104 protein-coding genes (2 of these 104 only partly in view) are annotated in these 114,739 nt (G+C 60.3%); 9 read left to right on the top strand and 95 right to left on the bottom strand.

Features of this window, described 5'->3' with window-relative positions:
- The 6 genes from ACJ77P_RS01035 to ACJ77P_RS01010 form a co-directional block, all read right to left on the bottom strand.
- On the bottom strand, window positions 1-320 hold the 5' portion of the coding sequence (locus ACJ77P_RS01035) for an HAD family hydrolase (protein WP_367361441.1). 337 nt of this gene lie to the left of the window's left edge; 320 of the gene's 657 nt are visible here — the first part of the coding sequence; it begins with the start codon at window positions 318-320; the stop codon falls past the left edge of the window.
- Complete coding sequence (gene mtnA / locus ACJ77P_RS01030) at window positions 317-1,372, bottom strand: S-methyl-5-thioribose-1-phosphate isomerase (protein WP_367361440.1); 1,056 nt, start codon at window positions 1,370-1,372, stop codon at window positions 317-319. Before mtnA ends, ACJ77P_RS01035 begins: the two co-directional genes overlap by 4 nt.
- A 37-nt stretch (window positions 1,373-1,409) precedes the next feature.
- The gene (gene gatB / locus ACJ77P_RS01025) at window positions 1,410-2,840 is read right to left on the bottom strand and encodes an Asp-tRNA(Asn)/Glu-tRNA(Gln) amidotransferase subunit GatB (protein ID WP_367361439.1); all 1,431 of its coding nucleotides are present in this window, start codon (window positions 2,838-2,840) and stop codon (window positions 1,410-1,412) included.
- Complete coding sequence (gatA, locus tag ACJ77P_RS01020) at window positions 2,840-4,297, bottom strand: Asp-tRNA(Asn)/Glu-tRNA(Gln) amidotransferase subunit GatA (protein WP_408998792.1); 1,458 nt, start codon at window positions 4,295-4,297, stop codon at window positions 2,840-2,842. Before gatA ends, gatB begins: the two co-directional genes overlap by 1 nt.
- A gap of 90 nt (window positions 4,298-4,387) precedes the next feature.
- Window positions 4,388-4,675, bottom strand: a complete 288-nt coding sequence (gene gatC / locus ACJ77P_RS01015) for an Asp-tRNA(Asn)/Glu-tRNA(Gln) amidotransferase subunit GatC (protein WP_367361437.1) — start codon at window positions 4,673-4,675, stop codon at window positions 4,388-4,390.
- Between the two features lie 371 nt (window positions 4,676-5,046).
- Window positions 5,047-5,994, bottom strand: coding sequence for a PEP-CTERM sorting domain-containing protein (locus ACJ77P_RS01010; protein WP_408998791.1), 948 nt, complete (start codon window positions 5,992-5,994; stop codon window positions 5,047-5,049).
- Between the two features lie 359 nt (window positions 5,995-6,353).
- Between ACJ77P_RS01010 and tatB the strand changes: the two genes are divergently transcribed.
- The 5 genes from tatB (at window position 6,354) to ACJ77P_RS00985 (ending at window position 12,861) form a co-directional block, all read left to right on the top strand.
- Window positions 6,354-6,755, top strand: a complete 402-nt coding sequence (tatB, locus tag ACJ77P_RS01005; RefSeq protein ID WP_367361435.1) for a Sec-independent protein translocase protein TatB — start codon at window positions 6,354-6,356, stop codon at window positions 6,753-6,755.
- Between the two features lie 276 nt (window positions 6,756-7,031).
- Complete coding sequence (gene tatC / locus ACJ77P_RS01000) at window positions 7,032-7,847, top strand: twin-arginine translocase subunit TatC (protein ID WP_408998790.1); 816 nt, start codon at window positions 7,032-7,034, stop codon at window positions 7,845-7,847.
- On the top strand, window positions 7,840-9,933 hold the full coding sequence (locus ACJ77P_RS00995) for a penicillin-binding protein 1A (protein ID WP_408998789.1): 2,094 nt from the start codon (window positions 7,840-7,842) through the stop codon (window positions 9,931-9,933). Before tatC ends, ACJ77P_RS00995 begins: the two co-directional genes overlap by 8 nt.
- Window positions 9,930-11,693, top strand: a complete 1,764-nt coding sequence (locus tag ACJ77P_RS00990) for an aldehyde ferredoxin oxidoreductase family protein (protein WP_408998788.1) — start codon at window positions 9,930-9,932, stop codon at window positions 11,691-11,693. The genes ACJ77P_RS00995 and ACJ77P_RS00990 overlap by 4 nt, the downstream gene beginning before the upstream one ends.
- A 7-nt stretch (window positions 11,694-11,700) precedes the next feature.
- Window positions 11,701-12,861, top strand: a complete 1,161-nt coding sequence (locus ACJ77P_RS00985; RefSeq protein ID WP_408998787.1) for a class II aldolase/adducin family protein — start codon at window positions 11,701-11,703, stop codon at window positions 12,859-12,861.
- 247 nt (window positions 12,862-13,108) lie between these two features.
- Here ACJ77P_RS00985 and nifJ read toward each other — a convergent pair whose 3' ends face one another.
- Both nifJ and ACJ77P_RS00975 read right to left on the bottom strand, forming a co-directional pair.
- Entirely contained in the window at window positions 13,109-16,627 is a 3,519-nt protein-coding gene (nifJ, locus tag ACJ77P_RS00980) for a pyruvate:ferredoxin (flavodoxin) oxidoreductase (protein ID WP_408998786.1), read from the bottom strand.
- A gap of 664 nt (window positions 16,628-17,291) precedes the next feature.
- On the bottom strand, window positions 17,292-17,780 hold the full coding sequence (locus tag ACJ77P_RS00975) for a lipid II:glycine glycyltransferase FemX (RefSeq protein WP_408998785.1): 489 nt from the start codon (window positions 17,778-17,780) through the stop codon (window positions 17,292-17,294).
- 303 nt (window positions 17,781-18,083) lie between these two features.
- Here ACJ77P_RS00975 and ACJ77P_RS00970 point away from each other — a divergent pair, with 303 nt between their 5' ends.
- Entirely contained in the window at window positions 18,084-18,485 is a 402-nt protein-coding gene (locus ACJ77P_RS00970) for a helix-turn-helix transcriptional regulator (protein WP_408998784.1), read from the top strand.
- Window positions 18,486-18,649: 164 nt separating this feature from the next.
- Here the strand turns inward: ACJ77P_RS00970 and glgP are convergent, their stop codons facing one another.
- The 68 genes from glgP to ACJ77P_RS00630 form a co-directional block, all read right to left on the bottom strand.
- The gene (gene glgP, locus ACJ77P_RS00965) at window positions 18,650-20,362 is read right to left on the bottom strand and encodes an alpha-glucan family phosphorylase (protein ID WP_408998783.1); all 1,713 of its coding nucleotides are present in this window, start codon (window positions 20,360-20,362) and stop codon (window positions 18,650-18,652) included.
- Window positions 20,363-20,509: 147 nt separating this feature from the next.
- Complete coding sequence (gene pyk / locus ACJ77P_RS00960; RefSeq protein WP_408998782.1) at window positions 20,510-21,949, bottom strand: pyruvate kinase; 1,440 nt, start codon at window positions 21,947-21,949, stop codon at window positions 20,510-20,512.
- A gap of 35 nt (window positions 21,950-21,984) precedes the next feature.
- Window positions 21,985-22,920 (bottom strand): 1-phosphofructokinase family hexose kinase, encoded by a 936-nt coding sequence (locus ACJ77P_RS00955; protein WP_367361425.1) that lies wholly within the window; start codon window positions 22,918-22,920, stop codon window positions 21,985-21,987.
- 99 nt (window positions 22,921-23,019) lie between these two features.
- The gene (locus ACJ77P_RS00950) at window positions 23,020-23,265 is read right to left on the bottom strand and encodes a hypothetical protein (RefSeq protein ID WP_408998781.1); all 246 of its coding nucleotides are present in this window, start codon (window positions 23,263-23,265) and stop codon (window positions 23,020-23,022) included.
- Window positions 23,266-23,272: 7 nt separating this feature from the next.
- Window positions 23,273-23,569, bottom strand: coding sequence for a DUF21 domain-containing protein (locus tag ACJ77P_RS00945; RefSeq protein WP_367361424.1), 297 nt, complete (start codon window positions 23,567-23,569; stop codon window positions 23,273-23,275).
- 407 nt (window positions 23,570-23,976) lie between these two features.
- On the bottom strand, window positions 23,977-24,741 hold the full coding sequence (locus ACJ77P_RS00940) for an SAM-dependent methyltransferase (protein ID WP_408998780.1): 765 nt from the start codon (window positions 24,739-24,741) through the stop codon (window positions 23,977-23,979).
- Window position 24,742: 1 nt separating this feature from the next.
- Window positions 24,743-25,696 carry an ADP-ribosylglycohydrolase family protein gene (locus tag ACJ77P_RS00935; RefSeq protein WP_408999386.1) on the bottom strand — a complete coding sequence of 318 codons (954 nt, stop codon included), beginning with the start codon at window positions 25,694-25,696 and terminating at the stop codon, window positions 24,743-24,745.
- A gap of 53 nt (window positions 25,697-25,749) precedes the next feature.
- Window positions 25,750-25,983, bottom strand: a complete 234-nt coding sequence (locus ACJ77P_RS00930; protein ID WP_408998779.1) for a DUF2188 domain-containing protein — start codon at window positions 25,981-25,983, stop codon at window positions 25,750-25,752.
- A 19-nt stretch (window positions 25,984-26,002) separates the two neighbouring features.
- Entirely contained in the window at window positions 26,003-27,766 is a 1,764-nt protein-coding gene (locus ACJ77P_RS00925; protein WP_408998778.1) for an ADP-ribosylglycohydrolase family protein, read from the bottom strand.
- Window positions 27,756-28,451 carry a DarT ssDNA thymidine ADP-ribosyltransferase family protein gene (locus tag ACJ77P_RS00920; RefSeq protein ID WP_408998777.1) on the bottom strand — a complete coding sequence of 232 codons (696 nt, stop codon included), beginning with the start codon at window positions 28,449-28,451 and terminating at the stop codon, window positions 27,756-27,758. The genes ACJ77P_RS00925 and ACJ77P_RS00920 overlap by 11 nt, the downstream gene beginning before the upstream one ends.
- Window positions 28,448-29,848, bottom strand: a complete 1,401-nt coding sequence (locus ACJ77P_RS00915; protein WP_408998776.1) for a UvrD-helicase domain-containing protein — start codon at window positions 29,846-29,848, stop codon at window positions 28,448-28,450. Before ACJ77P_RS00915 ends, ACJ77P_RS00920 begins: the two co-directional genes overlap by 4 nt.
- A 42-nt stretch (window positions 29,849-29,890) precedes the next feature.
- The gene (locus ACJ77P_RS00910; protein ID WP_408998775.1) at window positions 29,891-30,157 is read right to left on the bottom strand and encodes a hypothetical protein; all 267 of its coding nucleotides are present in this window, start codon (window positions 30,155-30,157) and stop codon (window positions 29,891-29,893) included.
- Between the two features lie 3 nt (window positions 30,158-30,160).
- Complete coding sequence (locus ACJ77P_RS00905) at window positions 30,161-32,020, bottom strand: DEAD/DEAH box helicase (RefSeq protein WP_408998774.1); 1,860 nt, start codon at window positions 32,018-32,020, stop codon at window positions 30,161-30,163.
- Window positions 32,020-32,820 (bottom strand): hypothetical protein, encoded by an 801-nt coding sequence (locus ACJ77P_RS00900; RefSeq protein ID WP_408998773.1) that lies wholly within the window; start codon window positions 32,818-32,820, stop codon window positions 32,020-32,022. The genes ACJ77P_RS00905 and ACJ77P_RS00900 overlap by 1 nt, the downstream gene beginning before the upstream one ends.
- On the bottom strand, window positions 32,817-34,823 hold the full coding sequence (gene pglZ, locus ACJ77P_RS00895; protein ID WP_408998772.1) for a BREX-3 system phosphatase PglZ: 2,007 nt from the start codon (window positions 34,821-34,823) through the stop codon (window positions 32,817-32,819). Before pglZ ends, ACJ77P_RS00900 begins: the two co-directional genes overlap by 4 nt.
- Complete coding sequence (locus ACJ77P_RS00890; protein WP_408999385.1) at window positions 34,816-37,665, bottom strand: helicase-related protein; 2,850 nt, start codon at window positions 37,663-37,665, stop codon at window positions 34,816-34,818. Before ACJ77P_RS00890 ends, pglZ begins: the two co-directional genes overlap by 8 nt.
- Window positions 37,655-39,415: a DUF262 domain-containing protein gene (locus tag ACJ77P_RS00885; RefSeq protein ID WP_408998771.1), complete on the bottom strand. Its 1,761-nt coding sequence runs from the start codon at window positions 39,413-39,415 to the stop codon at window positions 37,655-37,657. The genes ACJ77P_RS00890 and ACJ77P_RS00885 overlap by 11 nt, the downstream gene beginning before the upstream one ends.
- A 24-nt stretch (window positions 39,416-39,439) precedes the next feature.
- Window positions 39,440-42,130: a DNA methylase gene (locus ACJ77P_RS00880; RefSeq protein WP_408998770.1), complete on the bottom strand. Its 2,691-nt coding sequence runs from the start codon at window positions 42,128-42,130 to the stop codon at window positions 39,440-39,442.
- A 10-nt stretch (window positions 42,131-42,140) separates the two neighbouring features.
- On the bottom strand, window positions 42,141-45,869 hold the full coding sequence (locus ACJ77P_RS00875; protein WP_408998769.1) for a DUF6079 family protein: 3,729 nt from the start codon (window positions 45,867-45,869) through the stop codon (window positions 42,141-42,143).
- Between the two features lie 34 nt (window positions 45,870-45,903).
- On the bottom strand, window positions 45,904-46,380 hold the full coding sequence (brxF, locus tag ACJ77P_RS00870) for a BREX-3 system P-loop-containing protein BrxF (RefSeq protein WP_408998768.1): 477 nt from the start codon (window positions 46,378-46,380) through the stop codon (window positions 45,904-45,906).
- Window positions 46,380-46,586 (bottom strand): helix-turn-helix domain-containing protein, encoded by a 207-nt coding sequence (locus ACJ77P_RS00865; RefSeq protein WP_137424074.1) that lies wholly within the window; start codon window positions 46,584-46,586, stop codon window positions 46,380-46,382. Before ACJ77P_RS00865 ends, brxF begins: the two co-directional genes overlap by 1 nt.
- A gap of 117 nt (window positions 46,587-46,703) precedes the next feature.
- Window positions 46,704-47,279: a gamma-glutamylcyclotransferase gene (locus ACJ77P_RS00860; protein ID WP_408998767.1), complete on the bottom strand. Its 576-nt coding sequence runs from the start codon at window positions 47,277-47,279 to the stop codon at window positions 46,704-46,706.
- Window positions 47,276-48,058, bottom strand: a complete 783-nt coding sequence (locus tag ACJ77P_RS00855; protein ID WP_408998766.1) for a class II glutamine amidotransferase — start codon at window positions 48,056-48,058, stop codon at window positions 47,276-47,278. The genes ACJ77P_RS00860 and ACJ77P_RS00855 overlap by 4 nt, the downstream gene beginning before the upstream one ends.
- Window positions 48,058-48,558: a DUF5049 domain-containing protein gene (locus ACJ77P_RS00850; RefSeq protein ID WP_408998765.1), complete on the bottom strand. Its 501-nt coding sequence runs from the start codon at window positions 48,556-48,558 to the stop codon at window positions 48,058-48,060. The genes ACJ77P_RS00855 and ACJ77P_RS00850 overlap by 1 nt, the downstream gene beginning before the upstream one ends.
- On the bottom strand, window positions 48,555-49,550 hold the full coding sequence (locus ACJ77P_RS00845; RefSeq protein WP_408998764.1) for an amidoligase family protein: 996 nt from the start codon (window positions 49,548-49,550) through the stop codon (window positions 48,555-48,557). Before ACJ77P_RS00845 ends, ACJ77P_RS00850 begins: the two co-directional genes overlap by 4 nt.
- A gap of 213 nt (window positions 49,551-49,763) precedes the next feature.
- A complete protein-coding gene (locus tag ACJ77P_RS00840; RefSeq protein WP_408998763.1) occupies window positions 49,764-51,077 on the bottom strand; it encodes a hypothetical protein in 1,314 nt (437 codons plus the stop codon).
- Window positions 51,074-51,379, bottom strand: a complete 306-nt coding sequence (locus ACJ77P_RS00835) for a VrlD (RefSeq protein WP_408998762.1) — start codon at window positions 51,377-51,379, stop codon at window positions 51,074-51,076. The genes ACJ77P_RS00840 and ACJ77P_RS00835 overlap by 4 nt, the downstream gene beginning before the upstream one ends.
- Before the next feature lie 13 nt (window positions 51,380-51,392).
- Window positions 51,393-54,941, bottom strand: coding sequence for a DUF4815 domain-containing protein (locus ACJ77P_RS00830; protein ID WP_408998761.1), 3,549 nt, complete (start codon window positions 54,939-54,941; stop codon window positions 51,393-51,395).
- 11 nt (window positions 54,942-54,952) lie between these two features.
- Entirely contained in the window at window positions 54,953-55,486 is a 534-nt protein-coding gene (locus ACJ77P_RS00825; protein ID WP_408998760.1) for a hypothetical protein, read from the bottom strand.
- A 13-nt stretch (window positions 55,487-55,499) separates the two neighbouring features.
- Window positions 55,500-55,961, bottom strand: coding sequence for a hypothetical protein (locus tag ACJ77P_RS00820; RefSeq protein ID WP_408998759.1), 462 nt, complete (start codon window positions 55,959-55,961; stop codon window positions 55,500-55,502).
- A 122-nt stretch (window positions 55,962-56,083) separates the two neighbouring features.
- Window positions 56,084-57,070, bottom strand: a complete 987-nt coding sequence (locus ACJ77P_RS00815; protein WP_408998758.1) for a hypothetical protein — start codon at window positions 57,068-57,070, stop codon at window positions 56,084-56,086.
- Between the two features lie 9 nt (window positions 57,071-57,079).
- Entirely contained in the window at window positions 57,080-57,673 is a 594-nt protein-coding gene (locus ACJ77P_RS00810) for a hypothetical protein (RefSeq protein WP_408998757.1), read from the bottom strand.
- 9 nt (window positions 57,674-57,682) lie between these two features.
- A complete protein-coding gene (locus tag ACJ77P_RS00805) occupies window positions 57,683-59,254 on the bottom strand; it encodes a phage tail protein (protein ID WP_408998756.1) in 1,572 nt (523 codons plus the stop codon).
- The gene (locus ACJ77P_RS00800; protein ID WP_408998755.1) at window positions 59,254-60,663 is read right to left on the bottom strand and encodes a baseplate J/gp47 family protein; all 1,410 of its coding nucleotides are present in this window, start codon (window positions 60,661-60,663) and stop codon (window positions 59,254-59,256) included. Before ACJ77P_RS00800 ends, ACJ77P_RS00805 begins: the two co-directional genes overlap by 1 nt.
- A 67-nt stretch (window positions 60,664-60,730) precedes the next feature.
- Entirely contained in the window at window positions 60,731-61,186 is a 456-nt protein-coding gene (locus ACJ77P_RS00795; RefSeq protein ID WP_408998754.1) for a GPW/gp25 family protein, read from the bottom strand.
- Window positions 61,186-62,142, bottom strand: coding sequence for a hypothetical protein (locus tag ACJ77P_RS00790; protein WP_408998753.1), 957 nt, complete (start codon window positions 62,140-62,142; stop codon window positions 61,186-61,188). The genes ACJ77P_RS00795 and ACJ77P_RS00790 overlap by 1 nt, the downstream gene beginning before the upstream one ends.
- 6 nt (window positions 62,143-62,148) lie before the next feature.
- Window positions 62,149-62,889, bottom strand: a complete 741-nt coding sequence (locus tag ACJ77P_RS00785; protein ID WP_408998752.1) for a hypothetical protein — start codon at window positions 62,887-62,889, stop codon at window positions 62,149-62,151.
- Window positions 62,867-63,193, bottom strand: coding sequence for a hypothetical protein (locus ACJ77P_RS00780; RefSeq protein ID WP_408998751.1), 327 nt, complete (start codon window positions 63,191-63,193; stop codon window positions 62,867-62,869). Before ACJ77P_RS00780 ends, ACJ77P_RS00785 begins: the two co-directional genes overlap by 23 nt.
- Before the next feature lie 9 nt (window positions 63,194-63,202).
- Window positions 63,203-63,466 carry a PAAR domain-containing protein gene (locus tag ACJ77P_RS00775; protein WP_408998750.1) on the bottom strand — a complete coding sequence of 88 codons (264 nt, stop codon included), beginning with the start codon at window positions 63,464-63,466 and terminating at the stop codon, window positions 63,203-63,205.
- 2 nt (window positions 63,467-63,468) lie between these two features.
- Entirely contained in the window at window positions 63,469-63,843 is a 375-nt protein-coding gene (locus ACJ77P_RS00770; protein ID WP_408998749.1) for a hypothetical protein, read from the bottom strand.
- Complete coding sequence (locus tag ACJ77P_RS00765) at window positions 63,836-64,603, bottom strand: glycosyltransferase (RefSeq protein ID WP_408998748.1); 768 nt, start codon at window positions 64,601-64,603, stop codon at window positions 63,836-63,838. The genes ACJ77P_RS00770 and ACJ77P_RS00765 overlap by 8 nt, the downstream gene beginning before the upstream one ends.
- Before the next feature lie 11 nt (window positions 64,604-64,614).
- Window positions 64,615-65,664: a phage baseplate assembly protein V gene (locus ACJ77P_RS00760; protein WP_408998747.1), complete on the bottom strand. Its 1,050-nt coding sequence runs from the start codon at window positions 65,662-65,664 to the stop codon at window positions 64,615-64,617.
- A gap of 15 nt (window positions 65,665-65,679) precedes the next feature.
- Window positions 65,680-66,006, bottom strand: a complete 327-nt coding sequence (locus tag ACJ77P_RS00755; protein WP_408998746.1) for a hypothetical protein — start codon at window positions 66,004-66,006, stop codon at window positions 65,680-65,682.
- On the bottom strand, window positions 65,993-66,424 hold the full coding sequence (locus ACJ77P_RS00750) for a YcbK family protein (RefSeq protein ID WP_408998745.1): 432 nt from the start codon (window positions 66,422-66,424) through the stop codon (window positions 65,993-65,995). The genes ACJ77P_RS00755 and ACJ77P_RS00750 overlap by 14 nt, the downstream gene beginning before the upstream one ends.
- 13 nt (window positions 66,425-66,437) lie before the next feature.
- Entirely contained in the window at window positions 66,438-67,703 is a 1,266-nt protein-coding gene (locus ACJ77P_RS00745; protein ID WP_408998744.1) for a phage late control D family protein, read from the bottom strand.
- A gap of 99 nt (window positions 67,704-67,802) precedes the next feature.
- The gene (locus ACJ77P_RS00740) at window positions 67,803-68,093 is read right to left on the bottom strand and encodes a LysM peptidoglycan-binding domain-containing protein (protein ID WP_408998743.1); all 291 of its coding nucleotides are present in this window, start codon (window positions 68,091-68,093) and stop codon (window positions 67,803-67,805) included.
- Complete coding sequence (locus tag ACJ77P_RS00735; RefSeq protein ID WP_408998742.1) at window positions 68,090-68,560, bottom strand: hypothetical protein; 471 nt, start codon at window positions 68,558-68,560, stop codon at window positions 68,090-68,092. The genes ACJ77P_RS00740 and ACJ77P_RS00735 overlap by 4 nt, the downstream gene beginning before the upstream one ends.
- Window positions 68,561-68,562: 2 nt before the next feature.
- Complete coding sequence (locus ACJ77P_RS00730; RefSeq protein WP_408998741.1) at window positions 68,563-68,874, bottom strand: hypothetical protein; 312 nt, start codon at window positions 68,872-68,874, stop codon at window positions 68,563-68,565.
- Between the two features lie 7 nt (window positions 68,875-68,881).
- Window positions 68,882-72,787, bottom strand: coding sequence for a phage tail tape measure protein (locus tag ACJ77P_RS00725; protein ID WP_408998740.1), 3,906 nt, complete (start codon window positions 72,785-72,787; stop codon window positions 68,882-68,884).
- Window positions 72,788-72,932: 145 nt separating this feature from the next.
- A complete protein-coding gene (locus ACJ77P_RS00720; RefSeq protein ID WP_408998739.1) occupies window positions 72,933-73,610 on the bottom strand; it encodes a hypothetical protein in 678 nt (225 codons plus the stop codon).
- A 16-nt stretch (window positions 73,611-73,626) separates the two neighbouring features.
- Window positions 73,627-74,073 (bottom strand): phage tail protein, encoded by a 447-nt coding sequence (locus tag ACJ77P_RS00715; protein WP_408998738.1) that lies wholly within the window; start codon window positions 74,071-74,073, stop codon window positions 73,627-73,629.
- A 26-nt stretch (window positions 74,074-74,099) separates the two neighbouring features.
- Window positions 74,100-75,956 carry a phage tail sheath C-terminal domain-containing protein gene (locus ACJ77P_RS00710; protein WP_408998737.1) on the bottom strand — a complete coding sequence of 619 codons (1,857 nt, stop codon included), beginning with the start codon at window positions 75,954-75,956 and terminating at the stop codon, window positions 74,100-74,102.
- Window positions 75,957-75,959: 3 nt separating this feature from the next.
- Window positions 75,960-76,250 carry a hypothetical protein gene (locus tag ACJ77P_RS00705; protein WP_408998736.1) on the bottom strand — a complete coding sequence of 97 codons (291 nt, stop codon included), beginning with the start codon at window positions 76,248-76,250 and terminating at the stop codon, window positions 75,960-75,962.
- On the bottom strand, window positions 76,247-76,795 hold the full coding sequence (locus tag ACJ77P_RS00700; RefSeq protein WP_408998735.1) for a hypothetical protein: 549 nt from the start codon (window positions 76,793-76,795) through the stop codon (window positions 76,247-76,249). The genes ACJ77P_RS00705 and ACJ77P_RS00700 overlap by 4 nt, the downstream gene beginning before the upstream one ends.
- 74 nt (window positions 76,796-76,869) lie before the next feature.
- On the bottom strand, window positions 76,870-77,355 hold the full coding sequence (locus tag ACJ77P_RS00695; RefSeq protein ID WP_408998734.1) for a hypothetical protein: 486 nt from the start codon (window positions 77,353-77,355) through the stop codon (window positions 76,870-76,872).
- Window positions 77,345-77,707 carry a hypothetical protein gene (locus tag ACJ77P_RS00690; RefSeq protein WP_408998733.1) on the bottom strand — a complete coding sequence of 121 codons (363 nt, stop codon included), beginning with the start codon at window positions 77,705-77,707 and terminating at the stop codon, window positions 77,345-77,347. Before ACJ77P_RS00690 ends, ACJ77P_RS00695 begins: the two co-directional genes overlap by 11 nt.
- On the bottom strand, window positions 77,704-78,162 hold the full coding sequence (locus tag ACJ77P_RS00685; protein ID WP_408998732.1) for a hypothetical protein: 459 nt from the start codon (window positions 78,160-78,162) through the stop codon (window positions 77,704-77,706). Before ACJ77P_RS00685 ends, ACJ77P_RS00690 begins: the two co-directional genes overlap by 4 nt.
- Entirely contained in the window at window positions 78,149-78,511 is a 363-nt protein-coding gene (locus ACJ77P_RS00680) for a hypothetical protein (protein ID WP_408998731.1), read from the bottom strand. The genes ACJ77P_RS00685 and ACJ77P_RS00680 overlap by 14 nt, the downstream gene beginning before the upstream one ends.
- Window positions 78,512-78,523: 12 nt before the next feature.
- The gene (locus tag ACJ77P_RS00675; protein ID WP_408998730.1) at window positions 78,524-79,387 is read right to left on the bottom strand and encodes an HK97-fold major capsid protein; all 864 of its coding nucleotides are present in this window, start codon (window positions 79,385-79,387) and stop codon (window positions 78,524-78,526) included.
- 18 nt (window positions 79,388-79,405) lie between these two features.
- Window positions 79,406-79,768 carry a hypothetical protein gene (locus tag ACJ77P_RS00670; protein WP_408998729.1) on the bottom strand — a complete coding sequence of 121 codons (363 nt, stop codon included), beginning with the start codon at window positions 79,766-79,768 and terminating at the stop codon, window positions 79,406-79,408.
- Between the two features lie 16 nt (window positions 79,769-79,784).
- Window positions 79,785-83,648, bottom strand: a complete 3,864-nt coding sequence (locus tag ACJ77P_RS00665; protein WP_408998728.1) for a DNA adenine methylase — start codon at window positions 83,646-83,648, stop codon at window positions 79,785-79,787.
- Between the two features lie 142 nt (window positions 83,649-83,790).
- The gene (locus tag ACJ77P_RS00660; protein WP_408998727.1) at window positions 83,791-84,135 is read right to left on the bottom strand and encodes a hypothetical protein; all 345 of its coding nucleotides are present in this window, start codon (window positions 84,133-84,135) and stop codon (window positions 83,791-83,793) included.
- The gene (locus ACJ77P_RS00655; RefSeq protein WP_408998726.1) at window positions 84,132-84,602 is read right to left on the bottom strand and encodes a hypothetical protein; all 471 of its coding nucleotides are present in this window, start codon (window positions 84,600-84,602) and stop codon (window positions 84,132-84,134) included. Before ACJ77P_RS00655 ends, ACJ77P_RS00660 begins: the two co-directional genes overlap by 4 nt.
- Window positions 84,603-84,604: 2 nt before the next feature.
- On the bottom strand, window positions 84,605-89,170 hold the full coding sequence (locus ACJ77P_RS00650; RefSeq protein WP_408998725.1) for a minor capsid protein: 4,566 nt from the start codon (window positions 89,168-89,170) through the stop codon (window positions 84,605-84,607).
- Window positions 89,167-90,690 carry a hypothetical protein gene (locus ACJ77P_RS00645; RefSeq protein ID WP_408999384.1) on the bottom strand — a complete coding sequence of 508 codons (1,524 nt, stop codon included), beginning with the start codon at window positions 90,688-90,690 and terminating at the stop codon, window positions 89,167-89,169. The genes ACJ77P_RS00650 and ACJ77P_RS00645 overlap by 4 nt, the downstream gene beginning before the upstream one ends.
- Window positions 90,691-91,023: 333 nt before the next feature.
- Window positions 91,024-92,547, bottom strand: coding sequence for a terminase large subunit domain-containing protein (locus ACJ77P_RS00640; protein WP_408998724.1), 1,524 nt, complete (start codon window positions 92,545-92,547; stop codon window positions 91,024-91,026).
- Window positions 92,547-92,825 (bottom strand): hypothetical protein, encoded by a 279-nt coding sequence (locus tag ACJ77P_RS00635; protein WP_305856928.1) that lies wholly within the window; start codon window positions 92,823-92,825, stop codon window positions 92,547-92,549. The genes ACJ77P_RS00640 and ACJ77P_RS00635 overlap by 1 nt, the downstream gene beginning before the upstream one ends.
- Window positions 92,822-93,094, bottom strand: coding sequence for a hypothetical protein (locus ACJ77P_RS00630; protein WP_408998723.1), 273 nt, complete (start codon window positions 93,092-93,094; stop codon window positions 92,822-92,824). The genes ACJ77P_RS00635 and ACJ77P_RS00630 overlap by 4 nt, the downstream gene beginning before the upstream one ends.
- A 140-nt stretch (window positions 93,095-93,234) precedes the next feature.
- On the opposite strand from ACJ77P_RS00630, the gene ACJ77P_RS00625 reads away from it, so the two are divergent.
- Genes ACJ77P_RS00625 through ACJ77P_RS00615 form a run of 3 tightly spaced genes read left to right on the top strand, consistent with a single transcriptional unit; the run spans window position 93,235 to window position 94,732 of the window.
- The gene (locus ACJ77P_RS00625; protein ID WP_408998722.1) at window positions 93,235-93,429 is read left to right on the top strand and encodes a hypothetical protein; all 195 of its coding nucleotides are present in this window, start codon (window positions 93,235-93,237) and stop codon (window positions 93,427-93,429) included.
- A 48-nt stretch (window positions 93,430-93,477) separates the two neighbouring features.
- Window positions 93,478-93,837: a hypothetical protein gene (locus tag ACJ77P_RS00620; RefSeq protein ID WP_408998721.1), complete on the top strand. Its 360-nt coding sequence runs from the start codon at window positions 93,478-93,480 to the stop codon at window positions 93,835-93,837.
- Entirely contained in the window at window positions 93,818-94,732 is a 915-nt protein-coding gene (locus ACJ77P_RS00615) for a tyrosine-type recombinase/integrase (protein ID WP_408998720.1), read from the top strand. Before ACJ77P_RS00620 ends, ACJ77P_RS00615 begins: the two co-directional genes overlap by 20 nt.
- Window positions 94,733-95,332: 600 nt before the next feature.
- On the opposite strand, the gene ACJ77P_RS00610 is transcribed toward ACJ77P_RS00615, so the two are convergent.
- The 19 genes from ACJ77P_RS00610 to ACJ77P_RS00520 all read right to left on the bottom strand — a co-directional run.
- Window positions 95,333-95,833 (bottom strand): hypothetical protein, encoded by a 501-nt coding sequence (locus ACJ77P_RS00610; RefSeq protein WP_408998719.1) that lies wholly within the window; start codon window positions 95,831-95,833, stop codon window positions 95,333-95,335.
- 91 nt (window positions 95,834-95,924) lie between these two features.
- A complete protein-coding gene (locus ACJ77P_RS00605; RefSeq protein ID WP_011367837.1) occupies window positions 95,925-96,203 on the bottom strand; it encodes a hypothetical protein in 279 nt (92 codons plus the stop codon).
- 3 nt (window positions 96,204-96,206) lie between these two features.
- Window positions 96,207-96,977: a hypothetical protein gene (locus ACJ77P_RS00600; RefSeq protein ID WP_408998718.1), complete on the bottom strand. Its 771-nt coding sequence runs from the start codon at window positions 96,975-96,977 to the stop codon at window positions 96,207-96,209.
- 452 nt (window positions 96,978-97,429) lie between these two features.
- Window positions 97,430-98,941, bottom strand: coding sequence for an ATP-binding cassette domain-containing protein (locus tag ACJ77P_RS00595; protein ID WP_408998717.1), 1,512 nt, complete (start codon window positions 98,939-98,941; stop codon window positions 97,430-97,432).
- Window positions 98,942-99,285: 344 nt separating this feature from the next.
- Window positions 99,286-102,606 (bottom strand): CHC2 zinc finger domain-containing protein, encoded by a 3,321-nt coding sequence (locus tag ACJ77P_RS00590; protein WP_408998716.1) that lies wholly within the window; start codon window positions 102,604-102,606, stop codon window positions 99,286-99,288.
- Window positions 102,607-102,635: 29 nt separating this feature from the next.
- On the bottom strand, window positions 102,636-104,864 hold the full coding sequence (locus ACJ77P_RS00585; RefSeq protein WP_408998715.1) for an AAA family ATPase: 2,229 nt from the start codon (window positions 104,862-104,864) through the stop codon (window positions 102,636-102,638).
- On the bottom strand, window positions 104,834-105,349 hold the full coding sequence (locus ACJ77P_RS00580) for an ERCC4 domain-containing protein (protein ID WP_408998714.1): 516 nt from the start codon (window positions 105,347-105,349) through the stop codon (window positions 104,834-104,836). Before ACJ77P_RS00580 ends, ACJ77P_RS00585 begins: the two co-directional genes overlap by 31 nt.
- A complete protein-coding gene (locus ACJ77P_RS00575; RefSeq protein ID WP_408998713.1) occupies window positions 105,300-105,794 on the bottom strand; it encodes a DUF669 domain-containing protein in 495 nt (164 codons plus the stop codon). The genes ACJ77P_RS00580 and ACJ77P_RS00575 overlap by 50 nt, the downstream gene beginning before the upstream one ends.
- A 24-nt stretch (window positions 105,795-105,818) precedes the next feature.
- On the bottom strand, window positions 105,819-106,598 hold the full coding sequence (locus ACJ77P_RS00570; RefSeq protein ID WP_408998712.1) for an ATP-binding protein: 780 nt from the start codon (window positions 106,596-106,598) through the stop codon (window positions 105,819-105,821).
- Between the two features lie 26 nt (window positions 106,599-106,624).
- Window positions 106,625-107,641 (bottom strand): PD-(D/E)XK nuclease family protein, encoded by a 1,017-nt coding sequence (locus tag ACJ77P_RS00565; RefSeq protein ID WP_408998711.1) that lies wholly within the window; start codon window positions 107,639-107,641, stop codon window positions 106,625-106,627.
- Entirely contained in the window at window positions 107,641-107,955 is a 315-nt protein-coding gene (locus ACJ77P_RS00560; RefSeq protein WP_408998710.1) for a hypothetical protein, read from the bottom strand. Before ACJ77P_RS00560 ends, ACJ77P_RS00565 begins: the two co-directional genes overlap by 1 nt.
- Window positions 107,956-108,092: 137 nt before the next feature.
- A complete protein-coding gene (locus ACJ77P_RS00555) occupies window positions 108,093-108,680 on the bottom strand; it encodes a sigma-70 family RNA polymerase sigma factor (protein ID WP_408998709.1) in 588 nt (195 codons plus the stop codon).
- Between the two features lie 182 nt (window positions 108,681-108,862).
- Complete coding sequence (locus tag ACJ77P_RS00550) at window positions 108,863-109,195, bottom strand: hypothetical protein (RefSeq protein WP_408998708.1); 333 nt, start codon at window positions 109,193-109,195, stop codon at window positions 108,863-108,865.
- A gap of 308 nt (window positions 109,196-109,503) precedes the next feature.
- Window positions 109,504-110,565: a hypothetical protein gene (locus ACJ77P_RS00545; RefSeq protein WP_408998707.1), complete on the bottom strand. Its 1,062-nt coding sequence runs from the start codon at window positions 110,563-110,565 to the stop codon at window positions 109,504-109,506.
- A complete protein-coding gene (locus ACJ77P_RS00540; protein WP_408998706.1) occupies window positions 110,555-111,721 on the bottom strand; it encodes a hypothetical protein in 1,167 nt (388 codons plus the stop codon). Before ACJ77P_RS00540 ends, ACJ77P_RS00545 begins: the two co-directional genes overlap by 11 nt.
- 21 nt (window positions 111,722-111,742) lie before the next feature.
- A complete protein-coding gene (gene lexA, locus ACJ77P_RS00535; RefSeq protein WP_408998705.1) occupies window positions 111,743-112,417 on the bottom strand; it encodes a transcriptional repressor LexA in 675 nt (224 codons plus the stop codon).
- 232 nt (window positions 112,418-112,649) lie between these two features.
- Window positions 112,650-113,081: a hypothetical protein gene (locus tag ACJ77P_RS00530; protein WP_408998704.1), complete on the bottom strand. Its 432-nt coding sequence runs from the start codon at window positions 113,079-113,081 to the stop codon at window positions 112,650-112,652.
- A complete protein-coding gene (locus ACJ77P_RS00525) occupies window positions 113,078-114,694 on the bottom strand; it encodes a recombinase family protein (protein WP_408998703.1) in 1,617 nt (538 codons plus the stop codon). Before ACJ77P_RS00525 ends, ACJ77P_RS00530 begins: the two co-directional genes overlap by 4 nt.
- Window positions 114,691-114,739: the 3' end of a DUF2924 domain-containing protein gene (locus tag ACJ77P_RS00520; RefSeq protein WP_408998702.1), read on the bottom strand. It continues 488 nt past the right edge of the window; only the last 49 of its 537 coding nucleotides appear in the window; its start codon lies off the right edge, out of view; the stop codon is at window positions 114,691-114,693. The genes ACJ77P_RS00525 and ACJ77P_RS00520 overlap by 4 nt, the downstream gene beginning before the upstream one ends.

The following is a 114,739-nucleotide window of genomic DNA, read 5'->3' as shown; positions in this document are numbered from 1 at the left end:
GAGATGAGCATCAGCCGGTGCCGTTCGGCCAGAGCCGGGAGAATCGATGTCACTGCCGGGAGGGGCTTGATAAGGGATGTGTCGATGTGCGGACGGATCCTGGCCAGTTCGGCCAGAAAGGCGGATAGATCGATGCCCCGGCGGGCAAGCTCCTCGTAGAAGTTGTCCTGGTAAAGGGCCAGATAGTCCGCTCGCGTTGAAACAATCGGCCTTCCGATCGCATCGAGGCATTGGTGGACAACCGCCTCGTAGACGTCCAGAGAATCAACGAGAACGCCGTCAAAATCAAAGAGGAGCAGTTTCTGAACGGGATCTTTCATGATGGTTCGAGGAAGAGTTTCTCCAGGGAGGACTCATAGGGAAACCGGGCTACCCCGGCTTCGGAAATAATGGCTTCAATGTAGCCGCCCGGGGTGACGTCGAAGGCCGGGTTGTACACGCCAACACCGACGGGGGCTATGCGGACCCCCCGGATGGCCAGCACTTCCTCGTCAGGCCGCTCCTCTATGGGAATATCGGCCCCGCTGGAAAGCTGCCGATCGATCGTGGACAGGGGGGCGGCGACGTAAAAGGGAATACTGTGGGCATCGGCCAGAACCGCCAGGGAATACGTCCCTATTTTGTTGGCGGTATCCCCGTTGGCGGCAATCCGGTCAGCCCCCACCAGAACGCAGTCCACAAGTCCCTGCTTCATGAGGAATCCTGCCATGTTGTCGGTGATCAGCGTGACCGGGATGTTTTCCTGCTGCAGCTCCCAGGCAGTCAAGCGGGCCCCCTGCAGAACGGGCCGCGTTTCATCGGCAAAGACCTGAATGGTTTTCCCTGCATCGCGGGCCGCCCGGATCACGCCCAGCGCCGTCCCGTAACCGGCCGTGGCCAGGGCCCCGGCATTGCAATGAGTCAAAATCCGGGCACCGTCGGGGATCAGGATCTGCCCGTTCCGCCCGATCCGCCTGTTGATGGCCACATCCTCCTCGGCCATTCTCAGAGCCTCGTCAACCAGTGCCTGCCGGACTTTTTCCGTTTCTCCCGTCATTGCATCAGCCATGGCTCCGGCAAAGCATCCCTTCATCCGCTCAATGGCCCAGAACAGATTTTTCGCCGTCGGCCTTGCCGCAGCAAATTGATCGCACAGGGCGTCAAACCCCTTCCGGAAGCCCTCGGGGGAATCGGCTGGAAGGGAAAGGGACCCCAGGGCGATGCCCATCGCCGCCGCCACCCCGATCGCCGGAGCGCCACGAACCGTCAAATCCTTAATGGCCGTCAGCACCTCCTGATAGCGGGTGCAGACCAGAACGCGCTCCTCCACGGGGAGAGCCTGCTGATCCAGGAGAACAACGGAATTGTTTCTCCAGGAAAGAGTTGGGATCATGACGTTTTCCCTGAGCTTTCCGGAATTTCGCGCCTCGTCATCCCGCCAGCATCTTTTTCAGGAGGTCGTTGATGACCTGGGGATTGGCCTTTCCCTGGGTCGCCTTCATGACCTGACCGACAAAATAGCCGAAAAGCTTGTCCTTCCCGGAACGGTACTGGGCCAGCTGGCCCGGATTGGCCTCCAGGATCCCCGCAATCACCGCGGCAAGCGAGGATTCGTCCGTGATCTGGACCATCCCCTTCTCTTCCACAATCGCCGGGGCCGTTTTTCCCGTCTGATACATGACCTCGATGATCTCCTTGGCCATCTTGCCGCTGATGGTCCCCTGATCGATCATCCGGATCATCTCGGCCAGGGCGGTGGAGGAGATGGGGCAATCCCGGATGTCCCGCTTTTCCTCATTGAGGAAGCGCAGCAGATCTCCCATGACCCAGTTGCTGGCCGCTTTCGGGTTTCCGGAGTGCCGGGCGGTCTCTTCATAATAATCCGCCAGTCGACGGCTCGAAGACAGCACGCCGGCATCATAGGGAGGGATGCCGTATTCGCGCACGAAACGCTCGCGCTTCTCCAGGGGCAATTCAGGCTGCTCCTTGAAAACGGTTTCCACCCATTCCGCGTAGATCCGGATCGGCACCAGGTCCGGATCCGGGAAATAGCGGTAATCATGGGCTTCTTCCTTGCTGCGCATGGAGTGGGTCACCCCCTGGCTGTCGTCCCAGAGGCGCGTTTCCTGAACCACCGTTCCGCCTCCTTCCAGGATATACTGCTGTCTCTTGATTTCATATTCCAGGGCGCGCTGGACATTGCGGAAGGAGTTCATGTTTTTCAGTTCCGTCCGGATTCCGAACTCGCTGATACCCTTGGGCCGGAGAGAAACGTTGGCGTCGCAGCGGAAGCTGCCCTCCTCCATGTTCCCGTCGCAGATTTCGAGATACACGAGGATCTCATGGAGCCGGCGAAGATAGGCCGCAGCCTCCTCTGCGCTTCGCATGTCCGGTTCGCTGACGATCTCGATCAGAGGCACCCCGGTCCGGTTGAGATCCACGTAGCTCCATGGATTATGGGCGTCATGGATCAGCTTGCCGGCATCCTCCTCCATGTGGATGCGTGTCAGACCGATCCGCTTCTTCCCGCCCTCCACTTCGATGTCCACATGGCCGAATTCCGCCAGGGGAAAGGCGTACTGGGAGATCTGGTACCCCTTTGGAAGGTCGGGGTAGAAGTAATTCTTCCGGGCAAAGCTGCATTCCTCGTTGATCCGGCAGGAGGTGGCCAGGGCCATCTTAATCCCGAATTCAACCACTTTCCTGTTCAAAACGGGCAGCACGCCGGGCATGCCCAGGCAGACCGGGCAGGTGTGACGATTGGGCGCCGCACCGAACTGCGTGGAGCAGCCGCAGAAAATCTTGGATTCCGTCAGCAGTTGGGCATGGACTTCCAGCCCGATTACAGGTTCGTATTCCATTAGAGGTTCGGCCTCCTCTTTTCGATTTGGGCATGCCTTTCATAGGCTGAAGATATCTGAAGGAGCTTACCCTCCTCAAAATGCCCCGCCACGAACTGCATGCCGATGGGCAGCCCCTTGTGCGAATAGCCGCAGGGGAGAGAAATTCCCGGAATGCCGGCAAGATTTGCAGAAATGGTAAAGATGTCGGACAGATACATCCCGATCGGATCGTCCATCTTCTCCCCGACTTTAAAGGCGGGTGTCGTGGTGGTGGGGGTGAGGATCACATCGCAATCCTTCAGGGCCTCATCAAAATCCCTCTTGATCAGCCCCCGCACCTGGGACGCCTTTTTGTAATAGGCGTCATAATACCCTGAAGAAAGGGCGTACGTTCCGAGCATGATGCGCCGCTTCACCTCCGCACCGAAGCCCGCCGACCGCGTCTTCTTGTACATGTCGAGAAGGTCCCGGCATTCGGCTGCCCGGAATCCATATTTGACGCCGTCATAACGGGCCAGGTTGGAGCTGGCCTCTGCCGGCGCTATGATGTAATATACCGCCACGCAGTAATCCGTGTGGGGGAGGGAGATTTCCCGGCATTTCGCCCCCAGTCCCTCCACGGTCTTGATGGCCTGCTCAACGGCCGCCCGCACTTCGGGGTCAATTCCCCCGACAAAGTATTCTCTTGGAATTCCCACCGTCCAGCCGTCTACGCCGCGGTTGAGATAATCTCGGTAATCGGGAACATCCACCGGGACCGAAGTGGATTCCCTTGGGTCATGGCCGGCAATGACGTTCATCAGGATGGCGCAGTCCTCCACATCCTTCGTGAAGGGTCCGATCTGATCGAGGGAGGAGGCGAAGGCGACGAGGCCAAAGCGGGAAACCCGGCCGTAAGTGGGCTTCATCCCGACAACGCCGCACAGGGCCGCAGGCTGACGGATGGAGCCGCCCGTATCCGATCCAAGGGCCGCGATGCATTCATCGGCAGCGACCGCGGCTGCGGAGCCGCCGCTGGAACCGCCCGGTATCCGCTCCAGATCCCAGGGATTCCGGGTGACGCCGTAATAGGAGGTCTCCGTTGACGAACCCATGGCGAATTCATCCATGTTCGTTTTCCCCGTGAAGATGGCCCCCGCCTCGCGCAGTTTGACGACCACCGTTGCATCGTAAGGGGGAACGAAATGTTCAAGGATGCGGGAGCCGCAGGTCGTTCGGACCCCTTGGGTGCAGTAAATGTCCTTCAGGGCAATGGGGATTCCGGTCAACGCCTTGATCTCACCGGCCCGGATCCGCTGGTCGGCGATATTCGCCTCTTCCAGGGCCGGTTGTCGCATCAGGGTTATGTAGGCATGGACCTTCTCCTCCACGGCATCGATGCGGCTGAAGACGGACTGGACAATGTCGGTGGACGTTACGTCCCCGTTCCGGATTTTATCCTGTAATTCATGAATGGTTGATGCGTAAAGTTCCATAGGCTCCTTTTTGCAGGACAGAACATGATCCGGGGCGTTGGACAACCTTTCGGCACCCTTTCTTCCGTCCCGGTATCCGCCCGAATGCGTTTACTCGATCACCTTGGGCACCCGGAAAAATTCACCCCGGGGATCCGGTGCATTGGCCAGGGAAAGATCCTGGGAAAGGGACTCCTGCACCCTGTCTTCCCGAAAGGCGTTGCTCAGGGAGATGGCATGGCTCAGGGGCTCCACCCCGGCCGTATCGACTTCATTGAGCTTATCCATGTAAAGCAGAATATCGTTTAACTGACCGGTGAACAATTCCTCTTCGGCTTCCGAAAATTCCAGCCGTGCCAGATGGGCGACGTAGGCCACTTCTTCCCTTGTGATTTTCAATGCGGTTCACCTCAGATTGACTTCAAAAATCTCCGCTCTCTTCTACACGGCGTCGATTTTAATACGGAATCGTCACCTATCACAACTGCCGGATAAAGGCAAAATATTTCCCGAAACGCCAACCCGCCCCGGCCTTTGTCCGGCGACAGCATCCTTTGCCGAAACCTTTTATTCCCGTCGTGGCCATTTCAGATCGCAGTAAATCGGAAGGCGACCGGATGGAAGCGAGGGGACAGGCACCGACAGCTGCGGTGGGAAACCGATTGCACAGCGAGAAAGGAGAACGTCTTAATCCGGCGGTCAAATAAAAAAGCCCGCCTTCGCTTCCAGAGGGAGAGACGGCGGGCTTTTCGATCTTCAGAAGGAGGACGCTATTTTCTGCGGAATCTCCCGCACCATCCAATACCTGCAAAACCAAAGCCGAAAAGCAGGATCGACGGAGGCAGAGGTACGGCGCTTCCGCCCTCCGGGGTAAAGCAGACGACCCCCCACTGATCCATTTCAGAGTATGTTCCTCCCCAGGTCATGGTGTGCTCCTGATCGTCCCAGGTGTTGTAGAAGTAAACGGTATCGTTGTCTCCATAACCGTAACCGAACATCGAGTGCCCCGTCACCTGGATCATGACGACGCGTCCCGCATCGATCTCCGCTTTATAGTCGGCGAAGGTAAATCCGTTCGCGTAGTCCTCTCCGAAAATATGCTGAGTATAAACGCTGGAAAGGGGTACAGCATATCCCGCATAATTGAGGTATTCCCAGATGCCGTAGGCGCCGTCCTTATCCTGGATGCCGTAGTCAAGGGAGTCCTTCGCGGTAAAAGCGCTTCCATCGGTGTAATAGAAAAACGTCGTCATTCCGTTTCTGTTTCCATAGGAATCCTGGCTCGTGCCCATGAAGTCCGCGAGGCTGTCATACTCGGCAACGGTCCGGCCCGCGAGATCATCTCCCGAAGCGTCGTAGCCCGATACATAGTAATGGCTCACATGGCCGGAGCTTGCAATGGCGGATTGCGCCAGGGCGCTCCAGGCGCTGATGCCGAATGTGGTTGATTCCGCCACGCCGCCCCTTACCAGGTTGCTGTAGCTGAGTCCGCCGTATCCCTTTCTGTCGTAATACCCGACCATCATGCCCGCGGAGGTGGGCGAACACCCATACCACCAATCGTAGGTAGGGGCGCCTGAGAGGATCGTACCGCCCTGTTCCGCCCGGGCCAGCAAAGGCGAGCTCAAGGTGCCGGCAAAACCTGTGGATAACAGCGAAAGGACGGCCAGGACCGAAACCGAAACTGCCGTCAGTAATTTTAAACGCCATCTTCTCATGATTTTTTCCTCGCAGATTTGAAATGTAGTGCTGAGGACGGTATAACCATAAAGTCCAGTCAAAAATCCATACCTGCAACACTGTATTTTTTCACGGAAATTAGCCTTAGAACTAAGCATTGTAATCTTTGCCGAGGATAAGGAAAAAAAGAGAAGGGATACCGGAAACCGGCAATGCTTCACCCCGCCTTCGAACTCAGGGGAATGCCCGATGTCCGCAGGCGGCCCACCCTGTATGGTCGTGCGCCTTTTCAAGGCCTTCTTCTTCCGGAAGCCTTGATCGGGGTGACACCTACCCGCTTAGCCGGGAAGACGGGCGACGCTCCCGATTCTCTCCATCAGATTGATCCCTCCTTTCCATGGGTTATGAATCTTGCGGACTTTCCGTCTTTGACCGCCGGAGTGCTCCGGTTGCTGGGCTTCCGGATCTGATAAATGATTTGACAATCCTCTGTTTCCCTATGTATAACCAATTGAAATTTATTGGAGTGGATCCGTTCATGTTTAACATCGGCATGCAGGAACTTTTATTGATTGCCGCCGTGGCGCTGCTCGTTGTCGGTCCGAAGCGGCTGCCTGATGTGGCCAAGTCTCTGGGTAAAGGGCTGGCTGAATTCCGAAAAACCGCCGAGGGTGTAACCGACAGCCTCAAAGGCACTCTTCAGGACGATGAGCCGCAGTCTCCGCAAAAAGAAGGAGAAAAGGGTGAAGACAAAGCCGCCGAGGAGAAAAAGCTTGAGGGAACAGCCTCCAATGGTTGACTCCAGCATCCCGGAATGAACCCCAGACCGGCTCCGCTCCGCCCACCTCTTTCCCTGCCGTGAAGCCCATCAATTCATATACAGAAAAGGAGAACATCCGGACGGCGCGGGAAGGCACAATCCCGGCGGAAGATGTACGCCGAGGTGCCGCAGGCAGACGCTCATGCGGGAAGGCAGGCTCCGGATATGGAACGGGAAGAACCGAAACGACCAAAGTCTTGAGGATATGAGAAGCAGTTCTTTCAACATCTATTGAAAAATCACACCTGAAAACTTATGACCTTATCCGCTGATGAAAAACTACCGTTAACGGCCCATCTGGAAGAGCTGCGCAAACGCTTTGTCCACGTCCTCATCGCTCTGGCAATCGGATTTACCCTCTGTTACACCTTCAAGGAAGAGCTTTTCCGGATCGTGACCCTCCCTCTGATCGAGGTCATGCCCAAAAACAGCTTCATGGTCTTCACGTCTCTGCCGGAAGCCTTCTTCACGTATATGAAGGTCTCCTTCTTCGCTGCACTGATTCTGACAAGCCCTTACATCCTGTTGGAAATCTGGAAATTCATCTCTCCCGGTCTCTATCCACAGGAAAAGAAATACGTTTTTCCTTTCGTTTTTCTTTCCACCCTCCTGTTCTCCGCGGGAGTGCTTTTCGGATATTTCGTCGCCTTGCCGCCGGCCTTCAAGTTCTTCATCTCTTTTTCCTCCGAATTCCTGAAACCCATGGTCACCATGCGGGAATATCTCGGACTTGCTCTGAAATTGTTATTGGCCTTCGGGCTCTGTTTCGAATTGCCGGTCTTCGTCTTTTTTCTGGCCAAAATCGGTGTCGTCAATGCCCGGATGCTCTCTACTCAGCGGCGATATGCCATCCTGCTGATCTTTATCGCCGCCGCAGTGCTCACACCGTCACCGGATCTCATCAGCCAGCTGCTAATGGCCGGCCCTCTGCTGGTTCTCTACGAGATCAGCATCCTGGTCGCCCGCTTTGCCGTACGCAAACCCCGCGCCGGCAGGAAGAAGGTGCCTGTCGAGGAAAGCAGGGAGGTTTCGGAAAGCGGCCCGGCAGCAACCGGAGAGCAGGATGAATAAGCCTCCCTTTTATCCCCCCTGGGCAAAGCGGGGCTCTGAAGGCGGCATTCTGATCGGGCTCATCCTGTTCCTCCTGCTGGCCCTGCTGGTGGGCAGCAGCATCCTCTACTATGTCGTGCTCCGGGATCTGCCGAGCATTGCCGCCTTGAAGGAGTACCGTCCGAGCATCACAACCCGGGTTTACGCCGACAACAATGAACTGATCGACGAATTCTACCTGGAAAACCGCAAGCTGGTCAAATTCACCGATCTCCCGCCCGTCATCATCCAGGCGGTCCTTGCGGCTGAGGATTCCCGGTTTTTTGAGCACAATGGCTTCGACATGCAGGGCATTTCCCGCGCCTTTTTCCGGAACCTCAAGGCGGGGAAAATTGTGCAGGGGGGCAGCACCATCACTCAGCAGGTTGCCAAAAGGCTCTATCTCTCCTCCGAAAAAAGCTACAGCCGAAAACTCAAGGAAGCCGTCCTGGCCTTCAAGATCGACCGGTCCCTTTCCAAAGAGGAGATTCTGAACATCTATCTCAACAACATCTACATGGGCCACGGCGCCTATGGCATCGAAGCGGCGGCCGAGGTCTACTTCGGGAAAAAAACGAGGAACCTCACTCTTGCCGAAGCTTCTCTTCTGGCCGGGCTTCCCAAGGCTCCGTCCAATTACGATCCTTACACCAATTATGAGGGGTCCCGGCGGCGGCAGGCTTACGTGCTGACTCGAATGGTGGAAGAGGGCTACATCAGCGAAGAAGAGAAAAACGGCGTCCTGCAGGCGCCCCTGCTTCTGAGATCGATCCGGCCCAACGACCGGCCCGCCGCCTATTTTATCGAAAATATCCGTCGTTACATCCAGGGGACATACGGAAGTGACGCCCTGTACAAGGAAGGCCTGGAGGTTTACACCACCCTGGATCTCCGCATCCAGCAGGCCGCCCGGGACGCCGTGGAACGGGGACTTCAGGAACTCGAAAGCCGCCAGGGCTACCGCCCGCACAGTGTTCAAGGCGCGCTTCTGTCCATGGATGCCCGGACGGGAGCCATCAGGGCCATGGTTGGCGGCAGGGATTTCAGCAAGAGCGAATTCAACCGCACCACCCAGTCGCGCCGGCAGCCGGGCTCCTCCTTCAAGCCCATTATTTATACGGCGGCCTTCGACCGGGGGCTGACTCCGGCCACCGCTATCGACGACTCACCCATCTCGTTCACGGACAATGCGGGGCGGGTCTGGACCCCTCAGAATTTCGACGAGGAATTCCGGGGGCCGATCTCCCTGCACAAAGCCCTCGTTCAATCCCGCAATGTGGTCACCATCAAGCTGCTTCAGGAAATCGGGGTGGACTACGCGATCGCCTATGCCGTCAACATGGGTATTGCCTCGCCGCTGTCCAGGAATCTCTCCCTTGCCCTGGGCTCCTCCGCCGTGACCCTGCAGGAACTGGTTCGGGCGTACGGAGTCCTGGCCAATGGGGGCCGGATCGTGGAGCCTTTCATGATCAAGAAGATCGTAGACCGCACCGGAAACATTTTTGAAGAGCATCCGGTCAAAGCGGAGCAGGTCATCGATCCCCGGGTCGCCTTTCTGACGACTCATATCCTGCAGGATGTCGTAGAAAGCGGGACCGGCCAACGGGTAAAAAGCATCGGCCGCCCTGTCGCCGCCAAAACCGGAACAACCGATGACGTGCGGGACGCCTGGTTCGTGGGTTATACCCCGTCCCTTGTCACCGGCGTCTGGGTCGGCTTCGACCAGCAGCGCACCCTGGGCAGCCATGAAGTTGGGGGCCGGGCCGCAGCGCCGATCTGGCTGTACTGCATGGAACAAGCCCTGGCCGGCATGCCCGCGGAAGCTTTTCCCGTTCCGGAGGGGATTGTCTTTGCCAGGAGGAGCGAGGGGGCAGCCCTGGAAGCCTTTATTGACGGCACCGTGCCGCAAGGCTGGATTCCTCTCCTCCCCGGGGAACCCTCCACGGACACGGAAGAGAATCCCGATGGAGAGGGCGATTCGCCGTTCCTGCATGACGGACCTGCGGCATCGGACAGCGACTCCATGGAGAAGAAACGGCCGCAAGGCAGAACGAAGACGGAACCATGAACGGCTGGAGGGGAAGAATCCTGAGAATCAACCTGTCTGCCGGACAATGGACGGTAGAGCATCCGGACGCGGATGTTTACGCCCGCCAGATCGGCGGCCGGGGACTGGCGGGCTCCTACCTGTGGGATGAGGCTTCTCGGCCGTGGGATGACCCGGAAATGCCCCTGCTGTTCTTTACCGGCCCCCTGGTGGACACGGCTTCACCCACTTCGGGCATGATGACCGTCATGTCCCGCTCTCCGCAGACCGGTACGGTGGGGGACGGCTTCTTCGGCGGATCGCTGGGAACGGCCCTGAAAAAAGCGGGTTGGGACGGTCTCGTCATTACCGGCCGAGCCAGGACCCTCCGGGGAATCGAAATCGAGGATGCCCGCATCACCCTCGTGGAGGCCGCGCCCCTGTCCGGAAGGAAAACGCCTGAACTCTACGCCCGCCTGAAGGGAAAAGGGGCGGTTGTCCTGGCGGGCCCGGCGGCGGAAGCCGGGGTCCGTTATGCGAACCTCATTGTAGACGGCTCCTGGGCGGCGGGCCGAAACGGCCTTGGACTTCTCTTTGCCGCAAAAAATCTGAAATACATTGCCGTCAAGGGCTCAACCACAACGAGGGTCGCCGACCCCGGGGCCTTGAAAAGGGCGCAAGAAGATGTTCAGCGCCTCCTGTCGGCTTCGCCCTTTCTTCTCGGGGACCTGGGCATCGGCCGATACGGTACGGCCGCCCTTTACGATCTCATCGATGCCCGCCGGATGATGCCCACGGACAATTTCCGCCGCACCCGCTTTGACGCCGCCCGCGGGATGAACGCCCACGCCTTTCACAAACGCTATGCCCCCCACCGGACGGGTTGCCTGGGCTGCACGATCCTCTGCAAAAGGATTGCATCCGATGGTCGGATCCTTCCCGAGTTTGAAACCCTGGCCCACTTCAGCGCCCTTCTTGGAAACGCCGAAATGGAAACGGTGATGGAGGCAAACCGGCTGTGCATCGAACTGGGCATGGATCCCATCTCGGCGGCAGCGACGCTGTCCTGCCATGGGGAAATCCGCCGACGGCACCCGGGCCCCCGGGAAATCCTCTCGCTTCTTCAGGATATCGGAGCGGGACGCGGCATCGGGAAGGCCCTGGGACAGGGGGCCGCCGTCTATGCGGAACAGTGCGGGAAGCCGGAAGCGGCCATGGCGGTGAAGGGCATGGAACTGCCTGGTTTCGATCCCCGGGGGGCCTACGGAATGGCCCTCGCCTATGCCACGTCGACGAGGGGCGGGTGCCACATGCGCGCCTATCCCATCAGTTCCGAAATCCTGCGAAAACCCGTGGCGACGAACCGCTTTACCTTCAGTGGCAAGGCCCGTATGATCAAAGGAGCGGAGGACCTTTTCGCCGCCGCCGATTCCCTTACCGCCTGCCCCTTTGTTTTCCTCGCCGCCTCCCTGGAGGAGTACGCCCGGATCTTTACCGCCGTCACCGGCCTAGAAACCTCCGCAGATGACCTTTTGTCCGCGGGGGAGCGGATCGATTACTCGGAGCGGATCATGAATTTCCGCAACGGATTCCGGGGAACCGACGACGACCTCCCTGCCCGCTTTTTCGAGGAGCCGGGAACGGGCAACGGCCACCTGGAGATTCAGCCGCTGGACCGGGATGAATTTCTCAAGGCGCGGGCGGTTTACCGGCGCATCCGCGGCCTTGACAGCGAAGGGAGGCCGACGGGGGGAAAGGCCGCTGAACTGGGTATTGCCTGGAGCGGGGAAACCGGGGGGTAAGCGCTTCATGGACCGTTTGATCCGAAAATACGCCGACAAGCTGGTCCGCTCTGGATTGGCCGAAGCGGGCGCGCCCCTGTTGGGGGCTTGGGATGCGGAGCTGATTTGGAATCGCGAGGATGAAATGCGCCCCCTGATTGAGAAGATCTTCGCAGGGCTGCACATCTCCGCCCTCCTCTTCGCACAGCCTGCCGAACCTTACCGCACCGTGGTGGACTTCCTGGCCCGGACAGCGCCATCGGGTGTTCTTCGGCCGGAGGATACGGAAACCCGGACGTTTCTCCACGATCTGCCCGTCGTGACCACCTTTGAAGCGGAAAAGCTGATCCAGGTTTTGAAAAAACGGAAGTGCGCCATCCTGCCCGGCCGTGGGATCATCGCCTGCGGGACGGTCAGCCCCGAACAGGCCTTCGTGACCTTCAGCTCCGCCTGCTTCGCCTGTTTCGTCAAATTCTTCGCCGATGTCCTCCGGGATGTCCGGGCCGGCAGCTCAAGCCCCGCACAGCAGGCGGCGTTCCGACAGGCGGTGGAGCATCTCGATCCGCCCGCTCAACGGGTTTCCCCCCTGCTGCGCGGCCCTTTCCGGGACGAGGCAACCGTTCTGACCGCCATGGAGGAAGCGGGAAAGGCCACGGTAGACTGCGGACTCGTCGATTCCTATTTCGGGAACATCTCCTGCCTCTTTGAAGACATTCTCTACATAAGCCAGACGGGCAGCTCCCTGGACGAACTGCAGGGATGCATCGATCCCGTCCCCCTGGACGGCTCCTCCTGCGCCGGCATCACCGCCTCCAGCGAGCTGAGCGCCCACCGGGCCATCGTGGCCCGGGGCACCTGCCGCACCATCCTGCACGGCCATCCGAAATTCTCCGTTGTCCTTTCCCTGGCCTGCGGAGAGAAAAACTGCGAAGTCGGGTTAAAAAGGCAATGCCACCTTTGCTGCCCCCGCCCGCGCCGGGCCGCCGGTGTTCCCATCGTCCCCGGCGAAGTGGGCACGGGCCTCCACGGCCTGTGCCACACCGTCCCTCCTGCCCTGGCCGACAGCCGGGGCGTCATCGTTTACGGGCATGGCGTCTTCACCGCCGGAAGAACCGATTTCAACGGGGCCTTATCCTCCCTCCTGGAGATCGAAAAGGGCTGCCGGGAAGAATACTTCGCACGCCTCTGATCTCAACCCTCCAAGCGCAGCGCTTCAGCATGGTGCCGCCTGCCAATGGCGTGGAGCCGCCGAAAATATGCCGTCCGGCTTACGTCACAGCGCATCCCTCTTCCTGTCTTCGATAAACCGAGGGGGAAGCCACGGTACGCCGCCAAACGCAGCAGGCCCCCGGGAAAATTTTCCCGGGGGCCTGCTCAAATGATCATCCATGGCTGGTGGACCGGGGGTTGCCCCGCCCGACAGAAGGGAGAAAGACCTACACCTTGGCCAGCTCCTTGTACTTCTCCATTCTCTCTTTCGCCTCCTGTTCCGCCTGCTTGTACAGTTTCTCCGCCACCTCGGGGAACATTCTCCTGAGGCTTGAATAACGGACCTCCCCCTGCATGAACTCCTGGAAATCGCCTTTGATTTCGGTGGCATCCAGCTGGAAGGGATTTTTGCCCTCTGCAGCCAGAAGGGGATTATAGCGGTAAAGGGGCCAGTATCCGGCCTCAACGGCTTTTTTCTGCTCCTCCTGGCTCTTGCCCATGTCGATGCCATGATTGATGCATGGCGAATAGGCGATGATCAGGGAAGGGCCGGGATAGCTTTCCGCTTCCGTAACGGCCCTGAGGAACTGGTTCTTGTTGGCTCCCATGGCCACGGAAGCGACATACACATATTCGTAGATCATGGCCATACGCCCGAGATCCTTTTTGCGCACCGGCTTGCCCTTTGCCGCAAATTTCGCGACGGCCCCGGTCGGGGTGGACTTTGATGCCTGTCCGCCCGTATTGGAATAGACCTCGGTATCCAGGACCAGAATGTTCAGATCGTGGTTCTGTGCAATCACATGGTCCAGACCGCCGAATCCGATGTCATAAGCCCAGCCGTCCCCGCCGATGGCCCAGATCGATTTCTTGACGAGCAGGTCTTTAACCCTGAGGATGCTGGTCAGAAGATCCTTCTGCAATCCGACGGATTTCGGCAGCTCCCGGGCCACCGCCTCCTCGATGGGAAATCTCAGCCCCCTCGTCTTTTCGGCATCGTTCATATTGTCCAGCCACGCGGTAAAGAGCTCCCTCAGCTCCGCGGAAATGTTTTCGTCCAGGGCCGTCCGCATATGGCGGGCGACTCGCTCCCGCCGCTGGGTAATCGCCATCTCCATTCCCAGGGTAAATTCGGCATTGTCTTCAAAGAGGGAATTGGCCCATGCCGGACCGTGCCCCTTGGCGTTGACGGTGTAGGGGCAGACCGGCGCGGAACCGCCGTAAATCGAGGAACATCCCGTGGCATTGCCGATGATCATCCGGTCACCGAAAAGCTGCGTAATCACCTTGATGTAGGGAGTCTCCCCGCACCCGGGACAGGCTCCGGAAAATTCGAACAGGGGCTGGCAGAACTGGCTGCCCTTCACAGTGGTCTTCGGCAGGAGGTTGTCCTTGATCGTGATGGTCAGGGAGAACTTGTGATTCGGCACCTGGATCTCATCCTGCAAGCTCAGGTGCTTCATGACCAGGGCCTTTTCCTTCGCCGGGCAGATATCGGCGCAGTTGCCGCATCCCGTGCAGTCCAGCGGGCTGACCTGGATCCGGTACTTCAACCCCTTGAGCTCTTTTCCAACGGCATCCAGACTTATAAAGTCCGTCGGGGCTTTTCGAAGCTCGTCCTCCGTTGCAAGCACCGGCCGAATGGCTGCGTGGGGGCACACAAAGGAGCATTGATTGCACTGGATGCAGTTCTCCGGAATCCACTCCGGCACATTGATGGCAACCCCCCGCTTTTCATAACGTGACGTCGCCGTAGGGAAGATGCCGTCGGGAGGAAGGGCGCTTACCGGCACTTCATCCCCCTTCTGGAGAATCATCGGGTTCATGACCTTGGAGACAAATTCGGGGACGATCTCATGTGTATAGGTCGCCCGGCCGGTCTCCGCCCACGATTCCGGCACCTCGATGATCTTGATCGCCTCCAGTGCCTGATCCACGGCGCTGATGTTCATGCTGACGATTTTGGAACCTTTTTTGCCGTAAGCATGCTGAATGGCCTCCTTGAGGAAATTGATCGCCTCATCCGGGGGAATGACGTTGGCGATCTTGAAGAAGGCGGCCTGCATGATCATGTTGATCCTTCCGCCAAGCCCCACCTTTTCCGCGATGCTGACTGCGTCAATGGTATAAAATTTAAGGTGTTTTTCCGCAATGATCCTCCTCAGCCTGGCGGGAATTTCCATTTCCATTTCCTCAACCGTCCAGGGAGCGTTGAGGAGGAAGATCCCGCCGTCCATGATGCCGTCCAGCAGGTCGAACTGGGTGACGTAGGCCGGGACATGGCAGGCGATAAAATCGGCGTGCTTGATCAGATAATGCGACAGGATCCTGTTGGGGGAGAAGCGGACATGGGAAACGGTGACACCCCCGGATTTTTTCGCGTCATAGGCGAAATACGCCTGGGTGAACAGGTCGGTGTTCTCGCCGATGATCTTGATCGCCTCCTTGTTCGCACCGACGGTTCCGTCGGCGCCGATGCCCCAGAATTTGCAGGATGTCGTGCCCGGAGGGGACGCCGAGAATTCTTCGCCCACTTCAAGGGAGGAATTGCTGACATCGTCGATGATGCCCACCGTGAAGGATCGCTTGGGGCTCCACTGATCCAGATTTTCGTAAACGGCCTTCACCATGGCCGGCGTGAAATCCTTACTGCCGAGCCCGTACCTTCCGCCGATGACAAGCTGTCCGGTGTTCTTTTCCAGGATCGCCGTGCTGACCTCCAGGTACAGGGGCTCTCCAACGCTCATCGGGGACTTGAGCCTGTCGAGAACGGCTATTTTCTTGACCGACCGCGGCAGAACCTTGAAGAAGTGCTCCCGGGAGAAGGGAAGGTAAAGCCGGACCTTGATGAGGCCGAGCTTGGCCCCCCGCGCGTTCAGATAATCGATGGTCCCTTCAATGACGTCGCAGCTCGATCCCATGGCGACGATGATTTTGTCCGCTTCGGGATGGCCCACGTAATCAAAGAGGTGATAGGGTCTTCCGGTCAGTTCGCTGACCTTTCTCATTTCCTCTTCCACGACGCCCGGCAGTTTCGCATAATAGGGCGAGCAGGCTTCGCGGTTCTGAAAAAAGATATCGGAGCTCTGCGATGTGCCGCGCATCTGGGGATGCTCAGGATTCATGGACCTGGCCCGGAAGCGGTCAATGGCGTACCAGTCCACGAGTCTGGCCATGTCGGCGTACTGGATCAATTCGACCTTCTGGATGACCATGGAGGTCCGGAACCCGTCAAAGCAATGGATGAATGGGAGGCTGGCCTTGATGCTCGCCAGATGGGCGACCAGCCCCAGGTCCATGACCTCCTGGGGGGAAGCCGAGGCGAGGAGGGAAAATCCCGTCTGACGGACCGCATTGATGTCCGAGTGGTCCCCGAAAATGCAGAGGGCCTGGCCGGCGATGGATCTGGCCGCCACATGGAAGACCGTCGGCAGCAGTTCACCGGCGATCTTGTACATGTCCGGCTTCATGAGCAGAAGGCCCTGCGACGCCGTGAAGGTCGTGGCAAGCGCCCCCGCCGCCAGCGCGCCGTGAACCGCGGCTGCCGCCCCAGCTTCGGACTGCATTTCCATGATTTCAAGCGGCTGGCCGAAGATGTTCTTTTTTTCACGCGCGGCCCATTCGCTGCAGTATTCCCCGATGGTGCTCGACGGCGTAATCGGATAGATCGCCGCCACTTCGCTCATCGCGTAAGCCACATGCGCGGCTATTTCATTTCCTTCCAGGGTTTTATTGTATCCGCCCATTTTCTCTCCCTTTCACGTAGATAGACCTCTAGATTAAATGCCAAATCTTCTGCCGGAAAACCTGCCTGCATCCCTGTCGGTTCCGGATGGCTTTCCGGCACTGATCGCCAAGAGCCGGGACTCCGGTTCGAAAACCCTGTTCCGGATTCGGGCCTCAGCCGTTAAAAACCTCAACGTGAACTTTCTGTCTTTTTTTCCCCGCGATTTTTCTGGATTTCGTTTCGTTAACGTTATGCTGAACGGACCGTTTAGGCTCTCTGCAACATGGTTCAAGGTTTGAAGTGAACATCATTGAAGGACAGCAACCGGATACACGCACTGCGCCGGATCCGGAAATATTTTATACCGTTTGTGATAGGAACTTTTTTACACGAAAGATAATATAGGAAAATCCTGTGACTGACAAGACAAAATCTTTCCTTTGCCCATTTCAGCGACAGGCTCTAGACACGCGGAAATCGGGAAGAAACAGACATATCTGGAATCTATTTGACGAACCCGCCGCCCGGCCTTGGATAAGAGAGGTTTGCCCCGCTTTTCATCGGGCACATCCCTCTTAAGAGGGGAGGGGGTTATAACGCGGTGGCGAGTTGACGGATCTCACGATGGACAGGCGGCTCGTGTTCCATGCCTCCCGGGAGGCCCCCGATGGTTGTCGCGCGTGTCATTCGGAAAACTTCATCCCGGATGCCTCATAATTGCGGAAGGCGCTGTATCGGCTTCTGCTGAGCGGATAATCCCAGGTGCCGCTGCGATGCCGTATGTTTCCGCCAAAGCCTGTTTTAAAGCGATACATGCCGTAAAAGGGGTGACGTGGATCGGCACCGGGAGAAACGGACCCCATGTCATAAGTCAGGCACCCCCTTTCCCGCACCAGCTTGACGGCCTCCCAGTGAATGGCATACGATCCCATCAGGTGGCGCCCTTCGCTTGCGGATGCTCCGCACAGGCACATGGCCTGCCGTCCCGAAACGGCGATCATGATTCCCGCCAGAACATCCCGGCCTTTTGCGGCCAGAAGAAAAAGGATCCCCGGATATTCGGAATGCTGCGCAGGGGCGGAAAAAAGGACGGAAAAATGCCGTAAAGAACTCGGGGGAAAGCCGTTGCGTTCGGCTGTCTGAAGGCAACGCTCGTAGAACGCGGGCAGCATGTCGGCAGAGGCGATACGTACCCAAACCCCCTTCCTCTGGCCGGGCGGATGTTGTATCGGATCTTCGGTTGCATGCCCTTGAAAAGGGCCTCTTCCGATTGATCCAGATCGATGACCAACGCGTCGGCAACGGTCAAATCCACCGGCGCTTTCCGAAGGGACCAGGTACGGGTTCCGATATTCATGCGCAATTTTCGCAGCCGCGGAGGCGGATGCCCGGACCAGCCCTCTCCGTCCGCAGCATCGACGGCATGGGGAGATTCCCAGGGGAGGTTATAGCGGATAAAGGCGACATTCGGTTCCATGTGCCTGGAAAGCCTGCCGATTATCCACACCTTGACCCCCGGTCTTGCGAAAAACAAGCAGAAATACCTGGACATCTTGAGGACCACCCTCGAAGAGATCGCCTCCCCCTTTACGAACCGCATCTTGAATCACTATCGCACCTTGACGCCGACGGAAATCGACATCTGCAACATGATCCGGAATGGATTGCGGACCAAGGAAATTGCCGAGTTGCGGGGTGTCTCGGCGGCAACGATCAGCCGTCACCGCGAACACATCCGGCGCAAACTGAACATTGCAAACGAGAACGTTAATCTGACGGCGTATCTGCAATCGCTCCCGGCGCCGGATATGCCGGACCGCCCCCGAAGGGACTCAGCCCGAAAGGGGAACCTTATTGAACCTCTTTCAATCCTTTGAGCGGATTGAGATTTTATCTCCGGGGAGCCGGTCATGAAAGATTCAACCATTTGCTCGGATTGGGATTTTGTCGCGCTGTCCGCCTCCATCGCGGGCCATGATGCATAGATTGGGGAGTTGGCGACCACAGAAATGACTCGCCCATATCCGTTGCAGCCTCATTTTCAGCGATTGAAATAGGCGTTGAGCACGTACTCCTGCACCATCCTCTGGGTGTTGAAAAAGGACCCGTTGATGGCAATGGAGTAGGCCATCATGTTCAGGTACCGATCCCGATCATGATAGAAACTGGGAATAGCGGCATGCTCCAGCTTCTCGTAAAGAGACGGGGCATCCCGTGAGTGGTCCCGCTCCTTTCCCTTTCCGTGAACTGGCTCCCCGACAGACCAGCCGGTCAGCCCCTCGATGTGGCCCTCGATCCACCAGCCATCCAGCACGCTCAGGTTCGGAACCCCATTCAGGGCCGCCTTCATCCCGCTGGTCCCGGAAGCTTCCATGGGCGGTTCGGGCGTGTTGAGCCAGATATCCACCCCGGCGGTCATGATCGCGCCCAGCGTCATATTGTAGTTTTCAAGGTAGGCCACCTTGATGTCGTGTTGCAGTTCATGCTTGGCCCAAAAGATCCTTTTGATGAGCTCCTTTCCCTCATGGTCGCGGGGATGGGCCTTGCCGCCGTATATGATCTGGATCTTGCCCACTTCATTGGAAATCCTTTTGAGCCTCTCCATATCACTGAAGAGGAGATCCGCCCGCTTGTAGGTGGCGGCACGCCGGGCAAAGCCGATTGTCAGGATGTTCTCATCCATGCCTGCCCCGGTTTCGTGGTTGACCAAGCCCATGAGCTGCTTCTTGCACTGCATGTGCGCGTTCCAGAGTTGGTCTCTGGGAACGCTCAAGGCGTAGCGCAGACTGAAATTGTCCTTTCGCCACAAAGGAATATGGCGGTCGAACAGTTCTCGAAACGGCGCGGAAACCCAGGCGGCGGCATGGACCCCGTTGGTGATGGCCTCAATGTCATAGCCTGCAAACATGAGCCTTGAGACCTCGCCGTGTTTCTTTGCCACACCGTTGACATACCGGCTCAGATGGAGGGCGAGATAGGTCATGTTGAGGGTGTGCCCTTCGTGGAGAACTCCTTCCAAAGCGAAGAAGTCGTTCCGGTCCCCAAGGACCTTTCGGGCCAGGTCGACGGGGAACCTGTCGTGCCCGGCCGGGACAGGAGTGTGGGTGGTAAAAACACATCGGCTCCGCACCGATTCCACATCCTGCTGAATGACCGATTCCCTCCCCGCCTCTTTGGCGGCCTCGTCCAGAAGAGCCAGTGTGAGCAAGGCCGCATGTCCTTCATTGAGATGGAAGGTGGCGATCTCATGATAACCCAGCGCGCGGAGTATTCGTATACCGCCGATCCCGAGAATTACCTCCTGGGAAATGCGGTAATGATCATCTCCGCCATAGAGCGACTGGGTCAATCCGCGGTCCCACTCGGAATTTTCAGAAAGATCCGCATCCAGAAAGTATATGGGAACCGCGTAGCCGCCCTCTCCGCGTACATCATAGCGCCAGGCCCGAAGATGAACAACCCGGCCTTCGATCTGCACCTGAGCTCGTGCAGACTCCTCTTCGAGCAATTTTTCAAAGGCCCAGGAGGTCGGCTCTTCCCTCTGCCACCCGTCGGCCTCCAGCCTTTGTCGAAAATAACCCTTGCGGTAGAGAAGCGTGACTGCAACCATCGGCACCCTGAGGTCCGCTGCCGAACGGATCGTGTCCCCGGCAAGGATCCCCAGCCCCCCGCTGTATGTGCATATTCTCTCGTCAATGCCGATCTCCATGGAAAAATAGGCTACAGCGCGTCGTCTTTGGTAGGACAGTTCCATATTATCCTCCTTAACCGGTTGAACGTCGTGCGCGGGCTAACACTGCCTGTTTTTGGCAATGGACATTTTCGGCCTGCGGGGAAAAGATCCTGAATTCAATGCGTTTTGATTTTTCCTTCATGGTTTTCCCTCTTCATGGAATTTGTTTCAGGCTTTGATGATTTTCATCGACAAGGCTTCACACCTGTCATCAGGCGATTCATCCTCAACCCAGACGAGGCTTTCATCCTTTTCAACCATGCCAGCCGTGACCAGCCACCGGACGGCCTTGTCGGCAAGGCCGGTTGTTCCACCATCCAGTTGGACAGGATGAACCCCATAAGAAAGGCCCAGGAAGTTGTTCGTTTTTTCATCGCCGCCATGAGCCAGTATCCAGCAGTCGGGCCTGAACCTGGAGATCAGACAGGGGGCGGCCCTGCCTTGCGTATGGGTCAGGATGAAGCGCACATTCAATGCACCGGCCGATTCAACGGCATTCAGCGTGATGACATCTTCCACGGTGGCGTCGCCAGATCCCACAGCCGCCCGGAAGTAAGCGGGCAAATCCGCCAGCACCCGGATGGTTTTTTTCTCCCGTTCGGCGGATATTGCGATCTTGCTGATCAATTCAACCGCTTCCACGGGATACCGCCCGATAGCCGTCTCTTCGGACAGCATCACTGCGTCCGTGCCGTCCAGAATGGCATTGGCCACATCGGACACCTCGGCGCGGGTCGGACGGATGTTCTCGGTCATGGAGACCAGCATCTGGGTCGCTGTTATCACGGGCCGGCCCAGACGATTCGCCTGATGGATCAGTTTTTTCTGAACGGCTGGCACGTCCTGCAAGGGAATTTGAACCCCCAGGTCCCCCCGGGCAATCATGATCGCATCCGCCGCGGAAAGAATTCCGTTGAAATTTTCGATGGCCTCGGCCCGCTCGATCTTGGCGACCACATAGACGGATTGCCCTTCTGCCTGGGCAAACCTTTTCACTTTCAGAATGTCTTCCGCTGTTTCAGCAAACGAAACACCGAAGGCATCCACCCCCTGCTGCAGGGCAAATGCGACAAAATCGAGGTCCGTATCCGATACGGCTTCGGCAACTATCTTTGCCCCGGGGATGCTCAGTCCCTTGTGGGAAAGAAGCGGACCGCCGATAACCGTCCGGCAGAAGACATCCTCACCGGACACCTTTTCCACCAGGAGTTGTATGAAACCGTCATTGAGGAAAATCAGGTCTCCAGAGGTCACACTCTCCGGCAGTCTTTTGTACTCGACAGGGATTTGGGTTGGGGTGCCCATGAGGTCTTTGACGGTCAAAACGACCTCATCCCCCTTTTCCAGCAGAAGTGGCTCCTCCAGGAGTTTCCCGATTCTTATCTTGGGGCCGGGAAGATCGGCCATGATCAGGCAATGACGCTGAAGTCTTTTCGCAACGGCCTGGATGCGCTGAATATCCTCCCTGTGGCTCTGCAGGGTTCCATGGGCGAAATTGAGCCGCGCCACATTCATGCCTTGCAGCATCAGCCGTTCCAGTAAAGCTTCCGAACGGGAGGACGGTCCGATGGTGCACACGATCTTGGTTTTGTGGGTCGGTAATCTCATGGTCGTCGCCCCTCGCTGTTCATGTATGCTGTTCTTCAAACCACTGAAATCATACTCTCATATAACCGCTCGGCATCCTCCCTGCGGCACAACTCCGTTCCCGGCGTCATGACGGCTGCCGAACCGGCCGCCACGCCGAAAAGGACGGATTCCCTGAGCGGGTTTCCCCGGGCCAGGCTCAAGGCGATACCTGCCACCATGCTGTCCCCTGCTCCGACCTTGCTCACTATGGGCACGGTGGGGGGAATGATGTGTTCGACAAAGTCTTCGGAAACCGCCAGGGCCCCCGCCGCGCCAAGGGAGATCACCAGTACCTCGCACCGGCCGCTTTTGACCATCTTTTGGGCCTCGGCCTTGATCTGCGATTCCTCTTTAATCTCCTCACCGACCAGTTCCCTGAATTCACGGACATTGGGTTTGATCAAAAACACCCCTTCCTCGAGTGCTTCTCTCAGGGCTTTACCCGAAACGTCCACGATCGTTCTTGTCCCCTTCTTCTTCCCGACACGGGCAACCCGTGCATAAAAGTCGGGAGGCGCCCCCGGCGGAAGGCTTCCGCTTGCCACCACATAATCGGGTGGGGGGTCGATGGCTGCCAGTTTCTGAAGAAAGGACTCCCATTCATTTTTCTTCAGAGTTGGTCCCGGCATTCCAAAGCGGTACTGCTGGCCGGTGGATTCCTCCAAAATGACCAGACTCTCCCGGATCATTCCCTCAATGGGAAACGGTCGATGGTCCAGACCTTCTTCATCCAGAAGTTCTTGAAGCCTCATCCCTGTCAGTCCCCCTGCAGGGTAATGGAGCAGGGATTTTCCTCCCAGTTTCTTAATGGCCCGGCAGACATTCACCCCGCCCCCTCCGGGCTCGAAACGAGGCGGCTTGCAGTAGAGTTTCCGCTCTGCAACGACGTGATCGACACTTGCGCTCTTGTCGATGGCCGGGTTCAAGGTCATGGTCACAATGGTTTTCATAAATAACCCTCCCTGTGGCAGTGCCAATACGGATTATACTGCGCGCGATTGAACAGCGCTTCCCGGATAAATCCGTCGGGATTCAACACCCCCTTAGGCTCATTGTTCGGATCGACGAGTATGACCCATTTTGTCCCGCATTTTGTGAATCCGAGTCAAAAAGACATCGGATGAGCCACCCTGTGTGGTCGGGAAAACAGATTTCCCATTTCCGAACGGCAGTGAGATGATGCTTAGAGGGTTGACGGGTTCGCCTTCACCCGCCAAGGGCACATCATTGAGATCGAGAAAATTCAGGACGCCCCGTCCTTCGACCCTTTCGATGTCGCTTTCGGCGGCAGCCATGTGCAGTTTAATAAACTGCCGGATATCCTTTTCCTTGAAGTACGAGATGGCCTCGGGCCCGAGGCGTCGATCCCGAAAGCAGGGCCAGCAGCACGTTGACGGCCACGTTGGCCCAGAGAACCGTCACCGGCAGAAAATTGGGATCTTTTCTCAGGGCCATAACGTGGTGTGCCTGCCTGTTGCCCTTGGCAACCTCGATCTGGAGTTCGAGCTTGCCGATGGCAAAAAACGCCGGATTAAGACCGGATAGCATGGCCGACGGGGAAAGATACAACACAATTCCAATCCAAAGAAACAAGGGCATGACTGAAAGGCCCTTTGGTGCAGTTTACACTTCTTGAAAGTTACCGTCAATCGCTTTTCAATGTGTATATGGAAAAATTAGACACAGATTCAGGCTGTTAGCACTTTAAAGGTCCCTGTCCGGCGATCACCCCCACAGAAAGCCAAGACGGTAGCAGCCGGATGTGAGTGCGGCTGAAACGACAAAACCCCGTGGGGATCACCCGACGGGGTCTTGCGTTCTATAAGAACCGCTGAAAATCAGCGGACGGAATTATGGCTCCCCGTGTGCAACCCTCTTCATAACCATTCTCCATTAGGCTTCAGGTCCCTAAGCCCTTATGATATCACGAGTTATCAAAGAGCGGGCCGTTCCCGGCGGACCGGAAGCGGCGCTGAATCATATTTCCCCATCTGTCTAAGGTTCATTCACCCCATCAGACGCGCCACAAAGAACTCATAGGCATAGTACCCTGAGTGCCTCCGGTGCATCTCGGGCTCCTGCGCGAGTTGATCCAACACGGCCAGCGCTTCGTCGTCGGCTCTATATTTACCGCGCAGTTCCTCGATGCGAATTTCCATCGGTGTATAGAAATCTTCCCACCAGGACTCGTCCGGCAGGGTGAAGTGGCCGATGAGCAAAAAGCTGCTTCTTTCGATTGCCGCCAGGACATCCGGAACCCGGCCCATGGCCGGATAGTCGGCATCGAAGCTCGCTTTGACCTCGGGGGGCGGGTTGTCCCTGCGCCAGACCGCGTCGGTGAAGGCGAGGTAACCGCCGGGCCGCAGCAGCCGGCTGCAGACGCGCAGGGCTTTTTCTATGCCGATGTTGTAGAGCGCCCCCTCGGACCAGACGAGGTCGAAGCTCGCAGGCGGCAGCCCGGGTTCGGCCATGTCCCTCACCATAGGCTGAATCCGCTCGGCGAGCCCTCGCATAGCGACCGTCGCACGCAGTCGCTCGATGCTCGGAGCATGGCTGTCAAGAGCCACGATGGAACCAGATATGAGCTCGGCGAGATGAAGTGTCTGCCCGCCGACGCCGCAGCCGAGGTCCAACACCACGGGCGAAGGCGGCAGGTCGCCACACAGGGCGAGCGCCTTGGCCGCGCAGTCGCGCTTGCCTGGCCCCTGCCTGGGGAGCGACTCGAAAACTTCGAAGAATATCTGCCAGAAACGTGGCGTCGGCTCACTCATATCATGCCCCATTACCCGTATCCTGTTGATCGAACACGAGCAATCGCTCCGCCAGCTCCAATGCATCCACGGGCCAAAAGCACTCGGGCCGGGGATGGCGCACATTCGGCTGTCCCGCTGCAGGGCGGCATTTGAGCAGGGATTCGACCCATTGGCCGGGGACGGCGTTCCGGCCGTACACAGCGCCCAGCAGTGCGCCACAGATGGCGGCGTTGGTGTCGGTATCTCCGCCGCGCATGACTGTGTTCACCACGGCCTCCTCCAAATTCGGAGCATGCAAGAGCTGCCACAGGGCGTTGCGGAATGCCGTCAGGACCCACCCCTGCTGGTGGACATAATCGGTGGGAGGTGCCTCGGCGGCTCCGCTGACCGCATTCAGGAGGTCCCGATCCACCTTCATTTCTTCCGTCCACGTCATGATCTGCTGATACAGGTTTCGAGCATCACTCCCGTGGCGGACGGCATGGGCAATGGCCATCGTGAACAATGCGTTGGCTTGCTGGCAAACCGGATGGGGATGGGTTATCGCTGCGTCCTGCCGTGCCCACTCGGCCACCAACTCCGGGTCATGGTTGGCTCCGAAGATGCCCAAAGGGCTGATCCGCATCATCGCGCCGTTGGCCTGGCTCTCAGGATTGGGACGGCCTCGCAAGCCGCCGGAGACTGTCATGCCGCAATCGAAAGGCCCGGAGTCCAGCCAAGAAATGTACGCTTTTCTGGCTTCCTTGGGATCGTACCTTCCCTGGTCCGCCAGCATGCGGGCCAGCAACAGCGCCATCTCAGAATCGTCGGTCGGTTGGCCGGCAATCGTGTTCCAAGTGCCTCCGTCGGCAAGTTCACGGACGCCTTTCGGGTATTCCCGCCGGATGTCATCCGGAGCCCGAAACTCGACCAGACTGCCAAGAGAGTCTCCGGCAAGCTGGCCGAGAAGACAGCCTTGGGCGCGATCCACCATCCTTGCATCACGCTTTTCGTTGATTGTGTCACGAGGTTGTCGCAAGTTATCGTCTATCCCTTCGGCGGATACGGGTCCTTGCCATATGTGTGCTCGGTCTGGATCGTCCCGTCCTGTTTGTGGATTACGACTTGTCCGAGGTCCTGGTTCTTCGCCAGTTCCTTGGCACGATCCACAGCTTCCGCTTTCGTATCGTGACTGCTCGAAGCCCTTGATGCCTTCTCTTCTTTGACCTTCCAGCCCCCGTCGGTTCCTGGGGTCACGTGATAGGTTTTGCGTTTCGTCATGTATCAGCCTCCCTTCCTGTTAGTTTGCTTCAGTGGAAAACACCTCGACAATATTCCCGTCGGGGTCGGAACATCTGAAATACAACCTCTTGGAGTTCCCCCAGAGGGACAGGGGAGATATGATTTTGGCACCCTTGCTCTTCGCGAGTTCGTACCGTTTTTCAATATCAGTCAGTTCAAAATATATGAGGGAGTGAATATCCTTCCCGCCGTATTGAGTTTTCGGATAATCCCCAGGCACGAGGACCAGTCCTTGTTCGAACACAATTACCTCTTGCATCCCTTTCTTTATGTTGAGCCCAAGGATGCCTTGATAGAAACGCACCGCCTCATCGAGTGAATGAACAGGTAGCTTGGGGCCAAAATTGAACGCTCTTGAAGTTGGCGTGGACGCCGCAGGCCCCTTTGCCACATCGGCTGCTGGGAAGGTGCCTTTCTTTATTCTGGAAAGATATAGATTCTGACCATCTTCACAGGCGATTCTATAAAATATGACTTTAAATTTCTCGCTCTTACCGACGCGTTCGCTTCTTGAAACAATGTTGCCCCTTCTTCCGTCCGGCAATTCGCAGGTCACGCCGGATTTCATCTCCAACAGCTCATCAACCCATCTATTGAGGTTTGATCGGCTGACACTTGGAATATCGGGCAGTCCAGTAGATTCACCCTTGGAGACGAGATCGGTGGCAATCTTGACCAAATACTTCGAGTCCTGCACATGATTCTGCAGTGACGCCAGCCATTCCATGCCACTGAAAGCTCCGAGCAATCCTCCGGTCATTGAGGCGATAGTGTCAGTATCTGCGCCGACCGCATGGGCAGCCGTCATCAACCCATGTATGGGGTCCGGTGCGTATCGGGATGCCAGAAAAACGGCCGCACCAGCCGCGACAGTACCGGCACCGCTGGTCTTCTGGTCGAAACACTGGAGGGCGCGCAAGGTTTCTTCATCGCTCGTCAAAGCGCCTTTGGAAAGCTCTTTCTTGCATGTTTCCAAGAGATCGATCATCTCCTTGACCACAGATCTCCAAACATTCTGGTAGCCAGGAATATGATTGCTTGCTGCTCTGATCCAGTCGTCGGTAACAGCAGAAGTCTCCGGGATTGTCTCCCATTCGGAGACGTTCCCGAGAAGGTCTTCGACTATTTCTCCGAATCCGAGTTGGTCTGTGCGTCTTATGGACTTCCAAAGCGCATAGCCATAGGCCAATGCCCCTACCAAAGCACGTGGGTGACCGTGCGTCGCGATCCCGTCAAGCATGATATTCTGGGCAAGAGGGGCGAACTCTGAGATATCGGCGTTGAAAAGGACGTGTGGAAGGATGCGCATCGCAACGCCGTTTCCACCGGCTTCGAAGTATCTCTTTGCATCGTTTGATGTCTTCTTGCCCGACCAGGGCGGGACTCCATCCGTCCACGCATCCACAGCTCTCTTTGTCGCGCCGCCTCCGCCTCTCTCATACAATGCCCAAAATGGAAGTTCGACCCGAGAGAGTCGGTTCCACCACCGAGGACCGCATTGCAATGATCTGGAAAGGCAGAGAATCAACTGGGTATCGTCACTATAGCTCCCGGCATCGATGATCTCGTCGTGTGGGTAATAGCGTCCACCCGATCTTCGTGTCCATTTCGAGAATTCGAGAAGCGGACCTTGGGGCTTACTCTCGTCCTTATAGGATCGACCTACGCGTTCGTTCGGCCACCCCAAGGCATCACCGCAAGCTGCTCCGAGCATAGCCCCAACAGCTTTGTTTAACATGAGTTTTGGCGATCTATTGGCCATGACGACCTCCATTGTCAAAGATGATCTCGTTTACACGATTTCCGCTTTGAATGGTCCTGGCCAATCCTGTTGTGCGATAGAAATCGGGAACTACGAGAATGTCCTTATCGATTGAAAGCCCCTGAAGGGTGGCGCGACAAATCTCACGCTTTGCCTGCTCTTCATCTACCACCGCAATGGCAGTAATGTCGTCGAGGGGGATTGGATCGGGAACCAAGACCTCGGCTTGAACGTTCGTCGCCGCACATGGCAGGTGTCGTGGAGGCCGGGTAAAAGTAATGCCTGGTACAGTGTTGGCGAACAGTGAAATGAAAACGTCATATCCCTCCCCAATGTAAGCTCCTCTCTCCTTTGCAGCATTGCAGGGGCAGAATTTGGTTTCTGGCTGCCACAGGAAGTCCGGCTTTATTAACAAGACAACCCAATCCTTGAACAAGTGGTCCTGCTCTCGAACCTTTGCAAAATAGTAGACATTGGGAAACTCGAGAGAGCAACAGATCAAGTCCTCGCATCCGTCCCAGCGGTCTGGATCGGTTGGATTGTGAGGCAGGTTTTCGGTTTCGAGACGGCTCCTCGAAAGGATGCCGCCACAGTCGCCGAGAATATGTGCGAGATTGCGTGACTGAGTGAAATGGCACAGCCTGGTGATACCTCGTTGTCGGCACTCCCTCTGTATCCTTGTCATGGCGAAACCCTCCCATAAAGAGAGGGCTTTGCCGGAAGCAACGGCGTCGGCTCGCCCGTGTATAGCAAGAGAAGATCCGTTCTTGCACGGGTCACGGCTACGTAGAGAAGTCGACCGTCGTGGGTCAGTGCGTCCTCTTCGCCATGTGATGCGATATGCTCTGGATCGGGTAGATTTTCTTTTTCAAGGAACGGTAGGATGACAAGATCGAATTCAAGCCCTTTTGCCGAATGATAAGTTCCATAGTAGATTCCTGGACCATCGTTCCATGAGTTCATGTCCCTGTGAAGCTTCGTGGCATAGTTGGGCAAACCGGAGCTGATGAGACGCTCCTGTTCTCGATCCTTGAAGAGAAGCGCGACACTCTTCGTTTTGCCCGATTCTTTCGCAACACGAAGAGCGACTTCGATCTGCTTCGCCCGGGTATCACACTCGGCAATCGTGGGGAGTGGCCCGTCTGCCCGCGGGGAGGTCGGTTCCACCATGTCCGCAATGCCCTCGAAATAGGGCATCTTGGAAATCGCCAACCCAAGGCGTGCAATCTGTTTTGTGTTCCTGTAGTTCTCCTTGAATTCCCAGGTCTGAGGAACGGTCAGCCCTGCGAACCGCCATGATGTGCGTTGTCCGTATATCTGTTGCGCAACATCCCCGAAAAATGTAAGCGAGCCATCATCCGGTATGGCGGATGCCAGGGAGCGGATCATCTCCGGAGAAAAGTCCTGCCCTTCGTCGATGATTATGTGACGATAACGCCGGGCTCGATCATCCTGAAGATACTCTTGCCGGACGTGGTAAGCGATGTCATCCCAGTCGTATAGTTTTCCCTGTTGCGTTCTCAGGGCGAGGTATTCTTTCAGTATCTCGAACATCACGCTTCGGAGCTTGCGTGCAAGGGTGGTTCCGACACGACCAACCCGCTCGACAGCAATGTATTGCTCCTCGGTCTCTATACCATGGCTAAGAATCCAACCGATTTCGTCCAAGAAGAAGGCGAGCGGCCTGTCGAAGAATTTGGATTTCTCATAATGTTGAGTCACATTGCCAACGGCTCTCTCGATAAGGGTGCGCCTTAAATCGGGATCGCAAATCGAGTTGAAGCTCATTTTGCCCCTGGAATTGAGGTACCCTCTGGCAAATTTGTGATAAGTCTCTATCATGACATTGCGCAACGCTAACGGCTTGAGATGGTTGAGGTACGTGACAAGCGCTTGGTTGAAGGTGAGGAGAAGGGTTCGGCCAGAGTGAGGCATATCAGCAGTGGAAAGATAGGCGGCACGATAAAGGGCCAGCGTCGTCTTCCCACTCCCTGCAGTGCCCAGAACCGCAGAGTGGCCCGCCACGGGCAGGTAAAGGACCTCTCGCTGTTTTCTTAAGGGTTTGGGCAACGATTTCGGCATCACATCACTCCGCCACACATGAAGGATAAGTTTCGGTTCCAGTCACAGTTCCTGCTCCGATTCAATATCTATGTGGGGAACGTCGTCCTTTCTATCCAGTTCGTGCTCCAATCCATCGAGCTCTTCCTTAGCTTTCTGAAGTATCAACGCTGCGCACTCCATGCAGTAGTTGTTCTTCGACATGTTCTCTTTGATGACCAGACACTTGTCACCCTGGCAGATAACGTGCTCCTGGTTCCGCGAGCAGTGCCTCCGCCGCTGGGCGGTCTCAAAACAGGCGGACACGAGAAGGCGTTTCAGCTTGGGCATCGGTCATCTCCTTGAAAGGCGCTCCTGGATTTGGGCTTGGACGTTGTCCCCGATCTGATCAATCTGGTCCAGAACCTCCTCCAGCCGTTCCAACGGAATTTCACCGCGGGTTCCGCCGTCCGCCTCGAGCCGCTCGTTGACGGCTCCGTTCACGATCATGATGACAGCCGCGTAGTTATTGGCGCTTCGCAGCTCAGGGTATGCCAGGACGATGTTGCGGCCGTTGATGGACGCGCCGAGGGCGTTCAGAATACGGCTGGCCAGTGCCCGGGAGCGCTCGTTGAGCCTTCGGCGGGCTTCCTGGCGACGACGCTGGGGCGTGACCGGTATCTCCCGTGGCTCCATGCTCTCGCGAGTCCGAGCCTGGATGAGGCGCTGGCGAAGATTTTCGCGGGAAAGCCCGAGGGCCTCAGGGTCAAGGCCGCGTCTCCGAAACTCCTGGACGAGGTCGTCGATCACAGCGTCATCCATCGGGTCGAGGTATTCCTGCTCGATGAAGTGGCTGATGATCTCGTTCTGCACCACCATGTCCGGCGTCAGGCGTCGCCGGCGGCCCGACTCATCGGCCGGAGGTCGCTCGTCGCCCGCTTCAAGCCAGCCTTGGATGAGTTCCTGGTCCTCCTGGTCGATCCGGCGGAAATCATCCCAATGGCGGTCGATGTTGAGCCCCACGTGGGAGACTGCCACGCCCCGGTTGTCCGGGTGCTGGGGATTGTTCTGGTGGATCACCCGCATGACCCTTCCGATAAACTGGACATAGGGCGACAGCGACCGGAAGGGCTGGAAGATGGCGGCCACGCTCAGGTTCGGGTGGTCAAATCCCTCGCCGAGCATCCGGACTTGGACGATGCAATCGATCCGGTCGCGCCGGAGGTCCTGGAGCACGTCCTCAATTTCCTCCGCCGGCATGTTGCTGTGGATTTCACGCGCCTGCAGACCACGTTCAGCGTAAAGGGAACGAACCTGGCGGGCATGGTCCACCGAACAGGCGACCGCGATTAGTTGGTGGAATGTGCCAGTCTCTCGAAGGTGCTGAAGCCACTGAATGCTGGCGTCAACGATGGAGCGGTTGCACTCCGGCGCGAGGGCCACGCCACGGCTGAACCATTCCTCGTCCCGGAGTTGAAGGACCTCCTCAAGGGTGTGCCGTCGGGCATCTCCTCGATAGGTGAAGGAGATCTCCTCTGGCGCGACATTTACGGCCGTGATTTGTTTGATGTAGCCTCGCACCATGGCGGTCCGGAACGGATAGGCATAAACCCGCTCGCCAGAGATCTCGCGTCCGTCGCCTCTGAAGGGGGTGGCGGTAAGGCTCACGACCTTGGCGTTGGGGAACCGCTCGAAAACTCTTTCCCAACTTCTGGCGACGTTGTGATGCCCCTCGTCCACCAGGATCAGGTCGAAGAAATCATCCGCGAAGGCCGGAAGCCAGCGGTCAGCCCGGCTGGCCAGTTGCTGGATGTTGGTAACCACGATATGCGAGCTCTCGCAGTCGTGGATGTTCGCATCCTGGCCGTCCAGGACGGCCGGGAAGGGGCCATGACTCACGTCGGTCAAAACACGCGTGGAGGTCAAGAAGCATTCCCGCCCGGCGACATCGAAGGCGGTGGAAATGCCCCGTCGAATCTCAAGGTTTGGGGCGATCACCAGTACCCGACCCTGGGCGGTCTCAAACGGCAGTAGCGCCATGAGGCCGGTTTTGCCGCAGCCCACCGGAATTTGGAGGATGGCGTGCTCGGAACTGTTCCGGAAATGTTGGCGCGTGCGAAACCATCCCTCGACCTGGGGATCGCGCAGGTTCGGGTTGCCCTGGATGAAGGGCCGCGCGTTATTGAAAAATCTGGCTATTTCCTCGTTCGTCATTAGCTACTCCCTGAGTCCCCAAGCTTGCTTCTTTTTGGTTTCTTGCGATGATCTTCACGCAGCATGACGAGATCGTCGTCCAACCCGTGGCGGAGAAGATCGAGTCTGGATGACGCGGCCACGAGATTTTCGGCGTGGACCGGCTTGATTCGGAACGGGAAGAGGCTCGGGCTGTCGATCAGATCTTTCAGCGGAGCCGAGCCGTTGGCGCGGGCATGGAGGGACGCTTCGGCCAGCCATGCGATCAGTCGGGATTCCTCAACAGCCAGCGTTGTCCCGGCGGAGTAAATGCCCTTTGCGCCGGTCTCCTGAAGCACGCCCCAGTCCAGGTACGAACGCAGCACGCGGCGGGCCGCTCGGGAAACAGTTTCCCGCTCGCCGTATTGCTCGCGAACCCGGCGCTGGACATGAGCTGCGGCAGCGGAACCCTGAAGCCTCAGAAGACGGCCGGTCTGGGTGGCTACACCCGACCAGAACGGGTAGACGGCCATGACCATCCCCCAGTGGATGGCCAGATGATCGCGTCGAGGAACACGTTTGAGTAGTTCCAGTCCTTCGATGCGCAACGACTCGAGTTCGCTCGGAACCGTCAGCCACGTCTTCAGGAGAATCGTGATGATCTTCTCACGATTGCCACGCTCGGCCTGTCCGCCTACGGACACCTTGTCCTTCAGCAAATCCTGCAAGGCTTCGTTGACCGCAGCCTTGTCATTCCCTGCCAAGACCAGGTTGGCCGTCTGCTCAAGCCATTCCAGACGCACCCGCTGACTGAATCCGATCTGGTCGGTCCGTCTGGTCATTCGCCCCTCCTGTCAATTTGGATCAGAGGGACGATGAGTTCCTCGACTGAAACGCCGCCGTGGCTCACGGTGCGCTGCTTTTCCTGGACAAACGCCTGCCGAGCAGGGGCCAGCAGGGCGAGGTAGTCCTCCGGGAGACCAACGGTTCCCCATTCCAACGCGGCTGGAAAGCGTTCTTTCACTTTTCCGCGAAGGGCCGCGTCTGGATAGATGCGGACTCGTTCGCCGCGCAGGTCCGCCACAGCCCCTTCGAATGGACGACCGCAACCTTCCGCCTCGAGGTTGCCATGATCAGAAGTCAGATAGACACGGAAGCCCCGATCCAAGAGCAGATCGAGGAGTGTGTTCAGGTACGGCTGCTTGGCCCACTGGCACACCTGGTTGTGCATCCCGGCGGTGCCCATTTCCATCCCGTGCATGATCTTGTCGACCTTGTCCACGACCAGCCCGGCGACTCTTGCCTTGGGATGAGAAAGCGCTTCGGAAACGGGTTCCAGACCGCCGTCACCGAGCCCCTTGAGGTAGACGACCTCGTTTGGCATAAGGCCCTGATCCGCCCAGAATTGCGCCCAAAGAGCGGGTTCCTTGTCCGTGGTCTGGATGCTGTTCGGAAAAAAGATGGGAGCCTTGCCTGCGAATGTTGCCTGGCGCGAGACGGAGGTAAGCGAAGGAATCCAGGCAAAGACCGCCTGCTCCCGGAATCGCAGCCCGGGCTGTTTTGAGGCAAGTGCTTCGCGGACTACCAGCCATTGGTCCAATGCAAGGCCATCCACCACGATCAGTGCGATCTTGGCGGTGCGGTCTTCTCCCATTTGGCGGGCAAGAAACCGCGGGAGGTGATGCAACATGACTGGAGGCACCGGTGGCAGGTTGACAAGCCCGGCATACCGCTTGAAAAGCCAGGCTGCGAAACCGGCATCCACCTGTGCCTGCAAGTTCTTGATGCGTTCGCCCGTCGGTTCAGAAATCGCTTCGGCCTGATCGTTCGCCAGCAGGATCGTCTCCGCCCATCCGCGGGCAAAGTGGAACCAGTCCGTGTGCTTCGCGTCCTCGGCCGGAATGGATGCCTCCAGGCTGTCGATGAGCTTGCCCAGGCGACGGGACCTGTCTTCGATGGGAGCGGTTCGAACGCCGATGCCTACCCAAGTTCTGGACAAGGTGTCCGCATGCTCGTGTGGGACCGAGTGCAGCACCCCCTCCACGAACAGGTTGTCGATGTAGACCCGGATGTCATGGTGATCGAAGGGCAGTTCGACAGGTCCATCAATGGACAGACCGTAGGGCTTCTCATCCTCACGAACGCCGGACGTCCCTTTGGCTGCTTCAAGGTCAAGGAAGATCGGCCAGCGCTCCTGGAGGAACGCGAAGAACGCCTCCCGGTCTGAAACAAGCGTCTCAAGCGGCCAGTCGTCGAAGGCGTTGCTCTGGCGCAGAAGCTGGATGAACCGATTGTCAAGGTCAGCCGGGATTCTCTGGCCGCGGTAGTGACGGCGCAACAGCACTCGCAGGAGGTCCGATGGCTGTTTGACCAGCTCGGGCGCGATTTCAAAGACGTGCCGGAGGACGAACTCCTTGGTGGCGTTGTCGCCCAACTGGCCGGGTGCATGTCTCTTCTGCGCCTCATACAAGGCATCGAGGTCCCCACGATCCAGGGCGGTCACAACCGGGTAACTGAGGTTCGGGAAGATGTCGCCGAGGTTGAAGGAGAGTCTGCGACCGGCCTGGAGGAGATCATAGGGCAACCCACTGAGGTCGCTTGCTTGCGAGCGCAATACGACGACAAGGTCCGTGTGCTCGCCGCGGTCCCAGCGTGAGCGAAACTTCGACTCGTAGGCGTAACGGAACGCGATGTGGTCTTCAAACGGGATCAGCTCGAATCCACGTTCGCGGACGCCTTCGAGAATCCCTTCTTCAAGGAGAAGTCCGTCCGGGTCGGCCACCAGGGTGAGTCGAGCGACCTTCGGGGTGAATTCCTTCAGGATTTGATCGCGCCAGCTACTCATGGCCACCGCCCTCCACCCGAATCACAAGCAGCGGCACCATTTCGGGATAGGCATGGGCTTTCTGATCGAGCTGTTCCTGGAAGCTCCGCTCTTCCTGCGAGAGGAGGTTCAGGCGATAGTTGCGGACCTGGGGCAGGCCAATCCGCTCGACGGTCTTGCGGCGCGCGGCAAAGGCGTAGTCAGCCTTCTCGCGCTCGCGTGCGATGCGCCCCCGGTGCTCTTGCACGAGCGCTTCGTAGATGGGCTTCCCGTGTTCTTCCGCGGCGCTTTGCAGCTTCTCAAAGGCAGCTTGCGAGACCGAGGTCTCCATCACTGACCGGACGTGTGTGCTTGCCGCGAGGAGTTGGTCCCACACGTGTCTGGCCGTCGGCATATAGACCATGCCGTTGTCGGCCAAGAAGAGAGGCATGATCCTTCGACGGTTCCACTCCATGGTGGCAATCGCGATCCGCCACAAGGACCAGACACCCTGAACTTCCTCGGAGAGACCTGGGATCGACACGATGGGGACCGGCTGGCCCGGCGCAAAACGTGGGAGCCGCATGGCCAGTCCGCGGACCTTCGGCTCTTCAAGGGTAAGATGCCGGGAGGCCGGAAGCCTCTCGGCTTCCTTGCCGGTGAAGACCACATTCTCATAGATCTCGCCGTCGGGCCATGTGAGGTTCCAACTCTGGCTTCTCCTCTCGGCCTGGCCGCCATGCGCCTTCAGGTAGCTCACGGTCATGCGCTCGACCCAATGGGGCAAGGGGTGAGTCAAGAGCCGCTGGGCTTCGCCAGGTTCCAGGTCCTCGGTCGCGCCAAGTACCGATGCGGTCGTGCGCGCCTCGCGAGCCTGCTCCTGCAAGCGGGCAACCACGCTCTCGACGGAGTCCTCCACCTTTTCGGGATTGAGGATCGCCTCGACATACATCTCGTCGAACATGTGACCCGCCTGGGCCGAGTCGAGGACGTCGCCGGTCTTGTCAATGCCGAACTCCTCGAATATGACGGCGAGCTTCTGCTCCAGGACCTCACGGACCCGGTGCTCAACCGAGCCCTCGAAGACGAAGTTGACCGCGCGCACCGCATGGGCCTGGCCGATACGGTCCACCCGGCCGATCCGCTGTTCGAGACGCATCGGGTTCCAGGGTATGTCGTAGTTGATCACCACGTGGCAAAACTGGAGGTTCAAGCCCTCCCCGCCAGCGTCGGTGGAGATGAGAATACGAACATCCTTGGCGAATGCCTCCTGGACCCGCTTACGCTCTTCCATGTCCATGGAGCCGTTCAGGCAGACGACCGAAAACCCGCGCTCAGTCAGGAACCGACGCAACATCTCCTGGGTTGGAACGAACTCGGTGAACACCAGCGCCTTGAGCTCCGGGTCGCTCTCCTCGGACTGGAGGCGGTAGAGCCACTCGAGTAGCGCCTCGGCCTTTGCATCCGGTCCGATCTGCTCGCATCGGGCCGCGGCCTCCAAGAGGAGCTTGACCTCGGCGCGCTCGTTCTTGAGTGCCTTGAGGCGGGTGCGGAGCAGCACATCGATCTGCTCCTGGCCGTCCAGGTCCGCCCATTCCTCCTCGGAGGTGAGCGGGAACAGTGTCAGTTGCTCCTGGGGTGCGGCGAGCGCATCGAGACGCCTTTCAAGCGTAGTGCGGATGGCGCTCGTGCTGGAGACCACCAGGCGCTGCATCAGGATCATCAGAAAGCCGATGTAGCTCCGCTTCTCCCGCATGGCCTGGTTGTAGCCTTCCCGCACGTATTCGGTGACCGCCTCGTAGAGGTGCTGCTGATTGCGGTGCCGCTCTTCCCATGAGACCGGGCCAAGCTGCGTGCGACGCGGCTTGAAAAGAGGCTTCCCATCGGCATCAATGGCGCGGCGCTTCTCGGTGCGGATGACATGCGGCTGGACCCGCTCGCGGGTGACGCTGCTGACGTCCGGGAACTCCTGGGCGTCGATCAGGGAAACCAGCCGATGAAAGGCGTCGGTTTTACCCTGGTGCGGGGTGGCCGAAAGCATCAGGAAATATGGCGCGGCCTCGGAGAGTCCCTGACCCAGTTTGAAGCGGGCCACCTGGTCTGTGCTGCCGCCGAGTCGGTGCGCTTCGTCCACGATGACCAGGTCCCAGCCGGCGGAGATCAGGTCCTCGAACCGTTCGCGATTGTGCTCGCTCACCTGAGCCGCGCTCCATCCACGGCGCTTGTCCAGGGGCTTGACCGAATCCATCGGCACGACCACCTGGGAGAACATCTGCCAGGCGTTGGCGGGCAGAACCTCCGGGTCGTGATTGCCCTTCTCGCCGTTTCCCGGGCCCGTCACCGGGACGATCCGTTTCAATGTCTTGATGTCCTCGGGAAGCACGAGCTGGAAGGTCTCCCCGAAGTGAAAGCGCATCTCGCTGACCCACTGGCTCACCAATCCCTTCGGGGCGATGACCAGCGTCCGCTTGACCAGCCCGCGAAGCTTGAGCTCCCGCAGAATGAGCCCGGCCTCGATGGTCTTGCCCAGGCCGACCTCGTCCGCCAGGAGATAGCGCACCCGGTCATTGGCGATGGCGCGGGATAGAGCGCGAATCTGGTGCGGAAGCGGGATGACGGAGGACTCGATGGGCGCGAGCAGGACGTCCTGGGTCAGGGCATCTGCCACCCGCGCGGCAGCGGCGATGTAGGCGATATCGTCCGGCGAGCCGGTGCCCGCGCTCTCCAGAGGCTTGAGCCTGGAAGCCGGGATGCGGACCACGGAGTCGCGGCCGGGCAGCCAGACGCGGCAGGTCGTCTCGCCCCAGAGCGTCTGGGCTTCGATGACCTGACAGAGCTGCCCGTGGTCCGGGCTGAAGTACCAGCTATTTGCATCAATCCGCATCATTCAACAGCTCGCTTAGCTCCAGAGCTTTGCCCTCGCACACGCGATGAGCCGCCTTTGCCAGAACCTCGGCCCTGGCGGACAGAAAAGCGTCATAGTCGTTCTTTACCCGACCGCGCCGTTCATCGTCGGGGATGCCGTCATAACCGACTGCCAACCGGGCGTAGGGAATGAGGTGCGTTCTCAGTCGCCGCTTCATTTCCTCTTCCCCAAGGGCGCAGTTGTCCGCCCGTTCCTTCAGATAGGTAATGGGGTCCTTGTCCGAGATGGTGCGGTTTGTGCGCCAAGTCACCAGAGCGCAGTTGAGCGCACGGAAGATCTGCTCATCGGGGATTCCCGCATCATCGAGCGTCGCGGCCGGAAAGAGGTGGTGATACTCTCGGGGATGCTCCTTGGATGTGATGGTGGCGACCGTCGCCCGCGCCCCGTCGGCCAGGTCCTCGGCACCGCACTTGAGCTGCAGCGACAACAACCCACGGCCAAGGATGGACTTGCGTTTCGGCCAGTCGGCCTGCAACACCATTTCCTTTGAGGGAAGCGGATACGATTCCTGGTTCAAAATCGGCACAACGTCCTCGGCTGTACCGTCGCAGAGCACTTTTCGTAATCCGCGGTAATCCTGCAGGGCGTTGGATGTAGATGACTGCTCGTAGCGCGAGGTCAGGAAAGCCCGCCAGAGATATTTTCGCAGGAGGAGCCGGGCATTGCCCAACTTGTCCGGCTGCGTCGGCAGGTGCTCCCACATCGCGGCGAGGATGGGGATGGCCGTGTAGCTCGGCAGCCGCTGGGCGTCGAAGATGCTCTCGTCTTCGAGGAAGCTCACCATACCCTTGATGCTTTTGACGACCGAATCCCACTCGTTGAGCATCCGGGTGTAGTCGATCCCCCGGTATCCCGCCTGGCTTGGGATGCGGTCCTGGCGCAGAGCCACCACGTCCAATACCAGACTCGGCAGGTCAGCGTATTCCGCCGCCCGCGGAACGGCCATGTTCAGAGCATCCACATGTTCGTGGAGCGATTTCCCGGTTTCTTCTTCCACCAGCGCCACCACGATGTCGTAGGTGGACAGGTGAACCGAACTGGTGTTCATTTTGATGAAGACGTCCAGAGCCACTTCCTTGGGCGTCTTGGCCGGCAGCGCCAGGTACGGCAGATTGAATGCCTTCACCTTGTCGCGCAGTGCGATGATCTCATCGAACAGCTTGTCTTTTTTATCGTGATCGTTTCCAACAGAGGTCGCGATCCAATGACGAATCTCCGGGAGGATGTCATCCGGTCGCAGCAGAGTGATCGGGATAAACCCTCGGTTCCAGCACTCCTTTGGATCGTCCACCCACATCGGATAGCGACTGCCGTTCTTGCTCCAGCGGGCCTGGCCGTAGACATAGGGTAGCTTCGTGGACCCATCACCGGGGTCATCCTCGAAGCCGATCAGGTAGCTCCGGTCCGCGTACTTATCGTGAAGACTGCGCCACAGGGCCGTCAGCCGCTGCTGGCCGTCCAGGAGTTGCTCGGTCACCTTTTCGCCCGACTCCGGCGCGTCGACCATGGTGCGGCTCTTGAACTTCTCCTCATCGCCGACCTCCAGGATCAGCGTCGCGCCTGAAGGCAGACCGCGCAGAACCGTCGTCAAGAGTCCGGAGACCTCTCCATGTCCCCAGGCCATGAACCTCTGGAACCGGGGCAACGTGATTTGCCGCGACCGAATGCGGTTGAACCATTCCGGCAGAAACCGGTCATGCGCATGCATGGGCAATTTCTCCTTGGATCGTCATCATGCGTCCTCCCCCGAGCGGGTGAGCGCCTGGTCGTACCACATGAGGAGCTTGGGGTCTTCCTGGAGGATGTTTTCGGGAACCTTGCGGGCCACGGTGATGATCGTGGCGTAGTCGCGCTCCTGCCATGCCTTCTTGAATCCGGCGCGGACGGCCTCAAGGCGGAACACCTTCAGACGCTTCTGGCTGGATGTCCGGTAGTCATCGAACTCCTTGAGCAGCGACCGCTCGCGCAGCTTCTCCAGGTCGCCGGCTTTGTTCGGGTCCGGCACGTACCAGCGGTCCTTGGCCTTGGTGCGCAGGGTCTCGTCGTCCTTGGGCAGGTTCCGAAGCTCTTTGAAATTCGTGGAGAGGTAGCTGTGGATCTGGTTCGGCACTTCGCCCTTGCCGTCGTAGCGGAGGAAGTTCTGTTCGAGCAGCTCGGAAAGCTCCAGCGGCTTCTCGTACTTCTGCCAGCCGCCGATCTCCTTGAGAAACTGCGGGTGGAGTTCCTGAAACGTCTGAGGCTTCTTGATGATCTGTTGTTTGAGCCACTGGATGGCCGATGACTCATCGGTAACGAAAAGCTGGAGCTGCAAAACCTCGCGTACGGTCATCCGCTTCTTATCGTATTCGGCCACCTGATCGGCAAGGAAGTACATGCCGTCACGCTCGGAGAACCGCTGGACCAGACCGGCGTAAAACTCCGTAGCGGACAAGGGCACGGTTACGCCGCGCTGGACGTGGAAGGCCACCATTCGGTCGAAAAGCAGATAATTCTGACGCTCGGCGATAACCTCGGCTTGGCCATCCTTCGACACGAAAATTGGAAGTTGCTTTAGGTGGATGCGCACAAAGTCCCAAACGCCATCTTCTTTTCCAGCTTCAAGTCTAAAGCGATCTTCGAGACCACCGTTAGGTTTGTAGGCTGAGATGATGAGGTCTTGCTTAACTGCTCCAGCTCCTTGTATTTGCTTGAAACTCTTCTGCTTCTTATCAAGCGTTCTTACATCCGCAATAATGAAGCCAGAGCTAAATAACGCCTCTTGGATTGCTGCCCACACGGCATTTTGTGAGTTATGGAACACCATTGTGAGCCACCGACCGGGCTTTAACACTCGACAATAATGAGTTAGGCATTTAGACATCAAGCTGGAGTATTCGTATAAGCCCTTCCCTTGGACGCGCGATACCACGGCTTCCGTTGCGTTGTTCGTCCACACCCGAAGCCAAGACTCCCAAATAAAATTCAGATCGGAGTAGTTGAGGTTGCCCCCAAAAGGTGGATCAGTGAATATATAATCAATCGAGTCGCTCGGGATGCAGTCAAGGCCAGTTGCTGATTGGGTGCTTATCACAAAAGGTACGGTGCTCTTCTCCCCAATGATGGGCTGGGCGTATGAAATGCTCTCTTCCCACATCTTGTTGACGTTGTATTCATATCGCAACGAAGGCACATAGAGTGTTCCTGTTGTTATCCCTGTAGTTTGGCCTTTCTTCCACTTATGGAGCCTTGAAGCCCTCGGAAGCATTCGTGATAGCATAAAGGCCATATCATAAAACGCGCACGACTCTCTCACTTCGTGCCATATGAGTGACAAGCCGATGAGCATTCGGCGAGTGTAAAAATGATGAACATGAGTTAGCCCGGTCGGATCGTTTCGCCTGGCTTCATCTCCCTCGGGCATTCTGTCAGTAGGTACCGGAAAGGGCATTGGCATCATTGCCGACCTATGCAGAACTTCGAGGTCATCAGCCTGCGGGGTCCTAACCTTTCGTCCAGAACCAACAGTGTAATTAATAAGCACGGGGACTTCTTTTACCCGACGTACACTCTGTCTGAGGAATTCATCGAAATACGTCTCGAAACTTGGTGTCAGGGACCGCTTGCTAATGTTCGCGCCACATTGTGAACAAGTCTGCGTGTCTCGCATTTCTCCAGTATCGGGCTCTACGGCAATATCCCAGAACACTAACTCTGCCGAGCACTCGGGACAAAGAAACACATCCGACCATACGGTGTAATTCACTTGGCCATTTGTACGACCATCAGGTACATCGTAGAAACGGGACGTCTTCTCTTTCAAAACATTCTTAATGCGCTGATGTTCTTTTTGGGCAACTGCTGAGTCTGTCGGGCTCATCATGCGTGACGAGATGAAAGTGGCTTCTGGACTGAGATCCGTTAATACCACATTGAGTGAGTGTTTTGATGTGTGCAGTTTCCTTGCCGCAATTCCCGTCATTCCCGAGCCAGAGAAACCGTCGAGAACGCAGGTGGCCCCTTCGGCATAGTGCTTGAGATACTCTTGGATGGCGATATAGGGAACCTTGGTGTGATATGAATGAGACCGGTAGACCGGGTCGAACTTACCTGCACTTGTATCTGCGGCGAATGGTTCCCGGCTGTATGGCTTAGACGGGTCATAAGGTGTGCCATAGTGCCTGATGAAGTCCGCGATAAACGGATTCGGGCAGGCGGTGTAGTACGGCGGATCGGAGAGCGCCAGAATGTCCTCGTCCGAGCCGATGGGGAATCCCTCGATCTTGCGGAACTCTGGGTTCTTCAGCTTCTCGCGCAACTTATCCAGAAAGTAGTCCCGTCGCTTCTGGTCATTATCAAATGTCATCCCGAGGCACTCGACGGGTCCCTGCGGCTTGGCGGCAGGTTGTATGTCGAAGATGCTCTGCTCGTATGGATTCTTTGCCATCTGCCGCTCCTTACTCGAGTACGATCCGGACTTTGCCGGGTTCCTTGCCCTTGGTAAGCCCGTCCAGGTATTCCTCGAACCGCTTCCTCATCTCCGCCGGGGTGGCTGGTGAGCCGCCCGAGAGCAGGGCGTCGCGCAGGTCCGCGATCTTGACCGAGACCTTGGTGAGCCCGGAGAGCACCTCCTGCAAGGCGTGGATGAAGTCCTGGTCCAGGTCGTCCGGCAGGGTCCGCTTCTTGATAAAGCCGTCCACCAGCTTTCGCGGCTCAGGCTTGAGCAGGCTCAGGTTCCCCTTGGTGGTCGGGTCTTCGAGGTTGGCGAGCAACGTCTGGGTCCAGTTCTCGACCAGCTTATCGAGCTCGCCGTCCAGGGCGTCCAGCATCGTCGCTGCGGGAGCCGTGGGCGGTTCCGCGCCCGGTTTGAAGTTGCAGTGCGGGCAGACCGGCGATGCTTCCAGTTCCTGCTCGGTGAGCGCAAAGCAGCTCCTCAGGCCAGCCAAGCGGTTCTGGAAATCCGACAGGTGCTGGCGGGGCATCAGGTCGATGGTGGAGAGCTTCTGCAGGTCCTTGAGCCGCTCGTCACCCATGAGCTGGGCCTTGCGCTTGTCCTCGTTCACACCGAGACGCGCTTTCGCGTGCATAGAGAGGTAGGCCAGCAGGTAGGCCTTCTTGAGGTCGCCGAGTTTGCGCTGGGTCTGCTGGCGGAATGCCGCAGCGCTCCGCTTGGCCGGGTCGCCGATCTGGGCGAGGACCTCGTCCCGCGCCGTCTTCATCTTGTCGATCCACTCGTGGCCGGTGGGCAGGACAGCCTCGGCGGTGGAGAGGTACGAGGCCGTGGACCCGAGGTCGACCACCAGTTCCTCAAGCGATTTGATCTCGGCAAGGGATTCGAGTCCACTCCGATGGGCCGTCACTTCCGAGGCGTCGTAGCGGAAATTCTTGAGCTTGCCGGTCGTGGTGTAAGCTTGCAGGGATTCGAGGAAGGTCTTGGTCTCGTCCAGTTTCGCGCGGAGCTTCTTGACTTCGTCCTCGGCCAGCAGGCTGCGACCCCAGAAGAACAGCCCGGTCTGCATGCTCTGCTGTACGAGTACCAGCCGCTCGACGGCGTTGGTGACCGCCTTCTGCAGCTCCTGAACCGGTTCGTCCTTGCCCTGAGTGACCAGTTGCGCCATGCCCGGCGTGAGTCCGAGCAGTTCGAAAAGCGCCTTGAGCGCCGGAAGGTTCCAGTCCTTGGGCCGTTCGATGTGTTTGAACTGGGTAAGTTCATCGATGCCGGTTCCGGCCAATTGCTGGAGCCCGGTGGCATCGAACTTCTTGCCAGGGATGGAGAGGACCACTTCGCCGGCATAGACCAGCGCGGCCAGCACCACCACGGCCCATTCGGGTTCGAGGCGGAGCGATTGCGGAGCGAGGTATTCCACGCCGAGGACGTCCTGGATCAGCTCGGAGCGGTTAACCACCTGTCCGTGGCCCTTCTTCTTGGCGACGCCGAGAATGTACTTGGCGTATTTGGATCGGTAGGGATCGAGCCGCTCACCGTAGAGAAGCTCCAGGGCATCCAGGACTGCGGTGCCCTGCTTGGTGCGGTTCTGTCCGGCGATGGCGCGCAGGGCGTCCTGCGCAGCCTGGGCCCGGTTCGCTCCCGTGATGAGCACCGAGAAGAACGGGTATTCGGGAGCCTGGTCCTGGAACTTCGTCCCGAGACAGATGCCCGCGGTGGTGTTCACCAGGTCGCGGAAGTTGATGCGCTCGTGGGAGCCAATGCCGGAAAGCTCCCGGATGGACTTGCCCTTGGCCCATTCGGTCAGGGACTTGGCGCGCCCCTGGTAGGTGACCTCAAAGGCTGTGGTCATGTTCTTCTGGAGCCACTGCACAAGGTCGCGCAGGAAGTTCGAGGCCTTGGATTCGTAGGTGGACTTGGCGTGGCCCGAGGCGGTGGATGCAAGGTCCAGGGCTGCGGCGTAGCTTCGAAGCGCGGTGCGGAATTCTTCGTCCGTGTTCGTCAGGCGCAGGAACAGCTCCTCGGGTTTCTTCTCGTCCTTGAAATGCGGCGCGTCAAAGGGCTGGATGAAATAGAGGTAGAAGTCCCGCGGCGGCACCGCCGTGGAGCGCTCGTTGGGTGCGCCGAAGAAAAGGTATCCCAGGCGCGCAGCCTTACGTTCCAGCCATTCGAGTTCATGCTGCCAGATCTTGTAGCCCGTCACGTAGGTCTGGTCGGTGCACTCCATGACTCGCCGGAGCGCTTCGTAGTAGTAGCGGTCGAGCTGCGAAGAATCGAGGCTCTCGGCCCGCTTCTCGATCAGCGCGTCGAAGTCGTCAGTCTTCTTGAGGTCCAGGTAATACTGGCGGTTGTCCGGATTGGAGGAAATGAACTGCCCGCTGACTGTTTTGTGGATTTCCCGCAGGACGGTCTCCACCTGGGAGAGCAGGTCGTCGGCCGGATCGCCGCCCAGTTCCTCGATACCCGGCTGGAAGAGGCACAACCCGTCGCGCAGTTCCTCCGCCGTCGCGCCCAGGGTGGCGTAAATGTCGCCCGTCGTGAGCCGGTGGACCGACAGCGCATGGATGAGCTGGGTCGCCATGGGCCTGTAGGCCGGCCGGGTAAAGGCCTGCTGGATGCGCGACTCGAGCACCATGCTGCAATCGATGACTGCCTTGATGTCCGGAACGGCGCGGAAGGACGGGTTCTCGCGCAGGGTCGTCCAGTAGCCGTCATAGGCGATGACTCCGGGCCGGTCGTCGGGCACGTTCTGGTTGAGGAGCTTCTTCATGGCCAGGGACAGGGTCTTGAGCACCTCACGCTTTTCCACCGCGGTGACCCGCTCGAAGGTGTCGATGTAGTCCGGATGCACGGGGAAGAGGCGCACGAACTCGTCCATGCGCTCGTTCATGCGGCCATAGAACTTGGCGAAGGGTGTCAGGTACTCCCGGATTCTCACCTGCTGGTCGGCGGTCTTCTTGAGCAGACGCTCGGCCACCACGAACTTGACGTCCTTGCGGGCGATGAGGATTTGCTCGAAGCGGTCCTTCACCCGGCGGATGCTGTCGGCCACAAAGGAAAAACGAGGGCTGTCGAAAATGGCTTCCTGGACACCGGCGATGAAGCGGAACCGCAGGTCCTTGCAGACCTCGCCGATCTCGCGCAGGAAGTTGAGATCGAGGATGAGTTCCTGATCCTTGCGGGTGCGCAGGTAGTCGAGCAGTTCGTCCACCACCAGGAGCAGACCGTGGTCGGGATGCTCCTGGTGGAAGGCGGTCATCATCTCTTCGAAAGAACGCTTGTTATTGGACACCTTGTCTGCGGGCGGGAAGGAATAAGACACGCCCATTGCGGCCAGGTGCTCCTCCAGTTCGGCGACGAAAATGTCGCGCAGGGACATGGTGGTTGCGCCAATCTCGGTCCGGACTACCTTGAACCGTCCGCTGATCTTGCCCGCGGCGCTGGCCACGCTCTTGTCGTTCAGATGCGTTGCGAGATCGCCGTTTTCAGCCAGGGCGGAGATCACGGACATGAGGTGCGATTTACCGGTGCCGTAGTTGCCGACGACCAGCAGCCCCTTGTTATCCATGGGCTGGTCGAACTGAAGCTGAGGAACGACCAGACTGGTCAGCTTTTCGGCCATCTCTCCGGAGATGACATAGGTCTGGACAAGCTGCCGGGCAGCAGCGGCCTCGTCGGCGTCCCGTAGCTGGACCACGGACTCGATAGGCTCGAATTGGATCAGGTCTCCGTATTTCATCGCGTCTGCCCTCCTGCGTCTTCGTTCCTTGTCTTCATGCAACGGCCTCCGGGTTCACTACCAGGAAATCTCGTAGGGGATATCGTTTGTATTCGGGGTGGTCCGGCGTTGCATAGACCATGTGCTCTCCGTCGATGGAGCCGCTCCAGGCCGCGACCACCGTCTTGTTCCGCGAGAGCCCCTGCAGGAGCCGCAACGGGTCCTGCTTGAGCGAGACATCGAAGAGGACCTCGACGTTGTCCAGAAGAACCACATCGGCTGCGGATGCGCCCACGATCTCCGCGAGGAGGCGGGGCAACTGCAAGGCCCGCTGGCGCTCGGTGAGGTCGAGCATGCGCCGGGAAAGTTCGAGGTTGACGTTGACCAGAGGGGCCGCAGTGCGTTCATGAACATCCTGCAGCGCGGCGGTCTTGCCCGAACCGGCCGGGGCCACCAGCATGACAAGCCGGTGGTACAGCTCGGCAGCCTGGCCAATTCTCTTTATGACTCTATCGGCGAGTGGCTCCGCCATTAGCGATCTCCTCCTGAACCGGGCTCGTTCGCTCGCGTTTCCTCAAGCCAGTGGTCAATGGCTCCTTTCCGGAAACGCCAGTGCCGGCCGATCTTCTGGGAGGGGATCTTGCCTTCCCGAACGAGCTTGTAGAGCGTCGACTTCGGTATTTTCAGGTAGGCGGCCAACTCTTCGATGGTCAGTACGTCACCTGGTTTTTCATCCATCAAGCGCACCTCTCTGGTCTCAATGCAAAGTTCGACCCAGCATGCCTCATATCAAGCACATAATTTACAGTTATTGACAGTTGCTGTCAAGCGCTTTTGAAAGCGCAGAGGGAAAAATCAGCGCCAGATTCCGCCGGTTAGCTCCTTGAAGCTCCCGGTCCAGCGATCCCCCATCGCATAGAGCCAGACCGGGAGCCTGGTTCCGCTTGCCCGGACAGGGACCAGAACACGGCGGTAGAGGCAGGGACCGCCGGGGTGAAACCCCTCCAGCCGGTCGATGGCCAAAAGGCGGGTTTCGGGATCGTCGAAGGTGAGAATCTCCCCGTACACGGGGGCCCAGGGCGCGCTTGTGCCCTTCTTCGGAAGCCGGTCGGGGGTTGGCTCGGGATTGGACATGCGAGCCACGACGCGCGCTTGTGTGGCCACGTCGGCGAGTGGATTGGTGGTCCCGACGGCGAGGATATCCTCCTCCGGGACCTGCAGGATCGGGATTCCGGAGGATGTCTCGAAGAGGCGGCCGCGGACCAAGGCGTCCTCCACCGCCAGGACTCCCCGGCAGAAGCGGTCGTGGTTCCAGAAACCGCGCTTCAGTGTGCCGTAGACGAAGAGTCTCAGCATTCCGTTTGTGTTCGGCTTCAAGGGTTCTGTTGAGTTCATTGCCTGGTTCATGGGGTTCGTTGGAGTGTCTGTCATGGCTCCGCGCCCTTTCTCTCTTGGGCGACGAACTCGAACGGTTCCACCGAGTACCCGGCCAGGTTCTCGCGCCGGAACACCACCAGGCTCATGGGCGGGACCGCAATCTCACGCCAGCCTTTTTCCTCCGCCAGCACGGCGTCGAGGTATGCGGGGTCCGAAGCGTAGAGAACCGCTTTGCGGCGGGGATGCCAGCGCAGTTCCAACGGCCGGTTCCCCTTGAGCACAAAGACGGTGCCCGGGTCGGTCCGGCAGGCGATGACGGCGGTGATTTGCCCGCGGCAGCGTCGGAGCCGGGCTTTGAACCGCTCGATATCCATGGCCCCGTCCCGGGCGGCGTTCGCGGCCAGGCGGAACAGAATCTCGCTGTCCACCTCGGCGAAGCGCCGCATCTTCCAGCGCCGGAACAGGTAGTCGGCGTTGTAAATGGTGCCGTTGTGGGTGCCGATCACCTCCCCGGCGCGGATCGGGTGGTTGTTGCTGTTGACCCGCTCGTCCCCTCGGGTGCGCCACCGGGTATGGCCGAGCAGGAGCGTGGCGCGGTTGTCCATGGAGGCCAGGAGTTCGGCGAAGGCCTTGTCCATCACGAACCGCTCGGCCGTCACCGGGCGTTTGAAGAGACGGTGTCCGCCGTCGACATCAAGCCATGCCGCGCCGGTGGCATGTGGACCACGCTCCTCGCTCAGCAGCAGCAGGCGCGTGAAGAGCCAGGCGAGGTGCTCCCTCTCCTCGACGCGCCGCCGTTTTTTTCCGAAGATGACGCCCGCGAGCCCGCACATCAGGATTTCCCTCCCTGCGGGTCGACGACAAAACCGCGGAAGACGCCCTCGGCATATTCCTTCGGGTGCTCCGCGATCCAGCGCGCGGCGTCGGACCATCCGAGCTCCCCGGCCAGCCGGGCGACGACCGGTCGGTCGAGCATGTTGGTCTGCCCGGAGAGTCGGACCGCGTCGATGCCCTGCCAGACAATGGCAGGAATCGGTATCCGCGCGGGCTTGTCGTCCTGTACCTCGGCAAGGCCGTGTTTGATCAATGCATCTAAAAAGGATGCGGCTTTTTCCTCTGCCGTGTCGCCCCGGACCGCCAACTCGACACCGGACAGCATCTTGGCGTTGCGCAGGACCATGTCGATGTAGTCCTCGATGTCCCGCTGGTCGGAAAAAAGGGTGGCTCCTTTCATGGCTTGAACCATCTCGGTTACCGTCTCCCCGGTGAAGACCTCGCCGTCGCCTTCAAGCGGTCGCCCGTCGAGGGCGGTGTTTCGAATCAGCACTCTCATGACGCGCCTCCTTGCGTCCCGCCGGTCTCGTCCCCCGAAAATGCCGGAGGCCGGGTTTCGGGCCCGGCCTCCGTGAGGGGTTCCACCTTTGGGGCGGATTGTTCGTTTGGTTTCACCCTGCCGCGTTTGAAGGCCGAGTCTCCTGGCAGGGCGGCGATCAGATGCTTGCGCGCTGTCTTGAACTCGTCGCCGATGAGCCCCAGGTGGAGCAGGAAGACCCGGAAGTCGTACCGGGCGCTCTGCGGGTCGAAGGACCTCTTGCGGCTCGATGCTGCCCGTCCGTTCAGCGCCTTGGCTGCCACGGCGAGGACCAGTTGGACATAGGCTTTCACCTTTCCCGCGTGGAGCGTCCCTTCGAACCAGCGGAACTCAACCGTGCCCCGGTACCAGACGTTGTGCAGGTTCACCCCGTGGTAGCGGGTGCTGTCGTAGTGCTGGGGCTGCCGGTTGTGGCAGCCGTACCAAATGTGGTTGAGCTGGTCCCTGGTCCTGGGACGGCGACGCTCGATCTGCGCGATGAGATCGTCGCTCACCGGCTTGCTGTAGCTCCGGCGGCGGGTCTCGTTCACTCCCAGAGCGGTGAGTATGAGCGCTTCCTGTTTGTAGACGATCTTGGCGAGATTCGCGAGGGTCCGGCCGTCAAAGGCCGTGGCGTCGACGTGGACGTGGATGCCGCAGCGTTCGTCCACCTTGGCTCCGCAGGCCCGCAGCGCCCGGACGACCTCCTGGAGGACGGGGATATCCTCGTAAGACAGGACGGGACTCACCACCTCGGCTCGCAGGTGGACCGGCACATTGATGAGCGAACCGTCGGACACCACTTTCCAAACCCGTCCATGGTCGTCGGTGACCTCCCAGGGGTCGAAGCTCCCCGGGCTGCCGATGTGGCGGACCTGGCCGCCCACCACCGACTGAATCGCCTGGGCCACCCGCTCGCGCGTCCGTTTGACTGTCTCGATCTCGATTCCGAAGTTGATCCGGCGTAAGTCCATGGTCTCTCCTTGCGTTCTGTAAGCCCTTTCCCGGCAAGGGATTGGCTCTTCTGTTCACACACATACAGGCTTCTTTCCGAACAGAAAGCAAGGCGAATTCGACACATAACCCCTTTGATTCCAATGAGTTATGTACATGGGAGCGTAACCCGCGGAAACACGCGGGGTTACGGGGTTTCCCGGCATCCAAAGAAAAGTGAGGTGTTCCGGAAATCAGGTCTGCTTCCAGATCGTCCCGGTGTGTTTCTCCCACTTTCCGCCGCCCGCGAGGTCGGTGTTGAACCACTCGTCGCCCATGGACGGGGCTGGGATGGCAGCGTCACGCTCGGCCTGGGTGCCGACGCCACGCCGGACAGCTTCCCGCGCAGTGAGCCCCTGACCGAGCCGGTCCGGGCCGAGCAAGTCACGCCATCCGAGGGCCGGTGCCCGCAGACGGGAAACGAAGGTCCGGTAGGCGGTCGCATCCTTGGCCGCGCGGTAAAGGAGCAGCGAGCCGTTGGCGTCCCGGACCAGACTCGGCGTATAGCATCGTTCAAAAAACGGCCCGCTGCCGTTTTTGAATACCGGGTTGATCTCGGCCTTGCGCCAGTGGACGCGATCCCACGACCATGCGTAGCCGATTCCGGCATTTCCCGCAGAGCCCCCGGAGTAGAGCATCCACCATCTTCCGTCGGAAAGCCGCTCGACGTGGGCGGCGGAGACGTAGCCGTTTGCGCCTTCCCACGGCTGTGGGTCGATCAAGCCGGAGAGGATCGGACCGTTTCCGAACAGCTTCCATACGACCGCGTCGTGGGAACAAGCCAGACCGAGGCTGTCGTTGCCGCCGGTCGAGGCGATGAAATACATGGCGTAACGCCAGGTGAAAGGTCTTCCTTCGACCGAAGTGGGCAGCGGGTTGTACCAGAGGAACGACGGCCCGTAATGACCGCGGTTCCAGACCTGGACGCTTCCCTCGGTCACCAGGTCACCGGAACACGGGGTATCGCCCGTGAACGCGGCGGGGGCAACCGACGGATCACAGACCGCTGTGCGCAGTCCGGCCATGGCATAGGGCTGGTTGGGAACGTCAGGGTTCCAGTAGAGGATGCGCAGCCGGTTTGCGGCCTCCAGCCCGCAAACCACGTGATAGCCGTTGGCCGCGATGCCGGTGACTTTTTTCTCCGTGTCCCAGATGATCCCGTCGTCGGAGAAGGCGCAAGTCGTACCAGCACCGTCTCCGTAATAGGCGATGAAGTTCCGTGGCCGGGTTCCGTCGTGGAAAGCGTCCGTGGACCGGAGAATGCGGACATAGTAAGCGCGCCCGGCCGTAAGAGGCAGGACGTGCGGGTAGCGGTGGTCGAACACGACCGGCGGCAGCCCCTCGGGCGGTTCCGCTCCGGAGGGGACCAGCAGCAGGCCGAGGTCCACGGCGCGCAGCAGGTCCGGGGTCATCGCCTGAACGACGGCGGTCTTTCCGGGCCCGAGCGTGCCGGTCAGCGCGGGCAGTTCCAGAATCGTATCGGTGTTGCTCTTGATAATGTTGCTCATAGTTGGTTCCTCCCGGCCTTCGCCGCAAGCACCGCGGCGGACAGGTCTTCATGCAGGTATCCGGCGTCCATCAGTTCCCGGTTGATCCGCCCGGCCTCGATCTCCTCCCGCTTGATGCGGGCCATGAGTTCGGCGAACGCCTCCGCGGCGTCCGGGGAGATGCCGTGTCGCTCCTCGATGCGCCGCATGCGGGCGTCGAGGTTGGCGAGCAGTTCGAGGGTGTGATCCCGGAGGACACCGTCGCGCTTCTCCTGTGGTGATGGAATGAACTCGGTCAATCCGCCTTGTCTTCGAACGATCATGACGTCCCTCCGATCAGCTCAGCGTCGCGCCGAGGGTGTGAATCCTCGGATACACGAGGTTGTTGCCGGTCATCTCCGCCTTGTAGCGGACCCTGTTTCCGTTCGGATCGGAGAAGGTTCTGGTGAGCGTGTACTCCGTCCACTCCTGGTCGATCTCCCGCGTCGTCTGGATTGACATCGGTTCCCAGGTCGCCCCGCCGTTGTTGGAGGCGAACCAGTTGATGGTGGTCCCGCTGGGGATATTCATCTGGGTATAGAGCTTGGTGGAGGAAACGCCCTGGGTGAGTTCGTTCTCGCGGTTCAGGTACGCCCCCGTCGTGTTGTTGAGATATCCGATGAGGTTCACGTCCTTGTAAATCAACGCCGGCGAGTTATTAACGGCGTTGCTGGAAAAAAGCGCCCGGACCAGCACTTGACTTGCCAGGTTGGGGAGCCGCTCCTCCTCAGCGGGCACGATGGCGTCCCAGATGACGCCGCCGTCGGTGGAATACTCCCAAGCGATGCCGGTGCCTTCAGGGCTGGAGGAATACTCGTCCAGGTTCATATCGCTGAATTGCACGCCGGTGATGGGTTGGAAGCGAACCACTCCACTGGACTGGAAGTCGTAACCGTAGATTTTCATGGTGAGATCGGAACCGTTGAGCGGGGTCCAAGTCTCGGCGTTGGAGCTTTCCAGCAGCACGCCGGCCACATAGGTCTGCCGGGTGATCACGCCGTTTTGACCCAGTTGCCCCAGGGTGGCGACGCGCATGCGGTAGTTGGTGCTGTTGGTGAGCAGCACCACCGCATAGCTGGTTCCAGCCTGAGCGTAGAAGGGATTGGCGAAGACGACCTTAGTCTCGGCGTTCAGATTCACGTCGCCTGGTGCCAGGACCTTTTCCGCGAAAATCATGCCGTTGGGCAAACCCGTGGTGACGCCGCGGATCTGCACCGTGACCGGGATGGACGGGTCCTTGGCGGTGAAGTACAGCCCTACGCTGGAGATCACCTTGTCCTGGGTGAAGCTGAACGTTTGGGCCAGAGGATCGTTTCGCACGGTGACGATCTGCGTGCGCCAGACCACCTCCACCACAGGCACGCGGATAATACGTTCTTCGATGATGCGTTCGATGCGGGTGATGATCATCGGGTCGTTGATCTGAATGCTGGCCCGGGCCGAGTAGAGTCCGTCGTTCATTTCCACGATGCGGTTGCCGTTGCGCACGTTCTCGGGGATAACGAAGGACGCGGTCACGCGGCCCGCCGTATCCGCATGGACTCCCGACGCCACCACCTGGCCGTCGCAGCGGATGGTCACGTTGTTCGCGTTGGACTGGAAATTGGACCCGACCACGGCGATCCCGGTCTGGCCTCGCCTGCCGATGTTCGGAGTGACCTCCACCGACGCGTCCGGTTTCTCGAATACCGCATAGGGGTTGATGTTTTTGACCTCGGACCAGTCGGTCTGTTCGATGAGCACACGTTCAGTGGCCGGGAGGAGCGCAAGGCTGCCCTTGAACAATGCGTTGCTCGCCGAGGGGTTTATCGTGAGCACAGTGGCTGAGGCTGTCCTGGCCGGTGCGGCGAAGCGACGGACCCGGTCGATGCGGGCACTCCACTCGCTGTGATAGATGTCGGACTGGGCGTCATTCGAGAAGTCGTCGGAATAGACGCCCTTCTTGGTCTGGGCGTCCCGGTTCTGCAGTTCATTGTTCATCTGGAACTGGGCGTCGTTGTACTTGAGGTCCTCGACGTCCTTGATGATCTCGTGGATCTGGTCCATGGTGATGCGGGTCAGTCCGAAATTAAAGACCGTCAAATCCACCGAGTTCGGCGGACAATCGACGCTGCATAGTCCGAGCGTGCCTTCCGGAACGATGGGCAGCTTCGGCCAATCCGCCGGAGCGCCTTCCAACCGTTTGATCTCGCGGGTGGTGGCGTAGATGATATCCTTGCGTCCGATGTAGTAGTCGTAGTCGATGCTGCAGTTGGAGCCGGCCACCGGCTCGTCGCCGATGTTGGTGCGGCCGAAGTTGATGATGGAAAGGTTGCCGGGTTCGACCTGCACCGGGGACATGGTCAGGCCGCTCGTGTTGGATGCGGGCGGGTTGCCGCCGACGATCACGTCCGCGCCGTCGTCCGTGTAGGACGTAACCCCGGAGGCCACGTCCTTGAGCCGCTGGAAATCCGCGCGGACCGTGTTCTGCGTGCCGCGATAGATGCGGTAACCGGTCGCGCCGCTTACTGGCAGCCAGGAGAGGCGGGTGATTTCCCCCGTCAGGGTATCGCGCGACACGACTTTGGTGGAATCATACTGAGTCTCACCGGTGGCGCTCTGAACCGTGACCAGATAAAAATACTCGTCCGCCGCCGGATGGCCCGAACGTCCGAACCAACCTCCGTCCACGTAGTCCGTCCCCTTGATCATTTGTTTGGTGTAGGTCCAGCGGACGGTGTAGGTCGTGCCGATTGCCGGTTCGTTGCCGGAGCCCAGCCAGTCGACGTAGTTGCCGGACTGCTGCCAATCCGCGCCTTCTTGAAAGACCGTCGCGCCCTGGCTCACCTCGAGGATATCCACCACCGGGTTGGGGACGAGCAGGTCCTCGCCGCCCCCGACGGAACCGCGGGTGATGTTGGAGACGATCTCGACGATGGCCTCGACCTGAGTGGTTTCCTTGAGAGGCGTGTTGTTGAGGGCATAGCGCCGGGTGCCGACCACGTAGGTCTTCTGTTCGCCGCGGACCGACTTGACCGCCGTGGACTTGGGCACCAAGGTGGTTGTGGGCATGTCCTTCTGCAGGCGGAACCCTTGGATATAGGCCCGGCCCGCATTGGTGATCACCTCGATGTTCTCACCGTCGTTGTCGCCGATGAAGCTATCGAGTCCCTTGACCAGATAACTGCCGGCCTGGTCGTAGGTCCGCTCGGCCAGGTTCTGGAGAAGCGAATTCAGCCCCTCGGCGGCGGCGAAGGCGAGCTGGTCCTCGGTGATCGACGCCACCGTGATGCGGCTTCCCGGCAGCGTCCCGAGCAGGTCCTGCAGGTAGAGATTCGATTTCTCTCGGACGGTCGCCGTCACGTCGCCGGTTTCACGGTCAAACTTGTGGACCGCGACCACCTTTCGCTGGGTCACGTTATTGGGCAAGGCCTCGCCGCTCGTGTCGTGGTCCTTGAGCGACAACACCCACTTCTCCCGCTCGGCGGTGGGTTCGCCGGTGGCTGGGTTGATGAGCACGGCATCCTGGTTGTAGCTGTAGTTGTACTTGAGCAGTTCGACATAGACGTAATCCGCGCCGCTCGTCTTGGCCGGGTCGTAGGTGAGCACCGCGCCGGGCACGCGCTCCAGACAGCCATCGATGTAGACCAGGCCTTCGGCCACGGTGAGCACGTTGGCCGCTACCGTCACGCCGAAGCCGCTGACGATGGCCCCTTCTTTGAAAAGGATGTCCGCGAGCTTCCTGCGCTCTTGGTTGATGATGTCCTGCTGCTCGTTGAGCTCCGAGTCGAGCAGGTCCCGGTCCTGGTGGTAGCGGACCCGCTTGTAGTTCTTCGCCGGGTCGAACGTATCGCGCGAAATGGACATGGTTTTTCCTCCTAAATCTTGATGACCCCGACCAGCTCCACCCGCGTGTCCGAGGTCTTGTTGAAGTCGGGGATGTTCTTCACTTCGTACAGATAGCCGGGATCGAGCACCTCACCGGTCGGATTGGTGTCCGGGTGGTAAACGCCGTTAGCCGCATAATCGGACTGGAGTCCGGCGATGTAGGCCACGTCGCCGCCGAAGAAGCCGTATTCCCGGATGGTGATGCCGTTGGCCTCGTTTTCCTCGAAGTGGAAGAAGACGCCGATGGTCTGGGTTTCCTCGGCGGTCTCGATGTAATGAATGCCGTTGACGATGAGCGTCCCTTCCGGGTCCTCCTTGAGAAAGGTGCGCTTGTACTGCTTTTTGCGGGCCCGCTCATTCTTGAGCGTCGTTTGGTCGATGTCCGGCGCGGGCGGATTGACGGGATCGGTGAACGTGGCGTCCCCGTCACCGATGGCGCAATGGGTGATGCCTTCAATGGGGTCTCCCATGAGCAGCCGCGCGGTGAGGATGCGGCCCGTTTTGACGATGAGTCCAAGTGACATTCGTATTCCTCCTTCAGGTCTGTATCGTGTGGCCTTCGCGGATCAGCACGGCGAAGACGGTCTGGCGCGCTTCCGCTTGACGGGCTGTCTCGCGCACCACAAGTTGTTTCAAGTCCGCCGTCCGCTCGATCTCGGCGAACACCGCGGAACGGGTATCGCTCCGCCGTTCGACCGGCCGGTGAATCCGGAGGGCTGTATTGGAAAGGACCATCGGGAAACGGACCACCCACCCCCGCAGGTCGAAGCTCCGCACGACCGGCTGCACGATCACGGCCTGGATGTCGGCGGGGACGTCCACCTCCGCCGTGATCCGCAGGGCCGCGTCCGCGTCTCGGCGGGTTGTCCGCGTCTCGGATGCCGCGCCGACGGCCTCGAATACAACCGCCGGGATGGCCGGCATCTGGGCGCGGTTCATCGGAATCACGGGCCCGGCGGATGGCTGGACGAAGAATCGGTTTCCATTACGGATTGCCACGTCTCAACCTCCCGGTGATTCTGTTCGCCTTGCCGACGTTCCGGACCACCCGGAACATCGGGATTGAGCGTCCGGCATTCGCCGCGATCTCCTTTTTGTTGCCTTGCCTCACCGCCATGGGATCACTCCTTCACCGCGCACCAGCCCGGACCGGACAGGTTGAAGATCTTGTAGGTGACTCCGCCGAGATCGAGGACATCTTCGGAGTCCGTGATCCCGCCGCCGTGGGCGTAGACCTCGATCAGTTCGCCCCGCAGCTCCTTGTAGGCCGCCGTCGTATGGGCAGCGAGCCACGGAAACAACGTGATGAGCCCCTGGCGCTGATCGGGATTGCTGGCGGTTTGGAAACCCCCGTGGGCCGCGCCGCACGAACCGGCCTGACCGGTCGCGCTCGCCCAGCCATCGAACTTATTGAGGGCGTAGAAGCTGCCCGGGGACTGGTAGTGACCGACGACGACCGGCTGCGGGTCCTCGCCGATCTTCGCTCCCAGCGCATAGGCTGCGACGAGGCTCGCCAGAGTGACGGTATTGGGGGATGCGACAGTATCCACCGCCGTCACCTGAACGCGCTCGATCCCGGCGTTGTCCTTGATCAGGTAATAACCCCCGACCCTGAAGATGGAAGCGTCGTTGACCTGCAGTGTGACGCCTGAACCCGGAGATGCGGCCGCCTGCGTGACGGCGACGGCTCCGGACCAGAACCGCTTCAAGAGCCCGCAGTAATGCGCGTAGTAGACGGCTGCGATCTTGGTCACGATGAAGACGTGATCCTTGTCCGCGTAAATCCAATACAGGAAAGCGGAAGCATCCACGGTCTTGATGTAGGTGTAGCTGGTGTTGAACGCTTCCTTCACCCCCGCATGTGTCGCCGCGTCCCAGTACAGGTAGGCGCGGACCGCGATTCGGTCGGCGGAGGCGTCGTTGACGAACCGGAGGAAGATGTCTTCGGCACCGCTCTCTCCCGTGGAGGCCAGCACATAACTGGGCTCGGCGTCGCCGGAGCGGTCGTCCCGAAGGGTCCAGCCGACCGTTCCCACGAGGAAGTCTTTCAGGCGGACGAGGAAATCCGCGGTGTTTGAAGCGGTCCCGGATGTGCTGTGATAGGCCATGCGTTCCTCCTACAGGATCGGGTTCTCCGTACCGGTGAGCCGGAGTTTGAGGTCGGTCTTGTTTTGCACCGGCGTTCCTGACGGCACCGTGCAGCGACGCCAGAACGAGATGGTCATGTGATGGGCCTTGTCGCCCAAGTTGAGCGGTGCGCCGTCGACGGCGGTATCGAGACCAGCCTGTGTCAGGGCCAGCGCGTACCAAGCCGACTCGTTGCCGCCGGCGACATCCACCGGTTCGATCACCAGCCCGGTATAGTCGTACCCGGAATAGACCGCGGCACCCGGATCATGGGCGGCCGGGATTGTGCCGCCATAGCCGCGTTCCACGGCAAGAATGGTCGTCCCGCCGCCGTTCAGGATGCGCATCTGTTCGTCGTCGACGACGATGATTTCGCCGTCGGTGAAGAGAGGCGCGGAAAGCTGCAGCGAGGTTCCCCCCGATGCCAGGGCCGCGGCGAGGATCGTCTGTTCGTTGGCTACGAACAGCTCCTTGTCTTTCGCTTCCCCGTCCGTGCCGTTGTAGGTGTCGTCATCGGGATTCGCGAGGTCGCCCTCGGATATCCTCTGTGCCAATGTGATGTCTTCGTACAGATGTATCGCCATCGATCTCTCCTATGCCGCCGGCCATTGGGTGACCGTGTATTGGTTCGCCGCCGCCTCGAAACAGGCTGTCACCTGGGCGTGATCGTCCCGCTGACGGAAACGCCAGCGAAGGCAAGGCTTCGACTTGCGGAAGCCCGAGGCGTTGAGCGGCATCGAGCCGAGCCGCATGGGCCGGGTCCGGTCCACGGACAGGAGCAAGCCTGTGTGATTCAGCCTGCGGCGGTTGAGCAGAAGCGTCTCCACGCGTCTTCGGCGCGGAATGCCCGTGTCCACGTCCATCTCGAAGGATGCGCGGGCCTCGGTCACATAGGCGTCGGTCAGTTCGGCGAGGTTGAGCGCCTTGTTGTTCAGGGAGAAGCCGGGCCTGCGGGCGCGCCAGCGGTCTACGATGTCCCATGCGCCGGATACCTCCGACCACTGAGCGTCGGCGTAAGCGGTGATGAAGAGGTGACGGCCCACGGCAGCGCCGGAGACCTTGTCGTCCCTTCCGAGCCTCGAATGCCCGACGCGGAACCAATGGGAGAGCCGCGACCGCTTCCCGTACCGGTGCGTGCGGCGGTCTCCCGCGAGGTCGGGCGCATCCTGGACGGCTTCCGAGAGCATGTCTTTCTGGCGGAACTTGATCCGGCAAGGCTGCGCGGAGCGGTTCAGACGGGAGCGGTTCAAATCTTGGCCCGCCAGCCGGATGAACGAGACGCCGGGTTCCACTACGGGTTTGGTTTCGATCTCGCAGCAGAACGCCGCACGTCGTTCGCTGATCCACAGGTTCGGCAGGCGTTCGGCGTTGAGGTTGCCGGTGTTCAGGCGGAACCGGGGCGAGCGGCCATGCCAGCGGGAGACGCACACCGCGGCTCGCTCGATATCCTGCATGAGCGTGGTGCCGTCGGTGATCCGCCACCAACCCCAGGTCTTGTTCTTGCGGGTGAGATGGAAATCCGTGTTCAGGGCATTGTGGTTGACCACGAACGTTTCGTGCAGATGCCCGAGGCACACCCGCTCGACGACCTTCTTTATGGCCGCCTCGAAATCCGACTCCATGGACAGGAGCGTGTAGAGCCACTGCAGGAAGAAGACCCGCGTACCCGCGGGATGATGGAAGGGCAGAGCGTCCCGGACTCCCTGGACGAGATTGTCGCTGTCGATGCGGTAGACGCCCAGGCTGTAGATCAGCCCGGGAAGCTTCGCCCGTCCGACAACCGAACGGCGGTTCAGACGCAGCGCCTTGTGGAAAGTCTCCTCGATGCGCCCTTCCCACCCGATGTCAACGAGCGATCGGCCGATGGCGGGTATGGTGCCCTTGCGCCGGTAAATCTCCACGGCCTCGCGGATGAGACGCCGCTGGGCCGACGCGTTTACGGTGGGATCGAAGCGGTGGCCGACGATCTCTCCGAGAAACGGCAGAAACCTTGCCTCGCACCGCCCGACGTCGAAGATCTCGGGGAAACGCTCGGCCAGAGCTTTGAGTTCGTCCAGGCTCGCGGCCGGGACCTTGAGAAAGGCATCCAGATCGCCGGACTCATCCTTTTCGCGGTAGAGAGGCGGAAGCAGGTCGATGAGTTTCTTTTCGAAGTAGGAGGACATCAGGACGCCCTCCGCACGTCGAGGTTGACTTGACCGAGCGCCGCGATCTGACCGGCGCGGATGTCGACGTCCTGGGTCGGCGTGTACATGCGCACGTGGCTCACGCCTCGCACGCCGTCCAGAAGCGCCACCAGATCCGAAAAATGGACCGGTGCGCCGAAGCTCATGCGGTCGAAGGCGAAGAAGTCCGCCAATGCCTGTTCGACGCGGCTCCGGACCAGGTCGAGATCCTCGCCGGCATAGGCGAACAGCTCCGCGTCAATCGAGACCGGCCGATAGACGGGATCGAAGAGGTTGATCTCGACGGTGATGACTTTGCGCGATTCCAGGTATTCGGCGAGGTCCTGCTTGAGAAGCGTCGACGGCGGACCGCCGCCGTCCGGGGCCACGGCCAGGTTGACCTGGTAGTAGCGGATGTTCTTGCAGTCGTTGACGTCGAGGACCTGGGCCTTGGCCACACCGGGGAACCCCTCCGCCAAGGCCAGATAGTCCTCCTTGGTGACCGCTTTCCAGAGCGAGCGGACCTCGGCCGGAGCCTGTTTTCGGGCGTGCTCCAGCGTCTCGCGGGCGGCTCCGCCGGTCGCGGGGAGCGGGTTGGTTACCGCGAGGGGAACCAGACCGCCGTCGAGGTAGATGGCCGTGAGAAGCTCGGTGACGAGATTTGGACCCAGGTTGCCTTCGGCTCCGAGAGTTTCGAGGTACTCGACGCGGATTTCCGCGCCAGAGCCGGGAACCGCTCCGCGCAATCCGTCGCCGAAAACGATCCGGGTGATGTCCAGCGCATCGGTCTCGGCCATGAAGTGGCGAGAAGCTGAGCCGCTTTCCTGGAAGTGGGAGACCGCGGTCCATTCCTGGTCCTGCTCCCACACACGGATCGAACCGTGTGCGATTTCCTTTCCGGCCAGGATGATCGGATCGCCCGTTTCCTCATGGGCGGTGAAGGTCTCGGTCTTGCGTTTTCCCTGGCGCGCGCCCGCATCGACGCTCGTCCGGCTCCGAGGGATCGTCGCGTCTTCGGCCGTCTCGAACACGATGTCGTTTTCTTCCAGACGGGCCCTACACGTCGTTCCTGCTGGGATCACCAGGTCTGCGTCGAGGGGCGCGGCCAGGGAAAAACGCAAAGCGGTGGTTGCGGCCACCGGCCCGTCGAGCCGGTAGCTGATGAGTTTGCAGAGATTGATGACGTTCTGCCGCTGGCGGGCGGTGGGCAGGAATGCCTCCGCCGCCTGGGCGTCGAGGTAGTAGGCCAGCATGTCTCCGATGCCGCAGAAGAGTTCCAGCAACACCACGCCGAGGTCGGACGCGTTGAAGTCCGTCCAGCGGTCGGTGAGTTGCGGCACCCGCGCCAGCAATTCCCGGCGCAGGGAGTCGTAGTCCTTGTTCGTGTAAGCGATGCTCGCTCTGCCCATTTCCGTTCGTCCGTTGCGGTTCGGTCACAAGTGATCCCGCCGGACAAACCGGACGAGGACCCGCTTGTTACTTACCGGCGACGGAGCGGAACTGTCGGGGTGGAGCGGATTGGCGCGGTTCGCGGTAAAAGGGATAGACCAGGTTGCCTTCCACTTGGCTCTGGATGACGCGGTAGGCGATACGGACCGGGAGGAGATTGCTGTCCTTGTTCAACGGAGAATCGTCGAAGGAGACGCCGGTGATGACAACCCGCTTTTCCCAGCGTTTTATGGCGTCGATTACGTAATGGCGGATCAGGCCTTTCAGCACCTCATCGTTCGGTTCGAACACAAGGTCCTTGAGCTTCGAGCCGAATTCCGGGCGCATGAAGCGTTCGCCCGGCCGGGTGCCGAGAATCTGGATGATGCTCTCGTGGATATGTTCATGTTCGGTGGAAGTGGCCGAGGAGACCTGCGCGCCCCCGGACCGCCGCTGAAAGCGGAAGGGGAACTTCAGCCCGCGTCCGAGAAAGTCCAGAACCATCAGTCACGCTCCTCGCAGATGCAGGCGGGCGAACCGCCTGAACCTGTGTCTCCATTGGAGTCATCGTCGTCCGGGAAATGGACGACCAGGTCCAACCCGTTCGCCATGGCGACATGGATCGTGCCGTCGGCCTCGATGACGCCCTTGTGACCGCTTTCCATGGCAGCGAAACTTTTGGCCCCGCCGGGTACCAGACGAACCTCGACATCCTCACCCACGCCTTCGATCCGGGAAATCCCGAGCACCACCGAGGTGCCCGCGGGGTTACCGATCATGGCTGTGCGCTCTGACTGGAACACATCCAGCCGGTATCCGCCAGGCAGCTCGATGCGGTAGCGCCCTTGCGCGGTCTGTATCGGATCGATATCCAGGGGAAGGCCCTCAATTCCGGCCGCCTCGTGGGTTACCCGAACCGCCTCGGGCCTGAGCATTAGCTCTCGGCCGTCGGGGAGCGTCACCACGCCGCCGCGCGCGGGTTCGAGAAGGGTCACAGAGCCATCCATACCGATGGCCGTCAGTCTTCCATCCGGTCCCACCCGAACCATGACGCCGTCGGCCAGTGTGAAAATGCGTCCTCCGTCGGGAAGGTCTCTCACGGCGGTGCCCGCCGGCATGGCGACGAAGGGATCAAAGTCCTGCGGCGTGGGTTGATCCACGACGTGCATGTATTGCTGAGCGCTCTCGGCGTGCGCCTCCAGTACCGTTTGAGCTTCCGCCCGAAGGGCTTCGGAGGCGTCGTGACTCTGCTGCAGAATGCCTTTGATCTCGGCCAGGCTGTCTCGAATCTGTCGGAGATATGGCTCCTCGCCCTCGCCGTCCGTCACGCCGAGACCGGCTGCAAGCAGACGCGCCAGCGCCATAAGTTCATAGTGGGATTCCGATGAACTCGTCTGCTCGATGATCGGACCGCCACCTTCCTCTCCGTACCCGTAACCGTATCCGTTTCCGACTACCATATTCCGTCAGCCTCCGATGGGTATGAGTTCGATGTTCTGGATGAACCAGCCGTCGAACTTCTGGTATTGGCCGTCGCCCGTGTCCCAAACAAACCGCAACGTGACCGTGCTTCCTGCAAATTGGGAAAGGTCGATGGTCTCGGTCCTGCGTGGGATAGGGTATGGCTTGAGCGGTGCGCCGTTCACGTCGTAGGTGGGATTGAAGCTCCTTATGAACCATCCGTTCACATAGAGTTCCAGCGTATCGAAGTAAGGCCCGTCCACGCTCTCGATCTCGCCCCAGACATCGAAGCGGAGGAGGTAGTCCCGGTCCAGGGTCACCTCCGATGCAAGCTCCCCGGTCACGCGGATATTGCTGCCGGAAGCGTCGTACCAGCCGGTGTAATAGTAAAAATGCCAGGTTCCGTCCGGCAGAAGCTCCACATAGCCGGATGACCTCCAATCGAGCACCGCCGCGGCTTTGGGTTTCTCCACGTCGACCTGGATGTATCTGCGGGATGACACCACCTCGTCCCGGATTGCCTCGGCCACGATGATGGTCGCGCCGGGTGTCGCGCCGAAGCGCAGCACACCGTTCTCGACCCTTGCGATTTCCGGATGGACGGACTCGAACCGCACCTCGCCCCCTGGCGATCCGATAACCGCCACCGGGACCGCTTGTTCCGTCTCCCGATACGGTTCCCGGATCAAGGACGGAGCAAGTTCCCAGTAAGAGATCGTATGGTTATGTTGGATACTCATAGCCATACCCGTCGTACCCTCCGCCTCCGCCTTGTCCGTAATCGACGACCTCCACCTGGATATAACGGACGCTCTCTCGATTTTCCGAGTCGTAAGCCATGACGACCGTCGCACCCGCCTGCCAACCGAGGTTCAGCCTTCCGTCTTCGTCCACCCAGGCGATGTTGGAGTCGGCGGATTCGAACTCGATCTGCCCGGTGGGAGCGCCGCGCACGGAAAGCGGTATCGTCACCGGCCATTCGGTGAGCGACACCTTGACCGTCTTGGGGAAGACGTCCCAGTAGTGAAACTGCGATTCTTCGAAATCCATCCTCGGTCCTCAGTCGTTGGTATTCAGGCTGCCGGTCACGATGATCGCGCCGCAGGCCGTGATGTCGCCGATGCGCGCGTTGGGCAGCCCCTCGGTTGCGGTGTCGAGGCTCCCCGTCACGATGGGGGTCACACCATGTCCTGGTATTGGGCAGACGTGCAGATCTCCCAGCCGCGCCGCGGGTCTTCCGTTGACGGAGGTGCGAAGAGCGCCGGTGACGATCACACCGCCGTGGCTGGAGATGTCGCCGAGTCTCGCCTGGGGTCTTGCCATGGCTATTTTCCCGTCAGGACGTGGACCAGAAAGCCGACGACGCCGCCCACGGCACCGCCGACGGTGAGCACGAGACCGACCACCTTCCACATGGTCTCGACGCCCATCTTCTCGTTGATCCCGGCCTGCAGGTTCTTGATGTCGTCGGCGTGCCGGCGTAGATCGTCCTGGATGTTGCGCACCAGAAGGTCCACGTTCTCCTTGTCCGACTTCTTCTCGATTTCGCGCTCGATCTTCTCAAGTCGAGCCTGGATTTCCCGGCGGTGGTCTTCGAGGATGCTTCGGAATTCGGCCCGCCAGGATTCGAAGGTCCGGGCCAGCATCCGCTCGCTCTGGTTCCAGTCACACGGGACACTCTCAGATCTGGTTTCATCCATTCGGTTTTCTCCTTCGAAGTGAAAAGCGGCCCCGTATCTGCAGATCGAGCTCGAACCGGTCCGACAAGCCGCGCCGACCCAACGCCCTGTTCACAGCATCCCGGGCGCAGTGGATCTGATCGATACGCATGCTTTGGGAGATCGAGTCCGCGTGAATGCGGTAGAAATAGAGCGGTTTGGGAATGCGGCGCACCTCCGTCAGTTCCGCGACGCGCAGGCAAAAGTCGTAGTCCTCGGCGCACTGGAAACTCTCGTCGATGCCGCCGACCTGATCAAAGACCGACCGCCTGATGAGCCGGAAATGGAAGGTCATGAAATCGAGAAGCATGCGATCTTTTGAATAGGGAATCCGGCAGCGCTTGCCGTACCCCGTGATCCGATCCGCCGCGTCCATGACCTGGTAGTCCGTATAGACCATGCCGACGGTCGGATTGGCGTCAAGCACCGCGACTGTTTCCTCTAATGCCGTCGGGGCGAGCATGTCGTCGCTGTCAACCCAGCACAGATAGTGACCGAAAGTGTCGGCCAGGGCCGCCTTGAGCGCTTTAGTCGCTCCCCGGTGGTCGTAGGAGGCGATGCGCACCCGGCGGTCCTTCTTGGCGTATTCAATTGCGACTTGCGCCGTCCTGTCGTTCGAGCCGTCATCCCAGATAAGAAGGTCGAAATCTTCATAGGTCTGGGCAAGAACGCTTTCGATGGCCCGACCGATGTAGCGCTCCCGGTTGTATCCTCGGATGACTATGGAAACGGTTGGATGCATCTCAATTTCCTTTAGGGATTGATCAACACCTTGTTCGTCGAGCGGATGACGATGTTCCCCATGACGGCGTCCATGAGGATCACGCTTCCGGATTTGTCCGTGGCTTGGATGCGCTCCTGACCGGCTGCCGCGTTCATCACGACGACCTGGCCGGCCTTGTCCGTGAGACGGATCATCTCGGTCATGGCGGTGGAATCGATAAGGATTTCCTGTGTGCCGCAGAGGCCCCAGATGTGGACCTTCTCCTTGCCCTTGGAGGTGTCGAGGAGAATCTTCTGCCACCGGGCGCGGGACTTGTCGCAGGACTGGATATGGATTTTCTCCTTGTCCTTCCACGCCTCCCAGCGCACGAACTGGCGGCACAGATCGGTGATCTCGATCCGGGCCTTCTGGTCTTTGATGTCCGAGTCGATGTCGAGCTGGTCGCCCTGCTCGGCGTCCTTGGTCCCCCGGCGGCGCGCATTGCCGGTCTGAACGTCGCGCTTCACGCGGCATTCCATGTGAATAATCTGTCCGGCCCGGTCGATGACCTTGAGGAACTCCTCCTCGTCCCGGTCGTCGAGAACGATGGTGTGACCGGTCTCGGTCTTGAGAAGAACCTTGCGGCGCGGGCAGTAGTACGGCGGGTGGCCGTGGTGTTTCTTGTGCTCCAGGTCGTCCCGCCGGTCGGGCTTGTGTTCGAGCTTGTCCTCACAGTCGGTGCAGGTCGGATCGGAGCACAGGCGCTTCGATTCTTCCGGTTGTTCTCCGGGGTTCGTCTTGGCCAGCCAGACGCCGGACCAGATCGGGTATTGGACGTTGCCGCCCTCGAACTCGGCCCAGACGGAAGCCCCTTCCTCGGGGATGAGAAACACGCCGATGTCTTCGTTGCCTCCGTAGGCAAAGCAGGGCCACGCCCATTCCGACCAGTTCTCCTTGCCGGTGCCGAGCACCGCAGGGATTTCGAGTCGGCAGCGGCCGAGCCGCTCCGGATCGTTGTTGTCCCGCAGGAACGCCCGGTATTTGCCATACCAGCGGTTCTTGTAGCGTTCCTCGTGCTGGCGGTCCTGTGTCTCGATCACGGTCCGTCCTCCAGGTTATTTCAGCGGCAGGAAGCCACGCAGCACCTCGCGCACGATGCGGGTGACGGTTCCGTCCGGCGTCTTCTTCGGGTCGGCCTTGGCCACGGCATGACGTAGCGCGTCCTGGGCTGCGGCTTCGAGCTTGGGTTCCTGGCCGGCGACGCCGGTTTTGACCTCTTTCGCGCCGAGTCGCTCGATAACGCCGATCACTGCATCCAGAGCCGCGGCCTTGGCCCGACCCCAGGCGGTCAGTTTGATGACGGTGATGAGCGTCACAAACAAGGTCGCGATGAGTTCCTTGTGGTCCAGGATAAAGGTCAGAATCTGTTCAAACTGCTGCATTGCGGTCACCTCCATTGGTTGTCATGGCTTCTTCGAACGAGACGTATTTGCCGTCGAGGTATCCCCATCGGGTCCGCCCCTCGCGTATGTCGACGTGAATGAATCCCCGCTCCGGGTAGACGCCGATTCCGCCGTTACGGAAGGCGGCCACCTGCTCGGCGAGTTCATACATCCCGGCGACGGACAAGCCCTTGATCACGATGTCCGCGGCGTGACCGAGCAGATGCCGACTCTGTTTAGCACCGCCCACCGCCCGGTTGTGATCGGGGCAGCGGTAGCCGCTGGTGACGCGGACGGGAGCGCCCGCGCGGTCGCGCAACTCCTGGAGCGTATCCACCAGGCGTGGATCGATCTCGGCCCTGCCGCAACACCGGCAGGCGAACTCGCTCTTCGAGAAATTCCGGCTCAAATCTCCCATGTGCTTTTCCTCCTTACAGCCTCCGCCCGCTGTCCGCGTCGATGGTCACCATCGGCGGCGGCTCTTCCTTCGGCGTGGGCGGCGCTTCCTGGTCGTTCTGCTTGCCCTTGGCCTCGTCCGACTTGTCGCCGGCCCCTTTGCCCAGGGCGTTTTTCTTGAGTTTCAGTTCGCAGTGATATCCGCCCTCGCCGAAAGCGTGGCGGACCGAATGGCAGTAGTAGACGCCCGAGAATTTGCGGCCCACGCCCTTGACCTCCACGTTCTGCTTGGCGCGCAGCGCGGGGATGCCGATGGTCACCGCGTCGGCTTCCACCTGGCGGAGTTCGGCCTCGCGGAACTTCCCCTCGGAAAGGTCCTGGGCCGGTTCCTGCCGGGGCTCCTCGTGAAAGCCCTCGGAACGGTCAAAGGTGGGGACCACCTGCCCGGACTCCTGCTCCTTGTAAGCCCCTTCGCCGGTATTCCCGTCCACCAGGTAGGTCCGCTTACCGAGGGACGTCCGCTCCGGGGTGGTCTCGTTGTTTGCCTTGTGCTCGACCGGCTCCTTCTTGCGCGGGTCCACGCCCACGGCTTTGGTCTCGACGCCCGCTCCCTTGGCCCCCTGTGATTGCGTCGAGGGGCGAAAGGAACGCAGAACGCCCTTGCGGTCGGTGAAATACTCGAGGATCGCGGCGGGCTTCTTGTCCAGATCGCGGGGATGGAAATGCAGCTCGTCGTCCTGGATGTAGAAGACGTATCCGGTGACGCCATCGCCGTCCTTGTCGCGCGCCTTTCCGGCCAGCTCCTTGAGGAACTGTGCGTCGGAAACGTTGCTCTGGGTTACGCGCAGATGGCGGGCTTTCGTGGCCGTGACCACCGGAGTGAGGCCGTTGGTCCCTGCGATCTCCTCGGCGATCTCGGAATAGAGGATGCCGGGCGCGGGCTTCTGCCAAACCTTCTGGTTCTCCTTTCCAGCCAGCTTGAAGCCTTTGTCATAGGCCTTGATATGGATGGTCGGGTCACCGTCCTCCGGAAAGTCGTAGTCGATATCCTTGATGACCGCCTTCTTGCGCGGCGAGAGGTTGCCGACATATCCGAAACGGGCGACGATCTCGTTGCCCTCCTGGAACAGGGGATCGTCGACGAACTGGAGGTTTCGGTCGGTGACCGCGAGTTCCAGGACGTCGAGTTCCTCCTCGTTGTCCTCGAAGACGAACGAGGTGATCTCCTGCGTGATATCCGCCGAAAGGGTCTGCCCCTCGATCTGGATCAGAAAAGTCGGTTTGAAGGTTTCGATATCCATGCGCCGGTCTCCAGTCGGCCCGCCTGAAGGGGCGGACTCCACCGGATACTTACCGGCGACCGGCGCGAGGTGTCGGGATGGATGGATGCGTCCGGAGACTCAGTCCAGAAGCCGCATGCTGACGTGCTCCGCCGAGGGGATGCGCAGGATGGTCCCCGGAGTCAGTTCCATGGGAAAGAAAATGTCGTTGTAGTCGCAGATGATCCACCAGAGGTAGGCCTGTCCCAAATAGCGATGGGCGAGCAAATCGACCCGGTCCCCCTCGATCACCGTGTGAAACCGGTCGTCGGGCCGGGGCTTGCTCTCGATGGGCGGACGCGTGCCCAGGAAATCTCCGTCTCCCGACGCGTAGAGAATGGATGCCGCGAATCTGGATCGACGTCCGATCATCCGCGCACCTCCGAATAGTCCACGGACTGGTCGATGTATTCCTCGAGCATCACGTCCACTTCGGCGTGCTGGGGCAGCAGGTTGTCCCGGTCGAACATGTGGAAGAACCGGGCCTTCACCTGGCGGACGACACAAAGCACGCCCGGGTAGAGGTCTCCGAACATGAAGATCACCCGGTGCGGAGCGTTCTTGAGCATGGTTCCGGCGTGTTCGGGATAGAGCAGAGAGCGCAGCCAGTCCACCGACTCCTTTACGGACCCTTTGAAGAAAACCAGCTTGAAGCCGATCTTGCGTGGCTCGCCGGCCACGTATTGGTAGCGGGGATGGCTCATACCTGGAATCTTGATGGCCGCGTAGGCCGTGCTTTTCTCGTCGACGATGTCGTTCGGGTTGTACTGGAAATCGAGATAGTCGCCTGTGTCCACGTCCACCAGGTATGCGGTGATTTCTTTCTGGTCCCAAGCCACGGCTACATCACCTCCAGCTCGACCACGGGTTTGCCCAGACGCCGGGCATGATCGACTTCCCGGCGCATGCCGTCGGAAAGGCCTTCGCCGGTGAACACCCAGACCTCGTCACAGGTTTCCATGAACGTCAGGCCGCAGGCGATACCCGCTTCGCGTTCGGAGGTTTTTCCGTCATCCAGGAAGCGCGTGTAGAGAAGGTGCGGCGCAAAGGGCGCGCAACCACGTTCCACCGCCTTCCGGCAGAGCCGTTCGGCGGTCACCGTGTTCCGGGAAACGTCCCCGGCGTACCGGCTGCAAATGAATACCCGTTTCATGCGTTCCTCACAGCGTCTCGTAGTTCTTGATCTTGCGCTCGCGCAGATCCCGGTACACGGAACGAGCCACCTGCCGTCCGTCGAGCATCGTGGTCACCGAGACCTCGATGGGCCGCTCACCAAGCTGGTCCAATTTCGACAGCAAGGATTCAAGCGCCGGGCGAAGCGTATCTCCTGGAGGTGCGGACGGCATGCCGGACTCCGGACCGAGCGATCCTTTGGTCTCGCCGAGAAGACGGGCTTGGTCGGTGGGAAGAGAGGCGGCCGGTCGCTCCATCGGAATCGCCGCTCCGGTGCTTTCCAAGGAAGAGGCGAGCGTCGGAGCTTCTCCCGCCATGACCGGTGTGAGCGCCAGGGTTCCCGCCAACATGGCCGGAGCGGCGATCTTTCCGGTCAGCCCGGTCATGAACCCGAATGCGCGGCTCATGGCCTCGGCGGGCGCGGACGCAGCTTTGGTGATACCTCCGGCCAGGGTCTGAATCAGCGCAGCACCGCTTCGGGTCAAGTCCGCGAGCGGGCCTTCCTTGGCATCGGAGAATGGCAGAAGATTCCGCACGAACGAAAGGGCCGACTTGGCGGCTTGGTACGGCGCGCTCACAGCGGACTTGATGCCGTCGCCCACCGCGGTCATGAACGCCCTGCCGCTTTCAAAAGCCGATCCCGCCAACGAGGATACGCTGGACGCCAGAGACCCAAAGGCGCTTGAAGCGGCGGTCTTTACTTGTTCCCATGCGGACGATGCGACCGATGCCAAACCCTCGAATGGGGCCTTGATCCACTCCCAGGCGCTCTGCGCCATGGTCTTGAGGGTCTCCCATGCCGTCGACGCCGTGCCGGTGATCCGGCTCCAGGCGGAGGAAACGCTCCCGGCGATCCAGTCGAAGGGCGCGGAAAGCAGCGGCCAGGACGACTGGAACAGCGAACCGATCCGGCTCCATCCACCCTGCAGATGGTTGGCGATTCCATCCCAGGCCGCGCCGGCTGAGGATTGAACCCGGTCCCAGGCTGCTCCCGCGGAACCGGCGATCCACGAAAAGGGCGTGCTGACGAGCGACCAAGCCGTGCGCCCGATGTTCCCGAGGCTCCCCCAAAATCCGGTTGCGGCGCTTGCGATGCCGTTCCAGGCGGTCCCGGCTGCGGACTGCATCCATTTGAAGGGCGCGGCCAACACGTCCGCAGCTCCACGACCGAGCGTTGTGATGCCGTTCCAAGCGCTCGATGCCGCAGTTCCGACAGTACGCCAGACGGCGGACGCGGCCTCCGCTCCTTTTCTGAACGGCCAGGTGACCGCGGAGAGGATGCCGCCTCCAAGGCTTTTCAAACCGTCCCATACCCAGCGGACCGCGTTCAGCATCCCCTGCAACGCCAGACTCAGCACCTTGCCCGGGAGAGCAAGAACACCGAGCATTCCCTTCGCCAGTGTCTTGAGAAGGGTCGCGCCGGAAGCGGTGAGGTCCGACAACGGACCGGTTTCCGCATCGGAAAACGGGAGGAGCCTGCGGAGCCACCCGAGAGCCTTCTTGAGCATCTCGAACGGATAGGTGACCGCCGACCAGATGCCTTTTCCGACGGATACGAGAATCGCCTTGCCCGCCTCGAAGAAAGTCGTGTCGCCGGATAGGAATCCCCGCACCGCGCCGAAGACCTCGGCCAGTGTCTTGACCAGAGGTAGGTTCATGAAAGCGGCAGCCAAAGACGATGCCGCGGAAGCAAAGAAACTTCCAACGGCGGAGAAGAGTCCCTTGATGAAATCCCAGACACCGACGATCACGTCCCGGGCCCAGCGGAACGGCGTGGCCAAGAAATCAAAGACCGCGCCGCCGATGGCTTTGAGCCCGTCGAGCACGGAGAGGTCACCGGTGAGGACCTGCCAGACTGTATGGACGACCCGGGCCGCCATGCGGAGCGCCTCGACCAAAAGCCGGACCGGCAGGAAGAACTTGTAGATGAACCTCCCCGCCTCGATGAAGGCGGTGACGATGGTCTTGCCGAGCCAGACGACCGCGCGCACCACCCAAGCCACCACCGTGATGACGGCCGCCAGGTTGTAGATGACGAACTTGAGGAGATACGCGCCGACCTTGGCGATCACACCGAGCACCGTGCCGAGTGTCTCGCCGAGACTCCGGTAGGAGGAGGCATCGGCGGAAGAGGCCGCCAAGCCGAAGATTTCAAGGACCGAGAAGATCGCTTTGTACAGCATGCCGTAAGCCTGCATGAGCACCCGGACCGCGGGTTCGAGAATCGCCCTGATCTTTCCGAACGCGTCGGAGAATGCCTCCCACAAGCCGGTCAGAAACTGGCGCACCCGGTAGTAGATGCGAAAGACCGTGACCACCAGTCCCATCAGTCCGGCCTGTTCGAGCTTCTGGGCCAGGTCGGCCGACATGGTCCCGGCTCCACCGGAGAGCGATGTGACGAGCGCCCGGATTCCCTGGAATACGAGTTGCACCTTTTCCCATGCGCCGAGAATGGTGTCCCTGATGCCGGCGAAGTTGGTCTCCCAAGCCCGTTTGAGGAGATAAACGGCGAGCACCACACCGCCGATGATCGCGACCACCGGAAGGAAGTACGCGGCGAACGTGCTTCCCACACCGGCGATTGCCGCGCCCATGGCGGCAAGCCCCGCCTTGATGGCGGGGAGCATCAGGCCGATGGTCCCGGCCGCGGCGATCACTCCCCCGACGACGACCAACACGGCACCCAGGGCCATGGACAAGGTCAGGAGGACCCTGGTCAACCCCGGCATCGAACGTGCGAGCTTCTGGAAAAACAGGACGGCCTTCGATATCCCCTGGATGATCGGAGTCACCACCGGCAGGAGTGTGCGGCCGAGGATTTCAGCGAGGTTTCCGACCTGCTGGCGCAAAAGCTGGAACTGACTCCCGATATCCATGTTCATGGCCTTCGCCATTTCCTCGGTGACGGCGGTGCCGCTCTTCATCGCTTGTTCGATGGAGCTGATGTTGCCCTCCAGGGACTCCATCCCCTGGGACATCTGGAGCAGGAACTTCACCGCCTCGTCGGAGCCGAAAGCCTTCTTGATCTGTACCTGTGCGGCTGCCTGGGACAGGTCCGGGAATTGTGATTTGACCTCCTGGAGGATGGGGATGATCCCTTTGAGCCTCCCACTCGAATCGATGAACGAGAGCCCCAACTGCTCTCCGGCTTCGGCAGCCTTCATGATGAAAGCCTTGTAGAGCGTTCCGGCTTCCGAACCGGGCATCGTGGTCTGCAGTTGTCCGAGAATAGCGAGTTGTTCATGGAGAGGAATGTTGGAGGAAGCGGCCACCGCACCGATGTTCTTGATCGCTTCCGCCATCTGCGCGCCGGTGGTCTTGAAAACGGCCACGGTCTGCGCCATCGCACCTGAGAATGCCTTCGCCCACTCCATGTCGGTCATGTTTGCCATGATCGGCTTGAAGATGCCGTACCCGGTGGTGAAGGTGCCGACCATCTCCTGGATGCTGGCCTTGGTGGCCTTGGCGGTGAGCGCGGCCATGGCGGAGAAGGTTCCCACCGCTTCGTCGCTCAAGCCGGCGAGCGCCGACTTTACGTCGTAGGCCGCCCCGATGAATTCGGCCTTGCTGTATCCGGCCCAGGTGTTGGTGAAGCTCTCGGCAGCGTCCTCGAGAGCGCGAAGGTCCTTGGTGCCGAGCGATGCCATCTCACCCAGGGCTTTCTGTGTCGCGGCGGTGGAGGCGATGAGTCCGACGGGCACGGCCATGAGCGCCAGCCCCGCGCCGATCATCATGGTGCCCTTTTGAATGCGGTCGAGGTTGCGCGTCATCCGTTCGCTGGAAGCCGCCACCGTCGCATCCAGGGACTGCATGGACGACTGGACCCGGGCAGCGTTTTGCGAGAACGCGTCCTTCATCGAGACGATGACACCGAGCCCGAGATCTCCGTTCATGTGCGCCTGCGCTCCATTTCTTCACGCTCAAAAGCAAGCTGCCGCTCCAGAGCCTCCACGAATTCGCGGCGGACCGAGAGCGGCAGCGCCCGTGTTTCCGAGAAACTCCAGTGGAGCCCGCCGTAGGCGAGGAAAAACGCGTCCCTTACAAGCGAACTCCAGGAAACAAAAAACCCGGTTCAGCCTCCAGCCGGGTGCGGATGCGCGTCCCGCACGATTGGCAGTCGGTCTCCACGGTCGTGTCGACACCCGCATCCACTCGCAACATTTCCTGCCGGAGGGCGCTGCGGTCACGCATTGACATGTCGTTCATGAGCTTCTTGGTCGGCGGCGCGCCAGCCACGTCGATGATCCGGATCAACATGGCGGACGAAATGGAAGGCTCTTTGAGTGCGGCCAGGCGTTTCTCCTTGTGGCCGTCCAAGTAACCGAACCGGACCTTGCCTCCGGAACCGGGCAGCGCGAAGGCAAATTCCCGTTCCTCTCCGTAAGGCGTGACCTCAAGCTCCTCGATGTTGATGGTGACGGCGTTCGCCGTCCGGCAGGCGGTGTTCGGGCAGGTCAGTTCCAGCTCGACCTCGTCGCCGAGCGAGATCTGACGCAGCCGGACCAGAATGAACAGCCGGTCCCCGGAGAGGAGGTCCAGCACATCCTTCACCGTCGGTTCGTCATTGTCCCCCAGCCGCACGATGCAGTTCTTGAGTACCTGGTTCACGGCGTCGCCGGTGCGGATGAGACGTTGGTTGGTGAGAAGCTCCTCCTCAGCCCCGGTCATCTCCCGGAGCTCGATCTCGAGACCGCTCGGCAATTCAAAGGTGTGCATGGTCTACCTCCTTCGATCAGGTCCAGTACTGGAAGCAAATGGCGAGCTTCTCGATGGTGTTATCCGTGTTCGCGCCCTCGAGTTCGTCGTACTCCAGGACCTTGATCCACGCGCCGTGCAGGGTCCACCGTCGCGTTTCGTTTCCGGTTCGGTCGTAGCGGACGAGGTCGATATCGCGCATGTAGTCGTTGGGCAGGCCGCCGACCACGGCGTTGACGTCCACCTGTTTCTTGATCCACTCTCTGGCGGCCTCGTCGGAGCCATCCTGGAGAATCCCTTTCTCCAAGGTGATGTCCTCGAACTTGACCCGTCCGGCCACCTTCTGGTCGAACATGGAACCGGCGGGAGCGAAAGCCACCTCCTCGAACTCGGTCTTGGGTTCCTGGCCTTTCTTGAAAAGCGCCACATCGAATCCGTTCACCTCGATGGCGAATTGCCAGTTCTGATACAGACTCTTGGGCATGTTGCCGCTGCGCATGACTTACCTCCTTACCCGGTCTTGAAGATCTCTTTGAAATCGGCCCCCGTGGCGGTGAGCACGAAGTTGAGCTCGATGAATTCCGCCGTCTTGGTCGGCTTGACGAAGACGCGCGCCACGAGTTCGTTACGGTCGATCACAGCCGGGGTGTTGGTCTCCTCGTCGCACTGGACGGCGAAGTCGTAGAGCCCGCCCTTGTCCTTGATGTCCTGCATGAAGGGGTTGATCAACCGGATCAGCGCGCGCCAGGTCTGCGGGTTGTTGGGTTCGAAGACCACGAAGCGCGAGGACTCGGCGATGGCTTCCTCGATGAACATCATCAGCCGCCGCACGTTCACGCGGTCGAGGGCCGAGGGCTGGCTTTGCAGCGTCTTCTGCCCCCAGATGTTGATGCCGCTGTCGGGGAAGGAGGCGATCACGTTGACGCCCTCGGGATAGAGGACGTCCCGTTCGCCCCGGCTGGTCTTGTAGCCCAGGGACAAGGCGTTGAAGACCCGGCCGCGGTCGATGCCCGCGGGCGCGTACCAGACATGGGTCTTTTTGTCGCTGCGGGCGTAGCACCCGGCCACGGCTCCGCTGGGCGGAACGAGCTTGCGCTTGCCGGTCACCGGGTCGTTGATCTCGATCCAGGGATAGTAGAGCGCGGCATAAGACGAGTTGAACGCCCCGTGGGAATACATTCCCTGGCCCTTGCGGAAATCCACCGCTTCCAGGGGTTCGAGGTGGATGGGCGCTTCGGCCAGAAGCATGAGGTCCTGGCGGTTTTCCGCATAGGTGATGCCGGCGTGGATCACCTCGGCGGTCGTGACGCCCGGAACCATGATCAGATTCAGCGCGTCGATCTCGTCGAAGGCGTAGAAGCCTGTGTGCTGGGAGGGATCGCCGGAGTAGTCGGCGTCGTCCAGTCCGGTGAGACCATCGTTCCCGCCTGAGAGTTCGAATGCTCCGATGACGGGACGGTCCGCCGGAACGCCGGATGCCGCGCCGAGGTCCTCGACGATGATGAAGTCCGACCGTTCGTTGACGACAAGCTCGACATGGTTCGGAGCCGCTTCGTCCATCGAGAGGTCCTTGAAGACCTCCACAACCTCACCCTTGTGGCGGACCACCAGGTTGAACGCGCCGGTCGGATCGAGGGAACCGTCTTCTACCTGAACGGAGAGACGCGCGCCCCAGGTTCCTTCATCCGCCGCCCGCACCTTGAGCGTGTCCATCGCGTCCATGCCTCCGGACAAGCTTGCCGAGGCTGCGGCTTGGACGATACCCGCATCCTGAGTTTCCGCCGTGACCAGCGCGGAGGCCTCCGGAGAACCGACGACCGCGGCGACCACCTGGTCCGCTGTGGAAACAGGATCGCCCGCCCCATCGGTGGCCAAGTTGACGGTGACGGCCTGTCCGAGGACGCCGATAGACAAAGGGGTGTCATTTCCCGCAGCGACGAGTTCGACGGAGACGGCGTTTCCCGCGGCCCCCGGCTGAATCGCCCGCCACGCGATGCGATCCGTGCCGACGGTGCCGGTTACAAGTGACGCCGTCGCCACGCGCCGGTCCTTGAGGACGACCTGGGCTTTCACGGCGGTCAGGGTGTTCCGATCCGTGGGGTCGGTCAGATGGGCGATGCGGTTCACGAAAAGGACGGAGCCGCCGTTGTCGAAGAACGCCCTTGCGGCGTAGGCGAGGTATCCGGCCTGCAGGTAGGAGCCGAACTTGTTGATGAACTGCTCCCAGCTCGTGACCAGAACGGGCTTATTGATAGGGCCGCGTTCGGCCACACCCACCATGCCGCAGGAGGAGGTGGATATCTGCTTGACGTAAAAGCTGAAGTCGACTTCGCGGGTATAGATGCCCGGTGAAAGATACGTGCCCATGGGTTACCTCCGTTTCCGACGTTTGCCGCTGTTTGCGCCGGTGTTCTCCGTCTCGGTCTCGACCGGCTCTTCCCGCGGCGTCTCGGGTTCGGGAACGGTCGGCGTCGCCGGCGTCAGCGACACGAAGCCCCGCTTTGCCGCGGCATCGATCTCGGGGGAAATGTCGTCCTCACCCAGCGTTCTGCGCTCGCGGGGATTCAGATGAAGCCCCCGACCGCTTCCTGCGAGGTGGAACGTGAGCGGTTGGAACAGAAGATTCTTGATTTCGATCACAGTGGTTCCTCCTTGTTTCATGGGGTATGGAGCCGATCCTCCTCGACGCCGTCCCGGAACTCGAAGCGGCGGTCTTTGATGAGCGGGCCCGTTTCGACGAGGCCGTCGTAAACCGGGCAGTCCTCGATCCGGCAGCGGCCGCTGCTCTGGCGCAGGTTGGACAGGTTCACCCGTCGCAACCCGCCCAAGGGGACGATCTCCGTCAGGTTGAGGGAGCCACGGTCTTCCACGGCCAGGACCGGATGGAGCTGATAGAAACGGGCCACCCGTTCCTGGAGGTCCAGCAGATCGCCTTCATGGCCGGCGGTGACGATGACGTCGAAGTCGAGGTGGTAGAGCCGGGGATGCCGACACTGTTCATAAACGAGGTTCGGGACATCTTTCTCCACTATGTGGGCCATGGTGCGGCGGTCGCCGTTTTCCGCCAACGCCGGTCCCTGCAGGATCAAGCTCGGGACGTTGGGCACCTCGAAGACATCGTCCGCGGCGACGAGCACCGCGTCCGGGGCGATCTCCGCTTTAATCAGGCGGATCAGGTTTTCAACGACTGTGCGAACGGTTTCCAATTCCGGTTCCTCCGGCTCAAGCGAACGTTTCCGCTGGATACCTACCGGAGCCGGACGGGAAGTGTCGGCGGGGATCAGAGCGCAGCGCGGATGGCCTGGCGGTAGTTCTCGATGATCTGCTCGCGGTACTTTTCCATCGTGGGATGCAGGAAGGGACGGGGCGGGATGACAATCACCGCGCCGTTGGGATGCTGGATGGTGGCTCCGTACTCCATCACCGCGCCAATGTTCACCAGGTCGTCGCCGTCCTTGTTGACAGTGCCGCGCAGGAGTCCCACGAAAGCCCGGTCCGAAAGGATGCGCTGAGTGATCGAATTGACGAGGAAGCCGGTGTCGATCAGGGCCTTGCTGGAGCCCTTGCGCGCGATGGTGCTCTCGGCCAACTTGACGAACGCCTTTCCGCCGGGAGCCTGGGACCGAATGCCGCGCTTGATCTCGCGGACGAGGAGAATGGCGTTCTTGATGGTCGCCTGCCGGATTGCCAGGGCGAGCCGGGCTCCGGGATTGGCGGACAGCTTCGCTTTCGCCTTTTCCCAATCACCGAAACGCTTAACTCCCATGCTGACGCACCAGCTTCAGCACCTTGTGGGTCACGACGCCGAAAAGGCGCTCTTCCACTGCGGTCTGAACCCGAAAAACGTCCGCCCCGCTGCGCACCCGGTCTTCCGGTCTCACATCCAGGGCGGGGAGCACGCAGGCCGTGGCGTCGATCTTGTTGGCGAGGTCCTCCGGCGGCGTTTCGATGAACTCGAGCGGAAAGGTCTCCACTTCAGTGAACGATGCGTCGTCCGATCCATACAATCGCTCGCCCGAAACGGCGCGCAGCAACGAGGCTTCCTGTGAGCTTGCCAGGATCAGTTCCTTTACGTCCCCGGCGGCCGCCGCTTTCTCGGGATCGCTCAAGAGGGTCACAGCTCAAGCTCGCTTCCTTGATCGTAGATGACCGGCGCAAGTCCTCCGGGGGTGATGATGTAGTCCTCGGGGGATACGGCGGCTCCCGGTTTGATTTCACTCAGCCGCTGCTTGTACACGGCCTTGAGGTCTTCCTCGAGCCCGGCCCAATGCTCGGGTTGCTTGGTTTTATCCACCCGCTTGTCGCCGCTGGAAAAGGAAAACGCATTGGCGGTCTGGGCCCGCATGACTTGACAGGCATGTATTTGGCCAAGTAAAAGCAGCAGTTCACGAGTCTCGCCTTCCGGCTCCGGAACCACCTCTCCGTTCACGACGGACAGGGAAAGCTCGAGGTCGCGAGCCAAACGATACACGCCCTTCAGGATGCATCGGGAAAGGACGTCATCTGTAAACAGCTCGCCCTGGGGGTCGGACAGGTCGGTCCGGAGAACGACGACGAGATCAGCCAGCGCCACCTTCCACCTCCGTCAGCCGCTTCTTGAGGGCGTCGATCACCGTTCGTCGTTTCTCGCCCGCCAAGTGGGCTTTAAGTTTGTCAGGGTCCTTTTCGACGCCGATCCGGGAAATAGCCTCGGCTGCGGTAAGATCGGTGATGTCCTCTCGCCGCGACTCGGCCGACGAGGTTGATTCCTCTCTCGGCTTATCATCTCCGCCGTCCATCCGCGCGAGCCTTCCCGCGGACAACGCCGATTCCATTTGGGGGGAAAGCGCGTCCGTTTCAAAGGTCTCGCCCGGATCGAGACGCAGCTTGGCGTCGGCGATGATCAGGACTCCCGGTCGGATGTTCTTCAGTTTCACCGTCACGGTTCACCTCCGTCAGCCGAGAATCTTGATCTTGGCGAGAATGTCCGGGCGGGTGATGCCTTGCCCCAGTTCCGACCAGACGAGCCAGCCCGTCTTGAAGCGGGTCTTCTGCTCGATGGCTTCGGTCTTGAGGTTTTCGCGCACCGGCAACTTGCCCACTTCCTCGTCGGGGATGAGCAGCACCTCGTCGATGGCCTGCGCAGCGGTCAACAGAATGCCGCCGGTCCCGTAGTTCTTGATGACGCCCTTGGCCCGCAGTTCGGCTTTGGTTTCCGGGTCGAGGTTCCAGCCCCGCAGGTCATTGAAACGCCGGCCCCTCATGACGATGTACTTCACCGTCAACTCGAGGTCTTCGATGATGGAGATCGCCTCGTTGAGCGCCTCCTCGGTGAGGGTCGCGCCGGTCACCTCCACGGTGTTGGCCGCGGGAACCGCCGCCGAAAGCACCGTAATGGTCCGCTTGTCGATCTCCTTGCGGATTTCGTCCGCGGCCGAGGTCTGGATGTCCATCAAAGTGCCGATGTTGCCGTTCTTGAGCACCGAAACGTCGACCATAGGTGCGGAGTGGATGCGGTTGGTGGGAAACTCCACTTCGTCCTTGCCGACTTCCTGCTCCTGAGCCTCGCCTTCGGTGGAAATCCAGTAGGCCTTCACTTTGGGCTTCTTCTGGTAAAGAGGGCGCTCTCCCTTGGGCAGAGTGTGCTTCGTGAGCAGGAGCGAAGAGATCTCCTTGCGTTTGATTTCCTGTTCGATGGGTTCGGCGATGGCCGCGGCCAGTGCGCGCATCCCTTCCGGGGACTCGAGCGCCTCGGACATCAGGCGCGCCATCGTCTCCATGTATTCCTGGCTGTGCACGTTCATGCGGATCGTCTCCATATCGTTTTCCTCCTGTAATCAGATGAGCATCCGGAACTTGATCGTTCCGCCGGAGACGGAGACGGCCCGGGCGATGACTTCCTCGCCCGCCTGCACGCCCGCGGTGAGTTTGCCGTTGGCCGAAACCTTCAGGTCGTCGCCGGGATTCACGGTCCCTTCGAAGACGTCGGTCTCGTAGACGCCGCCCATGCAGTAGATGCCGGGCATCTCTCCGTTCTTGTAGTCCTTGATCAGAATGCCGAAGGACTTGGCCGTCGGCGTGGTGTTCACGGCGAAGAGGTCGTTGCCGACGATCCTCACCACCTGGCCGAGTTGGCCGTCGCCCTGCAGGTAGCCGTCGCCGTATGCGAGGCCCCGGTGATTGGGATTGATGAAAGCCATGGTCATTCCTCCTTTGTCAGTTGGTCGAAACCGGTTCGCCGGTCGCCGTCGCCACTCGTTGCCGGTAAGCGGCCATGAAGCCGCTCTTCAGCCGGTCCTCGAGGCTCGTCTTTTTGTCTTCCACATCCTTCGGACGGACGCCCGCGTCGCTGCGCAGGGGCGGGTCGTCGCAACCGCATGACGCCTTCGCGGTTTCCGCGCCCGCTCCTCGGTCCTTCGCGTCCTTGTCCTCGGAGTGACCGCGGGAAGCGGCCTTCATCATCCGCTCGAAAGCGGCTTCGCTGGCGGCGAAGGCGTCGTCGGAAAGACCGGCCAGACGGCTCAGCTCCTGTTCGCGATCCTCGTCGCTCTCGAATGCCAGCCCGCTCTTCTCGATCTTGCGCAGGAGCTTCTGGGCCCGGCTCCTGTTCGCGGCGGCCTTTTTCTCCGCCTCCAGTTCCTCGAGCTGCTTCTGCAGCGCGAGAACCTGCTGTTTGAGTTCCTTGTTCTCCCGCTCCAACTCCTTGAGCCGGGTCTTGTCATCGGGCGCGGTCCCACCGCCGCCGTCGTCCTTCTTTTTGGCGGCTTCCGTCGCCCGTTCCTCGGTATCCTTTTGTTTCTCGTCCATTGTCGGACCTCCTTCAGAGTGGGTTGTCGAACCATCGTTTTCCGCCGCGGCGACTTTCAGGATGCGAGCGTTTTCGTCCGCGCCTTTGCGGTCGAGGAGCCCGAGCCCGGTGAAAGTGACGCCGTGGAGGATTTCGTAGACGGGCTGCCCCTGGAGCTCGCCGCCTTTGTTCTTGCGCAGGTGGACGCAGTAATCGCTCTTCGAAACGACGCGTTTGCCGCAGATCGAGCACTCGCCTTCCTCGTAGTCGCATTCCATGGAGACCTGGGAGATGATCCCTTTGCGGATGAGCTTGTAGGCCAACTGCGCGTGCGGGCTGTCGGAGACATAGAGTTCGCCCGCGCACTCGATCCGGCCGCCGCTTTCGTCCTCCACGTAATCCGCCCCCACGATGCCGCCGACGATGTCGGTGAAATCCTGGGAATGCTTCAGGTCGATCTTCTTGTTGACCGCCGTCATGTAACGGGCGGCCAGTTCGTCTGGGGTGAAGTGGTCGCCGTTCTTGTTCGTGCCGGCCCGGCAGAGGATGAAGGTGAACTGCGGATCGCCCGCGGCCTGGTCCAATGCCGCCGCTTCGGTCTGGAGCCCGGTGAACGTATCGAGCGACAGCTCTACAGGGAACGAGGTGTGACATGCCGCCGGTGCCCGCGTATCCGCTTTGGAGCGCGCCGCACCGCGTGATTTGGAAGCGACGAAGAGCAGTTCCCGGGCGTGTTTACCTTCCCGGCCGATGTCCTTGGCGATGTTGTAGTCCACCTCCATGCCGCGGACACGGACGAGACCGTAGTGCTCGGCGAAGATCTCCTTGATTTCCTCTTCCCGAGGGAAAGCCCGGTCGCGGTAAGAGAGGAGCACCGTGCCGTACTTGCCACGGGCGTCGGCCGCCATCGTCTCCATCAGGGAACGGATCGATTCCTTGGTGTAACGCGTCCGGGACGGATAGTTGCGGCGGGGATTGTCCTGGAGTTCCTTGTCCGCCCAGCGGGTCATGAGACCCTCGATGAAATGCAGGGAGTCCTCGTAATCGTTGCTGCCGAACTCGGTGACGTAGGGCGGGTCCAGATACAGAACGTCCGCGCCGAATCGCCGGACCGCTTCGGCCGCATCCAGGTTGAAGGCCTTGCACTCTTTGCCGTTGTCGAAGACCAGCCGGTTGAGCTGGCCCACAGAGCGCCGGAACGACTCGATGAACTTGGACAGCGGCGGATTGGAGAGCTGGGATTGCTCCAGGCTGGCATCCGTGTCGAGGTCTGCCTTGCGGTGCATCTTGGACCGCGAGAACTGACCGAAGGCGCTCTTAGCCTTGACGGTGGTGCCGAGCGCGGCCAGCGCCAGATCTTTCTTGTAGCCGTGAAGCTTCTGGATGTTCGCCCAGACCTGGTCGAGCCACCGGAGCACCGGCTTGGTGTAGTAATAGCCGTAGAAGTGATCGACGATAAACGTGCCCGCGTCCGCATTGGGGGCGAGGATTCGGTCCACGTCCTCGTCGCTCAGAGTCTCGCTGGAGTTCTCCACCACGGCCCGCGCCAGATGGTGGGGATACCGCAGGAGATCGTTGGCGATGACTTTCAGCCCTTTGCGTTTGAAGTGATAGGCGACGTTGGCCCCGCCCGAAAAAGCATCGAGGATGCTCTCCGCGTCCTTGGGGGCATGGCTTTCGATCCAGCCGAGCATCAGGTACTTGCTGCCCATGAAACCGGTGACGCGGACCGATTCCGCTTTCCCGGCTTGGCAGCTCAAGAGGTCCAGCGATTCGCCCAGCGGCGCATCCGCCAGAGCGATCAGGTTCTCCTCCACGCGCAGGGCGGCATCCACGGCCCGTCCGGCTTCGTGCTTGTCGATCCACTCCTTGGCTTTTTCCATGGTCCAGCCGTCCGGGTTCTTCTCCGTCTTGCGGACGAACCGGTAGGCCTGCAGCACCATGGAGCGCGGATTGCCGCCTTCGGGCACGAACTCCTTCTTCAAGCGTCCGATGATGATCGCCACGCCGTCGACGCCCTCCAGGGGCTTGCGGCGGAAGCTGTCGGGTTCGAACTCGTCCGGGTTCCGGACGCGGTAGCGGACCTCATTCTCGGTTTCCTCCCAGACGGCTTCTGCCCGCAGACTGTCCTCTGTGGACGCCTTGGCGGACCGCTCCGCGCCCTCGGCTCTGCGGCAGATGAACAGACGTTCCTTGGCGTGGGACGCCTCGCCGTGCCGGGATGTGATGGCGTAATGGTGATCGTGGGAGCGCATCGACGAATCCCGTCCCAGGGAGGCGATGATCCGTCGCATTTCCGATTCGTTCGGATAGGCATGGTCCCGGTAGGAAATGAGCCAGTGCGGGAAGTGTTTGGCATTGCCGAGGAAGGACTCGAAGAACTTAGCGGCGTTGGCGCGGGTCACGGTCTTGTGGTCGGTCTCGTAGTGTTTGGTCTTGGAGTCTTCGACAAGGGTCAGCCCCTCCCAATAGGTCATCAGTCCTTCCACGAAGTGGTAGGATTTCTCGTAGTTGGTGGTCGAAAACTCCGTGGCGTAAGGCGGATCGAAATAGGCGAGGTCGGCCTTGGCCTCCGGCAGGAAGTCGTTGATGTCCTTGCGGGATGCCTTGCACTCCTTGCCGTTGTCGAAAACGAGGGCGTTGATGCGGGCCACGTTCTTGCGCAGCCGCTCCTTGAATTCCTCCGGGGTGTCCTCGCGCTTGCCGTAGCGGGTCGACGACGAGAAATGCCCGAAGCCGCCCTTGCCGGACATGCAGGTCTTGCCCAGGGCGAAGAGAGCGATGTCTTTCTTGAAGCCCGAGAGCTTGTCGACGTTGGCACGGATCGTGTCGATCAGGCCGTGGACGCCCTTGGCGAAGAAGATGCCCTTGAAGTTGTCCCGGACGAAGGTTCCGGCCTTCGCGTTGTCCGCGAGCAGCGCCTCCAGGTCCTCATCGGAGAGACGCACCTTGTCGTTCTCGATGATCGCCCGGGCCGCGTGGTGGCAGTAGCGCAGCCGGTCGTTGGCCAGGACCCGCAGGCCCTTGGTCTTGTACATGTATGCCACGACCGCCGAACCAGAGAAGGCGTCGGCCGCGGATTCCACCCCCTCCGGCGTGTGTTTCCAAATCCAGTCGACCAGCTTCTGCTTCGAGCCGATGTAGTTGGTGATGTATTTCGGCCGCTGTTCCGGCGACGGCTCCTCGGCAGCCGCCTCGGCCTGGGCCTCGAGCGCCTCGAAGTCCAGGTCCAGGGCGGCGTCCGTTTCGAGGAGGAACGCCAGCCGTTCACGGTCGGTTGCGAAAAGCTCCATTCGGTTCTCCGGTCATGTCGCGACAAATCCGGTTGATGCCGGTGGGCGGTCGGCCCGTGCCCGGGGTGAACCCCGAAATCAGGCCGAGAGCCCTGTCGTTGGGATACCTACCGGAGACCGTCGAAAAGTGTCGGAGGGGGGATCAGGAGATGCGGCCCGACTTGATCCGGTCGATGACTGACCGGGCACAAGATTCGGTGGACGGGTATTCGTCGGTTTGGATAACGGGACCGCGCATGCCGCGGTATTTGGAAAGGGTGCCCTGATGGTACGCCAGAAAATCATCAGGCAGGCTGCGGACGCCTTGCTCCACCAGCCGGTTGACCACCCACTGAGCTTCTTCCTCGGCGTCCGCGTTTCCGGGCAGGAACTCGATCACCAGGTCCAAACCCGGTCCCAGGCCCTGAGCCCAAACGCCGATGGGTTCATAGCGCGGGTTGCGGATACGGTCGCGGAGCGCGTATTCGATCATGTATCTGAGCTTCATTCCCATTCCTCCGTAATGCGGGTGTGCTCGGTCAGAAGCTCCGCGTCGATCCGCTCGAAGCGGTCCAGGTTTCCGGCCTTATAGTCTCGCCAGCGCTTCCAGTCCGCTGCCTCGTTGGGTTCCTGGTCAGGGAAGATGAGCTCAATATGGAACCTGCGATCCCGATCATCGAGCAGATCGAGCAGGTAGGTGTCGTCCTGCGACCAGGAGACGACCTTGATGGTGTGGGCGTGTTGAAAGCCCTCGTCGTATCCGGAGAGCCGGATGAGAAGCCAGAAATCGACACGCGTCACATCCCCGCCGGCGTCGAATTGCGGGGCCACGCGGGTCACGGTGAACCCGTCCACGATACCGACCCGGACCGGCGTCCGGCCTTTGTCCGCCAGCGTCATCCAGGAGCCTCTGGTGTTGAACGGCTCGAAGAGCGCCTGCAGACGGCCTTTTTCCCTTTCGATGAATTCTTTCATGCTCACCTCACCAGCACGATGTCCTCGACCTTGCGGCCGTCGGGCAGCTTCATGATTTTGCGGTTGCGGAAGACCTCCAACAGCCGTTGTTTTTCCCGCTCGCTTCCGACCACGATCACGTCGATGTTGTCCAGCAGGGTCACCGAGTACTTGAAGATCGTCTCGTTGCTGCCTCGGCGGGCGAACTGTTTCCACTCCTCGGGCGTGCTCCCCCGGTGGTTCGAGACGTATTCGTCCCTCACCCGTCCGAAGGCATCGTGGTCATAGCTGATGGCATCCATGCGCCGGAGCATTCGATTCTTGAAGTAGAGCCCCGTGTCGGACGACCCTCCGGCCGTCGGGAGCTTCTTGATCCGGGTGAAGAAATAGCTCGCGCCGCCGGTGTCCATGTCCGCTTCCGGCGACATCCCGCCCACCGGCACACCGGCGCGCAGCTTCTCGACCGTGCTTACCATGGCTCCGTTGTTTCCCAGCGCCGCGTCGATGAACGACGCCACGTCTTCGCCGTTGGTCAAACGGTGGTGAAGGCCGTATCCCTTCATCTGCTTCTCGATGTCCGCGTCGGAAATGTCGAAGCGGTATTGATGCCTGTAGCCTGCTCGCTTGGTGGGATTCTTGAAAGCAGCCTGGTATTCACCCATGGGGTCGTAGCCCGGCGTGCGGGTGATGTCTTTCACTCCGAGCCGTTTTTCCCAGAAGCCGCGTATCTCCCGGACCCGTTCCTCCTTGCCCGCAGCCCGGCGGTCCAGCTCCTCGACCAGCCGCTTGTAGTCCGGCTCTCGGTCCACCTTGGCGAGGTAGGCTTGTTTGTGAAGATAGAGAAGCTCGGCGTCCTGCGGCGTGGCCGCACCTGCCTTGATGCCCAGCGATTCCATACGTTCCATGGCCCGCTCGAGGCTCTTGGCGTCAGGTCTGTCCGGGAGGACCATCTCGAGTTCGCCCTGCTGGGCATAGAGGTTCTTGTCCGACCACGGGCGGTAGACTGCGCGCGTGCCGTCGCCGAAGTCGATTTCGTATTGCTCGCCGGCCTTCATGGCACGACCGCGGAACAGCGCCGAGTTGTCCGCCGCCTCGTCCACGACAACGAGTTCGCCGTTCTTCAGCTCCCGTTTGGCCTGAAGCACCTTCGTCCGCCGCACGGTGAATGGAGCCTCCTTGGGTTTCTTTTCCGGCGCGGCATGTTTCTTGAGATATACATCGAACCGTCCCCCGACCGGTTTGTGTTCACGGGCGGCTTCCTGGACCTTCTCGATCCAGTCCATGTAGCTTCGGGCCATGGCCCGTTCGTCCGGGTCGGTCGAGTCAGCCAGTCGCTTCAACGCCTTCAGATGGTCCGTAGCCTTTTTGAGCGTCCCCTGGTTGTACTGCTGGTCCGTAGCGTGGTGGTTGACCGTCTTCACCGCGGACAATATGTCCTGCGCGAAAACGTCCTGCGGCAGCGCCTCACCCACCCGGGCGGTCGCAGTATCGACTCCCGCCTTGCGCAGCGCCTCAAGAAGCTTTCCCTCCGCTTCGGGCCGAACCTTCATCTTGACCACGGTCCGCTGCTTTCCCTTCAGGGTCTCGACGAAGACCAGGGCGTTCTGGTCCTCGATGTCGTCCTCGTCGAAGGGCAATACCTTCCCCTGCCAGCCGAGTGAACGGACTTCCTCAAGAAGCGCCTCCTCGGTCGGCCCCAGTCGGGTCTTCGGCAGCGCCTCCAACACATCCTCGAAACGGAAGTCCCGACGGCCCAATACGTCCGCATAGAAACCCTCGAAGTCGCGCCGCAGGTTCCGCTTCCGCGCCAGGACCGTTTCGTAGAAGGCCTGCTTGCGGGATTCGTCCCCTCCGAACCGTCCCTCGGCGTAGGGGCGCAGGATGGCCAGGTAATCCTCGTCGGCGATCTTCTCCACCTCGCGGATGTAGCGGAGAGTCGCCGCGGGATCGATCTTGACCTTGCCTTCCTTGGCGGCGCGAAAAACCGTATTGTAAAAAGGCTCTTGTTCGCCGTACTTGGCGTTCGGGTGATAGTCGACGGCCAGGCGGTCCTCGCCCAGGTATTTGAAGATCTGTCCTTTGTCGATGCCGTAGACCTTCCCGTCACGCCCCCGCAGGAATTGCTTGGCGTGGCCGTCGTGATTGGAGATCAACCAGTCGACGACGTGCTCCCGCTGAATCTGTTCGATGTCGAGGGTGGTGAGGTCTGTGAGGTCCAATCCGGCGAAGTCGAAGCGATCCTTGAGGTCGGTCCGCCACTTCTGGATGGAGCCGAGGCGTCCATTCAGGCGGATGGTGCGGACCTCGACAGCGACCGGATCGATGAGGCGTCCGATTTTGTAGGCGGCTTCTTCTCCATGTGCGATGAACTCGTCACCAGCCCGTTCAACCGGCTTGAAGAGCCAGCGGTCGCCCGCTTCATCGGTCCAGAATTCCTTGCTGTGCGCGCCGCCGACCTGCGCCTTGCCCGCGGATGTGAAGTTTCCCGATTTGCCCTTGGCGATCCAGGCCGCGTCCGCCTCCTCGAACTGCGCGCCTTTCTTGGAGAAAACCGGCGGCGACGGCTGCGTCGGTTTCGGAGTCGGCGCGGGTTTCGCAGGTTCGGGCGCGGCAACCTTCTTTTTGCCGCCGTGCTTTTCCAACCAGGCTGCGTGCTTCGTTTCGATGCCGGTCTTGGCGGCCTCGATCTTGGCCGGGTCGGTCTCCGTAAGCAGAGTGACCAGTTCGTCCTTGTTCGCCCACTGCCAGTGCTTGAGCTTGGTGTCCTTGGCCAGGGTCTTGAGGTCGCCGACCTTCATGGACGAGACCTGGTCCTGGAATAGCTTTTTCTTGATGGCGAGCTCTTTGGCGTGTCCTTCGAGTATCTCCTGCGGCAGGCCGGGCGAAGCCGCGAGCGCCGATTCCGCATCTTTCACCGCCGAGAGGAAGTCGGCGTATCCTGCGGGGGACTCCGGCACGATCACCTTTGCAGCGGTCTGTTCGACTGCCTGTTTCGCCTTGTTGATTGCGGCCTTCTCGGCTGCTTCGAGAGCTTCCTTCTTGGCCTTTTCCGCCAGTTCCTCACCGGCCGCCTTTTCCAGCGCCTTAACAAGCTGCTGCTTGTTCTTGAGCGGGCCGATGTGGTGCTTCTTCTTGGCGTCGATCAAGGTCGCGCCTTGGAGCGCCTTGTGATCGACGCCGGGTTCCAACTCGTCGAGCAGGTCGATCACGTCCTGCTTGGTCATGTTGAGGGAGACGCCCTTGGCTTTGGCCATCTCCTGCAGCTCGACCACGGTGAGGTCATGCAGCCCGCCGCTCGGCGGAATCTTCTTGAGCTGGTCCGCCAGTTGCTGCGCCTGCTTGAGGGACGCCTGTTTCTGCGCCAGGAGTTGGATCAGGTCGTCCTTGGTGCGGAGCAGGCCGATCTTATGTTCCTTGAGCTTGGCATCGAGCGCGGCTCCGGCGAGGCTGGAGTGGTCCACGCCCGGCTCCGCCGCGTCGAGCAGATGGATGAAGTCGGCTTTGGTCCGGGCGATGGAGACGCCGTTCTGCTTGGCCAGGGTCTGGAGTTGCTTCACGCTCAGAGTGTTCAGGTCGGCGATCTGTCCGCCTTCGAAGGCTGCCTTGAGCTTCGCGTCTTCCGCCGCCTTGGCCTTCGCCTGCTCTTCGATGGTCTGGGGCGGGATGATGCACGCGGCGGGTTCAGCCGCGGCTTTCGCCCCCAGCTCACCTCCGCAGATCACCAGCGGCCATGCGACCACGCTCGTGCAGCGACAGTTGGGATGGGCCGGTTGCTGGGGAAAGCGGTTCGTGTCGAACACCTTGCCGTCCAGCGGCCCGCAGACCGGGCAGACCCGCTCGTCCTCCATGGTCATCCATTCGAGCTTCCGGACTCCGACCTGGTCGTGGAACTTGAGTCGCCCCTGGTTATGGGCGCGCAGGACCTCCGTGCGGGAGATCACCTCCATGCGGTACTGGGCCTTGGTGAATACCTTGGAACCGGCATAACGGAAGGACTCCGGGTCTTTCACCACGCGCCCGAGGTCGCGGACGATGTCCTCGACGCCCTTGCCGGTAGCGACGCCGCCCATCACGACACGCTTGATGCCGTCGGCCAGCTCGCGGTTGACGTCGCCGGCCAGGACCAGGTTGTAGTTGGTCATGAAATCGAGGGCATCCGTGTCAACCAGGGTGAACACTCGGGTGGCGAGCTTGTCGATACCCTCCTGGGTCAAGTCGCGGTAGAAGGGAAGCTGTGCCGCGGCGAACTCGTCGATGCCTCGGTAGACGCCTTGGCGGAAGGATGTCTTGGCCGTTTTCCGGAAAAGCAGCGTCTGCTCCCGATGCAGGCGGCTCGTGGTCTCCTGGATGTCGGTTTGCAGTTTCTTGAGACCTTCGAGGGCGGCGAGCTTGTTGTCGGGGAGGGAGCCGAGGCTCTTGTAGCGGAGGATGGCGCGGCGCACCTCCTCTTCGGCGGCGGCGAGCATCGCGGTCAGCTCGGCGACCGTTTGCTCCGTATAGAGATTGCGGGCGCGGACGCTCTTCTCCGTGGCCAGGCGAATGGCTTCGGCTTGGGAGAGAGGACGTTTGGCCGCGAGCGCACCGATCATCCCCCGCACTCCCGGCACGCCGCCTGCCGAGACGTCGATTCTTCCTTCCTGTCAGAGCCGTGTTCCATCGCGGCGGTCTTCGGCTCGAAGAAGCGGCAGACCGGGGTGTCGAAGGTAGTTTCGTTTCGTTGGACCCGGCAGTGGTTGAGATCACCGTCGAAATGCGCGCAATCGTCGCACACGGCGGCGGCGATGCTTGCGCGGGCGAACGGCCCGGCCCACGATGCCTCGGCGCGACTTCCCGTCGGGTTCTTCGCCGGGTCGAGGCCGAGCATCTCCTGGGCCGTCTCGACGCCCATGATCCCGGCGGTCACCATATCGACGATGGGCTTGATCTGCTTTTCGTCGAGCATGTCCACCGAGCGCTTCTCAGTCTCCCGGTTGGCGGCCTCGATGTCAGGGTCGAGGTCCATCTTCAGTTGCAGGCTCGAACGGCTGATGAGCTTGCGGTCGTAGAGCTCGATGAGGAGACGCTTGAAATCGACCGCATCCGAGGGATCGAGGTCGTTGAACAGGAACTGGAGGGTCTTGTCTTCCCAGCCTTTGAGCTCCAGCCAGTCGTTAAATATCCAGTTCAGGATGATCCGGGCGGCCTGCTTGATCTCGCGGATCATCACCAGCATCTTCTGGAGGCTCACCGAGGCCGTGGCGAAGTTAGGGCCGTCCCCGGTCACCAGCGACCGCGAGAGGCCAAGCGCCACGACGATGTCCTCCTTCACTTCCTTGACCTTGTCCTCGACGTTGAGGACCTGACCCTCGGTGCCGTGGGTCTCGACCGTGACGTAGAAGGGGACGACCAAGCCGCTCTTGAGGTCCATCTTGTTGACCATGTCCCGGACCTGTTCGAGCATCTTCTGGTCGGGCATGACCATCTTCTGGCCGAACGCGCCACCGACTTTGAGTAGTCTGAAAGGCGTGGCCCAGCGCTTGGCGATGGCCTGTTCGGCCCGGCGGTAATCGCGCAGAAGTTCGATGGACTGGAAAGCGGGAAGGACGAGCGAGTTGCCCCGTGGAGAGAAAGCCGGCGCGTCCCACTTGAGGTGGAGCACCTGCTCCACGGGCAGGTCCAGCCCCTCGTCCGCGGCGGGATTGTCTTCCGGCGTCTGCCGGGCTTCGACGAGCCGCCCTTGAGCGTACTTGACCTTGACCGAAACCGGGTTGACGCAGACCAGTTCCTCCAGGTCCTTGCCATCCTTGGTGTACCGTTTGAATCCGACGGCGTCACCCTTGACCAGGAGTTGGAGAATCATGTCCTTGACGAACTCGGAGACGCTCAGGCGGTCGGCGGCATCCACGGCCTCCCACTTCACCTTCTCGTCATCGCTCGCGATCTTGATCTCTTCGCCCACGGCGAAGGTGCGCCAGGAGTTGACGCAGTTTTTCACCAGCGGCTCTTCGAGGTAATACTCCCAGGCCTTGCGCGCCCGGTCCTCCCAGGAAGCCGGGATCGCTTCGGATGCGTTGACCTTGCTGAACACGGACGGGTCCAAGGCCGCGGCGGCGGCAAGAGGGACGAGCACCAGACCGTCCGCTGAAAGCGGCGTCGGCTCAGCGCCCGATCCGGATGCCGGGCTGTCGGGTGTCAGGTTGGATCGTGTTTCCACCGGGGTCCTCTCGGTTTCTTGCCCTTGTGGGCGCGACATTCGCGCCGTGTGGCGGGGGAAGCCCGCTCCTGGGGTTATCTACCGGAGGCGGGGAAGGAACGTCGGTGGGCGGGTTGTTCGGTAGTTCCAGCGGGAGTCGGCTCCGCTTGACTTTGACACGGTGAACCCAGAGGGGAGGCTGGGTTTTGTGTATTTGCGTCAAGCACTGAATATCTCCACGAAGAATCGTGAAAGCTCCGCTCGTGTAATTCAGATAAACACCGGCTCGGTCGTCAGCGGCACCAAGGAAACCGTCTCCTCGCCCACCTGGTTGAGGACGGACTGTTCCCGGGCCAGCATGGCGCAGCGCACGGCGTCAATGACGTGGTCGTTGCCCTTTGAATAGACGATGCGTCCGTCGTGCAGTGTGTAGGTGTGGGTGGTGAACTGATCCTCGATCTCCAGGTCCTCGATGGGGAACACAAGCTGACGCCGTTGCAGCGCCCCGGCGATAAGGCTGGTCATGAATTCCTTGGTCCGTTTCCTGACCTCGTGGCCGTCGCGCACGGCCAGGGTGGTCATGCCCCCGAAGTCGTAACCGCGCAGCCGCCCCTGGAGAGCCAGGTCTTTGTACTTGTCCAGGGTCAGCAGTTCCTGCACGACAGCCATTCCGTTGCCGCCGTTGTCCACGCCGATGCCCGCGGCTGTGTAATACCGGTCCAGAAGCGCGATGGTCTGGGCGATGTGGGGATAGGAAACGTGTTCGAGATGGACGCGCAGGATCATCTTCAGCAGCGTCCGCTCGCCGATCTCCGTCTCCTGGAATACGACGATCTCGGTGGGGTCGTTGGTGTAGCCCAGGTCGCCGCCGACCCAGAACTGCCCGCTGCGGGGCGTGAGGTTGAGCAGCATCTCCAGCCGGTCGTGGGCCGCTTCCTCGGTGTCGCAATCGCGCAGCTCGGAATCGGTGATTACGATCTTCTGATACTCCAGCAGATCCTGCCGACAGAGGTTGAACTGCTCGACATTGAAGGCCCCATAGGAGGGCTTGCCGTGTTCACCGGCCACCTCGTGCTGCCAACCGGAACTGTCGCGGCCGCCGTAGAACTCCAGCAGTTCGGCCTCGCGATCTTCGGTCCACAGGGGATTGAGCCAGGAGGGCCAGCGGAAAACGTGGAACTGCTCCGACGAGGTGAGCCGGTAATAGGTGGTGTCGCGCAGGCCATTGGGCGTGGAGTAGATGCGTAGCGTCCCACCGGCCTTGAGGCACTGGCGCAGCGCCTTCCAGGCCCGTTCGGTCAGCCAGGCTCCTTCATCGACCCAGACGCGACCGACATGCAACGAACGAAAGGCGTCGCCATAGGCCCCGGCCGGGCGGAAATAGAGCACCGAACCGTTGGTGAACTCCAGCCGGAAATAGGGTTTGCGGTGGATCTTGGGCTTGCCGTACTTGGTCAGAGCGATGCTGTTCATCAGATCCGGGTTGCTGTCGAGCTGGAACTCGATCTCCTCGATGATGGTGTCGAGGTGCCCCTGGTGCGGAGCCGCGATGAGGCCCTGGCCGCCCCGGGTGGTGAAGGCGTAATGGAGCGCGTCGGTCGAGAGCACGATGGACTTGCCCACGTCCCGGCCGTCGAGGTGGATGATGTTCTTGGCCGGGCAGCGCAGGTCCTCTACCTGGTGCGGCCAGTAGTCGCGGCCTGAGCCATCCCGGTTGTAGAGATAGGCTTGCCCCCACAACACGGGATCGCTCAGGGTCGCCGCGAGTTTGCGCTCCTTGTCGGTTACCGCCATCAGTGCATTCCCGTCCTCAAGGCGCTGCCGAGGATGGTGCCCACCAGTTCCGTCAGGATCTGCTGCACGGCCAGGGTGTTCTTCCGGTCGTGGACAGCCTCCTGAATGTCGATGATGGCCTGGTCCAACTCGGCCCAGGCCTGGTACTGCTGCTGAGCCGCTTCCAGACGGCCGAGGGCGTTCTCGATCCGTCCCGCCGCCAGTTCGGTGCCGATTTCGACCAGGGCCTCACCGGCCTGGCGGACGGCATCGCTGTTTTCCTGAAGGATCTCTTTCATTGGCCTGCCTCCTGGTTTGCGCCGTTGGCCCACTGGTCAAGGGCGTCCACGGCGGACTGCAGGCGCAGGCCGACACCGGTCAGGCGCTCGGCGTCCGGGTGACCGACCTCGCGCAGGGCCTTGTTGGCCTCGGTCACGTACTCGGGCGTGTGGCGGTTGACGGTGGCCACCGCCGACTGGATCTGGGCCGGAGGCCGGTAGGTGGCGCAGCCGGTCATGATCCCGGCCAGGACCAGCGGGATGGTCCATTCGAGGGTCTTCTTCAACATGTTGATCTCCTTTGGGTTATGGGTTTGGGGCACATGCAGAAAGATCTCTGCAAACACTTGATTTCCAACGAAATAGAAGCGTCATTGGATGTGACGCGGGATGGTCCCGCATCCACGAAAAACGGAACCGGAGGCAGACCATGACCTACGACAGAAACCGCCAGCAGGCACTCAAGGCGTACCGAGAAAAGCAGGAGAACATCGCCCAGCTGATAGAGGGCATTCGCGGCAAGCTCGAAGCGGACGCGAAACAGCCGGACATCACCTGGGCGAGCGTCGGCTCCCTCGGCCACGTCGAGGAACTGCTGCAGGAGCTGGACGAGTTCCTGTCCTGAACACACCGGGCCACCGACAAAGGAGACATCGACATGACCGAATGCACCGTGCATCAAGCCGCCGAGGCTTTCATCGGCCACCTGCGGGAATCCGGAAAGAAAGAGCGGACCCTCTACACCTACCGGAAGGACCTCGACGCGGTTGAGTCCTTCTTCGGCGCGGATCGCCAGCTCGCCGAGATCCGGCTTCCCCAGGTCGGCAAGTTCTACAAATCCGATCTGCTGCTCAAACTCCCCGACGGCAGGGAGCGGGCCGAGCGCACCGTCGCCAAGACCGTCCGTGTGTTCCGCATGATGATGGTCTGGGCCAGGGAGTCGGGGCGCATCGAGGAGTTGCCTCTGCCCAAGAGCACACCCATGGGCCACAGCCGGGTGAAGGAGTCCAGCGATGAGCAACCAAACGGCTGACCTCGACCTGACGGGCGCGACGGAGGCGTTCTGTGCCCGCCTGTCGGCCGAAGGACGCTCACCTGCGACCAAAGCCGCATACCGCCGGGACCTCGCCCTGGTGGCCCGCGTGGCCGGGGAGCTGGCCCCGGGCATCGTCTGCCGGGCGGTCACGGCCAGGCTCCTCGACCAGGTGTTCTCTGCCAGGGCGGTTACCGAGAGTGAGCGCGGCCCACGCTCGGCGGCTTCGCTCCATCGGATGAAGACTGCGGTGCGGGCCTTTTTCGCCTGGGCCGCCGAGGCGGGCGTGGTCGATGACAATCCAGCCCGGTCCATCCGCATGCATCGGTTGCCGAGAAAGCTGCCGGTCTTCCTGACCGCCGCCGAAAAGAAACAGCTCCTCAAGGAGCTCAAGGGACGGACCGACTTCTCCGCGCTGCGCGACCGCGCCATGATCGAGGTGCTGTTGGGTACCGGGATCAGGCTTGGTGAGCTGGCCGCGCTCGACATGGATGACATCGACCTCGACGCCAAGCATCTGCGGGTGCGGGCCAAGGGGAATGTGCCGCAGGTCAAGTTCATCAAGAGCGACCTCCGCACATTGCTGCGCCGTTACCTGGCCGAGCGACGTCGACACGGCCGCCCGGAAATGGAAGCCCTGTTCCTGTCGAACCGGGACGGCAGACTCTGCCAGCGGCAGATAGCCAACCGGCTCGCCCACTGGCTGCGGAAGGCCGGGATCGAAAAGGAACTGACGCCGCACGGGCTGCGGCATACCTTCGCCACCCACCTCTACGGCGCGACCAATGACCTGCTCGTGGTGCAGCGGGCCTTGGGGCACCGGGACGTGTCCACCACCCAGATCTACACCCACCTCGTGGACGGTCAGCTCGAGGAAGCCCTCGAACGCCTTTGATCCTTCCGGACCCGACGATGGGAGCGGCCCCGGCTGCTCCTGTTTTCGTTGGGCGAGACAGTGTCGAAGACAGTGAGTGACAGTGCCCGCAGAAGAACACATTCGCCGATGATGAATGATCATGACGATGGCCCGCTGCCTCCCGGGCGGAGCGGGAAATATCGATTGACCGGAATTTCTCCTTTTCTGTCTGTCGGCCGCACATGGCTATAACTGCTTGGCTTGTGCGCTCCGGGCGCGGAACACACATGGCAATATCTGCTTGGCATGTGCGCGGGCCGTTGCCGCAGGAATGACTGTTTGCGGGGCTTGGCCGGTTCTGCCTGGGGCTCGACATGCCAATATTTACTTGGGTTGTGAGAGAGAGCTCCGGCGCGAACATGCCAATATCTACTTGGGTTATGCGGCTCGGCTTATGCGCACACATGCCAAGCGGATATCGGGAGCTGCAGGAGGAAATCGAGGAGTGAAAATGATGAGCGGCGGCCGGTGAATGCCGATTCCGAAAGTGCAAGGAACACGTCTTATCCGCAATTCCTGGTGAAGCTGTCTGTCGCAAGTCGCCGTGTGCCGGGGTCATCGGAAAAGCCCTCCATGGTGTTATCCGCAATTCTTTCCGCGTTTCTTGCGGCCGGAGGGTTTCGCGCCCGGGGCGTTTGCGGCCTCGGCCACCTTCTCGAGCAGCGCCGCCGCCCATTCCGCCGGAGAGGTCTGCGGGCCTTTCGGCTCCTCACCCTCACGGGCGATCTTGGTGGTCTTGAGATCCTTCATGTGGCAGCGGATCATACGGTCGAGCTTTTCGGCGGCGTCCGTGTTCCCCTCGATCTGGGCGCGGACCAGCTTCACCGAGTAGACGCCCACCAGCTCCACCTGCAGAAAGTCGCTGGACTTGTTGAACTCGAAGTCCCGGTTGAGGCGGTCGATGATCGCGTCGAACATGACCTTCTCTTCCGGCGTCAGACAGCGGTCGGCGAAGATGCCGTGACGCAGCCGGTTCTGGTTGCCCTCAGGCGCACCAGGCCCGCGCCGGGGCGGTTCGGTCTTGTCCTCGTTGCGGTGCCAGCGGTCCAGCGTCTCTTTGTCCGGTTTGTTCAGTGCCACGTGGAAATCCTGCCGAATATTGTTTTCCCAAGCCGGGATGCGGGGCGGGAGGCCGATTTAGCCTCCAAACGCGCTCCCGCCGGTTCAGGGGTTACTTACCGGAAGCGGCGGCCAACTGTCGGTCTCGATCCTGTTTTCGTTCGGCGGCTATGATCTGGTTGACCCGGCGGGTGGTCACTCCGGCGAGGTTGGAGATCTCCTGGCTGCTGATCCCCTGCAGATGAAGGGCAAGCACCAGGTCGCGGCGCTCCTGATAGAAGCGGCTCGGTGCCGGGACCCAGAGAATTCCGGTGTAGTGCTTCTGGATCTGCTCGAAGAGTTCCTCGGGCAGAACATCCTTGGCGTTGGCGTAGCGTTTCTTTTTCTTCACGGCTCAATCCTCCACTTTCTTCATCCACGGCTGCGGCACGTCCGGGGTGTAGAACCGCAGCGTGCTGGGACGCCCGGACTTCGGCCCGTGGATAATTTCGATAGAACGCTCGGTGACCTCGCCAATCTCCTGATCGCCATCGACGAAGCAGACCAGGCCGTAGTCCTCGCCGCAGGGAAACCGGAAGCGGCCCTGGTTCTGATAGAGGCGTGCCTCGGACCAGCCCTTGGCCATGGCCTCCTCACGGATGGCGTCGACCTTGGCGACAGCCTGGGAAGTCACCGGCTGCTTACATTTCCAAGCTTGGTTGCCGGGATAAATCCAGTCCTTTGTGTCAACTTCGACAGGTTTCTCCTGGGCCTCGGGACGAAGCGCGGGTGGCCGATAGTTCTTCGGGGAAAAAGAGTGCAGGACCTCCTGCAGGAGTTCCTTGCCGAACTCCCGGATGGCCAGCGCCTGCAGGGCGTTGAATCGCTTCCGCAGCGTGTTCCAGGCATCCTCGGGGAGCTTTCCGGCCTTGTGCGCGGCTTGGGCCGTGAGCATGCGGGAACGTAGCCAGGCAAAGTATTCAGGCGACAGGCGGCGACACAGCGTGCCGTCGATCTCCCGGTCTTCAGGCCAGTCGCGGGCGTCCTCGACCTCGTGAACATCGAGCCCGGTGGAGACATAGATGGCGGGCTGCGGTTGTTGCGGTGGTAATAATGGGGTTTCACATCCGGCCGAGGCTTCCTGCCCTCCGGCGGTGTGCTTGATCATGGTTTTCAGAAGGCTCATGGCTTCACGCTCCAGAAATACGGGTTAATCGCCTTTCCCGTTACTTACCGGAGCTGCCCTGAAACCGTCGGTGACCACCTGCTGCGGTGGATACGTGCGGTGGCTGCGTGGTCGTGCGGTGGAAGATTTTCTCGTCCCACCGCAGAGAGTGGTGCGTTGTTTGTTTATTGTTTTTCGATAGTTATGAAGAAAGAAAAGAGAGAGTGCGGTGGTTGCGGTGGTATTTGGGGAATGGCTCTCACGCTTGGCCGAAATTTCTCTGGCGAGGAACGCCGGATCGGTGGGTCGAAAAAATATTTCAGCCCATAGGGGGTGAGACCTCTGGATTTACCACCGCATCCACCGCAAAGGCTATGAACGCCTTGTCTGGCAAGGGTTTGGCGTGCGGTGGTCATCCACCGCAAGAGACAGCGGTGATCACCGCACCACCGCAAAACCGGAGCTGCGAATACTCAATCCGTTGTCTTTCGATTATCTATAGAAATGATAACGTTCGTTTCATGTTGACCCAGGTGCCACCGTTTACTAGTGACCTGTTGGAGGAAATGCAAATCATGGCTGATCAGCAACAGGCCACAGGGGCAATCTTTCAGGGCATTCTCTAAGCACTCGATTGCTGGAAGATCGAGATGATTTGTCGGTTCATCCATAACAATTAAATGCGGCTGACGAATAATTCCAAGCGCCAATAGCACCTTGCGCAATTCACCTGGGCTGATATCAAGGTTATGTAACAGTCGTTCAGGGCGTGACCCAAGAGCACTCACCACTGTCATAATTTTACCAAGTTGTTCATGAGAAAGGTGATTTACATCTGCCATGATTTTTCGGGTTTTCATCATGTCAATCTCTTGCGGTAAATATACCAAATGCTCATTAGGAATATCTATGTGGTTAAGAATATGTCGAATAAAAGTTGTCTTTCCCATTCCATTTGCTCCAGTAATAGCAATGCGATCGTCACGTAGCATTGAAATCTCTGGTATATGCAATTTTCTTGATTCATCGAGAGCGATTATGTCAGCAGGAATAGTAAAGAGGATTCGACGTGGAGAGACGGAACCATCGATCCAGAAATGAGTTGCATAGCGTTTCTTGATTTTTATATCAGAAATTTGTTCCTGCACATGCTTTATACGACCTTTTAATTGCTTAGCAAGACGCCCGGCATGACCATCCTGTCCTGAAACACGAGCCAGGTCGATTTTGGCACGCCCATCGCTGTCACCACGTGCCAAATGACGTTTCGATTTCTTTTTGTTGGCGCGTGAGGCTTTAGCGCAGCGACGTTTCGACTCGTCCTTTAATCGTTCCAGGTTTTGTTGCAAACTATGACGTCTATCCTGCAAACTTGATTCTTCTCGTTTAACATCTGCGGCAGCTTTCGTATAATTGCCAGGTTGTATTATGGCTTGAGGGGGGTCGAGAAAAATACATTGCTGGCAAAGAAGGTCAAGCAAATCTCGATCATGGCTAACCAGCAGGCCAATACCACGAAATGATGTAAGCGCTTCTATAAGCAGCTCACGGGCCGTAATATCAATATGATTGGTCGGTTCATCAAGAAGAAGGACATCCGGTTGTTGCCAGAGAGCGACAGCAATTTGAGCACGCTTACGCTCGCCATGACTTAGTGTCGGCCAGCGACTTACCCAATCATCGCCAATCCTTAGCTTTCCACGCAGTACGCATGCCTCTGCTTCAACCGTAGAAATCAAAAGTGATAGCTGTGCCGGAACATCGTCAGTGCGCTGCGGGCAGAAAACTATATGTCCGGACCGTTTGATAGTCCCTTGCTGTACCTGTAGATGTCCTGCCGCAAGTTGCAGAAAAGTCGTTTTCCCTGCACCGTTTGGCCCTACGATTCCTGTCCATCCTTCCGCAAGATGAACTGTGATGTCCTCAAGCAATGAGGATATTGCACTATCATAAGAAAAGGTAACGTTTTGAAAAGATATTGACATTGTTGACCTCCAAGCATGCTGTAACAAAACATACTGGACGTCCCATTCCCATGGAATCAGCTAAAATAAAAAATGCCACGTCTTAAACGTGGCATTCAAATCATAAACGCTGAAGCCACCCAAGATCTACGGAAACAGAACGCCATTTTTTGGATAATTTTAACGATCCAAAATGGGAACACGAAAATTTCGTGAAGGCTCGTTTCCGTTAGATTCTCAAGGGTATACCTCCATATAAATTTGCTTTTAACTTAGCATCACAGGATGATGGCGTCAAGTTTTGCCTTTGATTTTGATAAAGTTCAGTGTCGTCATATCATCCAGTTTGGGCAAAAAAATTCCATTTACCTGCTCTTGTGGCAGATCCGGTACTCGAAGTTCTTGGTGTGGGCGTTGCGCTGCCGGTCGATGTCAAACCCGGCGTCCCGGATGACGTCCAGGTCGTTGCTGATGCGCCGACCGAGCTGGGCGGGCTTCTTGTATTCGAACTCGAGGTTGAATTCCCGGCCGACTCTGCGCAGCGCCGCGAGCAGCCGTCCCGCCGATACCGGCTCCATGGTGTTCTCGTTCTCGAACCTCACCTGGTAGCGTTCGATGAACCCCACCACGTGGTTTGCCCGGTCGTCCTCGCCGTAGCGGGCCTTCTCGTCCAGCTCCACCGCGTTCCGGTAGGCGTGGAAAAGCGATGCGAGCGCAGTGGCAATGGGGTTCGACTCCCGCGCCATCTCCTGACTGGTGTCGTTGATGGAATGGATCTGCTCGATGAACAGCGGACTCAGATCCTCGAGTCCGGTGCTCACCTCGTGTTCCTCGGACCCGGCCAGCATCATCAGGTACATCAGGCTCAGATAATCGTTGCACCGGCGTTTGCCATGGGTCGGCATGGTTCGGTGCAGCAGGCGCATGACCTGTTTCTGGGCTCCGTCCCGGATCATTGCCAGCACATGGCTGGTTCGCTTCATGATGGCCGAAATGATCAGATCCCGGTTCTGCTGGATGGCGGAGATGACCTCCGACTCCAGAAAGCAGTCGCTGGCCTGGTTGGCGAGGTCGAAGTTGATGACGAAGGACCTTGACAGTATCTCCGAAAGCTCCCCGCACAGCGGCTCGATGCCGGTGGTGTTCAGCAGGCATTTGGTCCGCTCGGTGATGGTCTCGCTGTCGGTGCCGCTCTTGCGCTTCTCCTTGGCGATGCCGGTGATGCTGGTCAGCATGAAGGTGGTCAGATCCTCGGTCATCTGCTTGACCTCGATGTTGTCGAGGACGATGAGCGGGTTCTGCGAGCCATCGGTGTAGTTCGCCGCGTCGGTGGCCTTCTTGTGCTGGGGCTCGCCGTAAAGCAGCGTCGACGTGATCTTGCTGGCGGTGGTCTTGCCCGATCCGGCCGAACCCTCGAAGCGGGTCATGGGCCGCGTCCCGGCAAAATCGATCAGCAGGAAGCAGGAGAGCCAGGAAAGGATGAGAAAGCGATCCCCCTGCGGGCAGGTCATGTTGCCCACGAGCAGATCGACCAGGAGCCGGTCCGCCTCTTCGAGGTCGGCGTCGGGCAGGAATTTCAGCGGCTTCATCTTGCGCGAGCCGTCCAGGATGATGCCGTCCTCGTTGCCGCCGTTCTTCATGATCTGAATCTTGTCCGGGGTGATCTTGGCGATCTCGTGCTCCGGATTGTTCAGGTTGAAATAGACGGTGTAGGAGGCCACATCGGTGTGCAGCCAGGAAAATTGGTCGCGCACCTGGCCACGGATCATCGCCAGGCTGGGCAACACCTCGAAAAAAGTCCGTCCGCCGTTGGAGGTCGGCACCATGCCCGTATGCTTGTAGAGCATGGCCGCGTAATGGCGCTTGCGACCCCGATCCGGCGAATCCATCCAGTAGATGGCGTTGTCGAAATACATGAACGGCTCGCCCTGCAGGGTGTGAAAGAACTGGGCACCGTTGGCCGCGAACCAATCGTAGGCAGCCTCGGCGGCGAGCGTGAAATCGGGCGCGCCGCGCTCCTCTTCGGTGGCGAGCAGCACCTCCTCGATGCGCGCCCGGCACGATCCGGGAGATGCATCCGATGAGCGCTTTTCCCGCTTTCGTTCCTGCCTGGCCTGGGACCTCTGCTCTTTCTGCACCGCCCGCACTTGCTCGCGCAGCGTGGCCAGCGAGAGTCCCATCTTGCCGAACCGCTCCTGAACGAGTTTTAGATGGCGGTTCTGCTCCAGCGGGGTGAGGTATGCTGCTTCGCGCAGGATCGGTTCGAGCAACCGGTTGCGCTCCTCCTCCGAGACGTCCGTCGGTAGATGCGAAATGCCGAACTCCAAGGGCGTCTCGGCTTTCGCCAGCAACTCTTCGAAGTCCTGGGCCGAATGCCCCGCTACGAAGTAGTCGTTGACGTCGATTTTGGCTTCGGAGAGCAGGCGCTCGGCCTCGCGGATTTCATCCGGGGTCCGGCCGTCGAGGCGCTTGGTCAGTTCGCGGACTCCCACTGCGGCGTCGAGACCGAACCGCTCCCGCAATTCCCGGCGGGCGTTCTCGCGTGTTTCATCCAGGGGGAGAAGCGCAAGACGGGTTTGTATCCGGTGCTCGGAAAGGACCGCTGCCGTCTTGAGCGCGCCGTTCAAACCAGCCTGGGATATCTCGTTGTCCTGGCAGACGTAGACCGTTCTTACGTTGCGAAGACGCGGCAGCAGCCGCTCCCAATCCGCCTCGCGGATGCGGACGGTCACCGGCGACACCGCCGGGAAGCCATGTTCCATAAGCGAGATGCAATCGGTCACGCCCTCGGTGATGATCAACCGCTCCGGGTCGGCGAGCAGACAGTCCTCGTTGTAAAGGTGGCTGTTGTCGATGCACGGGGCGATGTGCTTGCGGGTGTTTTCGTCGTGGACCGGGAGCTTCTTGTATTTTCCTTGTTCCCATGGCTTGTCAGGCGTCCACGGTGTCTTGCGTCCGATCATGAAAACGACGCGGCCGCGGCTCCAGTAGGGAAACACGACGCGCCGGTCGAAGAATGGATCAAGTCCGTCTTGGTTGGTGGGACGGAACGCGCCGGATGCCGCCAAATCTCGCGGGGAGAAACCGCGCTCCTTGCAGGTCAACTTCCGGACGATTCCCTCGTCGCCGTCGTTGTCCGCATAGCCGATGAGGAGCCTGTCGACCGTCTCCACGGTAAGGCCGTACTTTGACCGAACCCATTCGAGTACCTCGGGGTTGTCCTTGAGCCGTCCGTGATAGTGTTCCGCCAGGGCCGTCAGCACATCGTGGACGCGCAACTCGACCAGGCGCTCCGCCTCAGCTTCGGCCAATTCCTCGGGCGAGAGTCCGTGCTTGGCCAAAGACGGCAGCCCGGCCTTGGCCGCGAGGAAATCGCGGGCATGCTGATGGCTCTCCGGCATGGGGCCGGACTGTCCTCGCGTCACCTGGCCCGATTGGATGAACTCCACGAGCTGGAGCACGTCGCCGCCGACGCCGCAGCCGAAGCAATACCAACCCTGCTTGTCGAGCATGACATGAAGGGACCGGTGCGATTGGCTGCTGTGGTTCGGACAGTCGCATTGGAGCAGGCGGTCGGATTCATGCAGGACGTGAGCGCCAAGCAGTTCCCGCGCGACCATACCGATGTCGACCTCGGTGATCCGCCGGTAATACTCCCTCACGTTGTCCTGACGTTCGAATGCCATGCGCGCTCCGCTCCAAGAATGTCCATTCGCTACCGACCGGTCGTCGCGGGAACACGGGATTCCTCAAGGCGACCTGCATCAAGCAGGAGGGCAAGGAATGTTCGGCGGTCGTCCTGTTTCCTCTTTCTGGCGCAGTTCGAGATACCCCAGCGGTCCCCGACGAGGACCGTCGTCTGTCTGGCCCGCGTGACGCCGGTGTAAAGAAGATTCCTGTGATGCATGAAGGAGTGGGCCTTGTGGACCACCACCACGGCGCATGGAAACTCGGAGCCCTGGGCCTTGTGGATCGTCAGGGCATAGGCGAGTTGGATGTCCTGCAGGTTGGGTGAACCGGCCTCTATCTCCACCGGGATGCCGTCGAAGTCCACGCTCAGGGAACCGTCGCGGCCGACGTGGAGCACCACGCCCATCGCGCCGTTCATGACGCCGATCTCGTAGTTGTTCCGGGTCTGGATGACCTTGTCATGCGCGAGAAACTTGGGCCGGCGACCTGGCGTCGTCGGGGGCGCTTCGACATTCCAGAGTCTGCGCTGCACCAGACGTTGAAGCTCGCAGTTGAGATCGCGTGTTCCCAGCGGTCCCTTGTGGGTCGGGGTCAGAAGCTGGACATCGGTCAACAAGTCGAACCCGAGGCGTTCAACGAGCACATTTTCGAAGAGGTCCAGTACGAACCGCTGCGCATCCCATTGATCGGTGAACTGATCCACGACGTACCAGGCGCGGCGGCCGGATGGTTCGGCTTCGCTCGTCTTGCGGACCTCGCCGTTCAAGACGGCGATGCTGTTCTCCTTCAGGATGCCGGCCTGCCGTACCACCTGGTCGAGGAGCACCGTGGGAACCATCCGCGAATGAACCAGGTCCCGCAACAGATTGCCCGGTCCGACGGGAGGCAGTTGGTTGTGGTCTCCAACCAGCACAACGGCGGTCCGCTCGAGATCGATGCTCTGAAAGAGGTGCCAGGCCAGGGGCACATCCACCATCGAGACCTCGTCGACGATGATCACGTCGGCGTCGATGGGATCGTCCGGTCCCCGGGCGTAGTCCTTGCCGTTGAAACCCAGCAGCCGGTGGATAGTGCCCGCTGGATGGCCGACGACCTGTTCGAGACGCTTGGCGGCCTTGCCCGTGGGCGCGGCCAGGATGACGCGCAGCCCCTGTTCCTCGTAAACGCCGGTGATGGCGGATACGGTGAAGGTCTTGCCGCTGCCCGCTCCGCCGGAGATGAGCGAAATCGAATGACGAATCGCTGTGACGGCGGCCTGCCGCTGACCCGCGTTGAGCTGCGGCGCGGTTTCAGCGACCATGTCGGGCAGGCGGTCTCGGTCGGGGAAGTGCGGGTTGGGCGCTCCGCCGTTCCGGAAGACCTTGGCCAGGTCCTCCTCCATCGCACGGATTTCGGGTTTGGCGACGAGGAACCTCCCGCCGTGGGAGACGCAGACCAAGACCTTTTCGTCGATGAGCCGGTCAAGCGCCTGCTCGATGCGGTCCCGGCTGTCGAGGACGTCCATGACCAGCAGTACGTTGGCTTGATCGACCAGCTCCTCGAACTCGATCCAGCAGTCGCCTTGGTCCAGCGATTCGTTCACGCAGTGGAGAACACCGGCCCGGATGCGCGCGGGATCGTCTTTGGCGGTGCCCATCTTCCGGGCGATCTTGTCCACGCGTTTGAAGCCGAAACCGCGGACCTCGCGCACGATGATGTAGGGATCTGCCTTGAGCAGTCCCAGCACGTCGTTGCCGAACTTTTTGACCAGGCTCGTCACCTGGTGATGGGTGAGATCGAAAGCGGCCAGCCAGGTGATCGCCTTGTTGGTCTCCCGCGTCTTGAGCCACTCCACGCGGAGCTTCTGTACGGCATCCGGCGACAGCCTTGCAGCCTCGGCGATTTGTCCGGGATCGTCGGTGATGATCCGGTCGAAATCGTGACCGAAGCGTTCGGCGATCAGACGGGCCTTGACCGGGCCGATGCCTTTCATCTCCGGGTGGTTGGCCAGGTAGTTGGCGAGACCGTCGGCGTCCAGATCGAGGTCGTATTCCATGCCCTCGACCTCGAATTGTCGGCCGTACTTCGGGTGTGTCACCCAGCGGCCGTTCAGCACGACCGGTTCGTTCTCACGGGCGAAGAGCCGACCGGCGAACTGCACCTCGTCGCCGTCTGCCGTCGCGAGACGGCCTGCGGAAAACCGCGGCCCGGTGTAAAAGACCGTCTCGACGCGGCCGCGGACGGTTACGGATTGGTTGTTTGATCTTGTTCGCATCGTCTCGATACCTTCCGGTGATACCTGTGTAGAAATTCCTCCACGAACCGGCAGGCAGCCTGCCGGTCGGAGCAGAAAAACACCGGGATGCCGAAATCGACGACGATGGAAAGCAGTGCGCCCAGGACGGCGTTGGGATGCGCTCCGGAGCGGTAGCGGCCGCCGAGAATGTCCCGGAGGTCCGCTTCCACCACGACGCACGCGGCGTCGTACTCGCAGAGACGGCGCAGCTCCCTGGTGAACCGCTTGCGGGATCGGATGACGGTGGAGACGAAATCCTCGAGAGTCTTTCGCTCCACCGCCACGGAATCCTCATGTCCTTCGACGGAGTAATCCCCGGCGGGGAGGGCGCGGCGGACGACCTCCGTGCAACCGGATTCGAAGGTGTAGGGTTCCTGCTCCCGCGTGTCGACGACGACGGTGACCCGGTCCACGTCAAAACGGGGCCAGGGCGTTGCGCGCCGCCGAGTCGTATTCGTCTCCACCGTCTTCGAGCACGATGCGCCGGTTGATGTAGACGTTCTCGTTCTCGCCGCGCGTGCGCTTGGTGATCTCGAGCTTGACGTTGATGAGCTTTTCCAGGTTGGCCGGAAGCTCGGAGAGCTTGTCCAGATTCAACCCGCAGGTGTGCAGGTCCGTCTTGAGCCACTTGATGTTTTCGCGGGTGGCCATGACGTTGTTGCGCCACAGGAGCCTGCCCCGGAACTTCGGGGCGAGGATTCGCAGCGTCCACTTGAGCATGGGGTTTCCCGAGGTCTGGGCCCGGGTCAGCTCCACCCGCTCGACGTTCACCTGGTACTTGCCGTCCGGGATGGTCTCGAACTCGCGCTCCTCGACCTCGGCATGCGCGAAATCGTCGTCGAACTGTGCGAGGTCGATGTCCTCGGTGCCGCGGGACTCGTCGAAATGTCCGTAGTCTTCGTTCTGCATTGTCTGTTCCTCCATCTATGGGATTTATTTACCGGCGGGTGCGGGCTTCTTGTCCTGCCCGTCCCCCGGTGCCGGCACCGACCGCGGGGCACTCGCCCTCGGCGCGGCCGCCGGCCTGTTGAACGCTTCAATGAAAGCCTGGAAATTGAGGTCGATGGTGTCGGGAAGCCGTCCCGTGCGGTCGCCCGCCTCGTAGTGGGGGCTGGGCTTGGTGCGCATGACGCGGCGGTAGACCGGTTTGCCGCTCTCGTCGCTCGTCACTTCCAGGTCGCAGAAGAGGATCAGGTCGACCATGCCCAGCACGATCTTGCGTGCCTTGTCGGGGAGCGTCGGGATAATGCGGATGTACTTGCCGGTCCGCGTTTCGATTTCCTTTTCCTGGGAGTGGGAGACCAAGACGAGTCCGTAGGGCAGGAAGGCCAGCTTGGTCAGGACACGGTGGAACTCGTTGTTGATCAGCGCCCAACCCTTGCCGTAGCCGAGATCGGATTCGTGTTCGATCTTGAACTTTGTGCAGATGTAATCGCTGCACATCCGGTAGGCGTTGTCGACCGTGTCGAGAATGACGGTCTTGTAAGGATGCTTGCCCTCGGCGATTTCGCCGCAGGCGGCCAGCAACTCTTCCCAGTTCCTGATGGGGACTTGAAAGACATCCAGCGAATTCAGCCCCGGTTCGGTGGCGAGAAACAGCGCGCCTTCGGACCGGGAACACCAGGTCGATTTGCCGATCTTGCTCGGGCCGTAAACCAGCACCGTGAGATCGGCGTGATCTTGCTTGGGGGGACTTTTCTTCGTAGGCAACATGTCGGTTCTCCTTTTCTATGGGGTCCTCAAAAAGCCGAAGCCTCTTCGAACGAGGTCTCGTCCCGCAGCTCTTCGTGCGGGGGGACTTTGCGGTAAAAGTTCTCGATGACGTTGGTGCTGCCGTCGGCGCGGCAGAGCGGGAAATAGGCGCAGGACCGGCGGTAGTGGAAACAGAAGGCGGTGTTCTGGTAGAAGACGCCGCGACGGCGCGCGTCGAGAAAGGCCTGGGTCAGTTCCCAGAGTTCGGACTGCAGGGTCTCGAACCGGTCGCGGGAGAGATAAAGCATCTCCCGGTGGAACATGCCCGGCTCGGTATACTTAGCGGCCAACCGCGCCTGGAACTCGTCGTCGCTTTCCGGCAGCCTGCGTTTGGCGCTGCTCTTGCCGGTCTTGGATTTGGCGATCAGATCGGCCCGCCGCGCCTCGAACTCGGCCTCGGTTTCCCCGCGTCCCTGTTGCAGACGGGCCTTGACCAGGATGTTGTAGAGGACACCCGCGATGCGGATGCCGAGCGTCTGTTCCACGTAGCGGGAGTAGAGGACGATCTGGAAGTCGGTCCAGAGCCGCTCCAGGTAGTCCGCATCCACCTGCGAGGCGGTCTTGTGCTCGATCAGGAAATGCTCGTCGCCGATCCTGACGACGCCGTCCACCTTTCCGGCCAGCACGAAGCTTCGGGATGAAGCGCCGGTGGCCGGGTTGACGATGCTCCCCTCGAAGGTCTTTTCGAGGGCGACGACATCGAACTCCTCGCTTGCATAGCAGGCCGCGTAGCCTTTCATTATTGCTGTGGCCAGGTGCCAGTCCCGCTTCTGATCCTCCTCTTGTGCGCGGTTGGCGTAGGTCCGGTCGATGAAATCGAGGACAGGCCCCAGGTCCCTGCCGCCGTGCCAGATTTCCAGGCACTTGTGGATCACCGTGCCGAAGGCCAGATTGTGGTCCCGTTCCAGGGGAACCAGTTCCTGGATGTAGCGCCACTCGCATGCCTTGCGGCAGTTGCGGAACAGGCTCCACATCGAATAGGTGGTGGTCGTTTTCGCTTCCATCAGGCGGCCCCCGTGGCTTTGAGCTCGGGGCCGACCACGGGGCCGTCACCCACGCGTTCGACTTTGAAAGCCTCTTCCCCGAACTCTCGGGTGAGGAAGCCGGTGAAGATGCGGGCGATGGCGCGGCCGACCTCGGTCGCTGCATCCACGACGCAGGAGCGTTTGTGCGAATCCAGGCAGAAGGACGCGTCCAGCCGAACCAGCGACCGGCCGTGAAGGCTCTCGGCGGCGAGCACCGCCAGGAGCAGAGACTCCTCGATGTCCCGGATCGGGACCTTGGAGTCGAAGTTGTATCGGTAAAGTTCTCGGTTCATGATCTTGCCTCCATTCCGTTCAGTAAGGTCTGTTGGAGGGCGCGCCCGGGCCGGATGCTTTCGGCGACCTCTCGGACGCCTTCCATGCATCCGACCCGGTCAATACCTACCGGAGGCGGACCCGGACCGTCGGACGATCAGAGGTAGTCCCTCAGTCCGGCGTCTTCGAAGATCGCGCGCAGCTTGTTGATGGACTCGTAGATCGTTCCCCGCGGAATCCCGGTGTCGCGGGAGATCTCCGTGACGGTGTCGGTATCGAGACGCTTGCACAGTTCACGCAGCTCGGGCGGAAGCTTCTCGATTGCTTTGCGAACGTCGAGGGAGAGATCGCGCAACTCGGAGGCAGGGCGTGAAAGTCTGCCCGTGCGGCGCAGGTAATCCTCCTGATCGATGGTCTCCATACGCTCGAGGGAGCCGCCTTCCTCGTCTTCCAAGCGGTCGTTGAGCGAACAATTGCAGAGCCGGTAATCCCGCAGTCCGGCCCTCCGCGCCTCGATGATGGTGGCGATCTTATGTTCCACCACGCGGGCGATGAAGGTGTTGCGTTGGGCGCGGTCGGGATTGTACTTGGGCAGGCGTTGGAGCAGGTCCATCAGCATCTCCTGCTCCAGGTCCTCGCGGTCGGACTCGGTGAAGCCCACCCGTCCGACCAGTTGTCTCGCCTTGTACTTGATGATCTGAACGGCATACTCGTCGATTCCTTCGTAGCGTTTGTCGAAACCCATCTGAGCCTCCTCGGGGCCGAGGAGGAGCTCGTGTGGGTGTCGACCTACGCCGGGACGACCGCTCTAAACGAAGCGAGCGGAGGTGTTGCGAGTACGCCGGTATCGGCGACACCCACAACGACCTCCGCTCTGCGGCCAGTCTGTTGTCTGGTGATGGACCGTGCTCTATGGCCGGGTCTGAATCAGACCCGGACCGCGTCCGCCACGGTCATGCGGACGGGCAATCCGTTGTCGATCATGAGTTCCTGGATCGAGAGCGAGCGCTCCCGGTCGAAGACCTCGAACAGCTCCGCCACCTTCTTTTTCAGGGCGAAGCCGTCGTTGCCGCGGGATTCGTTCGGCCCGTTGTCCTTGCCGAACAGAAACAGCCGCAGCACTGTGGGCGGGGGATCGAAAACCGGCTCGCCGTTTTGGACGCGCAGTCCCTCGATCCGTCCGTAGTTGATCTCCTGCATCAGCTCGACTAGGCGTTTCCTGGCAGGAGTCAGGGTCGCCTTTGTCACGACATCCGTCATACCGGACCTCCTTTCGCGCCCTCGGGCGCATCAACGAAAAGCCCCCTGGGAGGCGGGTCCGGCGAATGGACCTCCCAGGGGGCGTTCACCCGGATCATCCGGGCGTTTCTTCCAGGGGTGAGGGTCTCGCCGGACCGTCACCCCTCTTTGGCGAATTTTCGATGAGAGGCGCGGGACGGCCCGGCGCGTTGATGGCGAAGGACAGGAAAATGCTGAGATTTCAGGCGGATGCCTGGGCTACGGAGGGGAAACTTTTTTTAATTTTTTTTCCGGAGGCCCAGCGAAATTTCGCTGACTCGGAGAACAGACTATTCGTCGGGGGAGATGATGAAGCGTGCCTGCCAACCCTTTCCGTCATCCGTCAGGCGGAAGGGATCGCCTTCGATGCGGAAGAAATCGCGCAGGTTGGCAGCGAGGAGTTCGCGGCGTTTCTGATTGTGCCTGTGTGCCTTGTTGCTGCTCCAGTCCAGAATTCCTCGCTCATCGGCGAAGGTCTTGAGCAGCTCCCATTGAACGGTGGGGTTTCCATTTTTCTTATTGGCCATGCCCATCTGCGTGTAATTGAACACGCCTCCGGCCGTCTTCGCTTTGACCGAGACGGTATGCCCGTCCTTGAAGCGGATCGACACGTCGCCCCATGACGCGTCTGGAGGTGTGGGGAAAAAGGCTGTGGCACCGTCTTCCTTCGGCGGCGGAAGATTGACCCCGCGGAATTGCGCAAGGATTTCATCGAGTGGACGAAGGAGCCGAAGTTGTCGCTTGTCACCGATGGCAACGCTTTCCGACAGGGACACGAAACCCGACCGCTTGTCGGTCAGCCGCTTCTCCGCCTTCGCGGAGCAGAGTTCCCGTGTGGGAGACAAGAGAATGAACGGCGTGCCATTCCTCCCCAGGAGACCATCCACTGCCTCGCTGAAATCGTCGGGCTCGATCTGGATGGCCAGGTAGACCGGGAAACGGTATCCGGCGTATGGAGAGTAAACGCCGATGCGCGTCGTTCCGGGAAGGTCGGTTCCCGCGTCGGTTTCTTCGATCAGGTCGAAGACCTTGGCGAGCGCCGTGTCGAGAGCCGGACGATCCAGCTCATAGGCCACGATGTCGGCTCGTCGCAGGGCAAAGGTCTCGCATCCACGTTCGCACCTGCAGACAGCAACGATATCCTCTGAATCATGCACGACCACTTCGTGCTCACAGCCGCAGCCGCGTTGAACCATGCAGGGATGTGAAGATGCCAGTTTGCCGTTCGGACGAAGGAAGGCCTTCGCCGTCCCATAATCGTTCCCGAACCGGGCTTTCCACTCGGCATCCACCGCGGCCGCGCCGGGGACGGTTTCGAGTGCCTGCCAGAATCCGGTCGGTCTATTCCTCATCGTCTTCCTGCTCGGCAAGGATGAATCCGCGCTTGGTGAGCCAGTCTTCGACCACGGAGGCGTCACTGTCCCTGGTGTACTGCGCGATATTTGAAGGACGGATGGTCACGATCCGTGCTGCATTCGAATCCGTGAACTTCACTTGAAAGCTCGCCCGGATGATCCGCGCTTTCTGGGGTATGGCGCGCCCGCGCCCGGCGTAGGCGGCGAACACGTCGTTGGCCTTGCGTATCTCGGTCTCCTTTTCCGCGCCGCCCCAGAAGAACTGAACCTCCTTGAGCCGGACCCATTCCATGCCGTCCACGTCGGTGCAGACGATGGATGTGTCTCCGTCGCTTCGAAGTGGTTCGAGCGTGTATTTGCCGGTCTCAGGAAAGAAATCCTCCTTGTTGAACACATGGCGGCCGAACTGCCGGCGGAAGAGGTCCTTTTCCCCTTTTCCGCACGCGTGCATTCGAATCTCGCCGATGGTCGGTTCGTAAACCAACACGTCGTATTTCTCTGGACGGTAGAAGACGCTCGAAGCCTGACCGCCGTCGAGGCTGCCCTCACGCCGCAACGGATCACCGTGACGCACCAGAAACCACACGGAATCTTTCCTGGGGTAAACGAAGACCTTCGATCCCCGCCCGCGCTTTTTCTTCTCGAACCAGTCGTCGAGGTCCTTTTCGAGGGCGGAAAGCACTTTCGCTGTCGGCTGTTTGAACTTGGGGATCGGATGCGTGTCGGTCTGAAAATACTCGAAGGACCGGGGCTTCATGAGATACTGCTCGGCGTGCTTGCGCTCGAGAAGGTCCTTGTCCTGCAGATAGATCTGAACGGCAACGTCCGCCGCGGTGGGGTCGGGGTTCCCGTCGAGGGAGATGCCGTTGTTCTCCGCCTCCTGTATGAGAACGTCCATGGCTTCGGGCGTGGCCATCTCATGCACGAAGTAGAGTGTGTCGAGCAGTCCCTTCGGCGTGTCCGTATCCGGGTTCATAAGAACATTGACGAGTTGGTCGTAATCGATGCCGTCGGAGGCGGATGGCGGTGGCAACGTCAATCCTCGGCCGTCGAAGTAGGGCTTGTGAGGGTCCAGCAGAGCCAATAAGTGCTCACGCGCGATGGCCTTGAGACCGTCGGCATGAGCAAAACGCCTGAGATTGTACGTCGCCATTCGTTCTTTCCTCCTTAGTTCTTATAGCCAGGCCGTCCCTGGCGTTTGACTGTTCGAGCCGGGCCGCCTGACGGCAACGACCTTGCCGAGGATGCGGAGCCCATCGTCGGGACCCACCGGAATCGGTCGGTGTTTCGGGTTCTCCGGCCTTAGTTCGATTCTCTCGTCACGGATGAAAAGCCGTTTCACCGTGGCTTCGTCTTCCAATAGGGCAACCACGATGTCACCGTTCTCCGCCACGGCTTGCTCGCGCACCACCACCAAATCACGTTCCCGGATACCGGCATCCACCATGCTGTCGCCTGTCACCTCGAGGGCGAAACACCGACCCGAGCGGGCGATCCCGCCTTCGACCAGCACCTCGCCGACGATGTTTTCCTCGGCCAAGATGGGCTGGCCGGCCGCCACCCGGCCGACGATGGGGACGGCGACCAGATCCGGAACGTCATCCTCCGGATCGCGCAAGATGACAATGCCGCGGGCCTTTCTCTCCTCCCGCTTCAGGTAGCCCTTCCGCACGAGCTGGCTCACTTGGCCGTGGGCGCTGGCGTGCGATATCCCGAGGATGTCCGCGAGTTCCTTCATGGTCGGGGGGAACCCCCGCCTGTTCGTAAAGAGGCGAATCTCCTTCAATGTGCGGCGCTGCGGCTCGGTTATTTCCTGAACGGGGCGTCTGCCTCGTGGTCTTTGACTCATGTGATCCTCAACCATCCAAATGGCTTATCGTGAACGCCAATGGCCGCAGGGCCCATTCAGGGCAAACTACGGCCACATTACAGACTGACATTATACGACCTGATGGGCGTCAGGTCAATAGAAAATGTACATGAATCAGGGGGTTTGAGCAATTACCGACGGGGATAAGAAGAGAGATCGGTGTTCGGACGGGTGGACGGAAAAGCGGCCGGTTGCTCTGAGCAGAGGGCCTTTAGCTCATCCGCCCGGCGGTCAGCTTCGCCCACATCTTTCGTTGACGCGACCAGTGGGACACTGCGGCAATAGGACGGACCTCTTTCTCTCGAATCTGGTCACGCCCTTTGACCGTCCGGGGCAGGAAGAGGATCGCCTCCTGGATTTCCGGGGCCAGGTTGAGCAGGTTCATGATCTGGGTGATGCGCGCGCGGGTCACATAGCCGAGCCTGGCCAGGTCAGCATAGTCCCGCACCTCGCCGTGTCGGACCAGTCCGTCGAAGCGGATCGCCAAAGCCATCAGCTTCGAGATGCGGGGCAGATTCCCCGGCTCGATGGTTCGGTCTACCTCGTGTGGATGGTTGTCGCTTTTCCTGCGGTTCTTGGGTTTGAAACTGAAGGAGATCTCCAATCGGCTCAGTCCCGTTCCGTCGGATGCAGTATTTTTCATACGGACATCTCCCGATTGCGGATGTCGGCCTCGCTGCACAGCGCTTTGACTCCCGGTGAGCGGAAGGTCACGGTCACTCTACCGTCTCGCCCGTCATACCCGACGCGTTCGATAAGGAGTCGGACGATCCGTGATTGTTCTCGGGGAGACAGCGACTCCCAGACCGGGTCGAAGACCGCCAGCGCCCGGGCCATGTCCCCTTCGTCAACGGTTTCTCTCTGGATGGCGATGACCTCTTCGCGTATGGTGGTCATCCGCTGTTCTATGGTTCGAATCTGATCCTGAAGGTCGGCGAGCTGGTCCACGGCCGCCCCTCCGTTCGAGGCGGCGGTGAAGGACTCGCTCACAAGCTTCTGGACTCTGGTGTGCAGCCGTTTGAGTTCACGCTCGTGGCCGCGTTGTTCGGTTTCCAGTTCCGCCATGCGCTTGCCGCTCTCTACCCGAACCTTTGCAGCCGTCGCTGCGATGATTTCCTCATTCCTGCCTATGCCTCGGATGTGTTCGACCACGGCGGTCTCGATCTCGTGCGCGTTGAGCGACTTTGTCGGGCAAGACGACCAGCCTCGTTGCTGGGCGTTCAGGCAGACGTAGTAGCGATACCGCTTGCCGTTGTCCTTGGCCGTATAGGTATGCACCATCCCAGTGCCGCAGGGAGCGCAGTAGAGAAGCCCCTTCAGGAGGGCTCCGTACTTGTTGCGCACCTCCTTGCCGCCGGTGCTGCCGTTCCGCCGTAAAGCATCCTGCACTCGCTGCCAAAGATCGATGTCGACGATCCCATTGTGTTCGCCGTTGTAGATGGTTCCCTTGTAGTCGACCTTGCCGGTGTAAATCACGTTGGTCAGGAGCCGGAAGAGGCTGTTCTTGGTGAAAGGCTTTCCGCCACGCTCCTGACCCTTCTTGGTGGTCCACTGCTTGTTTTTCCAGCCGCGCCGTTCGATTTCCTGAACGACTGGGATCAAGGCTTTGTGCTCCAGGTAGAGCTGGTACATCCCCCGGACCTGTACTGATTCGCCCTCGTTGACGATCAGCCTTCCGCCTTTCGGGTCCACGTCATATCCGAGAACCGGCATTCCACCGACCCACTTGCCCTTGCGCCGGGCGGCGGACATCTTGTCGCGGGTGCGCTCCGAGATGATCTCCCGCTCGAACTGGGCAAAGGATAAAAGGATGTTCAAGGTGAGACGCCCCATGGAACTGGTCGTGTTGAACTGCTGGGTGACCGAGACGAAGCTCACGGAGTGCTTGTCGAAGAGCTCCATCATGCGGGCAAAGTCCAGAAGGGACCGGCTCAGCCGGTCCACCTTGTAGACCACCACGCAATCAATTCCGCCCGCCTCGATGCCGGCGAAGAGCCGCTTGAGGGCGGGCCGCTCCATGTTGCCGCCGGTGAAGCCGCCGTCGTCAAATCGGTCGGGGATGCACACCCATCCCTCGTGTCGTTGGCTCGCGATATAGGCTTCCGCGGATTCCCGCTGGGCGTCGAGGCTGTTGAACTCCTGCTCCAGCCCCTCGTCAGTGGATTTGCGGGTGTAGATGGCGCAACGTATCGTCCCGTTGGTTCTTGATGCCGACTCCCGGGCTTCTCCCCGGCCACGGTTATTGTTTCTGCTCATTCCTTTCTCCTCTCGGGTTTGCGGCTCCCGCCTCTGGCCGCGCCA

The organism is Syntrophus buswellii (genome assembly GCF_046097065.1).
Taxonomy (GTDB): Bacteria; Desulfobacterota; Syntrophia; order Syntrophales; family Syntrophaceae; genus Syntrophus; species Syntrophus buswellii.
The sequence above is the reverse complement of the archived record's forward strand: the minus strand, read 5'-3'. Positions and strand labels throughout refer to the sequence as shown.

What these genes read in the sequence shown, in the direction of transcription:
- ACJ77P_RS00695 (WP_408998734.1), bottom strand. Translation starts at nt 77,355, where the DNA reads ATGGGAGTTAAGCGTTTCGGTGATTGGGAAAAGGCGAAAGCGAAGCTG.
- ACJ77P_RS00655 (WP_408998726.1), bottom strand. Translation starts at nt 84,602, where the DNA reads ATGAAAGAATTCATCGAAAGGGAAAAAGGCCGTCTGCAGGCGCTCTTC.
- ACJ77P_RS00555 (WP_408998709.1), bottom strand. Translation starts at nt 108,680, where the DNA reads ATGGGTTTCGACAAACGCTACGAAGGAATCGACGAGTATGCCGTTCAG.
- ACJ77P_RS00985 (WP_408998787.1), top strand. Translation starts at nt 11,701, where the DNA reads ATGGACCGTTTGATCCGAAAATACGCCGACAAGCTGGTCCGCTCTGGA.
- glgP (WP_408998783.1), bottom strand. Translation starts at nt 20,362, where the DNA reads ATGGAACTGTCCTACCAAAGACGACGCGCTGTAGCCTATTTTTCCATG.
- ACJ77P_RS00865 (WP_137424074.1), bottom strand. Translation starts at nt 46,586, where the DNA reads ATGGATGAAAAACCAGGTGACGTACTGACCATCGAAGAGTTGGCCGCC.
- tatB (WP_367361435.1), top strand. Translation starts at nt 6,354, where the DNA reads ATGGGTTATGAATCTTGCGGACTTTCCGTCTTTGACCGCCGGAGTGCT.
- ACJ77P_RS00565 (WP_408998711.1), bottom strand. Translation starts at nt 107,641, where the DNA reads ATGGAAGCGAAAACGACCACCACCTATTCGATGTGGAGCCTGTTCCGC.
- pyk (WP_408998782.1), bottom strand. Translation starts at nt 21,949, where the DNA reads ATGAGATTACCGACCCACAAAACCAAGATCGTGTGCACCATCGGACCG.
- ACJ77P_RS00675 (WP_408998730.1), bottom strand. Translation starts at nt 79,387, where the DNA reads ATGGAGACGATCCGCATGAACGTGCACAGCCAGGAATACATGGAGACG.
- ACJ77P_RS00840 (WP_408998763.1), bottom strand. Translation starts at nt 51,077, where the DNA reads ATGAGCAACATTATCAAGAGCAACACCGATACGATTCTGGAACTGCCC.
- ACJ77P_RS00755 (WP_408998746.1), bottom strand. Translation starts at nt 66,006, where the DNA reads ATGCAGCAGTTTGAACAGATTCTGACCTTTATCCTGGACCACAAGGAA.
- ACJ77P_RS00585 (WP_408998715.1), bottom strand. Translation starts at nt 104,864, where the DNA reads ATGCGAACAAGATCAAACAACCAATCCGTAACCGTCCGCGGCCGCGTC.
- ACJ77P_RS00905 (WP_408998774.1), bottom strand. Translation starts at nt 32,020, where the DNA reads ATGACGAACGAGGAAATAGCCAGATTTTTCAATAACGCGCGGCCCTTC.
- ACJ77P_RS00530 (WP_408998704.1), bottom strand. Translation starts at nt 113,081, where the DNA reads ATGAAAAATACTGCATCCGACGGAACGGGACTGAGCCGATTGGAGATC.
- ACJ77P_RS00575 (WP_408998713.1), bottom strand. Translation starts at nt 105,794, where the DNA reads ATGCAGAACGAAGACTACGGACATTTCGACGAGTCCCGCGGCACCGAG.
- ACJ77P_RS00885 (WP_408998771.1), bottom strand. Translation starts at nt 39,415, where the DNA reads ATGCATGCGCATGACCGGTTTCTGCCGGAATGGTTCAACCGCATTCGG.
- ACJ77P_RS00950 (WP_408998781.1), bottom strand. Translation starts at nt 23,265, where the DNA reads ATGGCTGCCGCCGAAAGCGACATCGAAAGGGTCGAAGGACGGGGCGTC.
- ACJ77P_RS00765 (WP_408998748.1), bottom strand. Translation starts at nt 64,603, where the DNA reads ATGCATCCAACCGTTTCCATAGTCATCCGAGGATACAACCGGGAGCGC.
- ACJ77P_RS00910 (WP_408998775.1), bottom strand. Translation starts at nt 30,157, where the DNA reads ATGCCCAAGCTGAAACGCCTTCTCGTGTCCGCCTGTTTTGAGACCGCC.
- lexA (WP_408998705.1), bottom strand. Translation starts at nt 112,417, where the DNA reads ATGAGTCAAAGACCACGAGGCAGACGCCCCGTTCAGGAAATAACCGAG.
- ACJ77P_RS00745 (WP_408998744.1), bottom strand. Translation starts at nt 67,703, where the DNA reads ATGGATATCGAAACCTTCAAACCGACTTTTCTGATCCAGATCGAGGGG.
- ACJ77P_RS00920 (WP_408998777.1), bottom strand. Translation starts at nt 28,451, where the DNA reads ATGACAAGGATACAGAGGGAGTGCCGACAACGAGGTATCACCAGGCTG.
- ACJ77P_RS00720 (WP_408998739.1), bottom strand. Translation starts at nt 73,610, where the DNA reads ATGCACACCTTTGAATTGCCGAGCGGTCTCGAGATCGAGCTCCGGGAG.
- ACJ77P_RS00810 (WP_408998757.1), bottom strand. Translation starts at nt 57,673, where the DNA reads ATGGCGATACATCTGTACGAAGACATCACATTGGCACAGAGGATATCC.
- ACJ77P_RS00925 (WP_408998778.1), bottom strand. Translation starts at nt 27,766, where the DNA reads ATGGCCAATAGATCGCCAAAACTCATGTTAAACAAAGCTGTTGGGGCT.
- ACJ77P_RS00635 (WP_305856928.1), bottom strand. Translation starts at nt 92,825, where the DNA reads ATGAAAGAGATCCTTCAGGAAAACAGCGATGCCGTCCGCCAGGCCGGT.
- ACJ77P_RS00630 (WP_408998723.1), bottom strand. Translation starts at nt 93,094, where the DNA reads ATGTTGAAGAAGACCCTCGAATGGACCATCCCGCTGGTCCTGGCCGGG.
- ACJ77P_RS00770 (WP_408998749.1), bottom strand. Translation starts at nt 63,843, where the DNA reads ATGGATGAAACCAGATCTGAGAGTGTCCCGTGTGACTGGAACCAGAGC.
- ACJ77P_RS00780 (WP_408998751.1), bottom strand. Translation starts at nt 63,193, where the DNA reads ATGGATTTCGAAGAATCGCAGTTTCACTACTGGGACGTCTTCCCCAAG.
- ACJ77P_RS00710 (WP_408998737.1), bottom strand. Translation starts at nt 75,956, where the DNA reads ATGGGCACGTATCTTTCACCGGGCATCTATACCCGCGAAGTCGACTTC.
- ACJ77P_RS00725 (WP_408998740.1), bottom strand. Translation starts at nt 72,787, where the DNA reads ATGAACGGAGATCTCGGGCTCGGTGTCATCGTCTCGATGAAGGACGCG.
- tatC (WP_408998790.1), top strand. Translation starts at nt 7,032, where the DNA reads ATGACCTTATCCGCTGATGAAAAACTACCGTTAACGGCCCATCTGGAA.
- ACJ77P_RS00955 (WP_367361425.1), bottom strand. Translation starts at nt 22,920, where the DNA reads ATGAAAACCATTGTGACCATGACCTTGAACCCGGCCATCGACAAGAGC.
- ACJ77P_RS00640 (WP_408998724.1), bottom strand. Translation starts at nt 92,547, where the DNA reads ATGGCGGTAACCGACAAGGAGCGCAAACTCGCGGCGACCCTGAGCGAT.
- ACJ77P_RS00750 (WP_408998745.1), bottom strand. Translation starts at nt 66,424, where the DNA reads ATGGGAGATTTGAGCCGGAATTTCTCGAAGAGCGAGTTCGCCTGCCGG.
- ACJ77P_RS00930 (WP_408998779.1), bottom strand. Translation starts at nt 25,983, where the DNA reads ATGACGAAACGCAAAACCTATCACGTGACCCCAGGAACCGACGGGGGC.
- ACJ77P_RS00560 (WP_408998710.1), bottom strand. Translation starts at nt 107,955, where the DNA reads ATGAACCGAGAACTTTACCGATACAACTTCGACTCCAAGGTCCCGATC.
- ACJ77P_RS00550 (WP_408998708.1), bottom strand. Translation starts at nt 109,195, where the DNA reads ATGACGGATGTCGTGACAAAGGCGACCCTGACTCCTGCCAGGAAACGC.
- gatA (WP_408998792.1), bottom strand. Translation starts at nt 4,297, where the DNA reads ATGGAACTTTACGCATCAACCATTCATGAATTACAGGATAAAATCCGG.
- ACJ77P_RS00945 (WP_367361424.1), bottom strand. Translation starts at nt 23,569, where the DNA reads ATGCCCTTGTTTCTTTGGATTGGAATTGTGTTGTATCTTTCCCCGTCG.
- ACJ77P_RS00740 (WP_408998743.1), bottom strand. Translation starts at nt 68,093, where the DNA reads ATGATCGGACGTCGATCCAGATTCGCGGCATCCATTCTCTACGCGTCG.
- ACJ77P_RS00900 (WP_408998773.1), bottom strand. Translation starts at nt 32,820, where the DNA reads ATGACCAGACGGACCGACCAGATCGGATTCAGTCAGCGGGTGCGTCTG.
- brxF (WP_408998768.1), bottom strand. Translation starts at nt 46,380, where the DNA reads ATGGCGGAGCCACTCGCCGATAGAGTCATAAAGAGAATTGGCCAGGCT.
- ACJ77P_RS00975 (WP_408998785.1), bottom strand. Translation starts at nt 17,780, where the DNA reads ATGCTGCCCGCGTTCTACGAGCGTTGCCTTCAGACAGCCGAACGCAAC.
- ACJ77P_RS00860 (WP_408998767.1), bottom strand. Translation starts at nt 47,279, where the DNA reads ATGACAGACACTCCAACGAACCCCATGAACCAGGCAATGAACTCAACA.
- ACJ77P_RS00940 (WP_408998780.1), bottom strand. Translation starts at nt 24,741, where the DNA reads ATGAGTGAGCCGACGCCACGTTTCTGGCAGATATTCTTCGAAGTTTTC.
- gatB (WP_367361439.1), bottom strand. Translation starts at nt 2,840, where the DNA reads ATGGAATACGAACCTGTAATCGGGCTGGAAGTCCATGCCCAACTGCTG.
- ACJ77P_RS00805 (WP_408998756.1), bottom strand. Translation starts at nt 59,254, where the DNA reads ATGTCCTCCTACTTCGAAAAGAAACTCATCGACCTGCTTCCGCCTCTC.
- ACJ77P_RS00595 (WP_408998717.1), bottom strand. Translation starts at nt 98,941, where the DNA reads ATGTCAATATCTTTTCAAAACGTTACCTTTTCTTATGATAGTGCAATA.
- ACJ77P_RS00875 (WP_408998769.1), bottom strand. Translation starts at nt 45,869, where the DNA reads ATGAAATACGGAGACCTGATCCAATTCGAGCCTATCGAGTCCGTGGTC.
- ACJ77P_RS00730 (WP_408998741.1), bottom strand. Translation starts at nt 68,874, where the DNA reads ATGAAACGGGTATTCATTTGCAGCCGGTACGCCGGGGACGTTTCCCGG.
- ACJ77P_RS00890 (WP_408999385.1), bottom strand. Translation starts at nt 37,665, where the DNA reads ATGCGGATTGATGCAAATAGCTGGTACTTCAGCCCGGACCACGGGCAG.
- ACJ77P_RS00935 (WP_408999386.1), bottom strand. Translation starts at nt 25,696, where the DNA reads ATGGTGGATCGCGCCCAAGGCTGTCTTCTCGGCCAGCTTGCCGGAGAC.
- ACJ77P_RS00775 (WP_408998750.1), bottom strand. Translation starts at nt 63,466, where the DNA reads ATGGCAAGACCCCAGGCGAGACTCGGCGACATCTCCAGCCACGGCGGT.
- ACJ77P_RS00995 (WP_408998789.1), top strand. Translation starts at nt 7,840, where the DNA reads ATGAATAAGCCTCCCTTTTATCCCCCCTGGGCAAAGCGGGGCTCTGAA.
- ACJ77P_RS00970 (WP_408998784.1), top strand. Translation starts at nt 18,084, where the DNA reads ATGTGCCTGGAAAGCCTGCCGATTATCCACACCTTGACCCCCGGTCTT.
- pglZ (WP_408998772.1), bottom strand. Translation starts at nt 34,823, where the DNA reads ATGAGTAGCTGGCGCGATCAAATCCTGAAGGAATTCACCCCGAAGGTC.
- ACJ77P_RS00525 (WP_408998703.1), bottom strand. Translation starts at nt 114,694, where the DNA reads ATGAGCAGAAACAATAACCGTGGCCGGGGAGAAGCCCGGGAGTCGGCA.
- ACJ77P_RS00830 (WP_408998761.1), bottom strand. Translation starts at nt 54,941, where the DNA reads ATGTCCATTTCGCGCGATACGTTCGACCCGGCGAAGAACTACAAGCGG.
- mtnA (WP_367361440.1), bottom strand. Translation starts at nt 1,372, where the DNA reads ATGATCCCAACTCTTTCCTGGAGAAACAATTCCGTTGTTCTCCTGGAT.
- ACJ77P_RS00845 (WP_408998764.1), bottom strand. Translation starts at nt 49,550, where the DNA reads ATGGACTTACGCCGGATCAACTTCGGAATCGAGATCGAGACAGTCAAA.
- ACJ77P_RS00660 (WP_408998727.1), bottom strand. Translation starts at nt 84,135, where the DNA reads ATGAAGCTCAGATACATGATCGAATACGCGCTCCGCGACCGTATCCGC.
- ACJ77P_RS00545 (WP_408998707.1), bottom strand. Translation starts at nt 110,565, where the DNA reads ATGAGGAATAGACCGACCGGATTCTGGCAGGCACTCGAAACCGTCCCC.
- ACJ77P_RS00795 (WP_408998754.1), bottom strand. Translation starts at nt 61,186, where the DNA reads ATGGTTCTGGACTTTCTCGGACGCGGGCTGAAGTTCCCCTTCCGCTTT.
- ACJ77P_RS00615 (WP_408998720.1), top strand. Translation starts at nt 93,818, where the DNA reads ATGAGCAACCAAACGGCTGACCTCGACCTGACGGGCGCGACGGAGGCG.
- ACJ77P_RS00600 (WP_408998718.1), bottom strand. Translation starts at nt 96,977, where the DNA reads ATGAGCCTTCTGAAAACCATGATCAAGCACACCGCCGGAGGGCAGGAA.
- ACJ77P_RS00855 (WP_408998766.1), bottom strand. Translation starts at nt 48,058, where the DNA reads ATGTGCGGGCTCGCGGGCGTCATCTTCGGAAAAAAACGGCGGCGCGTC.
- ACJ77P_RS00570 (WP_408998712.1), bottom strand. Translation starts at nt 106,598, where the DNA reads ATGTTGCCTACGAAGAAAAGTCCCCCCAAGCAAGATCACGCCGATCTC.
- ACJ77P_RS00835 (WP_408998762.1), bottom strand. Translation starts at nt 51,379, where the DNA reads ATGATCGTTCGAAGACAAGGCGGATTGACCGAGTTCATTCCATCACCA.
- ACJ77P_RS00800 (WP_408998755.1), bottom strand. Translation starts at nt 60,663, where the DNA reads ATGGGCAGAGCGAGCATCGCTTACACGAACAAGGACTACGACTCCCTG.
- ACJ77P_RS00590 (WP_408998716.1), bottom strand. Translation starts at nt 102,606, where the DNA reads ATGGCATTCGAACGTCAGGACAACGTGAGGGAGTATTACCGGCGGATC.
- ACJ77P_RS00540 (WP_408998706.1), bottom strand. Translation starts at nt 111,721, where the DNA reads ATGGCGACGTACAATCTCAGGCGTTTTGCTCATGCCGACGGTCTCAAG.
- ACJ77P_RS00850 (WP_408998765.1), bottom strand. Translation starts at nt 48,558, where the DNA reads ATGAGAGTGCTGATTCGAAACACCGCCCTCGACGGGCGACCGCTTGAA.
- ACJ77P_RS00715 (WP_408998738.1), bottom strand. Translation starts at nt 74,073, where the DNA reads ATGCCCAAGAGTCTGTATCAGAACTGGCAATTCGCCATCGAGGTGAAC.
- ACJ77P_RS00880 (WP_408998770.1), bottom strand. Translation starts at nt 42,130, where the DNA reads ATGGCAAAGAATCCATACGAGCAGAGCATCTTCGACATACAACCTGCC.
- nifJ (WP_408998786.1), bottom strand. Translation starts at nt 16,627, where the DNA reads ATGGGCGGATACAATAAAACCCTGGAAGGAAATGAAATAGCCGCGCAT.
- ACJ77P_RS01010 (WP_408998791.1), bottom strand. Translation starts at nt 5,994, where the DNA reads ATGAGAAGATGGCGTTTAAAATTACTGACGGCAGTTTCGGTTTCGGTC.
- ACJ77P_RS00790 (WP_408998753.1), bottom strand. Translation starts at nt 62,142, where the DNA reads ATGGTAGTCGGAAACGGATACGGTTACGGGTACGGAGAGGAAGGTGGC.
- ACJ77P_RS00665 (WP_408998728.1), bottom strand. Translation starts at nt 83,648, where the DNA reads ATGGAGCTTTTCGCAACCGACCGTGAACGGCTGGCGTTCCTCCTCGAA.
- ACJ77P_RS00670 (WP_408998729.1), bottom strand. Translation starts at nt 79,768, where the DNA reads ATGGCTTTCATCAATCCCAATCACCGGGGCCTCGCATACGGCGACGGC.
- ACJ77P_RS00815 (WP_408998758.1), bottom strand. Translation starts at nt 57,070, where the DNA reads ATGGCCTATCACAGCACATCCGGGACCGCTTCAAACACCGCGGATTTC.
- ACJ77P_RS00990 (WP_408998788.1), top strand. Translation starts at nt 9,930, where the DNA reads ATGAACGGCTGGAGGGGAAGAATCCTGAGAATCAACCTGTCTGCCGGA.
- ACJ77P_RS00825 (WP_408998760.1), bottom strand. Translation starts at nt 55,486, where the DNA reads ATGTCACTTGGACTCATCGTCAAAACGGGCCGCATCCTCACCGCGCGG.
- ACJ77P_RS00785 (WP_408998752.1), bottom strand. Translation starts at nt 62,889, where the DNA reads ATGGCTATGAGTATCCAACATAACCATACGATCTCTTACTGGGAACTT.
- ACJ77P_RS00650 (WP_408998725.1), bottom strand. Translation starts at nt 89,170, where the DNA reads ATGATCGGTGCGCTCGCGGCCAAACGTCCTCTCTCCCAAGCCGAAGCC.
- ACJ77P_RS00705 (WP_408998736.1), bottom strand. Translation starts at nt 76,250, where the DNA reads ATGAAACAAGGAGGAACCACTGTGATCGAAATCAAGAATCTTCTGTTC.
- ACJ77P_RS00915 (WP_408998776.1), bottom strand. Translation starts at nt 29,848, where the DNA reads ATGCCGAAATCGTTGCCCAAACCCTTAAGAAAACAGCGAGAGGTCCTT.
- ACJ77P_RS00625 (WP_408998722.1), top strand. Translation starts at nt 93,235, where the DNA reads ATGACCTACGACAGAAACCGCCAGCAGGCACTCAAGGCGTACCGAGAA.